The 113,217-nt window shown below is 57.2% G+C and carries 120 protein-coding genes, 1 tRNA gene and 1 riboswitch (2 of these 122 running past the window's edge); of the genes, 63 read left to right on the top strand and 58 right to left on the bottom strand.

From position 1 onward, the window contains the following. On the bottom strand, positions 1-1,609 hold the 5' portion of the coding sequence (locus tag HUO14_RS03640; protein ID WP_176278498.1) for a helicase-related protein. Its footprint begins 1,781 nt before the window's first position; 1,609 of the gene's 3,390 nt are visible here — the first part of the coding sequence; it begins with the start codon at positions 1,607-1,609; the stop codon falls past the left edge of the window. Positions 1,610-2,112: 503 nt separating this feature from the next. Beyond that, positions 2,113-3,198: a tyrosine-type recombinase/integrase gene (locus HUO14_RS03635; RefSeq protein ID WP_343046044.1), complete on the bottom strand. Its 1,086-nt coding sequence runs from the start codon at positions 3,196-3,198 to the stop codon at positions 2,113-2,115. Between the two features lie 3 nt (positions 3,199-3,201). Here HUO14_RS03635 and HUO14_RS16240 point away from each other — a divergent pair, with 3 nt between their 5' ends. From HUO14_RS16240 to HUO14_RS03620, 4 genes are all read left to right on the top strand, one after another. Further along, positions 3,202-3,522 (top strand): hypothetical protein, encoded by a 321-nt coding sequence (locus HUO14_RS16240; RefSeq protein WP_246255324.1) that lies wholly within the window; start codon positions 3,202-3,204, stop codon positions 3,520-3,522. A 183-nt stretch (positions 3,523-3,705) separates the two neighbouring features. Continuing rightward, complete coding sequence (locus HUO14_RS03630; protein ID WP_176278496.1) at positions 3,706-4,137, top strand: ester cyclase; 432 nt, start codon at positions 3,706-3,708, stop codon at positions 4,135-4,137. Positions 4,138-4,276: 139 nt separating this feature from the next. Beyond that, positions 4,277-4,726, top strand: coding sequence for a GFA family protein (locus HUO14_RS03625; protein WP_176278495.1), 450 nt, complete (start codon positions 4,277-4,279; stop codon positions 4,724-4,726). A 253-nt stretch (positions 4,727-4,979) separates the two neighbouring features. Next, positions 4,980-5,153 carry a CsbD family protein gene (locus tag HUO14_RS03620; protein ID WP_176278494.1) on the top strand — a complete coding sequence of 58 codons (174 nt, stop codon included), beginning with the start codon at positions 4,980-4,982 and terminating at the stop codon, positions 5,151-5,153. 282 nt (positions 5,154-5,435) lie between these two features. Here the strand turns inward: HUO14_RS03620 and HUO14_RS03615 are convergent, their stop codons facing one another. Beyond that, entirely contained in the window at positions 5,436-5,912 is a 477-nt protein-coding gene (locus HUO14_RS03615; RefSeq protein ID WP_176278493.1) for a hypothetical protein, read from the bottom strand. A 164-nt stretch (positions 5,913-6,076) separates the two neighbouring features. On the opposite strand from HUO14_RS03615, the gene HUO14_RS03610 reads away from it, so the two are divergent. Both HUO14_RS03610 and HUO14_RS03605 read left to right on the top strand, forming a co-directional pair. Beyond that, positions 6,077-6,247 (top strand): CsbD family protein, encoded by a 171-nt coding sequence (locus tag HUO14_RS03610; RefSeq protein ID WP_176278492.1) that lies wholly within the window; start codon positions 6,077-6,079, stop codon positions 6,245-6,247. Positions 6,248-6,437: 190 nt separating this feature from the next. After that, positions 6,438-6,875, top strand: coding sequence for a hypothetical protein (locus HUO14_RS03605; RefSeq protein WP_176278491.1), 438 nt, complete (start codon positions 6,438-6,440; stop codon positions 6,873-6,875). Between the two features lie 158 nt (positions 6,876-7,033). Here HUO14_RS03605 and HUO14_RS03600 read toward each other — a convergent pair whose 3' ends face one another. After that, a complete protein-coding gene (locus HUO14_RS03600) occupies positions 7,034-7,624 on the bottom strand; it encodes a hypothetical protein (protein ID WP_176278490.1) in 591 nt (196 codons plus the stop codon). Positions 7,625-7,783: 159 nt separating this feature from the next. Between HUO14_RS03600 and HUO14_RS03595 the strand changes: the two genes are divergently transcribed. Beyond that, positions 7,784-8,380, top strand: a complete 597-nt coding sequence (locus tag HUO14_RS03595; RefSeq protein ID WP_176278489.1) for a DUF2726 domain-containing protein — start codon at positions 7,784-7,786, stop codon at positions 8,378-8,380. Positions 8,381-8,662: 282 nt separating this feature from the next. Here the strand turns inward: HUO14_RS03595 and HUO14_RS03590 are convergent, their stop codons facing one another. The 7 genes from HUO14_RS03590 to HUO14_RS03560 all read right to left on the bottom strand — a co-directional run bounded on the left by HUO14_RS03590 (position 8,663) and on the right by HUO14_RS03560 (position 13,951). Beyond that, complete coding sequence (locus tag HUO14_RS03590) at positions 8,663-9,115, bottom strand: Rid family hydrolase (RefSeq protein ID WP_176278488.1); 453 nt, start codon at positions 9,113-9,115, stop codon at positions 8,663-8,665. A 287-nt stretch (positions 9,116-9,402) separates the two neighbouring features. Next, positions 9,403-9,873 (bottom strand): hypothetical protein, encoded by a 471-nt coding sequence (locus HUO14_RS03585; protein ID WP_176278487.1) that lies wholly within the window; start codon positions 9,871-9,873, stop codon positions 9,403-9,405. Further along, positions 9,870-11,780 carry a phosphomethylpyrimidine synthase ThiC gene (gene thiC, locus HUO14_RS03580; RefSeq protein WP_176278486.1) on the bottom strand — a complete coding sequence of 637 codons (1,911 nt, stop codon included), beginning with the start codon at positions 11,778-11,780 and terminating at the stop codon, positions 9,870-9,872. Before thiC ends, HUO14_RS03585 begins: the two co-directional genes overlap by 4 nt. A gap of 23 nt (positions 11,781-11,803) precedes the next feature. Further along, positions 11,804-12,208, bottom strand: coding sequence for a hypothetical protein (locus HUO14_RS03575; protein WP_176278485.1), 405 nt, complete (start codon positions 12,206-12,208; stop codon positions 11,804-11,806). A 46-nt stretch (positions 12,209-12,254) separates the two neighbouring features. Further along, a riboswitch (TPP riboswitch) is annotated at positions 12,255-12,373 on the bottom strand. Positions 12,374-12,411: 38 nt separating this feature from the next. Beyond that, on the bottom strand, positions 12,412-12,882 hold the full coding sequence (locus tag HUO14_RS03570) for a nuclear transport factor 2 family protein (protein ID WP_176278484.1): 471 nt from the start codon (positions 12,880-12,882) through the stop codon (positions 12,412-12,414). 11 nt (positions 12,883-12,893) lie between these two features. Next, the gene (locus tag HUO14_RS03565) at positions 12,894-13,304 is read right to left on the bottom strand and encodes a VOC family protein (RefSeq protein ID WP_176278483.1); all 411 of its coding nucleotides are present in this window, start codon (positions 13,302-13,304) and stop codon (positions 12,894-12,896) included. Between the two features lie 2 nt (positions 13,305-13,306). After that, entirely contained in the window at positions 13,307-13,951 is a 645-nt protein-coding gene (locus HUO14_RS03560) for a pyridoxamine 5'-phosphate oxidase family protein (protein WP_176278482.1), read from the bottom strand. A gap of 153 nt (positions 13,952-14,104) precedes the next feature. Here HUO14_RS03560 and HUO14_RS03555 point away from each other — a divergent pair, with 153 nt between their 5' ends. Beyond that, entirely contained in the window at positions 14,105-15,004 is a 900-nt protein-coding gene (locus HUO14_RS03555) for a LysR family transcriptional regulator (RefSeq protein WP_176278481.1), read from the top strand. Here HUO14_RS03555 and HUO14_RS03550 read toward each other — a convergent pair. The 4 genes from HUO14_RS03550 to HUO14_RS03535 all read right to left on the bottom strand — a co-directional run bounded on the left by HUO14_RS03550 (position 15,001) and on the right by HUO14_RS03535 (position 18,579). Beyond that, entirely contained in the window at positions 15,001-15,867 is an 867-nt protein-coding gene (locus HUO14_RS03550; RefSeq protein ID WP_246255201.1) for a MipA/OmpV family protein, read from the bottom strand. The two genes, HUO14_RS03555 and HUO14_RS03550, sit on opposite strands and share 4 nt — an antisense overlap. Before the next feature lie 98 nt (positions 15,868-15,965). After that, positions 15,966-17,345, bottom strand: coding sequence for an HD-GYP domain-containing protein (locus HUO14_RS03545; protein WP_176278480.1), 1,380 nt, complete (start codon positions 17,343-17,345; stop codon positions 15,966-15,968). A 69-nt stretch (positions 17,346-17,414) separates the two neighbouring features. Then, the gene (locus HUO14_RS03540; protein WP_343046043.1) at positions 17,415-17,849 is read right to left on the bottom strand and encodes a DUF2141 domain-containing protein; all 435 of its coding nucleotides are present in this window, start codon (positions 17,847-17,849) and stop codon (positions 17,415-17,417) included. Next, positions 17,815-18,579 (bottom strand): sterol desaturase family protein, encoded by a 765-nt coding sequence (locus tag HUO14_RS03535; RefSeq protein WP_176278760.1) that lies wholly within the window; start codon positions 18,577-18,579, stop codon positions 17,815-17,817. Before HUO14_RS03535 ends, HUO14_RS03540 begins: the two co-directional genes overlap by 35 nt. A 109-nt stretch (positions 18,580-18,688) precedes the next feature. Between HUO14_RS03535 and crtY the strand changes: the two genes are divergently transcribed. From crtY to HUO14_RS03520, 3 genes are read left to right on the top strand one after another with little or no spacing between them, the layout of a single operon-like run. Then, a complete protein-coding gene (crtY, locus tag HUO14_RS03530) occupies positions 18,689-19,858 on the top strand; it encodes a lycopene beta-cyclase CrtY (RefSeq protein ID WP_176278479.1) in 1,170 nt (389 codons plus the stop codon). A gap of 16 nt (positions 19,859-19,874) precedes the next feature. Continuing rightward, positions 19,875-21,395 (top strand): phytoene desaturase, encoded by a 1,521-nt coding sequence (locus HUO14_RS03525; RefSeq protein ID WP_246255199.1) that lies wholly within the window; start codon positions 19,875-19,877, stop codon positions 21,393-21,395. After that, positions 21,392-22,318, top strand: a complete 927-nt coding sequence (locus HUO14_RS03520) for a phytoene/squalene synthase family protein (RefSeq protein WP_176278478.1) — start codon at positions 21,392-21,394, stop codon at positions 22,316-22,318. The genes HUO14_RS03525 and HUO14_RS03520 overlap by 4 nt, the downstream gene beginning before the upstream one ends. 4 nt (positions 22,319-22,322) lie before the next feature. Here the strand turns inward: HUO14_RS03520 and HUO14_RS03515 are convergent, their stop codons facing one another. The 3 genes from HUO14_RS03515 to HUO14_RS03505 form a co-directional block, all read right to left on the bottom strand. Then, positions 22,323-23,111 carry an inositol monophosphatase family protein gene (locus HUO14_RS03515; RefSeq protein WP_176278477.1) on the bottom strand — a complete coding sequence of 263 codons (789 nt, stop codon included), beginning with the start codon at positions 23,109-23,111 and terminating at the stop codon, positions 22,323-22,325. Further along, positions 23,104-24,450, bottom strand: a complete 1,347-nt coding sequence (locus HUO14_RS03510) for a TldD/PmbA family protein (protein ID WP_176278476.1) — start codon at positions 24,448-24,450, stop codon at positions 23,104-23,106. The genes HUO14_RS03515 and HUO14_RS03510 overlap by 8 nt, the downstream gene beginning before the upstream one ends. 89 nt (positions 24,451-24,539) lie before the next feature. Then, positions 24,540-24,932: a hypothetical protein gene (locus tag HUO14_RS03505; RefSeq protein ID WP_217907894.1), complete on the bottom strand. Its 393-nt coding sequence runs from the start codon at positions 24,930-24,932 to the stop codon at positions 24,540-24,542. Between the two features lie 210 nt (positions 24,933-25,142). Here HUO14_RS03505 and HUO14_RS03500 point away from each other — a divergent pair, with 210 nt between their 5' ends. Then, on the top strand, positions 25,143-26,435 hold the full coding sequence (locus HUO14_RS03500) for an NADH:flavin oxidoreductase/NADH oxidase family protein (RefSeq protein WP_176278475.1): 1,293 nt from the start codon (positions 25,143-25,145) through the stop codon (positions 26,433-26,435). Positions 26,436-26,460: 25 nt separating this feature from the next. Here the strand turns inward: HUO14_RS03500 and HUO14_RS03495 are convergent, their stop codons facing one another. Continuing rightward, positions 26,461-28,440, bottom strand: coding sequence for a lipoxygenase family protein (locus HUO14_RS03495; RefSeq protein ID WP_176278474.1), 1,980 nt, complete (start codon positions 28,438-28,440; stop codon positions 26,461-26,463). 176 nt (positions 28,441-28,616) lie between these two features. On the opposite strand from HUO14_RS03495, the gene HUO14_RS16465 reads away from it, so the two are divergent. After that, positions 28,617-29,765, top strand: coding sequence for a diguanylate cyclase domain-containing protein (locus HUO14_RS16465; protein ID WP_176278473.1), 1,149 nt, complete (start codon positions 28,617-28,619; stop codon positions 29,763-29,765). 16 nt (positions 29,766-29,781) lie between these two features. On the opposite strand, the gene HUO14_RS03485 is transcribed toward HUO14_RS16465, so the two are convergent. After that, the gene (locus HUO14_RS03485; protein ID WP_176278472.1) at positions 29,782-31,461 is read right to left on the bottom strand and encodes a long-chain-fatty-acid--CoA ligase; all 1,680 of its coding nucleotides are present in this window, start codon (positions 31,459-31,461) and stop codon (positions 29,782-29,784) included. 118 nt (positions 31,462-31,579) lie between these two features. Between HUO14_RS03485 and HUO14_RS03480 the strand changes: the two genes are divergently transcribed. Continuing rightward, complete coding sequence (locus HUO14_RS03480; protein ID WP_176278471.1) at positions 31,580-32,863, top strand: TCR/Tet family MFS transporter; 1,284 nt, start codon at positions 31,580-31,582, stop codon at positions 32,861-32,863. Here the strand turns inward: HUO14_RS03480 and HUO14_RS03475 are convergent. From HUO14_RS03475 to HUO14_RS03450, 6 genes are all read right to left on the bottom strand, one after another. Beyond that, positions 32,860-33,978 (bottom strand): MBL fold metallo-hydrolase, encoded by a 1,119-nt coding sequence (locus HUO14_RS03475; RefSeq protein ID WP_176278470.1) that lies wholly within the window; start codon positions 33,976-33,978, stop codon positions 32,860-32,862. The genes HUO14_RS03480 and HUO14_RS03475 overlap by 4 nt on opposite strands. A gap of 170 nt (positions 33,979-34,148) precedes the next feature. Continuing rightward, positions 34,149-34,835, bottom strand: a complete 687-nt coding sequence (locus tag HUO14_RS03470; RefSeq protein ID WP_176278757.1) for a DUF1013 domain-containing protein — start codon at positions 34,833-34,835, stop codon at positions 34,149-34,151. 153 nt (positions 34,836-34,988) lie between these two features. Continuing rightward, a complete protein-coding gene (locus tag HUO14_RS03465; protein ID WP_176278469.1) occupies positions 34,989-36,053 on the bottom strand; it encodes a glycosyltransferase in 1,065 nt (354 codons plus the stop codon). Then, positions 36,050-36,964, bottom strand: a complete 915-nt coding sequence (locus HUO14_RS03460; RefSeq protein ID WP_176278468.1) for a UDP-2,3-diacylglucosamine diphosphatase — start codon at positions 36,962-36,964, stop codon at positions 36,050-36,052. The genes HUO14_RS03465 and HUO14_RS03460 overlap by 4 nt, the downstream gene beginning before the upstream one ends. Before the next feature lie 95 nt (positions 36,965-37,059). After that, positions 37,060-37,446, bottom strand: coding sequence for an NUDIX hydrolase (locus tag HUO14_RS03455; RefSeq protein ID WP_217907893.1), 387 nt, complete (start codon positions 37,444-37,446; stop codon positions 37,060-37,062). A gap of 37 nt (positions 37,447-37,483) precedes the next feature. Then, entirely contained in the window at positions 37,484-38,494 is a 1,011-nt protein-coding gene (locus HUO14_RS03450; RefSeq protein ID WP_246255197.1) for an NAD(P)H-quinone oxidoreductase, read from the bottom strand. Between the two features lie 100 nt (positions 38,495-38,594). Between HUO14_RS03450 and HUO14_RS03445 the strand changes: the two genes are divergently transcribed. The 13 genes from HUO14_RS03445 to HUO14_RS03390 all read left to right on the top strand — a co-directional run bounded on the left by HUO14_RS03445 (position 38,595) and on the right by HUO14_RS03390 (position 47,638). Next, positions 38,595-38,792: a DUF1192 domain-containing protein gene (locus HUO14_RS03445; protein WP_176278466.1), complete on the top strand. Its 198-nt coding sequence runs from the start codon at positions 38,595-38,597 to the stop codon at positions 38,790-38,792. A 268-nt stretch (positions 38,793-39,060) separates the two neighbouring features. After that, positions 39,061-41,379 carry an ATP-dependent Clp protease ATP-binding subunit ClpA gene (clpA, locus tag HUO14_RS03440; protein ID WP_176278465.1) on the top strand — a complete coding sequence of 773 codons (2,319 nt, stop codon included), beginning with the start codon at positions 39,061-39,063 and terminating at the stop codon, positions 41,377-41,379. A gap of 160 nt (positions 41,380-41,539) precedes the next feature. After that, positions 41,540-42,163, top strand: coding sequence for a TetR/AcrR family transcriptional regulator (locus HUO14_RS03435; RefSeq protein ID WP_176278464.1), 624 nt, complete (start codon positions 41,540-41,542; stop codon positions 42,161-42,163). Between the two features lie 17 nt (positions 42,164-42,180). Then, positions 42,181-42,666 carry a VOC family protein gene (locus HUO14_RS03430; RefSeq protein ID WP_176278463.1) on the top strand — a complete coding sequence of 162 codons (486 nt, stop codon included), beginning with the start codon at positions 42,181-42,183 and terminating at the stop codon, positions 42,664-42,666. After that, positions 42,663-43,301, top strand: a complete 639-nt coding sequence (locus tag HUO14_RS03425) for a glutathione S-transferase family protein (RefSeq protein WP_217907892.1) — start codon at positions 42,663-42,665, stop codon at positions 43,299-43,301. Before HUO14_RS03430 ends, HUO14_RS03425 begins: the two co-directional genes overlap by 4 nt. 15 nt (positions 43,302-43,316) lie before the next feature. After that, entirely contained in the window at positions 43,317-43,775 is a 459-nt protein-coding gene (locus tag HUO14_RS03420) for an SRPBCC domain-containing protein (protein WP_176278462.1), read from the top strand. Between the two features lie 7 nt (positions 43,776-43,782). Continuing rightward, complete coding sequence (locus tag HUO14_RS16385) at positions 43,783-43,908, top strand: hypothetical protein (protein ID WP_281365373.1); 126 nt, start codon at positions 43,783-43,785, stop codon at positions 43,906-43,908. 18 nt (positions 43,909-43,926) lie between these two features. After that, positions 43,927-44,601: a glutathione S-transferase family protein gene (locus HUO14_RS03415; protein WP_176278461.1), complete on the top strand. Its 675-nt coding sequence runs from the start codon at positions 43,927-43,929 to the stop codon at positions 44,599-44,601. Positions 44,602-44,626: 25 nt separating this feature from the next. Next, entirely contained in the window at positions 44,627-45,010 is a 384-nt protein-coding gene (locus HUO14_RS03410; RefSeq protein ID WP_176278460.1) for a DUF1428 domain-containing protein, read from the top strand. Between the two features lie 12 nt (positions 45,011-45,022). Beyond that, positions 45,023-45,814, top strand: coding sequence for a VOC family protein (locus HUO14_RS03405; protein WP_176278459.1), 792 nt, complete (start codon positions 45,023-45,025; stop codon positions 45,812-45,814). Positions 45,815-45,919: 105 nt separating this feature from the next. Next, the gene (locus HUO14_RS03400) at positions 45,920-46,291 is read left to right on the top strand and encodes a VOC family protein (protein WP_176278458.1); all 372 of its coding nucleotides are present in this window, start codon (positions 45,920-45,922) and stop codon (positions 46,289-46,291) included. Beyond that, entirely contained in the window at positions 46,291-47,022 is a 732-nt protein-coding gene (locus HUO14_RS03395) for a helix-turn-helix transcriptional regulator (protein WP_176278457.1), read from the top strand. The genes HUO14_RS03400 and HUO14_RS03395 overlap by 1 nt, the downstream gene beginning before the upstream one ends. 1 nt (position 47,023) lies before the next feature. After that, complete coding sequence (locus tag HUO14_RS03390; protein ID WP_176278456.1) at positions 47,024-47,638, top strand: glutathione S-transferase family protein; 615 nt, start codon at positions 47,024-47,026, stop codon at positions 47,636-47,638. A gap of 84 nt (positions 47,639-47,722) precedes the next feature. Here the strand turns inward: HUO14_RS03390 and HUO14_RS03385 are convergent, their stop codons facing one another. From HUO14_RS03385 to HUO14_RS03370, 4 genes are all read right to left on the bottom strand, one after another. After that, complete coding sequence (locus tag HUO14_RS03385; RefSeq protein WP_176278455.1) at positions 47,723-48,430, bottom strand: hypothetical protein; 708 nt, start codon at positions 48,428-48,430, stop codon at positions 47,723-47,725. Positions 48,431-48,580: 150 nt separating this feature from the next. Continuing rightward, positions 48,581-49,324 carry a Bax inhibitor-1/YccA family protein gene (locus HUO14_RS03380; protein ID WP_176278454.1) on the bottom strand — a complete coding sequence of 248 codons (744 nt, stop codon included), beginning with the start codon at positions 49,322-49,324 and terminating at the stop codon, positions 48,581-48,583. Between the two features lie 252 nt (positions 49,325-49,576). Continuing rightward, positions 49,577-50,041 (bottom strand): low molecular weight protein-tyrosine-phosphatase, encoded by a 465-nt coding sequence (locus tag HUO14_RS03375; RefSeq protein ID WP_176278453.1) that lies wholly within the window; start codon positions 50,039-50,041, stop codon positions 49,577-49,579. Between the two features lie 37 nt (positions 50,042-50,078). Further along, positions 50,079-50,630, bottom strand: coding sequence for a superoxide dismutase family protein (locus tag HUO14_RS03370; RefSeq protein WP_176278452.1), 552 nt, complete (start codon positions 50,628-50,630; stop codon positions 50,079-50,081). Between the two features lie 118 nt (positions 50,631-50,748). On the opposite strand from HUO14_RS03370, the gene folK reads away from it, so the two are divergent. The 3 genes from folK to HUO14_RS03355 all read left to right on the top strand — a co-directional run bounded on the left by folK (position 50,749) and on the right by HUO14_RS03355 (position 52,302). Beyond that, positions 50,749-51,279: a 2-amino-4-hydroxy-6-hydroxymethyldihydropteridine diphosphokinase gene (gene folK, locus HUO14_RS03365; protein WP_176278754.1), complete on the top strand. Its 531-nt coding sequence runs from the start codon at positions 50,749-50,751 to the stop codon at positions 51,277-51,279. A 46-nt stretch (positions 51,280-51,325) separates the two neighbouring features. After that, positions 51,326-51,401 (top strand) — tRNA-Lys (locus HUO14_RS03360). Between the two features lie 265 nt (positions 51,402-51,666). Further along, entirely contained in the window at positions 51,667-52,302 is a 636-nt protein-coding gene (locus HUO14_RS03355; RefSeq protein ID WP_176278451.1) for a TetR/AcrR family transcriptional regulator, read from the top strand. Positions 52,303-52,434: 132 nt separating this feature from the next. Here HUO14_RS03355 and HUO14_RS03350 read toward each other — a convergent pair whose 3' ends face one another. Then, positions 52,435-53,580 carry a L,D-transpeptidase family protein gene (locus tag HUO14_RS03350; protein ID WP_176278450.1) on the bottom strand — a complete coding sequence of 382 codons (1,146 nt, stop codon included), beginning with the start codon at positions 53,578-53,580 and terminating at the stop codon, positions 52,435-52,437. 87 nt (positions 53,581-53,667) lie between these two features. Between HUO14_RS03350 and HUO14_RS03345 the strand changes: the two genes are divergently transcribed. Then, complete coding sequence (locus tag HUO14_RS03345) at positions 53,668-54,309, top strand: murein L,D-transpeptidase catalytic domain family protein (RefSeq protein WP_176278449.1); 642 nt, start codon at positions 53,668-53,670, stop codon at positions 54,307-54,309. 78 nt (positions 54,310-54,387) lie between these two features. Here HUO14_RS03345 and HUO14_RS03340 read toward each other — a convergent pair whose 3' ends face one another. Beyond that, positions 54,388-54,984 carry a CC0125/CC1285 family lipoprotein gene (locus tag HUO14_RS03340; RefSeq protein WP_217907891.1) on the bottom strand — a complete coding sequence of 199 codons (597 nt, stop codon included), beginning with the start codon at positions 54,982-54,984 and terminating at the stop codon, positions 54,388-54,390. A gap of 184 nt (positions 54,985-55,168) precedes the next feature. Between HUO14_RS03340 and HUO14_RS03335 the strand changes: the two genes are divergently transcribed. Together HUO14_RS03335 and HUO14_RS03330 are read left to right on the top strand one after the other, a co-directional pair. Beyond that, positions 55,169-55,612: a host attachment protein gene (locus HUO14_RS03335; protein ID WP_176278448.1), complete on the top strand. Its 444-nt coding sequence runs from the start codon at positions 55,169-55,171 to the stop codon at positions 55,610-55,612. 95 nt (positions 55,613-55,707) lie between these two features. Further along, entirely contained in the window at positions 55,708-57,006 is a 1,299-nt protein-coding gene (locus HUO14_RS03330) for an acetyl-CoA hydrolase/transferase family protein (protein WP_176278447.1), read from the top strand. Positions 57,007-57,023: 17 nt separating this feature from the next. Here HUO14_RS03330 and HUO14_RS03325 read toward each other — a convergent pair whose 3' ends face one another. Beyond that, positions 57,024-57,524 carry a hypothetical protein gene (locus HUO14_RS03325; protein WP_176278446.1) on the bottom strand — a complete coding sequence of 167 codons (501 nt, stop codon included), beginning with the start codon at positions 57,522-57,524 and terminating at the stop codon, positions 57,024-57,026. A gap of 31 nt (positions 57,525-57,555) precedes the next feature. Between HUO14_RS03325 and lptB the strand changes: the two genes are divergently transcribed. The 3 genes from lptB to HUO14_RS03310 all read left to right on the top strand — a co-directional run bounded on the left by lptB (position 57,556) and on the right by HUO14_RS03310 (position 60,918). After that, entirely contained in the window at positions 57,556-58,335 is a 780-nt protein-coding gene (gene lptB, locus HUO14_RS03320; RefSeq protein ID WP_176278445.1) for an LPS export ABC transporter ATP-binding protein, read from the top strand. A 185-nt stretch (positions 58,336-58,520) separates the two neighbouring features. After that, positions 58,521-59,333, top strand: coding sequence for a universal stress protein (locus tag HUO14_RS03315; protein WP_176278444.1), 813 nt, complete (start codon positions 58,521-58,523; stop codon positions 59,331-59,333). Positions 59,334-59,367: 34 nt separating this feature from the next. Next, positions 59,368-60,918, top strand: a complete 1,551-nt coding sequence (locus HUO14_RS03310; RefSeq protein WP_176278443.1) for an MBL fold metallo-hydrolase — start codon at positions 59,368-59,370, stop codon at positions 60,916-60,918. 8 nt (positions 60,919-60,926) lie between these two features. Here the strand turns inward: HUO14_RS03310 and HUO14_RS03305 are convergent, their stop codons facing one another. The 7 genes from HUO14_RS03305 to HUO14_RS03275 all read right to left on the bottom strand — a co-directional run bounded on the left by HUO14_RS03305 (position 60,927) and on the right by HUO14_RS03275 (position 68,665). Further along, a complete protein-coding gene (locus tag HUO14_RS03305) occupies positions 60,927-61,754 on the bottom strand; it encodes a universal stress protein (protein WP_176278442.1) in 828 nt (275 codons plus the stop codon). 177 nt (positions 61,755-61,931) lie between these two features. Then, entirely contained in the window at positions 61,932-63,533 is a 1,602-nt protein-coding gene (locus tag HUO14_RS03300; RefSeq protein ID WP_176278441.1) for a tetratricopeptide repeat protein, read from the bottom strand. 225 nt (positions 63,534-63,758) lie between these two features. Then, positions 63,759-64,250 carry a PAS domain-containing protein gene (locus HUO14_RS03295; RefSeq protein ID WP_176278440.1) on the bottom strand — a complete coding sequence of 164 codons (492 nt, stop codon included), beginning with the start codon at positions 64,248-64,250 and terminating at the stop codon, positions 63,759-63,761. Between the two features lie 528 nt (positions 64,251-64,778). Further along, complete coding sequence (locus HUO14_RS03290; protein ID WP_176278439.1) at positions 64,779-65,711, bottom strand: PilZ domain-containing protein; 933 nt, start codon at positions 65,709-65,711, stop codon at positions 64,779-64,781. Continuing rightward, positions 65,712-66,320 carry a DUF11 domain-containing protein gene (locus tag HUO14_RS03285; RefSeq protein ID WP_176278438.1) on the bottom strand — a complete coding sequence of 203 codons (609 nt, stop codon included), beginning with the start codon at positions 66,318-66,320 and terminating at the stop codon, positions 65,712-65,714. It abuts the gene before it with no gap. A 23-nt stretch (positions 66,321-66,343) separates the two neighbouring features. After that, positions 66,344-66,721, bottom strand: a complete 378-nt coding sequence (locus HUO14_RS03280; protein ID WP_176278437.1) for a hypothetical protein — start codon at positions 66,719-66,721, stop codon at positions 66,344-66,346. Between the two features lie 525 nt (positions 66,722-67,246). Then, on the bottom strand, positions 67,247-68,665 hold the full coding sequence (locus HUO14_RS03275) for a Mur ligase family protein (RefSeq protein ID WP_176278436.1): 1,419 nt from the start codon (positions 68,663-68,665) through the stop codon (positions 67,247-67,249). 34 nt (positions 68,666-68,699) lie between these two features. On the opposite strand from HUO14_RS03275, the gene HUO14_RS03270 reads away from it, so the two are divergent. Then, on the top strand, positions 68,700-69,557 hold the full coding sequence (locus HUO14_RS03270; RefSeq protein WP_176278435.1) for an LD-carboxypeptidase: 858 nt from the start codon (positions 68,700-68,702) through the stop codon (positions 69,555-69,557). A gap of 47 nt (positions 69,558-69,604) precedes the next feature. On the opposite strand, the gene HUO14_RS03265 is transcribed toward HUO14_RS03270, so the two are convergent. Next, positions 69,605-71,527, bottom strand: a complete 1,923-nt coding sequence (locus tag HUO14_RS03265) for a polysaccharide biosynthesis protein (RefSeq protein WP_176278434.1) — start codon at positions 71,525-71,527, stop codon at positions 69,605-69,607. 302 nt (positions 71,528-71,829) lie between these two features. Between HUO14_RS03265 and HUO14_RS03260 the strand changes: the two genes are divergently transcribed. The 3 genes from HUO14_RS03260 to HUO14_RS03250 all read left to right on the top strand — a co-directional run bounded on the left by HUO14_RS03260 (position 71,830) and on the right by HUO14_RS03250 (position 75,034). Next, positions 71,830-73,134, top strand: a complete 1,305-nt coding sequence (locus HUO14_RS03260; RefSeq protein ID WP_176278433.1) for a UDP-glucose dehydrogenase family protein — start codon at positions 71,830-71,832, stop codon at positions 73,132-73,134. Positions 73,135-73,285: 151 nt separating this feature from the next. Further along, positions 73,286-73,957 carry a class I mannose-6-phosphate isomerase gene (locus tag HUO14_RS03255; RefSeq protein WP_176278432.1) on the top strand — a complete coding sequence of 224 codons (672 nt, stop codon included), beginning with the start codon at positions 73,286-73,288 and terminating at the stop codon, positions 73,955-73,957. A 9-nt stretch (positions 73,958-73,966) separates the two neighbouring features. Further along, positions 73,967-75,034, top strand: a complete 1,068-nt coding sequence (locus tag HUO14_RS03250) for a mannose-1-phosphate guanylyltransferase/mannose-6-phosphate isomerase (protein ID WP_176278431.1) — start codon at positions 73,967-73,969, stop codon at positions 75,032-75,034. Positions 75,035-75,044: 10 nt separating this feature from the next. Here the strand turns inward: HUO14_RS03250 and HUO14_RS03245 are convergent, their stop codons facing one another. Together HUO14_RS03245 and HUO14_RS03240 are read right to left on the bottom strand one after the other, a co-directional pair. Continuing rightward, entirely contained in the window at positions 75,045-75,419 is a 375-nt protein-coding gene (locus HUO14_RS03245; protein WP_176278430.1) for a hypothetical protein, read from the bottom strand. 347 nt (positions 75,420-75,766) lie between these two features. Further along, positions 75,767-77,029 carry an O-antigen ligase family protein gene (locus HUO14_RS03240; protein ID WP_176278429.1) on the bottom strand — a complete coding sequence of 421 codons (1,263 nt, stop codon included), beginning with the start codon at positions 77,027-77,029 and terminating at the stop codon, positions 75,767-75,769. Positions 77,030-77,226: 197 nt separating this feature from the next. Here HUO14_RS03240 and HUO14_RS03235 point away from each other — a divergent pair, with 197 nt between their 5' ends. The 3 genes from HUO14_RS03235 (at position 77,227) to HUO14_RS03225 (ending at position 80,839) form a co-directional block, all read left to right on the top strand. Continuing rightward, entirely contained in the window at positions 77,227-78,105 is an 879-nt protein-coding gene (locus HUO14_RS03235; protein ID WP_176278428.1) for an HpcH/HpaI aldolase/citrate lyase family protein, read from the top strand. Between the two features lie 97 nt (positions 78,106-78,202). Further along, positions 78,203-79,657, top strand: a complete 1,455-nt coding sequence (locus HUO14_RS03230; RefSeq protein WP_176278427.1) for a coniferyl aldehyde dehydrogenase — start codon at positions 78,203-78,205, stop codon at positions 79,655-79,657. Positions 79,658-79,669: 12 nt separating this feature from the next. Then, positions 79,670-80,839, top strand: coding sequence for a CaiB/BaiF CoA transferase family protein (locus HUO14_RS03225; protein ID WP_176278426.1), 1,170 nt, complete (start codon positions 79,670-79,672; stop codon positions 80,837-80,839). 2 nt (positions 80,840-80,841) lie between these two features. Here the strand turns inward: HUO14_RS03225 and HUO14_RS03220 are convergent, their stop codons facing one another. Further along, positions 80,842-82,215 carry a DEAD/DEAH box helicase gene (locus HUO14_RS03220; RefSeq protein ID WP_176278425.1) on the bottom strand — a complete coding sequence of 458 codons (1,374 nt, stop codon included), beginning with the start codon at positions 82,213-82,215 and terminating at the stop codon, positions 80,842-80,844. A gap of 410 nt (positions 82,216-82,625) precedes the next feature. Continuing rightward, complete coding sequence (locus HUO14_RS03215) at positions 82,626-83,054, bottom strand: YbbD-related protein (RefSeq protein ID WP_176278424.1); 429 nt, start codon at positions 83,052-83,054, stop codon at positions 82,626-82,628. A gap of 123 nt (positions 83,055-83,177) precedes the next feature. On the opposite strand from HUO14_RS03215, the gene HUO14_RS03210 reads away from it, so the two are divergent. Then, entirely contained in the window at positions 83,178-84,014 is an 837-nt protein-coding gene (locus HUO14_RS03210) for a class I SAM-dependent methyltransferase (protein ID WP_176278423.1), read from the top strand. A gap of 172 nt (positions 84,015-84,186) precedes the next feature. Here the strand turns inward: HUO14_RS03210 and HUO14_RS03205 are convergent, their stop codons facing one another. Beyond that, positions 84,187-85,812 carry a GEVED domain-containing protein gene (locus HUO14_RS03205; protein WP_176278422.1) on the bottom strand — a complete coding sequence of 542 codons (1,626 nt, stop codon included), beginning with the start codon at positions 85,810-85,812 and terminating at the stop codon, positions 84,187-84,189. A 284-nt stretch (positions 85,813-86,096) separates the two neighbouring features. Here HUO14_RS03205 and HUO14_RS03200 point away from each other — a divergent pair, with 284 nt between their 5' ends. From HUO14_RS03200 to ccoS, 12 genes are all read left to right on the top strand, one after another. After that, positions 86,097-86,414, top strand: coding sequence for a hypothetical protein (locus HUO14_RS03200; RefSeq protein WP_176278421.1), 318 nt, complete (start codon positions 86,097-86,099; stop codon positions 86,412-86,414). An 81-nt stretch (positions 86,415-86,495) separates the two neighbouring features. Beyond that, positions 86,496-88,286 (top strand): gamma-glutamyltransferase family protein, encoded by a 1,791-nt coding sequence (locus HUO14_RS03195; protein WP_176278420.1) that lies wholly within the window; start codon positions 86,496-86,498, stop codon positions 88,284-88,286. Positions 88,287-88,332: 46 nt separating this feature from the next. Continuing rightward, positions 88,333-88,878, top strand: coding sequence for a DsrE family protein (locus HUO14_RS03190; protein ID WP_176278419.1), 546 nt, complete (start codon positions 88,333-88,335; stop codon positions 88,876-88,878). A gap of 18 nt (positions 88,879-88,896) precedes the next feature. After that, complete coding sequence (locus HUO14_RS03185) at positions 88,897-89,592, top strand: endonuclease/exonuclease/phosphatase family protein (RefSeq protein ID WP_176278418.1); 696 nt, start codon at positions 88,897-88,899, stop codon at positions 89,590-89,592. A gap of 100 nt (positions 89,593-89,692) precedes the next feature. After that, positions 89,693-91,351, top strand: coding sequence for a cytochrome-c oxidase, cbb3-type subunit I (ccoN, locus tag HUO14_RS03180; protein WP_176278417.1), 1,659 nt, complete (start codon positions 89,693-89,695; stop codon positions 91,349-91,351). A gap of 13 nt (positions 91,352-91,364) precedes the next feature. Continuing rightward, positions 91,365-92,099 carry a cytochrome-c oxidase, cbb3-type subunit II gene (ccoO, locus tag HUO14_RS03175; protein ID WP_176278416.1) on the top strand — a complete coding sequence of 245 codons (735 nt, stop codon included), beginning with the start codon at positions 91,365-91,367 and terminating at the stop codon, positions 92,097-92,099. After that, positions 92,096-92,257: a cbb3-type cytochrome c oxidase subunit 3 gene (locus HUO14_RS03170; protein WP_176278415.1), complete on the top strand. Its 162-nt coding sequence runs from the start codon at positions 92,096-92,098 to the stop codon at positions 92,255-92,257. The genes ccoO and HUO14_RS03170 overlap by 4 nt, the downstream gene beginning before the upstream one ends. Further along, entirely contained in the window at positions 92,250-93,185 is a 936-nt protein-coding gene (gene ccoP / locus HUO14_RS03165) for a cytochrome-c oxidase, cbb3-type subunit III (protein WP_176278414.1), read from the top strand. The genes HUO14_RS03170 and ccoP overlap by 8 nt, the downstream gene beginning before the upstream one ends. After that, the gene (gene ccoG / locus HUO14_RS03160; protein ID WP_176278413.1) at positions 93,172-94,629 is read left to right on the top strand and encodes a cytochrome c oxidase accessory protein CcoG; all 1,458 of its coding nucleotides are present in this window, start codon (positions 93,172-93,174) and stop codon (positions 94,627-94,629) included. The genes ccoP and ccoG overlap by 14 nt, the downstream gene beginning before the upstream one ends. A 17-nt stretch (positions 94,630-94,646) precedes the next feature. After that, the gene (locus tag HUO14_RS03155; protein ID WP_343046042.1) at positions 94,647-95,102 is read left to right on the top strand and encodes a FixH family protein; all 456 of its coding nucleotides are present in this window, start codon (positions 94,647-94,649) and stop codon (positions 95,100-95,102) included. 41 nt (positions 95,103-95,143) lie between these two features. Further along, a complete protein-coding gene (locus HUO14_RS03150) occupies positions 95,144-97,222 on the top strand; it encodes a heavy metal translocating P-type ATPase (protein ID WP_425500469.1) in 2,079 nt (692 codons plus the stop codon). Continuing rightward, positions 97,219-97,371, top strand: coding sequence for a cbb3-type cytochrome oxidase assembly protein CcoS (gene ccoS, locus HUO14_RS03145; RefSeq protein WP_176278411.1), 153 nt, complete (start codon positions 97,219-97,221; stop codon positions 97,369-97,371). The genes HUO14_RS03150 and ccoS overlap by 4 nt, the downstream gene beginning before the upstream one ends. Positions 97,372-97,615: 244 nt before the next feature. Here ccoS and HUO14_RS03140 read toward each other — a convergent pair whose 3' ends face one another. The 5 genes from HUO14_RS03140 to HUO14_RS03120 all read right to left on the bottom strand — a co-directional run bounded on the left by HUO14_RS03140 (position 97,616) and on the right by HUO14_RS03120 (position 101,863). Then, a complete protein-coding gene (locus tag HUO14_RS03140; RefSeq protein ID WP_176278751.1) occupies positions 97,616-98,251 on the bottom strand; it encodes a response regulator transcription factor in 636 nt (211 codons plus the stop codon). Beyond that, entirely contained in the window at positions 98,241-99,773 is a 1,533-nt protein-coding gene (locus HUO14_RS03135) for a PAS domain S-box protein (RefSeq protein WP_176278410.1), read from the bottom strand. The genes HUO14_RS03140 and HUO14_RS03135 overlap by 11 nt, the downstream gene beginning before the upstream one ends. 116 nt (positions 99,774-99,889) lie before the next feature. Further along, positions 99,890-100,702 (bottom strand): universal stress protein, encoded by an 813-nt coding sequence (locus tag HUO14_RS03130; protein ID WP_176278409.1) that lies wholly within the window; start codon positions 100,700-100,702, stop codon positions 99,890-99,892. Between the two features lie 142 nt (positions 100,703-100,844). Further along, the gene (locus HUO14_RS03125; RefSeq protein WP_176278408.1) at positions 100,845-101,474 is read right to left on the bottom strand and encodes a hypothetical protein; all 630 of its coding nucleotides are present in this window, start codon (positions 101,472-101,474) and stop codon (positions 100,845-100,847) included. Positions 101,475-101,503: 29 nt separating this feature from the next. Next, positions 101,504-101,863, bottom strand: coding sequence for a hypothetical protein (locus HUO14_RS03120; protein WP_176278407.1), 360 nt, complete (start codon positions 101,861-101,863; stop codon positions 101,504-101,506). Between the two features lie 244 nt (positions 101,864-102,107). Between HUO14_RS03120 and HUO14_RS03115 the strand changes: the two genes are divergently transcribed. The 4 genes from HUO14_RS03115 (at position 102,108) to HUO14_RS03100 (ending at position 104,308) form a co-directional block, all read left to right on the top strand. After that, a complete protein-coding gene (locus tag HUO14_RS03115) occupies positions 102,108-102,659 on the top strand; it encodes a glycoside hydrolase family 108 protein (protein WP_176278406.1) in 552 nt (183 codons plus the stop codon). A gap of 157 nt (positions 102,660-102,816) precedes the next feature. Then, positions 102,817-103,230, top strand: coding sequence for a holin family protein (locus tag HUO14_RS03110; RefSeq protein ID WP_176278405.1), 414 nt, complete (start codon positions 102,817-102,819; stop codon positions 103,228-103,230). Between the two features lie 170 nt (positions 103,231-103,400). Continuing rightward, on the top strand, positions 103,401-103,664 hold the full coding sequence (locus tag HUO14_RS03105) for a hypothetical protein (protein WP_176278404.1): 264 nt from the start codon (positions 103,401-103,403) through the stop codon (positions 103,662-103,664). Positions 103,665-103,681: 17 nt separating this feature from the next. Then, positions 103,682-104,308, top strand: coding sequence for a DUF6969 family protein (locus HUO14_RS03100; protein WP_176278403.1), 627 nt, complete (start codon positions 103,682-103,684; stop codon positions 104,306-104,308). On the opposite strand, the gene HUO14_RS03095 is transcribed toward HUO14_RS03100, so the two are convergent. Both HUO14_RS03095 and HUO14_RS03090 read right to left on the bottom strand, forming a co-directional pair. Then, the gene (locus tag HUO14_RS03095; protein ID WP_246255187.1) at positions 104,305-105,147 is read right to left on the bottom strand and encodes a class II aldolase/adducin family protein; all 843 of its coding nucleotides are present in this window, start codon (positions 105,145-105,147) and stop codon (positions 104,305-104,307) included. The genes HUO14_RS03100 and HUO14_RS03095 overlap by 4 nt on opposite strands. Before the next feature lie 253 nt (positions 105,148-105,400). Beyond that, positions 105,401-106,390, bottom strand: a complete 990-nt coding sequence (locus HUO14_RS03090) for a sensor domain-containing diguanylate cyclase (RefSeq protein WP_176278402.1) — start codon at positions 106,388-106,390, stop codon at positions 105,401-105,403. A 297-nt stretch (positions 106,391-106,687) separates the two neighbouring features. On the opposite strand from HUO14_RS03090, the gene HUO14_RS03085 reads away from it, so the two are divergent. From HUO14_RS03085 to HUO14_RS03075, 3 genes are all read left to right on the top strand, one after another. Continuing rightward, positions 106,688-107,029: a PilZ domain-containing protein gene (locus HUO14_RS03085; RefSeq protein ID WP_176278401.1), complete on the top strand. Its 342-nt coding sequence runs from the start codon at positions 106,688-106,690 to the stop codon at positions 107,027-107,029. A gap of 396 nt (positions 107,030-107,425) precedes the next feature. Then, positions 107,426-107,908: a helix-turn-helix domain-containing protein gene (locus HUO14_RS03080; RefSeq protein WP_176278400.1), complete on the top strand. Its 483-nt coding sequence runs from the start codon at positions 107,426-107,428 to the stop codon at positions 107,906-107,908. 331 nt (positions 107,909-108,239) lie between these two features. Then, positions 108,240-109,325, top strand: a complete 1,086-nt coding sequence (locus tag HUO14_RS03075; protein WP_176278399.1) for a sigma-54 interaction domain-containing protein — start codon at positions 108,240-108,242, stop codon at positions 109,323-109,325. A gap of 16 nt (positions 109,326-109,341) precedes the next feature. Here HUO14_RS03075 and HUO14_RS03070 read toward each other — a convergent pair whose 3' ends face one another. The 5 genes from HUO14_RS03070 to HUO14_RS03050 form a co-directional block, all read right to left on the bottom strand. Further along, entirely contained in the window at positions 109,342-109,737 is a 396-nt protein-coding gene (locus HUO14_RS03070) for a flagellar export chaperone FliS (RefSeq protein ID WP_246255185.1), read from the bottom strand. Positions 109,738-109,756: 19 nt separating this feature from the next. Continuing rightward, complete coding sequence (gene fliD, locus HUO14_RS03065; RefSeq protein WP_176278397.1) at positions 109,757-111,112, bottom strand: flagellar filament capping protein FliD; 1,356 nt, start codon at positions 111,110-111,112, stop codon at positions 109,757-109,759. 66 nt (positions 111,113-111,178) lie between these two features. After that, positions 111,179-112,321 (bottom strand): EscU/YscU/HrcU family type III secretion system export apparatus switch protein, encoded by a 1,143-nt coding sequence (locus HUO14_RS03060; RefSeq protein ID WP_176278396.1) that lies wholly within the window; start codon positions 112,319-112,321, stop codon positions 111,179-111,181. Then, complete coding sequence (fliR, locus tag HUO14_RS03055; protein WP_176278395.1) at positions 112,321-113,103, bottom strand: flagellar biosynthetic protein FliR; 783 nt, start codon at positions 113,101-113,103, stop codon at positions 112,321-112,323. Before fliR ends, HUO14_RS03060 begins: the two co-directional genes overlap by 1 nt. After that, positions 113,100-113,217, bottom strand: the 3' portion of a protein-coding gene (locus tag HUO14_RS03050) for a flagellar biosynthetic protein FliQ (protein WP_176278394.1). Its footprint extends 158 nt past the window's final position; 118 of the gene's 276 nt are visible here — the last part of the coding sequence; its start codon lies off the right edge, out of view; it ends in the stop codon at positions 113,100-113,102. The genes fliR and HUO14_RS03050 overlap by 4 nt, the downstream gene beginning before the upstream one ends.

Below are 113,217 nucleotides of genomic sequence, written 5' to 3'. Positions count from 1 at the left end.
TCAAATAATTCGCGAGCCCATAACGCGGCAATGTCAGTCCATCGACCGCCGATACAACGGCGTCTGAATATGCTTTGGCGTAAGGGTCATTAGAGTCAGCGTCATTGATCTCAAACTTGACTGATTTGGGCTGGCGCACCGGAAAGTAAGAACGAGTTCCATCGGAGAAGGTGATGAACTTGCGACCGTTTGTGTCATCGGTTTGCGCATAATTTTGCAGAATGAAGCCGCGCGTCCGGCGGATCATATAAAGACGCATTAGCTCTCGCCAGTCGTCTGTCTGGTCACTTTTTTCGAAAGCCGGAATCGAGCGGACCGCGCATTGATGTTTGCGGACGAACTCAGTTTCTCCTCCGATGGCCCGTATCATCGCTTCTGGGCGAACGCCTATATCTTGATCGTCCTCAATGAAAAGCCGGAGCTGTGAGGACAAGTCAATGAATGATTTATTGTAGGGTGTAGCGGATAGAAGGATGCACTGGCTGTCATTCGAACGGATATAATCCTCAATGACCTTATAGCGCTTGCCTTCGCGATTGCGGAGATTGTGGCTTTCGTCGATAAGCACGGTTCGGTAGCGGCGTAGTTCCGGCAATTCACTTTCGACCCGCGAAAGCGATACGATCTTGGCCGACAGGTTGTAGGTTTCGACATAATCATCCCACATTTCGACTAGATTTTTCGGGCATAGTATGAGGCTTCGCCCGTCGCTATCCTCCAAAATCTTCAACAGCGCAGACGCCATGATAGATTTGCCCAAACCGACAACATCTCCAATCACGACACCGCCGCGTTTATTCAAATGATGCGCAGCCACCTTTACGGCGCTGGTTTGAAAGTCGAACAACTTGTCGCCGAATATCGCTGGTATCTTAAACTCCGATTGTCCAAGCCGCGCTTCTTGGGCGAGGTGATAAGCGATCTTCAAATAGACGTGATAAGGCTGAACGAGCGTCTCACTTGCCCAGCTTTCTTCTATAATTGTCGCCAATTCATCTGAAATGTCGATGCACCAGCGATCATTCCAGCGATTGTCAAACCAATCTGCCAACTTGTCGCAAGCATCATGATCCATAACATCAACATTTAATTCGCCCTGAAATGCCAGTCCCGCAAAAGTAAGATTACTGCTGCCTACAAAACCAACTTTTGGATTCACCGGATCGGGACGATGAAGAAGATAGAGTTTGGCGTGAAGTGGATGGCGGAGGAAAAGTTTGACGACAACCTTCTTACTGCGGATTTGACGTGCAAGCCGTCGCAATCCAGCTTCGTCATTGTTGGTTGGAGTGCCAAGGGCAAGCTGCGCCCTGAATTCTTCCGCCAATTCTTTTTTTAATTCTAGCGCACGGGCATTGTCTATACCTTCATCATGATAGGCTTTCGCAAGTTTTTCACGAATTCCTCTTTCGGGAGATTTGTGCATTCCAACAAGTAACCTGCAAGCACTGCCGTTTTCGCCCGACCATGACTCAATATATTTATCAATTTGACGCCAACCTCGCAGATTGAAGTAACCAACGCAGAAGTCGGCGCGTTCAGATACCGACAAAACTTTACTCAGTTCAGGCAGCAAAGTATTGTCAATGTTATCAAAAATTCTTGGCATAGATTACTTACTCTGGATATTGCGTTGAGACCTTACCTAACAGCGCGAGATGGATTGTAGAAGCGAGATCATCGTTGCAATGTCGTTTGTATGGAAATGGACAAAAGCTCTCCGAGCTTTTCACGGCCAGCGCGACGGCCGAAGCCCAGATATATCGCGGTAAAAAGTCACGTCCTTATCCACTTTTTATTCGCCAGCGGCGAAGCGGAATTGAACGCAGTAGAGCGCTAAGTTGGGGGTGAATCGAGGCTCGTCTCCCCTGTTTCCCAACCCTGCTTGGCCTATATCCCGATCAAGTGCGCCAGCGGCGCATCGGGATATAGCCGAAAAGGCTTACATAGCAGGGCGCATTCAAACTTGATGCGCCACAGGTCTGCCAAGCGCGCTACACCGATTCACTCGAACAAGAATGCCAGCGGCATGTCGGCGAATGGTATTATTTAGTCCACGCTGTAAATCCCAGCGCGACGCTGTTATTATGAGAACCGATACGAGGCAAATGATCATACCCTCCGCGTTCGCGTCCGGCGAACGGGCTTTGCTGCGAGCCGGGCCTTCGCCCCCGCCGACGCTTGGGCTATGCTGTCACTGTCAGCAATATCGGTCATCATCGGTTCCCATCCGCTCATGCCCTGCAACACGCGGTCGGCATGTTTGATGGTATTCACATGACCATAGTGTTGCTCGATCATTTTGACCGAAGTGCCCATCTGCTCGGCGAGGATATAAACGTCGACACCTTCGCTAAGGCGGAAGGTGGCATAGGTGTGCCGGAAGCAATAGGTTGAACGCGGTGTTCCGTTTGGTCCAATTTTGAGTTCCGCGTGAGTGAGCAATTTCTCAACGGCATCTTCAAAGAGATATTTGGCGGGCTTGCCGCTGATGATTGTGAATACCGGATCATCAGGTTCCGTAGCTTTTGAGATCGCGCGGATGCGATCAAGATAATCGCCCACACTCTTGGGTGCGACCAGCTTGCGTGATTTGGCTTTGCCTTGGACGAACAGCACAATGATTTCTTTGCCGTCACGATCCTTGGCGGGCATGATGTCACGCCAGCGCAAATTCTTGGCCTCGGGCGGGCGCATTCCGGTGTTGCACATGATGAGCATGAAATTGTAGCACATGGTGCGCGACCATGTGCCGGGCGCAGTCGTGGCCTTTTTGATCCAAGCGCGTCCCGCAGTATGCAGCTTGCGATATTCCTCCAGCGTGAATTCATCACGCCGCATGGTTTTGAGTTTGGGCTTGCTCTCGAAGCGCTGGTTCGCTGGGACGTAGCGTTTGCGAATGGCAAAGTTCATGGCCGCGTTGAAAGCGCCCATTTCAAAGCTGATAGTGGAATCGCTGATCTGTGCGCGATGCCGTCCCTTGCCATTTTCGCGCCGCCAAGTCGGATATGCTGCCCAGCGGTCTTGACCCACTAAATGAATCTGTGTGCTGCCGACATAGCGGTCGAGCGCACCCAACAGCACATTTTTGAGATTTTTGACGCGCGCTTGGGAAATCTCGCCCGTATCAGCGCGGCGCTGCTGTACAGCGATAAATTCTTCCGCGACTTGGCGGAAGGGCCGGTTGAATACCGGCACGTCATGCTTGAGCCGAAAACGAACATCGGCGTCGTGATCGAAAGCGCGGTCGCGCGCGGCATCCCGCTCGGGCGTCCCCAATGCAATGGTCTTGTATCGGTCGTCCTTCGGCAGCTTTATCCGGCAGTAGAAATTGCGATGCGCAACATCGCCACGCCGGAAGATAATAAGTCCGGGTTTGAGTTCTTCCTTATCGGTGATAAACGCCATCGCCATGCTCCACTGTGCAGAATCCGTGCAGATTGGCGGCGTAAGTCATTGATTTGCCGTATCTGTGTAGGCTCTGTGTGGATGTTTATATATGTTTTTGTTGTTTATTCATAGAACTTTAGTTAGATACTCTCATCCTGAATTTGTTTCAGGATCCCGCAAGGCAAGCGCGCAATCGAGGGAGGTCCTGAACCAAGTTCAGGATGACGAGTGCTCCCCCCACCCGCTACAAATCCCGATTGCATTCCCCTCGCCCCTGCGCGAAACCCTCTCCGACAAAACAAGGGAGAGAGAAGAATGACTGACCTCGAACAGGCGCGCGTGAAAATCGTGCGCGATCATATGGCGCTGGAGATCACCCATGAATGGGATGCGGTGATCGATACGTTCGCGCATCCGCGCTATGAATTATACGGCAATGGCACGGTGTTTGACGGCGAGGAAGCGGTGCGCAAATATTTCGCGATGTCGCGGACGCCCTTTCCCGACCAGGCCAATGAAGTGATCGCGATCGGCGCGGCGGGCGAGCATGTCGTGCTGGTCGAATTCTGGCTGACCGGCACGCATCTCGGGCCGCTGACCGTGGACGGGACGGTGATCGAGCCGACCGGGAAAAGCTTTCGGGTGCGGATGGCGGCGAGCTTTGAATTTGCGCCGGGGACCGACCGGATTATCTGCGAGCGGGCTTATTTTGGCGAGGGGATGATTGCGAAGGAGTTGGGGTTGTGAGCGCGTAAACATCCTCGGACAAGCTCAGGCCTGAGTCTCAATCCAATCTTGATTGCCCCTATTCGAACATTACCCCATGCAAAAGCAATCCGCTTTATGATATCCTCCTCCCAACCTACCAACAACAGGAGGCCCCATCATGACCACCCCCCAAAACACCCCCCGCCAGGGCCACTGCCTCTGCGGTGCCGTCACCATCACCGCGAAAAACGCCGCCAGCCATGTCGATGCCTGTCATTGCCGGATGTGCCGGCGCTGGGGTGGCGGGCCGTTTGTCGAGATTGATTGCGGGACCGACGTGCTGATCAAGGGGGCGGACAGGATATCGGTCTATCATAGCTCCGAATGGGCGGAGCGGGCCTTTTGCGCGGACTGCGGCTCGCATCTCTTCTACCGGCTGAAGGACAGCGGCGAGCATATGGTCTGCGCCGGGCTGTTCGATGATGCGACCGACAAGGATGCGTCCCTGTCGCTGCGGCGGCAGGTGTTTATCGACGAGAAGCCGTCTTATTACAGCTTTGCCGGGGACAGCGAGATGCTGACCGGGGCGGAACTGTTCGCGATGATCGAGGCGGGGCAGCAGCCCTAGGCTCCGCGCAGCCGCCCGGGCGGACGATGCACCAAGGGCCATATTGGTGACCATCCCGATCCGCATTATGCTTGTGTTTCACGCGCTCGGACCCAGCGGCAGGCATTTGATGTCGGCGGCCATGTCGAGCGGCGGAGGAAGACGATGAGCGGGCAGGCAACCATGTGGCGGCTCGTGCATTGGTTGAATGAGCGGGCATGATGTGCCGCAACCAGATAAACGGGCCGGCTGACCGGCCAACGAGGAGAATATCATGAGCGAACTGCTGGACAGGTTGAAGGGCAATGTGAACGAGGCGGCCGGCAAGGCCAAGCGGGACAGCGACGACCCCGAGACCCGCGCCAAAGGCGCGGCGCAGGAAATCAAGGGCAAGGCCCAGCAGGTCAAGGCCTCGCTGAAGGCCGAACTGTCCAGCGATACGAAATAGATTTACCCCAAGGCGCTGCCCGGTCTCCCTTGCCCCCCAAGGGCAGCGCCACAGCAAAAGCCGGCCCTCGCGGGTCGGCTTTTTTTTGGCAATGGTGGTGGGGGCTGTCCTTCGACAGGCTCAGGACGAACGGCGTTTATTGTCCCGGTTTATCCTGTCTGCAATCGCCCCCGACACCCGTTCGTGCTGAGCTTGTCGAAGTACGGGTGGTAGGCGCTGCTGTGGCCTCACGGACGCTGTCCTTCGACAGGCTCAGGACGAACGGAGGGGCTGGCCGCCCGTTTATGGCGCGGGGTCGACCTTGATGCTGGTGATCAGCGGGAAGTCATCGCTCATCACAGTGCCTTCATTGTCATATTGTTCGCCGAGGCCGAGCGTCACGGTGGCGCTGCGGCCGATGAATGCGGGGGGCATGGCCTGTTCCTCGAACCATGCGATACAGGCGTCAACGCTGCAGAGCGCGCTCCGGGTTTCGCCGGCTGTATCCGCGTCCGGTGCGGGAGCGGCGAGGCTGTAGTCGAGATAGCAATTGTCGCCGCATTCAAAGCCCCTGATGATGACCTGCTGGGCCGCCCCTGCCCGTGTGACATCTTCATCGGGTTTCGATGCATCCATCGCGCCTTCGCTGCTGTCGCTAGCCGGTCCGGCGGCGGGCGCCTCGCTGGCCCCGCAGGCGGCGAGCGCCAGGATCGCGGCGGTGATGAGCGGCATTTTGATCAGACGGGACATCGCTTCATACTCCGGTTGGCTGGCGGTCATCCTGTACCTTTTTTGCCGCCCCGTCCAGCGGCGCGCCAGCCCGTTGCAATTTAGCGCCGACCTGCCGCAACCAACCCGGGTTTCGCGCATTGGTTACTTGTGCAGGCGGCGACGTCTGCTTCCCCCCCGGACCGGTAATCCGGCCACACAGAAGGAGCATCAAAATGGGTGAACTCGTAGACAAAGTAAAAGGCAATGTGAACGAAGCCGTTGGCAAGGCCAAACAGCAAAGCAATGACCCGGAAACCCGTGCCGAAGGCAAGGCGCAGGAAGTCAAGGGCAAGGGCCAGCAAACCAAGGGCGCCATCAAGGGCGCGCTGGGCGACGATATCTAGTCCCCTCCCTGAACGTCGGCGCTGCTCGCTCCCCATCCCCCCTGCCCCCCAAAGCGAGCAGCACCGGCAAAGAAGCCGTCCCGGAAGGGGCGGCTTTTTTGTATGGAGAGCAAGCGGGCGGGGCGCGGGCGGTACAAGGGCCCCGGCAACGCCCGTTGACAGTCGAACTGTGTTAACCTAGCGACACAGGATGAAGCGCAAGTTTGCCATCGCACTCTGCCTGATCTTTCTCGTCTCCGGCCTGATCCGCATCGGGGTCAGCGCGCTGATGATCGGACAGGCGCAGGGATGGTGGCTGTTCGATGGCGAGGCGGTGGTGGCGCTGGCCGACACGCAGCGGTTCATCGCCGAGCGCGGAACCAATCTCGCCGGCTTCACCCCGCTCTCCTATTTCGCCTTCATCGCCTTCATGGGCGTGACGATCAGCCTCGGCGCCATCGGGCAGCTGTGGCGCAAGCGGTGGGGCATGGCGCTGATCATCCTCTATCTTGCCAGCCACGCGGCCCTGTTCGTCAATTTCTGGACGGTGAACCCGAAGATAGGGCTCTGGGCGCTGACCGTGGCGATGGCGGGGCTGTTGGCCTGGGCGAATGGGCCGGAGGACGAGGGCGCGCGGCTGGTGGCATAGCGAGCGCGCTGTTGGCGGACATATTTGCCGTTCGTGCTGAGCTTGTCGAAGCGCGGGTGGGATGAGGTGGCATTGCTCTGTAGACGCCGGTTGTTGACCTGCGCTCGCCTTCGGCTCGACAGGCTCAGGGCGAACGGAGTTTCTGGTGCTCTAACGCTTTAAGAACAGGCCTCGACATAGCCGAGCACCGGCATCGTGCCGGCGTGGATCTGGCTGACCGTGCCGTCGCTGCCGATTTCGAAGCGCAGCGCGGGGGTGCCGTCGGCGGCATCGGGGGCGGTAAGATATTTGCCCGGGGCGTCGACATATTTGTGCGGCGTGGCGGGATAGGGGAAATGCTTTTTCACCGCGGCTTCGGTTGCGCCGGGGCCAATGCCCTCTGGCAGCCTGACCTTCGATCCCTTGCTGATCGAGATGCGGCGGACCTCGCCTTCTTCGACAATCGCATAGGTGTCCGGATAGTCGGGCGAGGACAGCACGCGGCAGACATCCGAAGCCTGCGCGCCCTTCTCGCTCCAGCTGCTGCCGGCGGGAACCGCCTGACCGATCCGCAGATCACCCAGCCCGGCGGGGGTGAGCGTGGTTGCCGATGGCGCGGGATCGGAAGCGGGGGCTGTCTTCTCCGGCGCCATCGGCGGTGCGGGTGTTACAGAAACAGTCTCGTCCGCAGCCGGTTCGGCATCGGACGAGGACTGCGATGAGCAGGCCGCCAGAAACGCGAGCGGGAGGAGGCTTAGGGATTGCTTCATCTGGAGGTTACGCGTGGGTGGGGGAAAGGTTGCGCCCGTCCCGACGATTTCATCCAGTCGCAATGCGTTCAAAACAGGGGGTTTTCCTGAAGAGCCCGCCGTACACGGTTTTTCAACCGTTTTCGGGCATGATGCGGACCGGAGAAATGGAGCCGAGCAATGGACGATCTGATCGCCTTGATCCTGTTGAACCTGCCCTGGCTGGTGGCGCTGGTCATCGCTTTCATGCTGGGCCGCGCGGTCGAACAATATCGCGTCAAGGTGCGGCGGGCGGAATGGCGGGCGAAGAACGGCCCGAAATATCACAGCGGCGGCAAGAAGAGCGGCGCCGATTTCGCCGCTGGCCAGCTCAGCACGGTCAGCCGCGCCAAATTCACGTCCCGGCCGCTGCTCAACAAGTCGGAGGCCAATGTCTTCACCGCGCTCGACAAGGCAGTGATCGCGCGCAACCCAGGCTGGCAGGTGATGGCGCAGGTCTCGCTCGGCGAATTTCTCGCCAGCCCCGACAAGCAGGCCTTTCTGAGCGTCAATAGCAAGCGCGTCGATTTCGCGCTGATGGACGACCGTTGCCGCGTGGTCCACGCGCTCGAATATCAGGGATCGGGCCACCATACTGGAAACTCTGCTGCCGCCCGCGACGCGGTCAAGAAGGAGGCGCTGCGCAAGGCGGGGATTGGCTATCACGAGGTGGTGGCGGGACATACGACGGCGGGAGAGCTAAGGGCGCTGGTGGAGAAGTTGGTGCCGGTGGGTTGAAGGAACAGTGGGGAAAAGTGCACTGTCACCGTAACTAGTCGATCAGGCTGTCATTGCTGTATTGCACATCAGCGGCGCGTTCGTCGGTGATTTTGGCTGAACTTGGCATAATGCGTCTCCCAACATCACCGCCTATTCGTCATCCTGAACTCGTTTCAGGATCTCGAACGGCAATTCACAATCTCACCGGATCCTGAAACAAGTTCGGGATGACGAGGCTATGGTGGTCAGATGACAGGCACCACCCCAACCCCTCCTCTGAAGAGGAGGGGCTTAGACACTTCACTCCCCCCGCTGCGCCACGACCTTGATCTCGACCACCCCGTCCGCCTCGTAGAGCGCGCTGATCCCGATGGCGGTCCACGCCGGGAATGGCGCCCTGATATAGAGGCTCTTCACCTCGACCATTTCGTTGATCGAGCCTTGCAGGTCGGTGTGATAGCTGGTCAGGTCGACGACTTCGTCCCAGCCGACCCCGGCCCGTTCCAGCGTGCGGCCGATGCGTTCGAAGGCGCGGGTGAAGGCGGGTTTGAGGTCGCTTTCGCCGGGCTCAGGCGTGACGATTACGCCGGACAGATAGATTTTGTCGCCGGCGATCACCGCGTCGGCATAGCCGACCGCGCTCTGGAAGGCTGCTGCTTCCGGGTCTTCCGGCATCAGCACGTCTTTCGCGTCCTTCGCCTGCAGCGGTGCGGCCATGGCCAGCAGTGGCAGGACTATCAGGAATTTGTGCATGTTGTTTCCCCTCTGTTTTGCGCGACTCGCTGGTGGAAAAGCTGGCCGTTGCAGGGGCTTATCCTGCGCTCTCCTGAGGGCTGTCGTCAAGCGGGAGGGCGTCGAGCGGGGCATAACATCACCCCGTCATCCTGAACTTGTTTACCTCCGGTGGCCTTCGGCTCAGGACCTCGGGCCGCAGTGCACAATCCTAAGGGATCCTGAAACGAGTTCAGGATGACGGGGGGATAGGTCAGGATGACGGCGGAATGGTTCGGGATGACGAGCAGTTTTATGGCACGCCCAAGCTAGCCGTCCGCAAGCGCATCTATCGCATCTCCGGCTCCGTCACCGACCGCCTCCGGTTTGGTGGAACAGCGGCCAAGGGCTTCGAAATAAAGCCGGAACGCTTCCCTGTCACCAGCCAGAGCCTGGCGCAATTGGGACTCGGCCAGATCGGCGGCCTCGCGATAGGCCAGTTCGTTCAACCCGTCCCCGCCGAAAAACTGGACGGCATTGATCGCGTAGGGCAGCCGCAATTCTTCCGGAAAGGCGCGAGCGACTTCTAACGAAAACGCGCCATCATCCACCGCATCGCCGTGCAGCATCCAGATGCCCGCACAACGGGACGCGTCCTTCCGGTTAAAAACCATCGGGGCAACCACTTCCCCGGCGGTAAAGGCGCGCCCGGCAAGATTCCAGTTTACTTCAGCCGTCTGTGCGGCGCAGCCGGCCAGTGCGACGGAGCATAAAGCCAGCCCCCATGTGCGCCTGTTCACTCCGCCGGCTCGTTCGCCTCATCCTCGGGCAGATATAACCGGTCGCCCTTGTCCTTGTAGACCTTGGCCATCTCGCGCATGCCTTCTTCCGCTGCCGCCTTGCTGGCTGCTGCCGTATCGGCGCCCAGTTTTTCCGAGACGATAAAGCCTTCGGCGCTCTGGTTCTGCTTGCTGGCGAAGTCGCGGACTTCCTGGCTGATTTTCATGCTGCAGAATTTCGGCCCGCACATCGAGCAGAAATGGGCCGTCTTCGCGCCCTCTGCCGGCAGCGTCTGGTCGTGATATTGCATCGCGGTTTCCGGGTCGAGCGACAGGTTGAACTGGTCGCGCCAGCGGAATTCGAAACGGGCCTTTGACAGCGCATCGTCGCGGACCTGCGCGGCGGGATGGCCCTTGGCGAGGTCGGCGGCGTGAGCGGCGAGCTTGTAGGTGACGACGCCGACTTTTACATCGTCGCGGTCGGGCAGGCCGAGATGTTCCTTGGGCGTGACATAGCAGAGCATCGCGGTGCCATACCAGCCGATCTGGGCGGCGCCGATGCCGCTGGTGATATGGTCGTAGCCGGGCGCGATGTCGGTCGTGAGCGGCCCGAGCGTGTAGAAAGGCGCCTCGCCGCAGACTTCCAGCTGCTTTTCCATATTCTCCTTGATCTTGTGCATCGGCACATGGCCGGGCCCCTCGATCATCACCTGCACATCCGACTTCCACGCACGGTGGGTCAGTTCGCCGAGCGTGTAGAGCTCGGAAAATTGCGCCTCGTCATTGGCGTCGGCAATCGAGCCGGGGCGCAGGCCGTCGCCGAGGCTGTAGGCAATGTCATAGGCCTTCATGATCTCGGTGATGTCGTCGAAATGTTCGTAGAGGAAGCTTTCCTTGTGATGGGCGAGGCACCATTTCGCCATGATCGAGCCGCCGCGGGAGACGATGCCGGTGACGCGCTTGGCCGCCATCGGGACGTAGGGCAGACGGACGCCGGCGTGGATGGTGAAATAGTCGACGCCCTGTTCGGCCTGTTCGATCAGCGTGTCGCGGAAGATTTCCCAGGTCAGGTCCTCGGCGACGCCGCCGACTTTCTCCAGCGCCTGATAAATCGGCACGGTGCCGATCGGGACGGGTGAGTTGCGGATGATCCATTCGCGGGTATCGTGGATGTTGCGACCGGTCGAGAGGTCCATGACCGTGTCGGCGCCCCAGCGGATCGACCAGACCATCTTGTCGACTTCCGATGCGACATCGGACGCGACCGCGCTGTTGCCGATATTGGCGTTGATCTTGACCAGGAAATTGCGACCGATTGCCATCGGCTCGCTTTCCGGATGGTTGATATTATTGGGGATGATCGCCCTGCCCCGTGCAATCTCGTCGCGGACAAATTCCGGCGTGACATAATCGGGGATCGACGCGCCGAAGCTTTCGCCGTCGCGCTTATATTCCTTGAGCCGCTCGCGGCCGAGATTTTCGCGCTCGGCAACATATTCCATTTCCGGGGTGATGATACCCTGACGCGCATAATGCATCTGGGAGACATTGGCGCCGGCTTTCGCCCGCAGCACCTTGCGGCGGACATTGGGAAATGGCGCGACGCCGCCGGAGCGGTCGGGGCCGAGCTGGCCATTGTCTTCCGGCTTGACCTCGCGCTGGTCGACTTCCTCGACATCGCCGCGCGCGCGGATCCAGGGGCTGCGCAATTCGTTGAGGCCGGTGTTGATATCGATCAGAGCCTCGGGGTCGGTGTACGGCCCGCTGGTGTCATAAACCCGCACCGGCGCTTCGCCGCCTTCCAGATGGATCTCGCGCATGGCGACGCGGATGCCGCTGCCGCTATGCGCCGCGACATGGACTTTTTTCGAGCCGCTGATCGGGCCGGTGGTTACGCCAATTTCGGTTTTTGCGGGAAGGTCAGCCATAGAGGATTGCTTTCTGTTTCGGGTTAAACTTGGAGCCGGACGAGGCCGGCGAAGGCGGCCGCGAGGCCGAATATGATGGCAAATACCGCCCAGGCGCGTCCGCCCTTGCCCATCAGGCGGGCGGCAAAGCCCATGAACCAGTCGCCGACCGCCATGATCAGCATGCCTTCGATCAAGATCCAGGCGCCGATAACGGTGATCAGGATCGACAGCCAGTCGGCCGGGTCATAGGGATTGACGAGATAGATGGTCGCGCCGAGGATCAGCGTGATGAAGCCGGTGAGAAATTGCAGCGCGCTGCTGGCCTGCACTTCGCGCACCATCCGGCTCCAGAAGCCGGGATTGCGAAATTCGCCGACGCCAGCGGCCAGACCGTAAAGGCCAAAGAAAAGGGTGATCCAACCGGTGATATTGCCTGCACTGCCCATCGCGTCTCTCCTTCTGTCCTGAGGGAGAAAGAGCGTATCCGGGATGCCCAAATAACCGCTCCCTCCCTACGCCGGTAAGCCCGCATCAGCGGTGCCGGATCAGGTTCTGCGGGTCGGGCGACGTTACGCGCCCCTCTCAGTCAAACGACTCCCCGGGGAATGGAAGGATGTTAGGGCGAAGCCGAGTGCAGGTCCAGTGAAGTTTACAGACCGAGGTCGCTCAATCCCGGATGGTCGTCGGGGCGGCGGCCCCGGGGCCAGTGGAACAGCCGGTCGGAAGCGTCAATCGACACATCGTTGATGCTGGCGTGGCGCCGGCGCATCAGACCGTCATCGTGAAACTCCCAGTTTTCATTGCCGTAAGAGCGCCACCACCGACTGGCGGCATCACGCCATTCATAGGCAAAGCGGACCGCGATCCGGTTTCCGCCAAAAGTCCAGAGTTCCTTGATCAGCCGGTAGTCTTGCTCCCGCTGCCATTTCTCGGTCAGGAATGCGACTATCTCCGCGCGCCCGGCGAGGAAGTGGTCGCGGTTTCGCCAGATGCTGTCGGCCGTATATGCGAGCGCGACCTTCTCAGGGTCGCGGCTGTTCCAGCCATCTTCGGCGGCGCGAACCTTGTGGATGGCGCTGTCACGGGTGAACGGCGACAATGGAGGACGGTGTTCGGTCATGCTGCATTTCCTCAGGCGAAGGGCGTCGCGAATTCCACCCGCGCGCCGCCGGGGATGGCGCAGATGAAATGGCGGACCGTCGATCCTTCGCCGATCGGACAGGGATCAAATTCGATTGCGACGCCCGGCCAGGCGCTGACCCGATCGAACACGGTTGCCAGCGCGGCTTCGTCGGCAACACCGATTGCGAGATGGTGGAGACCGATGTTCTTCTTGCGGTCGAAGGGCGTCGCACTTGCCGGATCGCTCACTTGCCAGAGCGTGATCAGGGTCGAACCATCGGATATGAAATGGGCCGGATAGTCGGGCACGCCGCCGACCCCGTCATAACCCAGCGCATCGCAGAAGAAATCGCGCGCGGCATCAATGTCGGGAAGCGCCAGCCCGACATGGTGCACTCCGGTGGTCAGGGGATTGGTCATGTTCATTCTCCTTGTTGGGGATTGGATGGCGTTGCGGCGGCGCGCAATTGCGCCACTTCGGATCTCAACTGCTCCAGTTCAGCGGTCAGGGGCGCGACCGCCGTCGCGACGTCCGCTTCGGTGAAGCGCGCTGTGATAAATTGCGGGCAATTCCAGTCAAAGCCGACCACCTCTATGACATAGATGCGTTCGACCGCCGGCTTGTCGTCCGGACTGGTCAGCGACGCGACGAGCGCGGGATCATCATCCACGTCAACAATTCTCGCCTTGCCGATGATCTTCAGGCGGCGCCGGTTGGGATAGTCCATCAGGAACAGCGACACGCGCGGCTCTGCCTGCAGATTGCTGGTGCTGATATATTGCTTGTTGCCGCGATAATCGGCGAAGGCCAGGCGATTGCCATCGAGCAATTTCAGAAACCCGGCAGGGCCACCGCGATGCTGGACATAGGGCCAGCCGTCGGCGGTCACGCTGGCGATATAGAAACTGTCGCGGGCGGCAAGGAACATCGCTTCCTTCTTGCCGAGCAAATCGGGGCTGCCTTCGCCTCCGGCTTCCATTCGGGCGTAAGCGGAGCGCGATCCGGCCTGGTCTTGCATCGCCCGCGCGGCATCGGTGAACAATGTTCGGATATAATTTTGTGCCACGGTCATTCTCCCGGTTGGCGCAGCCGGAGGATCCGGGGTCTGTCGAGGGAGGGATGAGATCCTGCCGACCGCGCAGGACAGCAAATAGGCCATTGCGTATGCCATGATAATATATTAATTTTGAACTTCACTGTTTCACATCTGGTAACAATCATGGATCGATTGCAGACCCTCGAAATGTTTGTCGCGGTCGCCGACCGGGGCGGATTTGCCGCAGCGGCCAAGGCGCAGAACGTGTCCCCGCCGACGGTCACGCGCGCGATCAGCGCACTGGAAGAACGGTTGGGCGTGTCGCTGTTCCACCGGTCGACGCGGGCTGTGGCGCTGACCGACGACGGCGCGAGCTTTCTTCCAAGGGCGCGACAGATACTGGCCGATATTCAGGACGCCGAGCGACGGGTCTCCGGCGCACAGAGCGAGCCCCGGGGTCAGTTCTATGTCACCGCGCCGGTGATGTTCGGACGGCTGCATGTCCTGCCAGTCATCGCGGCGATGCTGGAACAATATGCGCAGCTCGACGTCCGGATGATGCTGATCGATCGCAATGTGCGGATGGTTGAAGAGGGTATCGACGTCGCCGTCAGGATCGGACCGCTTGCGGACAGCAGCCTGCTGGCGGTGCCGATCGGCTTTGTGCGCAAGAAACTGGTCGCTAGCCCGGCCTATCTTGCCAGACACGGCCATCCCGAAAAGCCGTCAGATCTCTCTCGGCATCAGACCATCGGCACGACGGGACCGCGCGCGATGGGCGAATGGCGACTGGATGACAAGCGGGTGAAAACCGAACCCCGCCTGTTGCTCAATACGATGGATGCCACGGTTGCAGCCGCCGAAGCCGGACTGGGAATAGCCAATTTGCTGAGCTATCAGGTCGAGGAACCGATCCGGCAGGGGAAATTGATAGAGGTTCTGGAACCGGTCGATCCGCAGCTATTGCCGGTCAACCTGCTGTTCGAAAGCGCGCGGCGCAGCTTGCCGGCCACCCGCATATTCATAGACGCGATGAAGGACCGGGCGATGGATCAGGGGCTGACCCGACTGGGAGGCGCCTAAAAAGTATAGCCTATCCCGATCGCACCAAACCACTGGTCCGCGCTGCCGCGGATTGCGGTGACCGGCGAGCGTTTCGGGTCACCGAGCAACCGTGAATAGCTGCCGAGGAAGATCAGGCCGAAGCCGCCATTGGTCGCGTCGCCGTCGAGATCGACCGCGGTCAGCATCGTCGCGCCGACATTCTTCCAGTCGCTGTCTGCGGTGAAGGTCGGCAATCCGCTAGCCGCTGATCCGGCGGGGGAGATGCTGAAATAATAATCGGCATAGTCGTCGTCGACATATTCACCGCTGATCGCCAGGCTGGTGATGACACCGCGGCTGAGCGGAGTGAAATAGGTCAGGCTGGGGAATACCACCATGCCCTTGTGCGCGCCGGCGACATCCCAGCGGACATCGACCTGCGCGGTCAGGGAGTCATAGGGATGGAGCACACGATTGACCTGAACCCCGGCAAAAGGACCGACTTCGATCGCGAAATCCAGTTCTCCGAGAGAACGCACGACCGGATCCTTGATTGAATTGTGCCGGTCAAAACGGGCGCGGGCGACCGGGCCAAAGATGAAGTCGAGCTTCGCGCCCTCCTCGTCGGGAATGAAATCGAGCGCGATGCCCGGACCGCGCGGCTGGAAATCCACACCTCCGAAGCTTCCCAGAACGACGGGCAGCGGAGAGACCGTATAATCATCCGATCCTTCATAGCTCGGCCCGAGCGCAACACCGATCCCGGCGGTCACATAGTCGCCGTCAAATACTGAGTCTTCGACCGGCATGGCTGCCGTTTCTTCCTGCGCCAGAAGCGGGGATGAAATACCAAAGCTCAGAGAGATCAGGACGGCACGGCAAAATATATCGGGATTTTTCAAGACTATTTCCAATCTGGGTTCGCAACGGTCAAACGCACGCTCCGCGTATCGGTTCCAAATCTGATATAGGGACCGATCGGCAGATTGCAAAAGCACTTCTATTCCAGCAATCCCCCGGCAACCACAAACTGCAGCGCTTCAAAACATCGCGGATCGACCGCCACACCCACTTCGCTTTGCAAAATTGCCATCGCCTTTTCGGTAGACATGGCCTTTCGATAAGGTCGATCCGTGGTCAGGGCATCGTAAATATCGGCGACCGTGATGATCCGCGATTCCATTGCGATACTGCGCTCGTCGAGACCCAGTGGATAGCCCTTTCCATCAAGCCGCTCGTGATGCGAGCCGGCAATCATCGCCATATCGCTCATCACGCCAATCTGGCCGAGAATATTGGTTGTATGCGCCGCATGGCTTTGCATGATCTGCCATTCCTCTGCATCCAGTTTGCCCGGCTTTTCGAGGATCGCGCTGCTTACGCCGAGTTTCCCGACATCATGCAGAATCGCTGCACGGCGAAGCACCCTGCGGCCTTGTTCATCCATGGCGAGATGTTCGGCTATCTTGTCGGCGATCATCCCGACCCGTTCGCTATGACCTGCTGTATAGGGGCTCTTGGCATCGATGACCCGACCAAAGGCAAAGCTGATATCGTCGAGATAATCTTCGTCCACCGTGACATATTGCGCCGCAGGCTCCAGCGCCCACAATTGTTCGGGCAAATCATCGAGCGCCAGTTCTTCCCAGAAACCGCTGGCACCGGACAGTTTCTCGAATATCGCGCAAAGTTCCGGATCGAGCCAGCTTCCGGCGCGGTTGCGGACCTCGGCAAGGGCTGCGTCCTTGCCGCGGGCCGAGTAGAAAACATCGGCAACCTGCGCCAGTAGCGCGATGCGACCGCCAAGATGGATATCCCTTCCGGCAATGCCGAGTGGCAGGCCAGAACCGTCCCAATGTTCGTCGAGATGCGCGATGGCCTGGGCGACATCTTCGGAAAAGCGCAATTGACGGGCAATATCAGCGCCGCGCGAGCAGCGTGTTGCCATGATATCGGTCATGATTTCACCACCATTTTGCACAAGGTTGCACAAAGCCTGTTCGCGCACCGCCGGTGTCGCACCCACGCCAACCCCGCTGGCGATAAAGTCGCCGAAATCTTCGGGTTGCGGGCCGATCAGTTTGAAATCATGTTTCAGCTCGCGATCATCGCCGGCAAACATCTCGGAGACCCGGGCGGCATTGGCGCTGCAGCCGAGGTCCTTGAGCAGAACTGCATAATAGATATCCCGCAATTCCTCTCCGTTCATTCCCAGCGCCATCGCCACTTGCGTACCGATCCAGCAGGCGCGAATACTGTGCCCCGCGGGCTGGCCTTCGGTCAGGTCCAGCGCATAGGAAAAGGCACCGAGAATTTCGGACAATCGCGACTGACCGGAACCCTGGCTCGCCTCGAAAAACACATGCTTTGATTGAAACATTTACGCCGCTCCTGATCTGTCACGACAGAATGCCGCGTGAATGCTAGTGAACGGTTAATTTCGCGCCGATTACAGGATATATTTCATCTGCACCGCATGATGGACATCGGCGCTGCCAAGATTGAACTGGGCCGATTTGAATTTTGGCGGACCCATGCCGATCTTGGGGTTGCGCGAGAAGCCAAAACCTTCGCGCGGCAGGAACAGCCGCAAGTCCATCTTTCCGTTGGCATTTTCATCGTGAATGAGCGCTACGGCGTAGGTGCCGGGCTTCACGCCGTTGATCTTGATCGTCCCGGCTTGAGCGGCGGCGACTTTCAGTTTGCGGGCTTTTTTATCCTTGGTGCAATCGGGAAAATAGTCCGGATTGGTGCTCAGGCAGACCAGAACATTGCCTTTCTCGGACCGCATTCCCGTGATGGCGAGATCGACCGAAGCGGAGAGAACCGGTGCCACCGCAACCGGTATTTCACTCGCCGACGCGCTCGCGCCGAGGACCGCCACCGAAACGGCTCCCAGAATCGGCAAGACCGATGTCCGTGCCGCAGATCTTGTCCCAAAAACGGAAATATAGCCCATAATTACCTCTATAATATTCATGATGTTTCTCATGGTGCGTCGCGGTTATCAGCCAGCGGCCCAATCTACCCTGAACGAGCCAGCGCGGAAACATCTCCCACCCCATATGATTGGACACGCCCATAACCGTCATGGTCAGCAATACCAAACCCAAAACGCCGACGTGAATCGGTATCGCGATGACCAGAGCGGGGATGACCAGCGCTCCGCTGATCCCTTCGACCGGATGAAAGCTCATCGCCGCCCAGGCCGTGGGCGGGCGGCTTCCGTGGTGAACCGCGTGCGCGACCTTGAACCATTTGGGCTGGTGGAACAGCCGATGGGTCCAGTAGAACCATGTATCGTGCAGCATCAGATAGAGGAAAAACGACAGAGGCAGATACCAAAAGCCATAGAGATCGGCATCGGTGTAAATTCTGGTCCAGCCTGCGTTCTGCCAGCCCCATGCGACAATGCCCGCCGGCACGCCGTAAATTGCCGCGGAAAGCAGCGACCAGCGGATTTCACGGCCCATCTGGGGTTTCAGCCGGTCATAATAGCCCGGTCGCACCCGACCCGTCAGCCAGGCGAAGAAACCGCTGGTCAGCAGATAGCGCCCACCGACGATGAAGGTCATCGCCAAGGCGGAGAACAGGATAGCGAGGGCATATTCCATCGGGATTGAATATGGCGCCGGTCTCTGCGGAGCAAGCACTAAAGCGCCAATTGCATACATGCTTTCAGACAGGCTTTCGCCTCGGTTCGCCATCGTCTAAGGCTATGTGATGCCGAGTAAAACGCCCCCTTCCCCGCCTTATGATCTGGCCATCGCGGGCGGTGGGCTGGCGGGTGGACTGGTGGCGCTGGCGCTGGCAAGATTGCGGCCCGAACTGACGATCGCGCTGATCGAGGCCGAGACGCACTTTGGCGGCAACCATATCTGGTCCTTTTTCGACAGCGATGTCGCAGCCGGGCATCGCTGGCTGGTTGATCCGCTGATCTCCCGCCATTGGGACAGCTATGATGTCCATTTCCCCAAATATAGTCGCAAGTTGAACAACGGTTATAATTCGATTGAATCGAAAAATCTCGATCGGGAATTGCGGAAACGATTTCCCGCAGATGCGCTGAAAACCGGACAGAAGGTGACAAGGACCGAGCCTGGCCGGGTGCATCTCGCAGATGGCACCGAAATCGTCGCCCGCGCGGTACTCGATGTCCGCGGTGGCGGCGATATTTCTGCGCTCGAAACCGGTTGGCAGAAATTTTGCGGCCAGATGCTGAGACTGAAAACTCCGCACGGACTGGAGCGACCAATCATCATGGACGCGACGGTCGATCAGATTGACGGCTATCGCTTCGTCTACTGCCTGCCGTTCAGCGATACGGACATTTTCGTCGAAGACACTTATTATGCCGACACGGCGGCGCTAGACAGCGCGGCATCCCATTCCAGGATTGCAGAATATATATCGTCCCGGGGGTGGACAATCGAATCGATCATGAGCGAAGAAAAAGGCCAGCTTCCAGTGATTTATGGCGGTGACTTCGAAGCATTCTGGAAGGACAACCAGGGGGTCGAAGCCCGCGCTGGAGCACGTGCGGCGCTGATCCAGCCGATTACCAGCTATTCGCTACCCATGGCGGTCCGGACCGCGTTTCTGATAGCCGAAATGCCCGAGATCACGCAGAACACACTGGACACAATGCTGCGCGATCTGGCCAAGGACCATTGGAGGAAAGGTAAATTCTACCGTCTGCTCTGTGCTTTCCTGTTTCTGGGCGCCGAGCCCGAGAAGCGTTACAAGACGCTGGAACATAGCTATGGCAAGAGCGAACCCTTACTCGCCCGTTTTTACGCCGGCAATTCAACCTTGATGGACAAGATCCGTCTGCTAAGCGGCAAGCCGCCGATATCCGTCTCCCGCGCCATTTGGCTTTTGTTAAAATTTTGATGAGTATTCCTGTTTCATGAATGAAGTTGCAAAATCCCAGAACAGCTTGTTCAAAAAAGCCGCCGTCATCGGCTCGGGCTTTGGCGGCCTGGCGCTCGCCATCCGGCTTCAGTCGGCCGGCATCCAGACGACGATATTGGAAGGCCGCGACAAGCCGGGCGGGCGCGCCTATTTCTGGGAAAAAGAAGGCTTTATCTTCGACGGCGGACCAACGGTTATCACCGATCCCGATTGCCTGTCGCAACTGTGGGAACTGACCGGCAATGATATGGCGAAAGACATCGAGCTGTTGCCGGTATCGCCCTTCTACCGGCTCAACTGGCCCGACGGCACGAACTTCGACTATGTCAATGATCCCGAAGAGCTGCATGCCAATATCGCGGCGATCGAACCGGATGATGTCGAAGGCTACAAGAAATTCCTAGAATATAGCGGCGGGCTGTACGAGGAAGGCTATGTCAAGCTGGGCACCAAGGCGTTTCTCGATTTCAAGTCGATGATCAAGGCAGCCCCTGCCCTGATGAAATTTGAAGCCTATCGCTCTGTTTACGCCAAGGTTTCCAGTTTTGTGAAGAACGAGAAGCTGCGCGAGTTCCTGTCGTTCCAGACGCTGCTGGTCGGCGGCAATCCTATGAAGACCAGTGCGATTTACGGCCTGATCCACAAGCTGGAACGGCTTGGGGGCGTCTGGTTTGCCAAGGGCGGGACCAATATGCTGGTCGCCGCGATGGTGAAACATTTCGAACGGATCGGCGGCGTGATCCGGCTGGACGATCCGGTCACCCGGATTGACACGATTGGCGACCGTGCTTCGGGCATCACCTGCAAATCGGGCTGGAGCGAGAATTTTGATGCCGTCGCCACCAACGCCGACGTGATGCATAGCTATCGCGATCTACTCGGTCACAAGCATCGCAGTCATACGGTCGCTGAAAAGCTCAAGAAGAAGAAATATTCGCCCTCGCTGTTCGTCGTCCATTTCGGCGTGAAGGGAAGCTGGCCAGGCATCCCGCACCACATGATCCTGTTCGGGCCGCGCTACAAAGGCCTGCTGGAAGATATCTACGACAATGGCGTGCTGCCGAGCGATTTCTCGCTCTATCTGCATCATCCGACCGTCACCGATCCGGAAATGGCGCCCGAAGGGCATAGCACATTCTACGTGCTGGCACCGGTGCCGCATCAGGGCAAGCTGCCGATCGACTGGGAGGTGATGGGCCCCATCTACAAGAAGCGCATTCTCGACGAAATCGGCCAGCGGCTGATCCCCGATATCCATGACCGGATCATCACCAGCTTTCACTATACGCCGCAGGATTTCGGGACCGATCTCAACGCCCATCTCGGCAGCGCGTTCAGCCTCGAGCCATTGCTCACTCAGAGCGCATGGTTCCGGGTCCACAATCGTGACGATATCATCAACAATCTCTATTTCGTCGGCGCCGGCACCCACCCGGGTGCGGGCATCCCCGGTGTGGTCGGGAGCGCGAAAGCGACGGCGGAGCTGATGCTGGAGGATCTCGGAGAAGCCGGATGAACCGCAATAATCTCGTCCTTCACGCCAGATTGAGCATCGAGCGCGGATCAAAATCCTTCTCCCGGGCCTCCAAGCTTTTTTCCCGCCAGACGCGCGAGCGTGCCTGGCTGCTTTACAGCTGGTGCCGCGCCTGCGACGATCTTGCCGACGGACAGGATCATGGACATGGTATGTCTGTCGTCGCCAATCCGCAAAAGACGATTGCGGCGATGCGGATGATGACACGGCGCGCGCATGGCGGTGAGCAGACCGGCAATCCGCCATTTGATGCTTTTGGCGTCGTCGCGCAGGAATGCGGCATACCGATAGACTTCGCCAACGACATGATCGACGGCTTCGCGCTTGACGCCCGGGGATGGCGACCGGAGACAGAAGATGATCTATTTCAATATTGCTATCATGTCGCGGGAGCGGTCGGCTGTATGATGGCGATCGTGATGGGCGTTTCGCCCCGCGATCAGGAAGTACTCGACCGCGCCTGCGATCTCGGTCTGGCGTTCCAGCTAGCAAATATTGCCCGCGACGTGGCCGAGGATGCCGCAGCCGGACGATGCTATTTGCCGCAAGCCTGGGTCGCCGAGGCCCGGCTGGATCCCGAAAATATCATGGCTCCCGATCGCCGCGACGCATTGATCCCGCTGGTCAACCGGCTGTGCGATCTGGCTGGCGCCTATGAAGAATCCGCACGCGTCGGCGCGGCCAGCCTGCCGTTCCGGTCCCGCTGGGCGGTATTGGCTGCCGCCGGCATTTATGGTGATATCGGCCGGGCCATCAAGAAGAGCGACGGCGCTTCGCTTGATCGAAGAATATATACCAGCAAGGCCAGGAAGCTCGGGTCGATCGTCAAAGCCTTCGGGCAAGCGCTGGTAAAGAGCCCGCGTCGCGATCGGCAGCAATTGTGGACGAGAGCACGTACCGCCTGAAAACCTAGTGGCTGGCACCATTTTCGGTGACATATTTACCGATCCGCTGAACCGCGACGTCGCGCAGATTCCGCGAGCAGCACAATACCCCCAGCGCTTTGCCATGGGTGCCGTTGTAGACCAATGTTTCACCAAGCGCATCGGTGACGCTGGCTCCCGCTTCGGCGGCGATGACATGGGCGGCTGCAATGTCCCACTCGTGGCCCCAGCGGGTCGAGGCAACGACATCCGCCCGGTCATCGGCGACCATCGCCATTCTGAGTGCAATGCTGTTGGGTTTGTGGACCGCCACCAGATCGAGTTCGGGCGGCAGCTCTTCTGCCGGAATCCGGCAGCCGGCATATTGCTTTCGGCTGCTGGCGACCAGCGCGCGGCCGTTGACTTCGCTGTGGCTTCCCGCCTTGGCGACCCAGACCTCCTCCATCGCCGGAGCAACCAGCACGCCAAGAATCGGTGAATCATTGAGTACCAGCGCGACGGAAACGCACCAGCCGGTCTTGCCCGCAACATAATCTTTCGTGCCGTCAATCGGGTCGACGACCCAGGTCAGTTCATCGCCCGCGTCGCTATGATCGATATGGGTCTCTTCCGAAAGCCAGCCGGCTTCTGGTAGCAGCTTTTCAAGTTCCAGCCTCAGAAACTTGTCGACGGCAAGATCGGCGTCGCAAACAATATGACCGGGCGTTTTTTCCCAGATATTGGCGGCCCCCTGGCCCAGTCGCCAGTCGCGCATGGCCAGCGCCCCGCCTTGCTTGGCGATCGCGATAACCCGATCGAAATCGACGTCAGCCACCGGCCACCGTCATACTGTCTGTGCGCAGGGTCGGGGTATTGACGCTGTACCGATATTCCAGATCATCGGCCGCGATCAGGCTCTTGAACATATCTTTCAGATTGCCAGCAATCGTGATCTCGGAAACCGGCGGTCCGATTTCTCCATCGACGATCAGGAAACCGCCCGCGCCGCGACTGTAGTCGCCGGTGACCGGATTGACCCCCATGCCGATAAGCTCGGTGATGTAGACGCCGTGTTTGATATCCTTGATCAGTTCGGCCTTGCTGACCGAGCCATTGCCCATGTGAAGATTGGTAACGCTGACGCCCGGCGCTCCGCCGACCCCGCGCGAGGCGTGGCCGGTCGGCTGCAGACCCAATTGGCGGGCAGAGGCGCTTTCCATCAGCCACTGGGTCAGGCGACCGTTGTCGATCAATCTGGTTTTCGCGGTGGGAAGGCCTTCGCCGTCGAACGCCTTGGACCGCAGTCCGCGCTTGCGATGGGGACAGTCGATGATGTTCACGGCGCTGTCGAACACCTGCGTGTCGAGCGCCTCCAGGAGAAAGCTGGTCTTGCGCGCAATGGCAGCGCCGGCAATCGCGCCGACAAAATGGCCGAGCAGGCTGTTGCCGACGCGCGGATCATAGACGACCGGCATCGCACCCGACTTGAAATCCACCGGGTTGAGGCGGGAAACAGCGCGTTCGCCCGCTTCCTTGCCGATATTTTCGGGATTCTCGAGATCCTCCAGAAAGCGGACGCTGTCATAGGCATAGTCGCGTTCCATGCCGTCGCCGTCGCCCGCGATCACGCTGGCGGACAGGCTGTAACCGCTGGTGGAATAAGCGCCGGAAAAACCGTGGCTGGTCGCCAGGGCAACGATGCTGCGTCCGGCGCTGGCGCCGCCGCCTTCGCTGTTGGTGACGCCGTTGACCGCACGCGCAGCATCTTCCGCCTTTAACGCCAGTTCGCGCAAGAGTTCCGGCTCCGGGTCCTGCCCGTCATCGCCCTCGATCGGATGCGGTTCCGCTTTGAGCAGCAGATCTTCGGGCGCAAGACCGGCATATTCGTCTTCCGGCGCTTCTCTGGCCATGTCGAGCGCGCGACCGACGAGGGCGGACAGGATCTTAGTATCCATATCGGAGGAAGATACGGTTGCCGAACGCTTGCCGACGAATACCCTGAGGCCAATTTCCTCGCCTTCGGAACGCTCGACATCTTCGAGATTGCCGAGACGGATTTGCACTTGGGTCGCGGCATCGCAGACATAGATGGCGTCCGCGGCGTCGGCTCCGGCTTTTTTGGCTTGGGATATCAGGGCGTCGGCGCGATCCTGCGCTTCTGTAGGTTTTAGCATGCGCAGGACATAGGCATGCTGCCCAATAAGGTCAACGATCTGCTGCCAATCGGGCTAGAAAGGATTTTTGGATATTGCGGGGCAGATTGTCAGAGCAGCGGGCCGACTGCGGTGATCAGTCCGACAAAGAGAAATGGCAGACCGATAGCCAGCAACCACAGCACGATCTGGTCGGACCGGAATTTTGCGGCGATGCTCTGCTCGGTCAGGCCGCTGCCCGCCATGTCGACCCAGCGTTTCTCGAATTTGCGGCAGAAAGGGATGATGACGGCAACCAGCAGGACCAGGCCGAAATAGGGCGCGATTGACATGCCCTTGGTTTCGATGAAGCTGAGGACGAAGAATATCTGCATCATGGTATAGACGAGCAGTGCCGCAGCACAATTATTGCTCATTTTCTTGTCCCAGCGGATACCGCCATGCTGCACGTCACGACGTGCGCTATGCTTGCTGACCGATTTATGGGGTGCTGCTGCAACCATATTCATTCCCCTCAGAAAATTACGTTCGACTGTCGCCGGAAGTTTTCTCCCGTGCGATTATCTGAAACACTATACTCAAATTTTCACAATTGCAAAATATACCCGTTGTTAAGCATATTATATGTCAAGAACCGCGGTTCTGCTTGCCAAAAATTTCAACATCAGCCAGAATCAGTTTTCAAACGCAATTCAATTTCGGGGACCATCCGCATGACCATATCGCTTTCCGACCCGCTGTCCCTGCCCTGCGGAGCCGTCCTCCCCAATCGGCTGAGCAAGGCGGCAATGACCGAAGGAATGGCCAGTCCCGACGGCGTGCCGACAGCAGAACTGGAGCGACTATACGGGCTTTGGTCCGATGGTGGCGCGGGGATGCTGCTGAGCGGCAATATCCAGATTGATCGTGATCATCTCGAACGCCCCGGCAACGTCGTTATCGACCGACCGGCGAGCGAGGAAATGAAGACCGCGCTGAAAAACTGGGCGCAAGCCGCGACCCGCAATGGCAATCATTTCTGGGCCCAGATCAGTCATGCCGGGCGGCAGACGCAAAGCAATGTCAACAAGCATCCCAAGGCCCCGTCAGCGGTCAAACTGGGCCTGCCCGGCGGGCAATTTGGCGAGCCGGTGGCGCTGACGGTGGAAGAAATTGAAGAGCTGGTCGACCGCTTCGCACTGGCTGCTAAAACCTGTCAGGATGCCGGCTTTACCGGCGCGCAAATCCATGCCGCGCACGGCTATCTGCTCAGCAGTTTTCTCAGCCCGCGGTCGAACCAGCGAACCGACGAATATGGCGGAAGCCTTGAAAACCGCGCACGTTTTCTGCTTGCGGTGGTGTCAAAGGCCCGAGCGGCGGTGGGCCCTGATTTTCCGATTTCGGTCAAGCTCAACAGCGCCGATTTCCAGAAAGGCGGGTTCAACTTCGAGGATAGTCTGCAGGTGGTCCGCTGGCTGGAAGTGGCGAGCGTCGATCTGGTCGAAATATCCGGGGGCACCTACGAACAGCCGGCGCTGATGGGTGCCGACGGAATTGAGGAGAAAGAGGAGCAGAATGTCGCGCCGTCGACCAGGGCCCGCGAAGCCTATTTCGTCGATTTCGCCAAGGCGATGCAGGATGCGGTCACGGTCCCGTTGATGGTGACCGGCGGTTTCCGGACGAGAGCGGCGATGGAATCCGCGCTGGAAAGCGGCGCCGCAGACCTGATCGGCCTTGGCCGTCCGATGTGCGTGATGACCGACGCGCCGAAGCAATTGATGGAAGGGTTGGAAGCATTGCCGTGCTGCGAGAATGAACTGCGGCTGATCCCTGATTGGCTCGGTTTTCTCAAGAATTTCCAAGTGGTTAAAGCAATCGACGGCTTTGCGACCATCTACTGGTTTTACGAACAGCTCGAAAATCTCGGCCAGAACGGCAAAACCGATCCGCAGTTGAGCGTGTTCAAGGCGTTCCGCGCCGTCGAGGCCCGCAACAAGCGGATATTGTCAGCCCGCAGCGCGCGCTGACTCTCACCCGATCGCATTTTTTCGGCTAGATGTTGGTACTGGTCGGAATCAGGCTGGGCTGCAGATATTCATAGACATGCATCCGGCGTTGATTTCGTGCGACAATCCGCGCTTCCACCGCTCTCAATCCGGCCTGAAACCGCGCCAGCGGGCCTTCGCTGCCAGTGATCGCGGGGTCCTGGAACCAGCTTTCATAGGGAAAGCGGTTGGTCCGGTAATCGCCGAGCGGGCGATAATAGACCGAGCCCAGCAGGAACAGGGAGGACAATTGTTCCAGCGCCAGCGCAATTGGCGGCATGTAATCCAGCCATTCGCCTTTGTCGTGACCCTTCTGTTCGGCCGGCGCGGCGGCCCAGCCTGCCCCGGTAACCGCCGGAGCAAAGGTCATCATCGTGCGCTGCGGGAAATTGACCGCGGCATGCTGGGCGCTGGCGGTGAATATGATCATGGTGCAGACGTCGATCAGCTGCGCGCGGGTGGTGATCGTTTCGAAGCCGACAATATGGCCTTCCAAGGCAATTGATATAGCCCATTGTGCCAATTCTGTATCATTTACGACCGCTTCGTCGTCGATATAGTAGATTTCTATATATTGTTTGGCCCAGTCCTGGATCGCCTGCCAGACCAGCAGAGCGTCATCGCGATAGGGATAGTCCGGCAATTTGTCCGGATCGGCGACCTGGCGTTCGGCGAAGTCGACCGGGGTCATTTTCTTGGCAAAGTCAAACGACAGCCGTGCCTTGACCGCAGCGAGCTGGCTCGAGCTAATCGTGCCGCCGAAAAAGGCGTCGATCGGGCCGCCTTCGTTGATCAATGTTTCCACCGCCAGATTGTTGATGAACAAGGTGCCCTCGAAATGTGGAACCAGCAGCGACCAGAGCGGATGGACATTGGCAAGATTGCGGCGGGTGGCGACGGCGATGGCCTCGCTGACCAAATGGGTGCTGCCGAGGTGGACGAACAGTTCGTGATAATTGCAGTCGGCGACCTGGACGACGAATTTCGCCATCTCCCAGCCCCATTTCTCCGACGCCGAGACCGACGGCGTCATCACCGGATAGCGACTGCTGTCCTGCCCGCACTGGATAGCGACCGGTTTCAGCGACGACCCGCCCGGCGGTACGGCGAACAAGGCCATCGGGCGGTAGATATATTTTGCAATCCCTTGCCAGACACCATCAACAAGAACTTTCAAAGGCTTGTAATCGCACAGATATACCCTGCCGTCCGAAAGCGCATCGGACAGCTTGTCGCCGCTGATTACCGCTGCATATTGCGCGGCCGTCACCGGGAAATTGTCGGGTATCCGGTCGATGCCCTGGATCAACATCGGATTGGGACCAGCGACCCGGAGCCGGGCGAATTGGTCATCGTCCTGGAAGGTATAAGCGATGCCCGGAGCGGGAATCGTCTGATAGAGATCGCGATAGGAATCGATCGAGCGCGTATCGGCGGCATTCTCGGCCTTCAGGACATCAATGATGGCGGTGATGATGTCGCGAAGAATTTGTTCATGGCCCTTCAGGGCCTCGATACCCGCTGACTGCTCTGCCTGCTCTATGCTGCTTTCGAGACCGTTGTCCGCCAGATTTGTGACATGTTTTTCACGCAGCGCGCAAATATTCGCCTTTACTTCCCTGGCCTGTTCGAGCGCATCGTCGATGATCTGTCGGGCCGCCGTGCCGAGACCGGAAAAGATCGGCCGAAGGTTGACGGCCTCGATGTTGGCGAGAATTTCCAGGCCCACTTCGAGCACCTTGAACCACCATTCGATCGAGGGTTGGTCGTCGATAGGGACTTTTGTCGCTAGCGGCACACCGGGCAAGGTGGGTATCTCGCGGGTCCACTGATAATGGACCGAGGTGGCAGCAATCTGCTGCCGGCGCTGCGCGCGCTGTTCCCGGCTGTCATTTTGCGGCAAGCTTGGATGATTTGCTCCACGCTTGACATCTTCTCCACCAATATTCTGCCGGGGGATAATCGACGGTGCATTTTCAAAGGACATGACAGCTCCTGACCTGGTTTTGCGACCGGAGCATTTAGTGGAAACATGGTTAATTAATGGTAAAGAGATTTTCGCACGCTGCTCTACAACCCCCATCAAAGCTGGATGATACAGGAAGATACAGGTTTAACCAGGCGTTTACCATTGGCTGCTAGCAATGCGCCATGCGGACAAGCGTGCAACGATTCCTAGAAAAACTGATCCCGCCGATCCCCGAAGCGGTACGGGATGAATTTGCCGTTCTGAGCGCAACCCGCCTGCAAAGCCAGTCGCGTGCGCTGTTTCTGGCGATGTTCCTTACCATTCCTCTGGTGCTCTATGCATCTTCCACCGGTGCCGACCCTGCAATCCGCTATGGCATACCGCTCGCGATGGCCGGTTGCTGCCTGCTCGGCTATATTTCGCTGATCAAGGATCGCAACGCCTCGGGCAGCGCCGATCTGGCGCGCAAGTTCATCGCAGAATCGACTTTCTTCTCCGCCGCTCTTTGTGTCCTGGTCAGCATCTGGTGCGTGTTGAGCTGGGTCAGCGCACCGCCCGAAATGCGCCTTTTCTACCCGTTCACGCTCGCTCTCGGTTCGCTCACCACCATCTATAATCTCGCCACGATCCGGCTGGCGGCGATCCTCAATATCATCATCGGGATCGTCCCGATCACCATCATCATGCTTTTGTCGGGTGATCCTGTCGGCTGGTCTGCGGCGGGCAGCCTTATCATGGTAACGACCTTCCTGTACCGCGTAATCACCTGGCAGAATGACCAATATATCAACCAGCTGGTGTTACGCCACGAGATGCGGGAACTGGCGCATACCGATCCGCTGACCAGCGTGTTCAACCGCCGGGCATTGGCGGAACAGCTTGATCGCCAGATTGCGACCGGCGAGGAACAAAGCGGATTTACCGTCGCCCTGATCGATCTCGACGGGTTCAAGCCGGTCAACGACCAGTTTGGCCATGCTGTCGGCGACCAGTTGCTGATCGAAGTGGCCAGTCGCCTGCAGCGCGCCTGCGGCGAGAACGGGATTGTCGCGCGTATGGGCGGAGATGAATTCGCGATTCTGCTATCGCCGGAATCGACCATATCGAGCTCGGCCTGTGCCGACCATATGCTCGCCGCGCTGGTCCCTCCGTGCAATCTGGAAAATCACGTCATCCGGGTCCGCGCGAGTATCGGCATCGCGACATGGCCGGTCGATGGCGAAACCGCAGAAGCGCTGTTCGAGGTCGCGGACACCCAGCTATATGCGGTCAAAAATTATGCGTCAAAGACCGACGCCGGTGATATTTCACGGCGAAGAGGCCTGCGGTCCAAATCCAGCTAGTCGCGAGAGACCGGCGCTAGTCCAGTTCCTCTATCCGGAGCGCTTTCCGATCAAGCTTGCCGATCATAGTCTTGGGCAGACTATCCCGCACCACAACATCGACCACCCGCTCATGTTTGCCAAGTTGCGGGTTGAGCCACTCCATGATCTGATCGCCGGTAGCCATCGTTTCGGGATATAGCGCGACATAGGCCTTGGGGCTCTCTCCGCGATAATCGTCGGGCACGCCGATAACCAGCGCTTCCTTGACCGCTTCATGCTTGTAAAGCACTTCCTCGACCTGGCTCGGAAAAACCTTGAAACCGCCGACGGCGATCATGTCCTTCAGCCGGTCGACGATCTTGATATAACCGTCCTCGTCGATCGTCGCGACATCGCCGGTGCGCAGGAATCCGTCGACGAACACCTGCTTGTCTTCCTCCGGCAGGTTCCAGTAGCCCTGCATCACCTGCGGGCCAGAAAAGATCAGCTCTCCCGGTTGGCCTTCTGGCGCAGGTTTGGCCGGATCGCCCTTGTCGACCAGCTTCACGATCGTGCCGGGGACCGGTTGCCCGATCGTCCCGGGCTTGTTGAGCGCCATATAGGGATTGGCGCTGACCACGCCGCAGCTTTCGGTCAGGCCATAGCCTTCGACCAGCTTCGCACCGGTCTTTTCCTCGAACCTGTTCTTGAGTTCCATCGACAGCGGCGCGCCGCCAGACACGCAGACTTTGAGCGACGAAAAATCGGTCTTGTCGGTATCGGGATGATCGAGCAGCGCCTGATACATGGTCGGCACACCGGGCATCGCGGTAATTTTCGCGCGTGTAATCGCCGCCAAGGTCTGCTTCGCATCGAAACGGGGCAGCATGACGATTTCCCCGCCGCGCTGGACGGTGCGGTTGAGCACCGCGCTGTTCGCGAAAACGTGGAAGAAGGGCAAAACGCCCATCACCCGGTCAACCTCGTCAATGAAGGGATCGATGTCATTGATCTGACGCGCGTTGGCGGTCAGGTTCTGGTGGGTGCACATCGCGCCCTTGGGCGTGCCGGTGGTGCCGCCGGTATATTGCAGCAGGGCGATATCCCGGTCTGCGCGGATTTTCGGCGCTTTATAATTGCCATCATTCCTGACCAGATCGGCAAAGGCAGTGATCCGGTCATCATCGGGTATCGCGCTGCTCTCGTTGCGGCGAAACAGCGAATAGAGCAACGCCTTGCCCGCTGGCAGCGCTTCGGTGATGCTGCCGACTATCAAATGTTCGAGACTCGATTGCTGAAGCACCTGATAGGCGGTGGGCAATAGCGCCTTCGCCGACAGGGTGAACAATATCTTCGTGCCGCTGTCCTCGATCTGGTGATTCAATTCATCGACGGTGTAGAGCGGCGAGAAATTGACCAGCGTCGCGCCAACCGCCATGGCGCCGTAATAGGCGCTGACATAATGCGGGACATTGGGCAGGAACAGGCCGATCCGGTCGCCTTTGCGGACGCCCATGTCCTGGAGCCCCTTGGCCACGCGGACGATTTCCGCAGCCATTTGTGCATAGCTATATTTGCGGCCCATGAAGTCGAGCAGATTGGCATCACCGCGCCGTCCCGCCGAAGCGAAGAACATTCCGGGCATCGACAGGGGCGCATAATATTGGTCCCACGGAGTGGGATGATTATAGCGGGTGTTCCAGATTACCCGCTGGTCGGGCTTTTTTTCAGTCATTGACATTCATGTAAGTGAACGCGTCTAGCCTGACAATGAAAATTGCTGGCAAAATTGGCGGCATAATCGCGGGTTAATGGGTCCCTTTCCGCGGGACCAGCGTGTAGGGAACAAAACCATGTCCGAGTCCGTCCCTGCCACTGGCGCCAAATCGTCACTGATTTTCGTGTTTCTGGTCGTGTTCATCGACATGCTCGGCTTTGGCATCATCATGCCGGTCCTGCCGAAGCTGATTACCAGCATCACCGGCGACACGATCTCCGACGCGGCGGTCTATGCCGGATGGCTGGCCTTTGCCTATGCCGCGATGCAATTTGTCTTCGGTCCGGTCATCGGCAACCTGTCCGACCGCTTCGGGCGACGTCCGGTGCTGCTCGGCGCGCTCGGAGGCTATGCCATCGCCTATATGCTGATGGGTTTTGCTTCCTCGATATTGTGGCTGTTTGCCGCGCGGATCATCGCCGGGATCATGGGCGCCAGCTTCAGCACCGCTTATGCCTATATCGCCGATATTTCGCCGCCCGACAAACGGGCCCAGAATTTCGGGCTGATCGGCGCGGCCTTCGGACTGGGTTTCATCATCGGCCCGGCGATTGGCGGCATATTGGGTGAATATGGCACGCGCTTGCCCTTTTTCGGAGCCAGCGCGCTCGCCGCGCTCAATCTGCTTTTCGGTTTTTTCATGCTGCGGGAGAGCCTGCCGCTGGAGAAGCGTCGACCTTTCCGACTGGCCCGCGCCAATGCGGTGGTGGCGCTAAAGGCGCTCAACGGCCAGAACAAGGTTGTGTTCTGGTATGCCGGCGCGCTGACTGTCTGGATGACGGCGCATGTCGTCTTCCCGATCATCTATGCTTTCTATCTCATCGAGTCCTTCGGCTGGAGCGAATTGCTTGTCGGATTGTCCTTCGCCGCCGTCGGGCTTGGCGCGGCCTTTGTTCAGGGCTTTCTGATCCGCGTGCTGGTGCCGCGCATCGGCGAGCGCAATTCTGCCGTGCTCGGCGCGATCTCCATGGCGGTCAGTTGCATAATCTATGTGCTGGCGGCGCCCGGACAGCCCTGGCTGATCTTTGTCGCAATCCCGGTCGGTGCGATGCAGGGCCTGTTCCAGCCTTCGCTTAACGGCCTTATGAGCAATGCCGTATCCGACGAGACACAGGGCGAGTTGCAGGGCGCGGTTGCCAGCCTGCAGAGCATTGCCTCGGTGATCGGTCCGCCCCTGTTCGCTGCCGTATTCGCAGCCTTTACCGTAGCAGGCAGCAGCTATTATATGCCGGGCGCACCCTTTGGTCTGGCCGGGATCATCTCCCTCGTCGCGCTGACCATATTCCTGCGCGGCTATGCGCTGCACTGCACCAGCGACGGGGTCGAGCCACCGGTCGACGCCAAGTCGATCGCCGGCTAGACCGCGCTGTACCAGGCGGTGCCGTCCTTGATATCCAGGCGGGCGCGTCCGGTATATTCCAGATGCCGGAGCGTTGCCATTGCCTCGCCGCTGGCCATGCCGATAACATCGGGCGTGATCGGACGACGGAACAGATAGGGAAAGCTGTCGACCACGCGCTTGGGGCTTTCGCGCAGGCCCTGTTCGAGATCGTCTAGCGCTTCATTATGCCGTTCGGCCAGCGCGTCGAGCCGCTGGTGCGCGCCGAGAAACGGCCGGCCATGGGCGGGCAGGATCAGCAATTCATTGTCCAGCTCGGCGCGAAACCGGTCGATGCTGGCCAGCCATTCGCCGAGCGGATCGCTGGTCGGTTCGCTGAGCATGGTGGAGATATTGGAGGTGATCCGCGGCAATATCTGGTCGCCGGAGATCATCACCTTGGCCGTGTCGTCGATCAGACAGGCATGTTCCGGTGTATGGCCATTGCCGATCATCACCCGCCATTCGTGGTCGCCGGTGCGCACTCTGGTGCCCTCTTCCATCCGGATATGGCCAATCGGCAGATCCGACACGGCGCGGGCAAATCGCCCCCATCCCTTGGCGGCGAAATCGTCAATCAAATTCTGGTCCCAGCCGCAGAAACGCCATTCGTCGAGCGCCTCCTGCGGCACGCCGTCGCGTTTGTCGGCGATCAGCATCTTGGTCAGCATCCATTCGGTGCGGTTCATGTGCAAAGGCGCCTTGAACCGCTTTGCCAGCCAGCCGGCGCAACCGACATGATCGGGATGATAATGGGTGACGATGATCTTGGTGGCGCTCTGTCCGTGCAGGGCGCCTTCGTCAAACAGATGTTTCCAGGCGTCGATCACCTGCGGCATGAACAGTCCGGTATCGGCGATCGCAAAGCCGGCGCTGCCGTTTTCGTGGCGGTCGGCCAATATCCAGTTGTTGATGTGGCCAAGCGGGCCGGGCACCGGTGTCCGGGTCCAGCCGATGCCGGGCATCAGTTCGAAATATTCGCCATATTTTGGCTCATAGTCACCGAGCGGATAGGTCAGGCCGTCCGATTCAACCGGATCGAAGCCGTGATCGGCGAGCATGGCATCATGAGCAGGCGGTTTTCTGGGTGCATCCATGGACGAGTCATAGCCTGTCGATCGCGCGATGCGCAAGCCGGTTTAATTGGCTGGTTAAAAACATGGCCGAACGACACTGACGATCGATGACCGCAGCAGCGAACATCCGCCCGAGTTGCCTCCGGCGGTTTTGCTCCCAGATCATCGAAACCGGCGCGGGCCGGAATCGATCAGCTGCCTTTGAAAAGCGTCTCTGCGGTATGCTCGACCGGAGCAGATTCTTCCTCACCGGTTTCGCCAGAGAGAGCGGCTTCTGCATCGCGTGCCGCCTGGGCGCGTTCTTCCCGCAACTCGGCAATCAGCGCTTCCTTGTCGCCGCCCAGCTTGCTGTCATCTTCCGCTTCGGGCTCGATACCCGCTTTTTTCGCCGCCTTGGCGACCACGGCGTCAAGCTCGCGCTGCGAACACAGGCCGAGAGTGACCGGGTCCTTTGGGGCGATATTGGCGATATTCCAGTGCTCGCGCTCGCGGATGGCGTTGATCGTGGTCCGCGTGGTGCCGATCAGCTTGCCGACCTGGGCATCGGAAATTTCCGGGTGGTTGCGCAGCAGCCATGCGATGCCGTCGGGCTTGTCCTGACGCTTGGAAACCGGCGTGTAGCGCGGTCCCTTGGTCCGGCGCACCTGCTCAGGGCCCTTTTGGATGACCATCCGGTAGTCCGGGTCTTTTTCGGCTTTCTCGATTTCTTCATGAGTCAATTCATGCGCCTGGATCGGATCGCGACCGGTATATTTGGAACTGGCGAGGTCATCGGCCATCGCATTGACTTCGAGAATATGGATACCGCAAAATTCGGCGATCTGGACAAAGCTCAGCGCCGTGTTGTCCACCAGCCAGCTGGCGGTTGCATGCTGCATGAGTGGGGTTGCTTGTTCGGCCATGATGGCTTCCTTCCAATAGCTGGCATTTCTGCGCCAGCGACAATTTAAAAATAAAGGGCCGCCCCCTTGCGGAGACGGCCTGTTGGAAGCTTATGTAGGCTCTTTGTAGGCAGTCGGCAAGATATTTGGCTAAACCCGCGCAAAAATCGCTTTTGCCAGGATCCGGCGGGACATGTGGAAGTCGAGACGCCGATCCTGCGCGACCAGACCATCGAGAAACTGGCGGGCGCTCGCGTCCCAGCTGAAACGCTTGCCATGGGCGATACAATCGGCTGGATCGAGACCGATCGCACGCTTAATCGCGCCGTTCAGATCTTCGTCCATCACCCCGCTGGCATCGGTCAGGATATCGACCGGACCGGTCACGGGATAGGCCGCGACCGGCGTTCCGCAGGCGAGAGCCTCGATGATCACCAGGCCGAATGTGTCGGTCCTGCTAGGAAATACCAGCACATCGGCTCCGGCATAATAGCCCGCCAGCTCGCGGCCCGATTTTCTTCCGGCAAAATGGACATCGGGATAGCGCGATTGCAATCCCGCCAGCGCCGGCCCGTCGCCGACCACGACTTTCGAACCGGGCTGTTCGCTGCGCAGAAAGGCCTCGATATTTTTCTCGACCGCCACCCGGCCGACGTAGAGCTGGATCGGCCCTTGCAATTTCCCGTAAACCGCGGGCGATGGCGCATCCGGCCGGAAATTGTCGAGATCGACTCCGCGGCTCCAGTGATGGACATGGTCCAGCCGCTCCGCCCGCAACTGGTTACGGATGCTGTCAGTCGAGACCATGATCGCTTCTGATTTGCGATGGAACCAGCGGATATAGGGCCAGAACGCCCGCGGCGACAATCCGGTCCGCTTCGCCAGATATTCCGGAAACTGGGTGTGATAGGCGCTGGTAAAGGGGCGGCCATTCCGCACGCACCAGCGCAGGGCCTGAACGCATAGCGGGCCCTCCGTGGCCAGATGCACTGCATCTGCCCCGAAATCCTCTATTCGCCGACCGACCGTCCGGGCCCGGGTGAAGGCCAGACGGATTTCGGGATAGCTGGGCGCCGGGAGGGAGCGATACTGGTCGGGCGAGATCACCAATATCTCGTGCCCCTGATCCCGCAACAGCCCGACCACGGTATCGAGCGTGCGGACCACACCGTTAACCTGCGGATGCCACGCGTCCGTGACCAGCGCGATCTTCACGCCGCCTGCCCCATGCCGGCCTCGACTTCGGCCAATTGCGCCGGTTGCTGCTGCCTGGCGTTTCGCGCTGCAATCTCGTCGGCCCAGTGGAGAATTTCCATCGTGCCGTCGTCCTTTTCGACCAGCGCGGTGCAACCCTCGACCCAGTCGCCGTCGTTATAATATTCGATACCCTTGATCGTCCGATGCTCGGCGGTGTGGATATGGCCACAGACTACGCCATCGACGCCGCGACTTTCCGCCGCCTTGGCGACCAGTTCCTCGTATCTGCCGATAAATTCGACCGCGTTCTTGACCTTGTTCTTGGCCATTTTGGACAGCGACCAATAAGGCAATCCCAGCCGGTTGCGCAGCTTGTTGACCAGCCAGTTGATCCGCATCAGCGTCACATAGGCGGCGTCACCGACAAAGGCGAGCCAGCGATGGGCGAGCATGACGGTATCAAATTCGTCGCCGTGGAGGACCAGCAGACGCCGGCCATCAGCGGTTTGGTGGATCGCCGACCGGCGGATTTCCACGCCACCGAAATTGAGGCCGGTAAACTGGCGGAACATCTCGTCATGATTGCCGGGGATATAGACGATGCGCGTGCCCCGCCGGGCGCGCTTCAGGATGCGCCAGATGATATCATTATGGCTATCGGGCCAGAAGAACCGCTTTTTCATCCGCCAGCCGTCGATGATATCGCCCACCAGATAGAGCGTGTCGCTGTCGACATGGTCGAGGAAATCGATCAGCAGGTCGGCGTTGCAGCCCCGCGTGCCGAGATGGATGTCGGATATCCAGATCGTCCTGTATCGCGTGCGGTCGCTGGCATCGACCTGTGGCTTGCGCTTGAGGCGCGCTTCGTATCGATCGGCATCAAGCAGCGGTATATCGGCTCTGGTCAGCGGGGAAAATTGTTTGGCCATTGAAAACTCCCATGGAAACCTATCCTTGGGCCCCGCCATAGTGGCCGATTGTGACAACCGGATTCCCGTTTTATGAAGTTTTGGTGACGGGAGGCCTATGCCTTGAGATATTCCCGGACCCGGATTTGCAGATGCGGAACGGCCTCTTCGCTGGTGAGGAATGCGGAGACCGGCATGGTTTGCCAGTGCTGCCCCTCGTCGCCGAACACGATATCGTCGACCATGTCCGGTGACAGCCGGCAGACAAAGAACAGCGCTACTTTCCCGGCACCGCGCCAGTTGGGATAGGTTTCGACATGTTCGAATTGATCGACCGCGATGCGGATGCCGAATTCTTCAAAAGTCTCGCGCGCGACGCATTGCGCGCCGCTCTCGTCATTTTCACGCCCGCCACCGGGCAGATCGAGCAGATTGGGGAACGGGATGTCCGGCTTGTCGTCCCGCCGATAGACCAGGATATGGTCTTCGATGAAAAATGCCACTTTCGCGCCGTGAAAGTCGGGCTCCCCGTTCATCCCGTCATTCGACGATCAGCACAATCTTGCCGATATGATCACCGGCCTCCATATGGGCGTGGGCCTTGGCCGCATCGGCCAGCGGAAAGCTTTCATCCATCACCGGCTTCAACTTGCCCGCTTCGACATCGGGCCAGACATAGCGGTGCAGTTCATCACCGAGCAGCGCCTTGCGCGCGGCCGATTGCGGTCTGAGCGTCGATCCGGTGAGGATCAGCCGTTTCATCATGACCTGGGCCATGTTGATCGTGGCCTGCAGTCCGCCCTGAACCGCGATCGTCACGTGACGACCGTCTTCCTTCAGACATTGCAGATTGCGAGCGACATAGTCGCCAGCGACCATATCGAGCACGATTTCCACGCCCTTGCCGTCGGTGATCTTGTTGATCTCCTCGACAAAATCCTGGCTCTTGTAATTGATCGCATGGTCGGCGCCGATCTGCTTTGCCGCGGTGCATTTCTGGTCGCTGCCGCAAGTCACGATGACATTGAGGCCGAAGAGTTTGCCAAGCTTGATCGCGGTCGTCCCGATACCGCTGGTTCCGCCGTGCACCAGCACCGTTTCCCCTTCGCGGGCGAAGCCGCGATTGAACATATTGCCCCACACGGTGAACAGCGTCTCGGGCAGAGCCGCGGCTTCGGCCATGGTGAGGCATTCCGGAACCGGAAGACATTGATCAACCGGAGCCACACAATATTCGGCGTAGCCGCCGCCGTTGGTCAGAGCGCAGATCTTGCGACCGATCCATTCGGGCTCGACGCCCGCCCCTAGCGCGACCACGGTTCCGGACACTTCCAGGCCCGGCAAGGGCGACGCGCCCGGCGGCACCGGATAAAGGCCCATGCGCTGGACAACGTCAGGCCGGTTCACCCCTGCAGCAGCGACCCGGATCAGTACTTCCCCGGCTTCGGGCCGCGGCACCGCGACGGTTTCGGATTTCAGGACTTCCGGACCGCCCGGCTCGCTGATAACGATCGCGGTCATTTCTTTTTGCAACACTTCAGATACGGCCATTTTATACCCCCCGGGAAATTTGCGACCTCCCATAATTTGGCCCCTTATTGACAGCAAAGCGCAAGCGGTCAACATTACCCTGCAGGAGGAATGTCGATTCATGGACGATGACGAAAATTTACCGCGGAATGCCAATGATCCGGTGGCCTTGTTGGTCAAACAGGATCTCGACCCATTATCTGTCGATGAACTGGACCAGCGGATTTCATTGCTGGAATCAGAAATAAGTCGCTGTAAAGCCAAGAAAAGCTTCGCTGTGACCCATCGTGCGAGCGCGGAAAATCTGTTCAAAAAGTGATAAAGGCTGGCTTAACCTAAAGCATTTGTTAACCTTGTTTAATAATAGTCGGCTTCAACCGTTCCAAATTGGACCGTATAGGAGAAGTGAGATACGAAACTGGTGACTTTGGCCAGATAGCTTGAGATCGGAGACCCTGAACCCTTGACGTTTAGGCACCGGGGCACGATCTAAAGGATAAGCAATTGGTTAAAGCCCGCATCGGATGGAACAGCATCCGTGTCGGCGACAGGAGCGTCAACAACGTTCCAATTTTGGAGTAATATATATGCCATCCTTCGCAGAATCGCTCGAGAAGACCCTGCATCAGGCGCTGAAAAATGCGTCCGACCGGAGTCATGAATATGCGACCCTCGAGCATCTTCTTCTTGCATTGATCGACGATGGCGACGCTTCACAAGTGATGAACGCCTGCGGCGTCGATCTCGGCGAACTGGAAGATGCCGTCGTTCTCTATCTCGACAGCGAGCTCGATTCCCTGAAAGTCGAAAAGGCAATCGACCCCTCTCCCACCTCCGGATTTCAGCGGGTTGTCCAGCGGGCGATCCTCCATGTCCAGTCATCGGGCAAGGATGAAGTCACCGGCGCCAACGTGCTGGTTGCCCTGTTCTCCGAGCGCGAAAGCTATGCCGTCTATTTTCTGCAGCAGCAGGACATGAGCCGGCTCGATGCGGTCAGCTTCATCAGCCACGGCGTCGGCAAGGGCGGCCAGACGGTCGAACCGGCAGAACTGTCCGGTCATGAAAGCGACGATGACAAGAAAGAGAAGAACAAGAAAGAGACGGCGCTCGACCAGTTCACCGTCAATCTCAACAAGAAAGCTTCCGACGGACGGATCGATCCGCTGATCGGACGCCAGGCAGAGGTCGACCGGACGGTCCAGATCCTGTGCCGCCGTTCCAAGAATAATCCGCTTTATGTCGGTGAACCCGGCGTGGGCAAGACCGCCATTGCCGAAGGCCTCGCGCTGCGCATCGTCGAAGGCAATGTGCCGGAAGTCCTGCTTCCCGCGGTCATCTACTCGCTCGACATGGGCTCCCTGCTGGCCGGAACCCGCTATCGCGGTGATTTCGAGGAACGGCTGAAGCAGGTCGTTTCCGAGCTGGAAAAAATGCCCGATGCGGTGCTGTTCATCGACGAAATTCACACCGTGATCGGTGCCGGCGCGACCAGCGGCGGGGCGATGGATGCGTCGAACCTCCTGAAGCCGGCTCTTTCCGGCGGCGTCATTCGCTGCATCGGATCAACCACTTACAAGGAATTCCGCAACCATTTCGAGAAGGACCGCGCGTTGCTGCGGCGCTTCCAGAAAATCGACATCAACGAGCCGTCGGTCGAGGATACGATCAAGATTCTCTCCGGCTTGCGCGGTGCTTTCGAGGAACATCACAAGGTCCGCTATTCGCCGGATGCGTTGAAATCAGCGGTGGAACTGTCCACCCGCTATATCAACGACCGCAAGCTGCCGGACAAGGCGATCGACGTGATCGACGAAGTCGGTGCGATGCAGATGCTGTTGCCGCCTTCGCGTCGCAAGAAGATGATCACCGCCAAGGATATCGAAGCCGTGATCGCGACAATGGCGCGCATCCCGCCCAAATCCGTGTCCAAGGATGACAAGAAGACACTCGAGAATCTGGAGAAGGATCTCAAGCGCGTGGTCTTTGGCCAGGACGAGGCAATCAACAAATTGTCCAGCGCGATCAAGCTGTCCCGCGCCGGCCTGCGCGAACCGGAAAAGCCGATCGGCAACTACCTGTTCAGCGGTCCGACCGGCGTCGGCAAGACCGAGGTTGCCAAGCAATTGTCATCGATCATGGGCATTCCGCTCAAGCGCTTCGACATGTCCGAATATATGGAACGCCACAGCGTTTCCCGCCTGATCGGCGCGCCTCCGGGCTATGTCGGCTATGATCAGGGCGGCTTGCTGACCGATGCCATCGACCAGAACCCGCATTGCGTGTTGCTGCTCGACGAGATCGAGAAAGCCCATCCCGACCTGTTCAACATTTTGCTGCAGGTGATGGACAACGGCAAGCTGACCGATCACCACGGCAAGACCGTCGACTTCCGCAACGTCGTGCTGATCATGACAACCAATGCCGGTGCGTCCGACATGGCGAGAGAAGGCATTGGCTTTGGCAATATGTCCAAGGAAGATGCCGGTGATGAAGCGGTGAAGAAGATGTTCACCCCGGAATTCCGCAACCGTCTGGATGCGATCGTTCCGTTCGCCTATCTACCGACCGAAGTGGTTGCGCGCGTGGTTCAGAAATTCATTCTCGAACTCGAGCTGCAGCTGGCCGACCAGAATGTCCACATCACGCTCGACGAGGATGCCCAGGCATGGCTCACCGAGCGCGGCTATGACAAGCTCTACGGCGCCCGTCCGATGGGCCGCCTGATCCAGGAAAAGATCAAGCAGCCGCTCGCCGAAGAACTATTGTTCGGCAAGCTCAAGAACGGCGGCGAGGTCAAGGTTCACCTGAAGGACAACAACCTGACCTTCGAAGTCACCTCGGCTGCGCCCAAGGCAAAGAAAAAGAAGGCCCCGCCGAAGAAGAAAGCTCCTTCCGAAGCGGAATGACGACCCGGACAAGGGTCTGGAAACCCCGATAAATTGAAAAACGGCGTGTCTGGTTACACGCCGTTTTTTTATGCCTGCTGCCCAGCGAAAATGTCCGGCCAAACTCTGGTGGGACCACTCTCGAATTGACAACATACCAACCAGTTGGTATGTTGTGGCTATGAACGCGAGTCGATCCCCTGCCCCCGCACGTATCACAGCAAAGACGAAGCTGATCGATGCCGCGCATGATCTTGTCCGTCGCCAGGGCTATGCCGCAACCACGGTCGACCAGATTTGTGCCGCCGCCGGCGTGACCAAGGGCGCCTTTTTTCACCACTTCCCTTCCAAGGAGGATCTGGGTGTCGCCGCTGCAGCGCAATGGACCGCGCGCGCGGCTCCGCTGTTCGAACTCCCGCCCTATACCAGGCTGGAGGACCCGCTCGAACGCCTGCTCGGACATATCGACATGCGGATGGCGATGATCGACGGTCCGGCGGAAGGCTTTACCTGTTTTGTCGGCACGATGGCGCAGGAGACTTTTGCGAGCAACGAGGCGCTCCGCGAGGCCAGCAGCGAAAGCATCACCGCCTATTGCGAGGCACTGGCGGTCGATGTTCAGGCGGCGATAGACCGCCACGGAATTCGCGACAATATAACTGCGGAAAGCGTGGCCTGGCACGTTCAAACCGTTTTGCAGGGTGCCTTTGTGATCGCGAAGGCTTCGGGAGATCCGGAAAAAGCGCGCGAAAGCGTTCGTCATTTGCGCAGATATATCGAGGCAATTTTCAACATATCAAGCTGAGCAAGGAGGAGAGGATAATGACCGGCAAGATTTCAATGTGCATCTGGTACGACCACGCTGCCCGCGAAGCAGCCGAATTTTACGCGGAGACTTTTCCAGACAGCCGGGTCGATGCGGTGCATCTCGCTCCCAGCGATTTTCCCGGCGGCAAGCAAGGCGACGAGCTGACGGTTGAATTTACCGTGCTGGGTGTTTCCTGCCTCGGGTTGAACGGTGGTCCGGCCTTTCCGCACACCGAAGCCTTTTCCTTTCAGGTCCATACCGACACCCAGGAAGAGACCGACCGCTACTGGAACGCGATCGTGGGCAATGGTGGCGCTGAAAGCCAGTGCGGCTGGTGCAAGGACAAATGGGGGATCAACTGGCAGATCACCCCGCGCGCGCTGACCGACGCGATGGCGCAAGGCGGAGAGGTTGCCAAGCGCGCCTTTGAAGCGATGATGCCGATGCAGAAAATCGACATTGCCATGATCGAGGCGGCGGTGCGGGGTGTAAAATCATGATCAAATTATTTGGCCACCCCTTCTCCTCTTACACATGGAAAGCGCTGATCCCCTTGTGGGAGAAGGACATCCCGTTCGAATTCCGGCAACTCGACGAAGACCATCAAAGCAATGGGGCAGAATTTGCGCGGCGTTCGCCGACCGGCAAGTTTCCGCTGCTGGCGGACGGCGAGCGGACGATCTTCGAAGCGACGGCAGTTATCGAATATCTTGAGCTCATCCATCCCGAACCAAGGTTGATCCCGGACGGGATGGCGGGTGTCGAAACACGGATGTTCGACCGGTTTTTCGACAATTATGTGATGAACGCGATGCAGCATTTCGTCGAAGTGCGGCTCGGTCGCGCCGATCCATCCGAAACCGACAAGGGTCGTGCAACGCTCGACAAAAGCTATGCCTGGCTCGAAGCGCAACTGGGCGATCAATGGGCGATCGGGGACGCGTTCACGATGGCCGATTGTGCCGCCGCACCATCGCTTTTCTATTCCGACTGGGTGCATCCGATCCCGGAGGGGCTGGAACGGCTCAGGGCCTATCGGTCCCGCCTGCTGGCACGGCCCACGGTCAAGCGGGCGGTGGACGAGGCACGGCCCTTTAGACATTTTTTCCCCGGCGGTGCGCCGGAACGCGACTGATCAAGGAGACAGAATATGACCGCGACCCAAGAGAGCCACCATGAACTATCGGTAACCCGCCATATCGCGGCGCCACCGGACAAGGTCTGGGATGTCATGACAAACCATATCGAGCAATGGTGGTGCCCGAAACCCTGGCGGGCGGAATTCGAGACGCTGGAGCGACGCGTTGGCGGGGCTTCGCACTGCACCATGTATGGCCCTGACGGCGAGGTGCATCCCCACCCCGGTCTGGTGCTGGCCTGGGAAGAGGGTCGCCGGTTCGCCCTGACCGACGCGATTGTCGGCGACCTCGAACCGGCTGGCCCGTTCATGATCGGGATTTGGGAGATCGAAGCGGAGGATGGCGGCACCCGCTACACCGCCACCGCACGCCACTGGACAAAGGACGCACAAGCCCAGCACATGGAAATGGGTTTCGAGCAAGGCTGGGGTGCCTGCGCAGACCAGTTGGCCAGCCTGAGTCAGAAGTAGGAGACCGATGGTTCCCACCATTACCGCCTTCGAAAGCTCGCCCGACGAAGCGCGACCGGCCTTCGTGCGCGCTTTTGACGCCCAATTGGCGGTTTTCAAGGCCAGGTCAAAAGATGACGGAACAAATCTGTAAAACGGAAAGGAGAATAAAATGCTCGCCAATCCCGGCTCGAATATCACAATATCCGCCTTTCAGTGGGTGCCCGATTTTGCCCAGGGCATGGTCCGCGACATCCGTATCCGCTGGGCGCTGGAGGAAATCGAACGGCCCTATGACACCAGCCGGTTCGACGCAACGCAACCGCGCGATGCCGATTATCGGCAATGGCAGCCCTTTGGCCAGGTTCCGGCCTTTGACGACGGCAATGTCCGGATGTTCGAAAGTGGCGCGATCCTGCTTTTTCTCGGCGAGCAGGATGACCGGCTGTTGCCAGTCAAGCTCCAGGACCGGTGGGAATCAACGGCATGGCTGATCGCGGCACTCAATAGTGTCGAGCCAATATTGTCCACGATTGTCAGCTATGATATATTTCATGCCGACAAGGATTGGGCCAAGGCAGCACGGCCGGCAGCGGTCGAACTTGCCGAAGCGCGCTTGCAAAGTGTTTCTGATGCGCTGGGCGACAAGAACTGGCTGACCGGTCGCTTCACTATCGCAGATATCATGATGGTGACGGTGCTCCGCAATCTGAGACACACGGACATCGTCGCGGGCTTCCCCAAGCTCGCTGCCTATCAGCTGCGCGGCGAGCAACGTCCGGCATTCCAGCGCGCATTGAAGGCACAGACAGAGCCCTTCGCCGAACACCAACCACAGCCGGCCTGACCCGGTCATAACCAAGGAGAGAGAAATGAGCTATATTGACGGATTTGTGATCGCGGTGCCCACCGCCAACAAGCAGAAATTTATCGATCATGCCAACATGGCGGACAGCATGTTCATCGACATGGGTGCGACGAGAGTGATCGAAAGCTGGGGCGATGATATCTCAGAAGGCAAGACCACCGATTTCCGCAAGGCGGTGAAGGCGACCGCGGACGAGAGCATCGTCTTTTCCTGGATCGAATGGCCCGACAAGGCGACCCGCGACGCCGGCATGGCGAAACTGGAAGCGATGATGGAGGATCCGGACAACCCCGACCCGCGGATGGATCCAGTGAAGAACCCGATGCCCTTCGACGGAAAACGGATGATCTTCGGCGGCTTTGAGCCCGTCGTCACGCTCGGCAAATGAGGAGCAGAACCCATGGCCAACAAACATGGTGATTTCATCTGGTATGAATTGCTGACCAGCGATGCCGACGCAGCGCAGGATTTCTATGGGGCGTTGCTCGGCTGGGACTTTGCCGGTAGCGGCCAGGCTGACATGGACTATCGGGAATTTTCGATGAAGGGCGAAGGAATTGGCGGCCTGTTGCCGCTGACGCCGGAAATGACGGCCAATGGCGCGCAGCCCTGCTGGCTCGGCTATGTCACTGTCGAGGATGTCGACCGGATGGCGGAAGCGATATCCTCTGCTGGCGGCAGCGTCCATGTGCAGCCGCAGGACATCCCCGGTGTCGGACGGTTCGCGATGGTCGCAGATCAGCAAGGCGCGATATTCTATGTGATGACGCCGAACCCGCCTGCCGACAAGCCGAATGCAACCAGCCTCGCCTTTGCGGCGACCGAGCCGATGATCGGTCATTGCGCCTGGAACGAACTCGCCACCAGCGACACAGCCGCCGCGCTCAACTTCTATCATGATCTGTTCGGCTGGGAGAAGGAGGGAGAGATGGATATGGGCCCGATGGGCACATATAATTTTCTCCGCCATGATTTCATGATCGGCGCGATGATGGACAAGCCGGACGAGATGCCGGTTTCCGCGTGGACCTATTATTTCCGGGTGGCTGACATTGATCAAGCGGTAAAAACCATCACGGCCAAGGGCGGCCAGATCAGGCTTGAACCGACGGAAATTCCGGGCGGCGAGTTCCAGCTCAACGCGGTCGACCCGCAGGGTGCGGCCTTCGCATTGATCGGCGCGCGGAAGTAGACCTTTCGCGATACCGTCTTCACATCTAGAAACCCTCCTGACATGATGCTGTCAGGAGGGTTATGATATTCGATGCTTGTTCAATCAAAAAGGAGGAGCAAGCTGATGACCGAGACAAGAGACAGGCTGGTGTGGGTGGAAATTCCCGCAACCGACCTCGACCGCGCGAAGGGCTTTTATGACAGCGTTCTGGAAACATCGCTGATCGAGAATGATGACGGACCGCAAAAGATCTACATGATCCCGAGCAGGGGAGACACGCTGTGCGGGCACATCTACCAGGGAAAGCCTGCAACATCCGGCGATGGATCTACCCCGCATTTCTCCACCGGAGGTGAACTTGCCGATGCAATGGAGCGGATCAAGGCCGCTGGTGGTGAAGTGGTTTCCGAACCCATTCCCCTGCCTGCCGCGGCCTTTTTCTATGCCAAAGACACCGAAGGCAATTCAATAGCCATATTCAAATATAACGACTGATGCGCAGAGCCGACCGCCTGTTCCAGATTGTCCAGTATCTGCGCGGTGGCCGGCTCGTGACGGCGGCCAATCTGGCCGGGCGCCTCGAAGTTTCCGAGCGTGCAATCTATCGCGACATTGCAGATCTCCAGTCGACCGGCGTGCCGATCGATGGTGAAGCCGGCATCGGCTATATCATGCGCAGCGGTTTCGACCTGCCGCCGTTGATGTTCACGCGCGACGAGATCGTCGCGCTGGTCACCGGCGCGCGGATGGTCAAGGCATGGGGCGGAACCGCGATGATCGCTGCGGCGGAAGAGGCGCTGGTCAAGATCGAGGCGGTTTTGCCGGAAGCCGAACGCAGCCGGGTTGGTGAGACGAAAATATTCTCGCCAAGCATAGGACTGGCCGGACAAGCCAGAGAATTGATCGACCGCTGCGAGCACGCAATCGAAGCGCGGGAAATCGTGGCTCTGGATTATTGTGACGAGGATGGCGCCACCACCAGGCGGACCGTCCAGCCGCTGGGGCTGTGGTTCTGGGGCAAGGTCTGGACGCTGGTGGGATGGTGCGAATTGCGCGATGATTTCCGGATGTTCCGGCTCGACCGCATTTCCGATCTCGTGCCGACCGGCGGCGTTTACAAAGTGAATCCGGAAAAATCGCTCGACGAATTTTCGAGGCAGCAGAAGGCAAAATACGAGAAACATCTAGCAGAGACAAATTGCGATACAAACCGAGGAGACAATTGATATGACCCTGAAATTCTACACCAACCCGATGTCGCGCGGCCAGATTGCCCGCTGGGCGCTGCACGAAGCGGGCGCAGACTATGATCAAGTGCTGCTCGAATATGATAGCACGATGAAGGCCGCCGCCTATCTCGCGGTCAATCCGATGGGCAAGGTGCCGGCGATTGATCATGACGGCAAGATCGTGACCGAAGGGGCTGCCATCTGTGCCTATCTGGCAGACGCCTTCCCCGATGCCGGGCTCGCACCGACCGCTGACGAGCGGGCAGATTATTATCGCTGGCTGTTCTTTGCCGCCGGCCCTTTGGAATCGGCAATCACCAACCGGTCGATGGGCTTCGAAGTCGAACCGGACAAAGAGAAAACGGTCGGATATGGCAATTATGACCAGGTTGTCGAGGCGCTGGACAGCAAGTTCCTGACCGATGATTATGTCTGCGGCGCCCGCTTTACCATGGCCGACGTCTATGTCGGCGCGCAGCTGATATGGGGAACGCAATTCGGCACCCTGCCCGGGCGCGATTCCTTCCTCGCTTATGCAAAAAGGCTGACCGACCGCGACGCTTACAAATCGGCCAAGGCGGTCGATGACGGCTTGATCGCGGCCATTGGCTGATCATCTGATCCGAAACGCAAAAGGCCGGATGGTCATCCCATCCGGCCTTTTTTGCCAATTCAGACCGCCCATTCAAACCAGCGTCTATTCCCCGGTTTCGGGTTGCTCATAGCCGAGGTTGGGCTCCGCAACAGTGGCGGCGGGCTGGCCATATTGAACATTCCAGGCTTCGAGATCCCGTTGATATTCCTCGTAGGCGAGATAGAAATCGGTGAACGGTTTTTCCAGTTCCATCAGAGCTTGCGCAGCAAAGACATCAAGATCAGCAGACTTGGTCACGATTGCGCGCTGGCTGATCTGGACCGCCTGATCGCAAAAGGGCCGGCGTAGCGGCGAGAAGGACCAGTAATTGTAGAGCTGGGTCTGGTGGCGATCATGCTCGGTCTTGTAACCGGCACCGATTTCGCGCTGAAATTTCCGAATGATCGCATTATTGGCGTTGCGCAGCGAGGCGCTGTTGTTGTTGATGAACGCATTATAATCATCGACCAGCCGCTCATAGAGGGGGCCGGTGCAGCTCAGAGCCGCCACATTCATCGCGGCCCGGACGTGCCAAAGGGTTTCCAGCGGTCCGATGTCGCGATTGATCGTGTCGCGCAGGCCGTCAGCCCGCAGCATCGGCACAATCGACAGGCTGCTCGCTCCGAATGGCGGGGTCGGCGCACGCGGCGTATATTGCGGCTGCACGACCGGAGCGGCCGGCGGTGGGGGAGGAGGCGCCGTTTGACAGGCAGCCAGCAAGGCCAGACCGCTGGCAGCCAAAACAAGACGTAAATCCTTCAAACGCGGCATCGTATCACTCTCCCTGGACAACAGCGGTTTCTTTATGATTCGCGCTGACGCTTGTCCAGCATTTGCGGTCAAATCTCGACGAACTGCCAAACAAAAAAGCCCGACAGTTTCCTGCCGGGCTTTTTTGAAATGCTTGAATGAGGCGTTTGCCTAATCCTGGCTGCCCATGAAGGTGAGCAGGAACTGGAACATGTTGATGAAGTCCAGATAGAGGCTGAGCGCGCTCAACACGATGGTTTTGCCGACCATGTCGGTTCCGGCGACATAAGCGTACATGCTCTTGATCCGCTGCGTGTCATAGGCCGTCAGACCGGCAAACACCAGAACACCGATCGCGCTGATGACAAAGTGCATCATCGTCGACTGCAGGAAGATGTTGATGACCATCGCAACCAGCAATCCGACCACACCCATTATCAGGAAGCTGCCCATGCCGGACAGGTCCTTCTTGGTCGTGTAACCATAGAGGCTGAGCCCCAGGAAAGCCGCAGAGGTTGCAAAGAATGTCTGTGCGATCGATGCGCCGGTATAGACCAGGAAGATCGTCGACATCGACATGCCCATCAGGGTTGCGAAACCCCAGAACATGGCCTGCAGGGTGAAGGTGGAGAATTTATTCTGTCCGAAGCTCATCGCGAAGACAATCGCGAGTGGTGACAGGATGATCAGCCATTTCAGCGGACCGCCGCCAAACATGATATCCTGAGCGAGTCCGGAGCTGGCAAACAGCATCGCGACCAGACCGGTCAGCAAAACACCGCTGGCCATGTAATTATAAACCTTGAGCATATAGGCGCGCAGGCCGGCGTCAAACGCGACTTCCGTCTGCGGCGCAGCGCCCACATTGGGCCGCCCGAAGGTTGTTCTTGGGTCTTGCCAAGCCATAATTTCCATACTCCTCAAATTTGGCGAGCCGATAAACGGGCCCGATTGGTTTCAATATCGGGTAACAGCGGTTGTTTTTCAAGGAGAACCGGCGGGGCATGACAAAAAAATCGGCCCCAGACTTCATAGATGAAATCTATCTGGTCGCCCGATTTCCGGTTAATTTTCCGATCACCAGACAAACAGGCCATTGCGCGGTTTGGAATATGGGCGCGTCCGAACGCCAGTATATCACCGCAGAAACGCGAAGGCGGGGATATTCTATTCGCTTTCAAACAATTGCCTGATGCTTCTTGCAGCCTCTGTCACTTCGGCCCAGGTCTGCTCAAAACCGTCGTCCGCCCCATAATAGGGATCGGTAACATCTTCGCCCGCCCTGCCCGCGACATGGTCGAACAGCAGCGACAGTTTCACGATCGCTCTATCCGGCCGCATCGCCTCCAAATCGCGCAGGTTCTGATTGTCCAGCGCGATGATATGATCAAAATCGTGAAAGTCAGACGTCGTGACCTGCCGCCCGCGCAGATGGCCGATATCAACGCCATTCCTGCTCGCCACCGCCTGCGCGCGCTCGTCGGGGGGATGGCCGACATGCCAGTCGCCGGTCCCGGCAGAATCGATTATGACGTTCAGCCCCGCCGAGGCGCACTCCTCGCGCAGGGCGGCCTCGGCCAGCGGAGATCGACAGATATTGCCGAGACAGACAAACAGCACGGACTGGCTCATAATCTTGTTCTACCTGTTACAACTCACACGGATAGGCTCAGCGGCCGCCAACAAATATACCGCAGGCGATCCGCCCGCCACTGTCACCGGAAGGATCGGTCTTCAGGTCATCCGGGCCTTCGTGCACGACAAACGCGGCGCCGTCTGCGTCGAGCAGCGCCTTGTCCCCGTCACGCAACGTCCCGCCAGCAACCGTCGCCTCGAGCGCACCGGCTCCGTCCGGGCCGATATCCAGATTGAAGAAATCACCCGCATGGGCACCCTGCGGATTATCCAGACCGTGGGCTTTCCCGGCAGGATTCCAGTGGCCGCCGGCGGATTTGAAATCAGGACCTTCGCACTTGCCGGTTTCGTGAATATGGACGCCATGCGGGCCCGGCGACAGGCCCTTTCCGGTGATATTGACGAGCAGACCATTGTCGCCCTGGGCGATGATCACTTCGCCATATTCCGTCTGATCCGCTCCGATCAGAGCAGCACGCGCGACATTGCCGCTGACTTCACCGGGAGATTCGCCCTCCTGGGCGCATCCGGCGGCCATGAGGGATAACAGGACGACGCCCGACAGGCTGACATGATGGTGGCGCACGAAGCTTCTCCTTGATTTTATCGCTATTGATTGCATGATAGCAGCCGATCCGCTCGCTTGGAACCATGTTGTTCCGGCAGTTTCCTCTCTCCGTTGTTCTGGAACCAGCTTGCCGCAGATGCTTTACCTGATTGCCCTCGGCTCCAACCAGCGCCACCAGCGCCTCGGCCTGCCGCGCGACATTCTGGCAGCGGCCTTGCAGCGCCTGACGGTGCAGGGCCTGACGATCAGCGCAACCTCCGCTGTCATCGGCTCGCGACCGGTCGGCCCTTCGCAAAGATCCTACGCCAATGCCGTGGCGATCGTCGAAACTGCGCAGGAACCGGCAGCTTTGCTGGCCACGCTGAAACAGACGGAAGCGGAATTCGGGCGGCGTCGCGGCCAGGCCTGGTCGCGGCGGGTGCTTGATCTGGACATTCTGCTGTGGAGCGGCGGCGCCTTTGCCAGCAGCGATCCGGCGCTCACCATACCCCATCCGCTGATGCGCGAACGCGGCTTCGTTCTGGGCCCCGCGACCGAAATTGCGGGCGATTGGCGCGATCCCCTGACCAGCCGGACGATCACCCAGTTGCACGCCCGCAACCGCCGTCCCAAGAAACGTCCGGAAAAAGCGCCAAAGCGTCTTGACCACGAAACAAAGCATCCCTAGGGAGGCGCTTCCCAACGGCTTTGTGCGCTGCACCAACTGTTTACGGGGGCCCTTAGCTCAGTCGGTAGAGCAACTGACTTTTAATCAGTAGGTCGCTGGTTCGAACCCAGCAGGGCTCACCATTATATCCATCCTTTGGCAATAACATGGTGCGCATCGCTCGCGTGGTGAGCGCTTCGTTCCGAGCGAGCGCCGGTCTGAGCCTCTTCCCGCAAGCCGTGGCCAAATTTCATGACTGCGAAGCGATGCTGATGCCGGTATTGACGATCTGCCACCTCGAGGGCCGGCGGCAGAAGAAACTCACTTTCCCGGTCCAAAATTCATCTGATATGCTCTATATTCACGACGCGAGACAGGATTGCCATTTGGGACTGACAAGGAGTTCGATTGACCTATTCCGTGAAACTGACCCCGCGCGTTGCACCGGTACAGGCGAGAGCCCGGCAACGCGTCGCGGATATTCTGGATGCCGCACAGGCCCTGCTCGAGACCGATGCGAAGGTCACCACGAGCACGATTGCGGCGCAGGCGCAGATTCCGGTTGGCTCGATTTATCGATATTTTCCGAACGTCCACAGCGTCTATCGCAACCTGTTCGAGAAATTGAGCGTCGGCCTGCGCGAACAAATCGCGATTGTGATCTCGAAGACCGACAGCGAGGAATCATGGGACGTGCTGTTGCAGGAGATATTGAATAACAGCATCGTCTTTTTCCAGCACAACCCCGCTTATGGCAAATTGCTGTTCGGGAACGCCACGCAGGGGCTGGACACGGTCAAGCGCGAAACCGTTTCGCTCCTGTCCACGCAACTGGCGGAGAGATGGCGCGCGGGTCACGACGGGTTCCACGATGGTGATGTCGACGACGTTTCACGAATGGCTTCGCGACTGTTCACCTTCGTCGAGCAATGCTATTTCGAGCAGGATGGCGACCGCCAGGACCACGTTTCCGTCGTCGAAGCGGTCAAGGCGCTGCAGGCCTATCTTTCGATCTATCTGACGCCCGCGTCCCAAGGATCCTGACCCTCTCCGCACGCCCCTGTTATCACGGCAATCCAGCTTCTGATCATCGCAACGCCTTCCGCATGCGCGGTTGACCGGAGACTTTGCGGCCTGCGCCTGTCAATGCTTCTCTCCGCGAGACAGCGGAATCGATCAGGCCGCGCAGGCGGTCGCGCGCTCGTTCTGCGCCAGCTCGAGATTGTCCCTGCCGTAGACGTCCGGGAAATAGCTTACGGTACCGTCGCTCGCGCCTTCTGCGGTGAAATAGGCGATATAAATCGGGATCGGTTTTGTCGTCGATAATCTCGTCGTCTTTCGGCTGGCCAGAATATCGTCCACCTCTTCTGCCGTCGCCGATCCCGCGAGCAATGTCTTGACCAGATCGATCGCGCCGCCGACCCGGATGCAGCCGTGGCTGAAGGTCCGCACTTCTTCCGAGAAGAGATTCTTGTTCGGTGTGTCATGCAGATAGACGCTATATGCGTTGGGCATAACCAGTTTCATCTGCCCGAGCGCGTTGCCGGGACCGGGCCGCTGGCGGTAACGGCCATCCTGATAGACATAGCCCCTGCTCCGCGCCCTCGCCGGATTGTTGCGCACCATCGATCCGATCCCTTCCGCGACAATCGAAGTCGGGATTTCCCACCACGGGTTCAATATCGCCCCGCTTACCGTTGCATCGAATATCGGGGTCGGAGTCCGGGCCTTGCCCACGATCACCGGCCATGTCCGCACCGCCTCGCCATTCTCCCACAAGGTCGCCTCGAAACTGGCCGCATTTACCAGCAGATATTTCTCGCCCATGATCAGCGGCATCCACCGCCATCGCTCCAGATTCACCGCCAGTGTCGCGCGTTTCTCTCCATCGGCTTCGGTTGCATAGGCTTCGCGCAGGGCCCGATAATGGGGATTGCGCGGCCTGAGTGCATTGAAATAGGCGGTAAGGTCGTCGCGAACCAGCGCCTGCATTAACAGGCTCCGGGTATCGATTTTCGCGTCATCGCTGCCGATCCGCCATTGCGACCGGGCGGCGGACGGCGAGCATCCTTCCAGATGCGCCATCATCAATTCGTTTGCCGCGACCGTCGCAAGGCGCGAGCGCCGGTTCGGATCGGTGGCGGAATTGGGCTGGTCAAAAGCGGTGATGACGCAATTTTCCAAGCCTTCCGAGGGCCTTGCTTCGACCAGTTGCTGCAACTCGGCAAGTTGGGATTCGGTCCAGATCAGGTGGTTTTGGTCCTGGGCCGAGGCGGAAGCCGAAAGCAGCAGGCCGCCCAGAATTGCTGATAAAATTCTCATCCGGTCGTTATTCCGGTGATCATCGGGCGCAGCAATAGGTAGAGTTACTTAATCTTCCATACAGGGAAGAGCTGCTATAGAAGTGTAATGAAGAGAAGACATTTTATCACCGCCGGCCTTCTGGGCATCACTGGTGCCGCCTATGGCCTCGGCTCCCGATCACAAGCAGCAAGCAAGACGGCTGCCCGATTGCCGGCCCGCCCCAAGCCGGTTCTGGCGGCCGGTCCAACCACTGTGATCGACCGCGCCAAGGCCGCGATGGCCACGCATGAATCATCCCTGTTGCACAGCGACAGGATCGGCATTGCCGACTATTCGCTGCACAGCGCCAAGGAGCGTTTTCATATTGTCGACCTGACAAACGGAACGACACAATCTTTCCTGGTCGCGCATGGCAAGGGCTCCGACCTCGGACATACCGGCTGGCTGCAGGAATTTTCCAACGTGCCGGGATCCGAGGCCTCGTCCGGCGGCAGCTATGTGGTCAGCGAGACCTATGTCGGCAAACATGGTACGTCGCGACGACTCAAGGGCCTCGATCCGAGCAATAATCTGGCCGAAGCACGAGCGATCGTGATCCACGGCGCCTGGTATGCTGAACCGGAAATGGTCAAATCACACGGAAAACTGGGCCGGAGCCAGGGCTGCTTTGCCTTTTCCGAAAGCGATCTTCCGGTCATATTGGAACGGCTGGGACCGGGCCGCCTGCTCTATGCCGACAAGATATAACGGATAATTGACAGCGCTGCCTGCCGCGAGAGACACCACCGGCGGAGGCCCCTCTCGCGCAGGTCAACAATCCGGCCGCTATTCGTCTTCCGGCCATTTGATCGAAGGCCGGAGATCATCGAGAACCTTCCGGGCGTCGAAAGCACGCGCCGTATCGGTACGCATCGGACCGCGGTGCATCATGATCTCCGCTTCCGCCTCGAACCGCTCCACCGTCCTCACATCGCTATTGTAGGACCAGAAGGGATCGCGGCCATATGGATGCCAGGTCGACCAGACACCGCCGCGATAGTAGCGCCAGTGTGGCCGCCAGTAGACATAGCTCGAACCGTACCACGGGTCGTAGCGCGAGAAACGCTCTACATAGGTTCGCCGATCCGCTTCGGTAGTATGGTCGGTAATCCGGAACCAGTCATAACCGCTCTGGACCGTCAGTTCCGCGGCGCGGTACAGCAGATAATCCTCGACCGTATTACGCGAAGTAAGCGTATTGCCGGCAAAGCGGACACGATAGCGGGTCTCGCCAAGCCGCGTCTCCGAATAGCCGCCGGAGACACGCTGGCCGGCGATTTCCGGCTGATAGGGAGTTGCCGTGGCACAGGCGAGCAGCAGCAAGGTCATAAGCATTGCTGCTGTCCTGGAAGCGGCTTTGGAAAATTTTCTGTGATCTGTCATTGTCGCTCCTTCCGATTTTGCCGCTGCGGCGGCTGAAGAGCCCCCATTCTCGGATTATGCCGAGAATTTGTCGTTACGTAATTGTTCGTAAGACCATTGCGCCCGGTCCGTAACAATACCTATCGCCGCCAATCTCCACAGATCCTAAAAAGTGTAATGGCAAATCTGCTGACGGGAGAACGAAATGCTGGTGCGCAAGGATAGCAAGGTGATCGCGGTTGACGGTTCCCGCATGGCGATGTTCCGAAATGTCGGAGAGGCTTTTGCACCGGTGCTGGAGCTGATCGAGGAGCATAAAAACCCGTCACTGCGGACGTCGGAGCTCGGGACCGACAAACCGGGGCGAAGCTTTCAAAGCGGCTCTCCGCGCCGCGGGGCGCATGAACTTACCGACCTCCAGCAACTGGAAGAAGACCGCTTCGTCACCGATATCGCGCAAAGGATCGAAAAGATCGTCGGTGACACGAAAGCGGGTGTCATTCTGGTCGCTGCGCCACGAGCGCTGGGAGTGATCCGCAAGCAGATGAAAAGCGAGACAAGCGCCCGACTGGTGGCAGAGATTGCCAAGGATTTCGGACCTGGCGCAGCCGAACCGCTCGCAAAGATGCTCGCCAAACATGAGGCGTGATGTCCCGCTTCCCTGCTCCATTCCACCGTCAATTTCTCATTGCTTGACTGTCGCTGGCCTGTTGATCTCGAACGTCCCGGCCGGAGGCAATGTCCATGTCCCATATCGATGAATATCGTGCCCGGCTGGGTACCGCCGCCGAGGCGATCAGTGGACTGAAGTCCGGCGCGCATCTGGCAATGGGTATGGCCACGGCCGAGCCACCTGCCCTGCTCGGCGCGCTGGCCGACATGGCGGAGCACGGCAGGGTCGATGACATCAAGCTATGGTATTTCCATTCAATGGATCATGCCCGTGACACGGTTCTGCGGCCTGGACTGCTCGGTCGCATCCGTCCGCGCTGCATGTTTTTGAGCTCCATCGAACGGAAGCTGCTCGGCGCGCAGGGCGCCGGAGAGAAAAGTCCGATCGAATTTGTGCCCGTCGCTTTCAGCGAATCCCCCCGCCTGTTCAAGGAGCAGGTTCCGCTCGATCTCTTTTTGACCACTGTATCGCCAATGGACAAGCACGGGTGGTTCACCTTTGGCACCAGCAATGACTATTCCACCACCGCCGCCCGCAGCGCGAAAAAACTGGTCGTTGAGGTCAATCCGAACATGCCGCGCGTGTTCGGCGCTTCCCTGCTCCATATTTCCGAAATCGATGCCATTGTAGAAAACACCGCTCCCCTTGCGGAAGTTGACGCTCCCGGTACGTCAGCAGAAGAAGCCATTGTTGCAGCCACCATCGCCGATATGATTGATGACCGCTCCTGTCTCCAAATGGGTATAGGGGCGCTTCCCGGCGCGGTTTGCGCTTTGCTGAAAGACCGCCGCGATCTCGGCATCCACACCGAGCTGATGACCCCTGCACTCGCCAGCCTGATCCAGTGCGGCGCGGTCACCAATCAGGCCAAGACCACCTATCGCGGTCGCAGCGTCTTTACCTTTGCCATGGGCGACAGGGCATTTTATGATTTCCTGGACGATAATCCGGCGATGCACAGCGCGCCGGTCGATATCGTCAACGATCCCCGGCATATTGCGAAGAACAGAAATGTCGTTTCGGTCAATGCGACGCTGCAAATCGACCTGGGCGGGGCGTGCAATTCGGAACATCTGATGGGGCGGCAATATAGTGGCTCCGGCGGCCAGCTCGATTTTGTCCGCGGTGCGACCGCATCGAAGGGCGGCAAGTCGATTATTGCATGCCAGTCCACTGCCCGCAACGGCACGGTATCGCGCATCGTTCCCCGGCTGGACGGGCCGGTGACGACGCCGCGCAACGACACCCATATCGTGGTAACCGAATATGGCGCAGTCGACCTGAGGGGAAAGTCGCTGAACCAGCGATCCGACGCCCTCATCGGGCTCGCACATCCCAGGTTCAGGGATGAACTGGCCAACGGCCTGTAGAACCGATCACTGAACAATTATGAAAGCCCGTTTCTGCTTTCCTTTCCGGTGTAGGACTGGACCAGCGGAAATAGCGCAAAAGCGATCTGGGCACCAAGACCGATACGATTTTCCGGCAGATCAAACGCCACCAGAGCGCCGCCCAAATCCCCCTCCTGCAACAGCAACCTGACCAGCATATCACCGACCATCAGCCATGCGAAGGCGATCCCGCCCATCGCCAGACGATCATAGGCTTCTGCGGGAATTTTATATCGCCTGGTCAGGAACCGGCAAAAGAACCAGGAGAATAAAAGCATCGGCGGAATTTCGATCAGCACCGCCATCACTGGTCCGGTAATCGGCACCAGAAAGAACATGCGCATCGCCCCCAGAACGAACCCCAGCGCGAACACACCGAGAAAGTAGAGGACACCGGCTTTCAGGACATTGGCCATAATCGGTCCATAAGTCGGAAGGCGGGAACCGAAATATACGTAAACTCCCTGATATTGCGCGGATGCCGGGACGATTATCATATCGGTTTTCCGGTCGAGGCGGTGCAAATCATTGAAACATTTCAATCTTCCCACATTGCCACAACTCGCGAACCCGCCGGCTGTGGATAGCGCTGGCCTCTCGGTTGTTTCGGTCACCAAGAAATTCGGCAGGAAAACGGTCCTGCACGACGTATCATTCAATGTCGGGCGATCAGAGATCGTTGGCCTGCTTGGTCCGGACGGAGCAGGAAAAACCATAACCTTTTACTCGATACTCGGCTTGTTGCGGATCAACGGGGGGCAGATCATTCTCGATGGAGAAGATATCAGCGGTCTGCCACTCGATCAGCGTGCGCGTCGCGGACTTGGATATTTGCCCCAGGAAACATCGATATTCCGCGGGCTGACGGTCGAACAGAATATCATGACCGTGCTCGAGCTGTTTGAAAAAGACCCGGTTGCCCGAGCGCAAAAACTGGATGATCTGCTGGCCGAATTTCATATCGACTATGTCCGGAAAGTGCCGGCTCGGGCGCTGTCGGGCGGCGAAAGACGCCGCTGCGAAATTGCCCGCGCGATGGCCGCCAACCCGACCGTCATGCTGTTTGACGAACCCTTTGCCGGGATTGATCCGATGTCGGTCAGGGACATCAAGGGGATGATCTCCAAATTGGAGAGGCATGACGTGGGCATTCTGATTACCGATCAGAATGTGCGGGAGATGATCGATCTTCTCGACCGGGTCTATATCCTGCATGAAGGCCGGATCCTGTTCAGCGGTGCGCCGGAAGCCATGCTGCAGGACAAGACCGTTCGCCGCCTGTATCTTGGCGAAGAGCTTTTCCATTAGAGCGCCTGCCCAGCCGCCCCGCCCGGGGCATTTTGCGCGGGATCGCTGGCGTCATGGAATAGCTGGCAGCTCCGGCACTCCGTCAACCGCCGGCCCGGCATCCGTATAATCCCTGATACAGCGCGAATTGGTGTCCGGATAGGATATGAAATCCGCCGGAATTTTACCCAATCAGGAGAGATCATATGAAATCCGTGCTACTCTATGTGAATGACGATTCCGGCCTTGATGCTCGATATCAGGCAGCGCTGGATATCACCCGCGCGCTGAGCGGGCATCTCCATTGCCTGCGCGCCAACCCCTATAATCCGCAAATGGCCTTCGACGGTGTGACCGGCATGTCGGTGATGTACGACGTCGGCAAATATGCGCGGGAAGCCGACATCGCGCTGAAGGGAGAAATGGAAAAACGGCTGTCCGGAGAAGACGTGCCGTGGGATTATCAGGAAGCGAATGCAGAGGCGGCAAGAGGACTGGCGAGAAGCTCCGCGCTCGCCGACCTGATGGTGTTGAGCTCGGCCAGCGGCGACAAGGACAACACGACGCCGATCAGCATATTGGGAGACGTGGTACTCGGCACCAATATTCCGGTGGTTGTCCAGCCGGACAGCGTCAAGAAATTCGATGTAGCGGGTCCGGCGGTGGTCGCCTGGAATGGAAGTTTTGAAGCGGGCAACGCCCTGCGCGGCGCAGTCCCTCTCCTCAAGCTGGCCAGTGAGGTGCATATTGTTGTGGTCGAGGAAGACAAGGATCATGATCTGCCGCCTCTCGACGCGTCGGAATATCTGTCAGGACACGGGATCGGTTCCAAAATCCACGATCTGGAAGCAAAAAACTCGTCTGTGCAGGATGTGCTCCTGTCATCCGTCGCCACCCTGGGCGCGAGCTATCTTGTGATGGGCGCCTATGGCCACAGCAGAGCGCGCGAGTTTCTGCTGGGCGGCGTTACACGAAGCCTGTTCCACGATTGCCCGGTCCCGCTGGTGGTGGCCCATTGATCTTGGAAATATATTTTCCGAGAGGAAGAATTGAATGAGTGGTGCAAGCGTAAAATTTCATGGAGCAGCAGGGACAGTGACCGGATCCTGCTTTGAAGTCAGCGGAGCGGGTCAGACGATATTGGTCGACTGCGGCATGTTTCAGGGGACCCGGTCACTCGAATCCCTGAACCATGAGGAATTGCCATTTGATCCGAAAAAAATCGACGCAGTGCTGCTGACCCATGCCCATCTCGATCACAGCGGCAGGCTTGCCTATCTCTATGCCAGAGGCTGCAAGGCCAAGACATATTGCACGGCTCCAACCGCCGATATTCTGAAACCGCTCCTCCAGGATGCCGCCAAATTGCAGGCTGCGGATGTCGAGCGCCGGAACCGCCGGGCCGACCGGGCCGGCCTGCCGCCCTTCACTCCGCTCTACGGCAGCAAGGACATCACCCGGCTGCACAAGAATATTCGTACCGTCACCTATTGTGAGGAAAATTATCTCGACAATGGCGTGTCTTTCCGTTTCTGGGACGCCCGCCATATCGTTGGATCGGCTTCGATCGAAATCAATATCGGCGGCCAAAGGCTGCTATTCTCGGGCGACATCGGTTCCGGCCGCGCAATCAACTGCTCCGCATCGGACATCGGCGGCTATGACCATGTCTTCTGCGAATCCACTTATGGTGACCGGGACCGCGAGCTGGTGCTGGTCAGCGAGCGCCGCGAGATGCTTGCCCGCCATGTCGAGGAAGTGATGGCAGCCGGTGGGAATCTTCTGATCCCGGCCTTTGCGCTGGAACGTACACAGGCGATCCTCGAGGACTTCGATGCCTTGTTCGAAACGAGACGTCTCGCGCCGGTGAATGTCTTTCTCGACTCTCCGCTGGCCCAGAAAGTCACGATGGCGGTGATGCGCTACCGCGACAGCGGTACCGACATGCTGAAGCGATCCAATATACGGTTCATCCAGAATACCGCGGAATCCAAGAAGCTCAACCGGATGACCGGGATCGTCATCATTGCCGGTTCCGGCATGTGCGAGGGCGGACGGATCAGGCACCATCTTGTCCGCAACCTGCCCAAACGGCAATCCCGGCTCCTGTTGTCGGGCTATCAGGTTTCAGGGACCCTGGGCTCGGTGCTCCGGGACGGCGCAAAACGTGTCCGTATTTCCGGCAATGATGTCGACGTAAAGGCTCAGGTTGCGACGCTCGACGGCTATTCCAACCACGCCGATCGCAGCGGACTGATAGAATGGATCAAGGATCGCACACCGGTCAGAGGCTCGCTGTTTCTTGTCCACGGAGACCCCACCGCCCTGGCCAGCCTTGCCAAAACGATAGAAGACGTACCGGATTTACCCTCCGCCATCGTCCCGGCGCTCGGCGAAACCTGGGCATTGCAGCCAGCAGAGCCAGCCACCCGCGAGTCCGCAGGGCGCCCCGATGCAGCGGACCTGACCGCTTCGCGCGACTGGATTTCCAAGCTTGCCGCATTGCGCGCAGAGGTGGAAGACAAGCTATCCAGACAGAAGAGCAATCAGGATCGCGAAAAAATGCTCGCGGCACTGAAGCGGGCGCTGGACAGCGTCGACTGAAGCGGGCGCTATTTCCTCTCGCGGACCATCAGGACGTCCTGACCGACCCAGCCGAGCACATGCTGGGCGTTGCTCCCCAGTGTCGCACGGGAAAGCGCTCCGCGCCCATGGGTTCCCAATACCACCAGATCCGATTTCGTCGCTTCGATCTTGCGATATAATACGCCCCCCAGATCGCCCTTCTCGATTGATCCGTTCACCCGGTCGAATACGGTGTCCGAAATATCGCGTCTCGCCAGAAAACGGGTCAACGATGTCTGCTCCTCGGACTTTACATCCTGTGCGACCTGATCGGAGCTCAGCCAGGCGCTATAGGGTTCGTGATAGGCGTGGACCAGGTGAAGCCTGGGGTCGGGAAATAATTCGGCGGCCGCGTTCAGCGCCTGCAGCGAACATTCCGAGAAATCGGTGGCGATCAGGATATTCTTGTAAGCCTTTTGGGGTCGACGCTTTACCACCAGGACCGGAACGGGCGCGTTTCTGATCAGCTGATCCACCGGCCCGCCAAGCAGGATATCGCCAATGCTGTTATAGCGCGCGACCCCGGTCACGATCAGATCGCATTTTCTGTCTTGTGCGGTTTCGATGATGGTCGCGGCAATATCGCCGATCTTGACCAATATCTCGATGTCGACCTTGTTCCTGGGCAGTTCATCGGCAATTTGCTTCTCGATTTCGCGGATATTGGTAGCCGCGTCCTTCGCCCGAGCGGGATCGAGAATATGAAGCAGGATCAGTTTCGTGTTCCACTCCTTTGCGAGCATCAACGCCCGGTCCAGCGGCCGATCGCAACGCGCCGAAAGGTTGGTCGCCAGCAGAATTGCTTTATGATCCATTGCTCTGGCCTTTCCTTCAGATCCATAACCCGTTGCCGGGCCGCCGACCCGATCGCCGACCGGCATTGTTCAGGAATAATATTCGCCGATTGCAGACTGAATCAGTGGTGTCCCCTAGGTGATTTTACCTAGACGATCGGCCGGGGCCAGATGGTCGAACTTTTCATGTGCGAGAAATCAATCGAGATTCGCGTTTTCAAAATCCTGCTCCAGCTCACGGATCAGCACAGGATTGGCGATCCACCGGGACAGCACGTCTCGCGGCGTTGCCGTTTTCGGCAGACCGGAACGGGCTATCAGGCTCCGCCAGGCGCGTTGCGCCTCCGCTTTGTCTCCGAGCGCAGCGGTGGACAGGATATAGCTTATTTCCAGACCTGGAGCAGCGCCCGGTGCTGAATCGAGATATTTCGACGATAGTTGCCGGGCTCCCATGGCATCGCCACGCTGCAGTTTTTGCATGGCCAATGTCGCAGCGACGACCAGATCTGCATAAGGGTCCAATTCCAATGCCCTGACAGAATATGCTTCGCCTTCCGGCAAGTTGCATGCAAGCATATATAGGCCCAGATATCCCATGATCCTCGAATTCAGCGGATTGAGGCGGACGGCGCGTTCCCCCCATGCAACGCCCTTGCGGCAGTCCCCTTCATAGAAGGCACTTTGCGCCACCGCAAAAGTGGCGACCGCGCTATCATGATCCAGCTGCGCAGCTTTCAATGCGAAATCCTTGCTCAGGCCATCAATGGCATGACGATCGCCAAATTGTTCCGATACGTTTTTGGCAATCACCATCATGCTCATCAGATAGGGATCGTCGGGAAATTGTTCGGCAGATGCTTCCATACATTCCAGATTGGGTTTCAACAGGCTTTCGTCGCGATAACGCATGAATTGGTGGAACTGGAGCAAGCACGGGTAACCGGGTGAGTAATCGCCGCGAAATTTCGCAAGCTCATGTTGGGCGATTTTCCCATGGGGGCTTGCGACAATGACAACCGACCGATCCAGGTCAGCCTCCAGAGCTTCATTGGATTGCGCATTGACACCGTCAGACCAGATTACCTCACCGGTGTCACGGTCGATCAGGCGAAGCTGGATACGGTCGTTCAGTGGATACAGGACCGAGGTTTCCAGCAGATATTGCGACCCGCTCTGCGTGTCCGCATCCCCATCGAAAATTCGCAGCTGGTCGAACTTTTCCAGCGCGCTGACAAGATAGCTGCGAGTCATCTGGACCTGGGTACGCTTGGCAGGATTGGTCACCCCCTCCGGTCCTCTCACGATGATTTCCGGATAGGCAATCGAGGTTACTTCTGCCTTTGCAGACTGCTGCAGATAGAAAAGCGCTCCAAGAGCCAGCAATATGATCAGAACGACCGTGGCAAGAACGGGACCAATATGGTCGCTGGCGAAGTTCAGCAGTCGATCCAGAAACGCTGTTCTTTTCCGACCCGAAGCGATCACCTCGGTGGTGGCTTCCGCAACGCCGGAATCGGCCTTTCCATGAAGCGTCTGATTGACGCCGGCCGGTTCATTGGGTCCCAGGACAATCTCGTAATGGTTATACGGAATAGAAAGCCGCATCTCGCTATTTTCGCGCAAGTAGAAATGGTCGAGCATCCTGCGCAGGCGACCGATCTGAACGCGCGGATAACTGTCTATCTGCGTATCGAACCCGTCGTCACGGCCGAGCGCATCGACAGCGATAACATAGGCTGTCAATGGCTTGTCCACCTCGCGCAACTTATACTCCACGAGAAACCGGAGAAGTTTGCTCATGATTGGAGATCGCGCGAATTCAAGATCGCAAAGCAGTCGATCACGTTCCAGACATAGTTGAAGTTTCTCGTCTTCGCTCAAAACTGGCAAGGCCCTTTCGTCAATAGCAGCGCCCTGCCCCGCATTAAAAACTGCCTAGGACAAGCGCGATGGCCGTGTTGCGTCAACCCGTTTTACCGAAAATAGTCGCCAAATGCGCACTTACTATACCCGAATCAAGAGGGATTATCGATCCTCAGGTGCGCTTAAATCAATGAAGCAACCAAAAACACCCAGCACAGAGCCGTCTTTGTCGATCTGGCAGGTTCCACGAGACAGAACAGGAATTTCGTTTCCCTGTTCGGTGATAATACGTGCTCGAAATTCAAAATCCTCTCCTTTCTTCAAAGCCTTTTCAACAGCAGATTGCGCCATAAGACGATCGGCCCGGTGGTAATAGTCGATTGCATTTTCGAGCGGCGGATGCCCGAGAGAATGTCTACGTTCATGCATATCAAAGATATAGTCGGACCATCTTACAACCCTTGTCCCGGCATTCATGTGCCAGGATCCAAAACGGCCAACATGTTCAGAAATTTCAAGCGTTAATTTACATCGTTCCAGTTCCAGGGTGACCGCCTGCAAGTCTCTCTGCGATTTTCGCAACCATAGTACCACAAAGAAAATCGTGGCAATCAAAGCAAACGCGCAGAAAAATTGGATATAAATTATAGACATCCGACCAATATACCCTCGCATCTGGACGGGAATTGGTTGCCCGTATGATGGCTAAACAATTGCGTGCCTCAGCTGTACTACCCAGCAGTTAGCATAGATCCACTTCATTTCTGGACGGCGCAATATATTGTAAGGACAATTGACAATTTCTTAACGTTGAAGTTGGGTCACCAACAGTGATGCTTTACAACAACGACAGCGCTACTTGGGGGTGATTTTCTGGTATGTTTGCGAAGAAGCAAAATCCCGTGTTATCAATGTTGGACCAAAATCCAAAATCTACCTCCAAATATCACCTGGCCATGCGTTCGGAATGTCATGTCAGCGACATGCTCTACCCATCCGACCGCAGGATATAAAAATTATCCATTTCTTTTCTACCTCCTTTCTCCCTTGAATATGCCGTCAACGGAATGTTCATCAGTTCAACCCGGGGGGGGGGGAATCCATATTTGATCGCACTCCCGCCTGTTTTCGGTTCTTGCAGTCAGAACGACTGCTCCACAGGATAAAATAATCTTGAGGTCTTCAGCTAAATTGCGTCTTTGCCAGTGCGCGTTCTTCGTCAAACGCGCGCAACACGATAGCGCCGATCGACAATTCTGCATTGTCGGCATCTCGGATGCTCACCTTGTAAAAGAATTTCGAAGTCGCCTTGAATTGAGTGAGAGCTTCGACCGCGGAATCCATTTGATCGATCAGTATCTCACGTCCCAGATCATCGTGCCCGATAACCTGATAAGGAAGTGAAACCGGTTCTTCGCCCGTCCAGCAGCTCTGATGGGCGCTCTCGTTGAGGGCTAACAGTTCGCCACTGGAGATTCGCGCTGCCCGATAGAATGTCGACAGCCAGATCATCAGGTCATCGAGCCGAAGCCTCTGGGAGAAAACGATTCCCACGCGATTGCCCACTTGCCACCGCACCGTGCCATTAATGTCCAGCAAATCTGGCACCAACAGCCGCAATTTTTTTCCGATCTCGAACTCAAAATCGGTTTCCACACAGAGGCCGGCAGGCGAAATATCGCAAATATTGGCGTGAATCAGCTTCGATCCCTGATAGAGATTGATGGGATGCTTCATTTCCACTCTTGGCAACCGGGGCACCCGTCCCTGCTTGGCCAGGCTAGGTTTGGACAGTAGCTCGGCCACATCGACGGGCTCAGCAAACTCGATGCCGGCAAATGAATCCTCACGCCAGCGAACGGTACCGGTCAATTCCTTGTCCTCGGTCAGCATGGCGGAGACCGTATCTCCCAGATCGAAATTCATTTGCACTTCGACCATCATGCCGGTGGCGGAGAGGTTTTTGATAAACCCCCATCCTTCTCCGGATTCCGTCTTGATCTTGGCTAGCCGGAGCATCGTTATATGCCGCTCCTGCTGCCGGCGTTCCGGGTCGGGCAAAACATGGCCAAAATTCACCGGTGGGCCGACCGTTTTCTGTATAGCATTTTTCATTTACTTGACCTTCATTCTATAACGTAAGGAAAAACGATCATATTTCCCGCTGACCGGCATCAAGCTGCCGCGGGGTCGGAATTTGACGTGCGTGACATGCGGATCGAAACCGTCGCCGTCGGCAACCGGGACATATTCAAAAGTCTTTCCGCCATCATCGGAAAATTCGATCGAGTCCGTCGAACTGGAAAGCCCGTCGAAGCGAAAATCCAGGCCACTGTCATTGTCCACAAACGCGGCCGGTCCGGTGCCGACTTGCCCGAGATCACCGACGAACAGGGACAAATGTGCGGGCACCATATCGGTGACGGCAAATGATGTGGCTGGCGATCCGTTTTCGGTCGGACCCGTCACGGTGACAAAAAAATCGACGATGGCGCCAGGCACAGCCCGGGCCTTGTCTCCGGTTGCGACCGTGCTCGCGACAATGCGGTTGGATAACGCGATCACTATATTGTCCCGGGGACCGACTTCAGCCGATAGCGGAGCTGGCAGAACCGCCAGCATCGAAGCGATGCCACACAGCCGGATACCGGGTCGTGCAATAATGTCTTGCCGATCCCGCATAAATTTTGTGTCCATCCGGCCTGTCTTCTTGAATATCTGCATGATCATTCCCTCTATTGCGCCGCTCACTGCAATTCTGTCAGCCGGAGTTCGCACGTTTCTGCGGTGCCTGAATTGGCCTCGAGACCCAGCAGAACCGAACAATCCCGAAAACTGCTGCGCCGCGAAACACTCGTGTCATAATCGTCCATGCCGTTTGCTGTGCGGACGGTCGATTGCATGGAGAACGGCTTGAGGACGCGAGCGCTCGCCACAGCGACCCCGCGACCGTTGGCGCTTGCCAGAGAGCCTGCTTGCTGTGACCTTGGCGTTTCGGATGCCGATGCCGGCAAAATGCCAGGCGTCATTGCGAAAATGGCGCATAGAGTTGCGGATGTCACGCAGCCCACTGAGCGCGAAAGACCGATTGCCTCGTCGGGCAATATTATATCAATTGACTGCATGACTCTTCCCACAATTCTTTGGCAAGCAGGAGGCGCACGGGCATCTGTCAGATGATGGAGCGGATAGTTGTGCTATCCGCTCCATCAAGAACAGTCGGCACGACAAGGACCAGAATGTCGAACCGGTGCCGGGACAACTGTGGCGCGTTAGGGGTTGCCACAGACAAGAGCCGGATTGCCCCGCTTGCTCATCGTTTGTGGCGACGCAGCGGGGGAAAAGGCAGTTAGACACGGCTAATGTTACAGTATGTTACGTTTCAATACATGCAGACCGTTGAATTTAAGGGGATATTTTTGACTGCCCTCCAAGGGTGTCACGGAGCGTTAACTCCTTCTTCATAAAGGTTGCCGACTTGTTTACCTTGGATTGTTGGGGAAAAGGTAACCATCTGCTGGCGCGCCATCGCTTTTCAACGATTCATCCCTCGATGCTGTCACCGGGGAGCTAGTCGGCGCGTTCGAAGGCAATGATCGCAGTCCGGGAAATATGGCAATTCCGACGGAGGCCTTATTGCAAAAGACTCCTCAGACGGCATCGGTCCCGCGTTGATCATTGGCGATCGCCGCCAGGATCGAGTGGGCAAAGATATGCAATGTATCATCACGCGCGCCCATTATGACGATACGGTCACCGGTCTTGGCGATTTCGACAATATTATCACCGCAACCCTGCCTCTCGGCAAAATAGGCTGCGGAACCACCGGCAGCGGTTATTGCATCGACGATCGATTGGCTGCCAAGCGTCCGATCAACCGTACCGCCAAAATAGACCGGATCGCACAATATCACCCGATCGTCACCGTCGAGGTTTTCTGAGAAAACCTCGGCAAGCTCGGCACCCATTTTCTTGATCGGACCAAATCCGTGCGGCTGGAAGAAAGCTATGATCCGTCCCGGAAAAGCCTTCAGCGTCGCAAGCGTTGCCGCGATTTTGTCGGGATTATGCCCGAAATCGTCGATCACGGTGATCCCATTCGCGGTTCCGACAATATCGAACCGGCGCGCAAGGCCGACAAAGCCCTCAATCGCCGCTATCGCGCGGTCGACCGGCACGCCGGTCGCGCAAGACGCCGCGATGGCCGCCAGCGCATTGGCGATATTATGCCGGCCCGGGATCTGCAAAGTGACCGGATAGTCAACGCCACCGGTCCGCATGGTAAAGCTGCTGCCGAGCGCTTTTTCCTCGACCTGTAAGGCCTGATAATCCGCGCCTTCGGAAAATCCGAAACTGCGCGCATTCTCCAGTCCGCATGATGCAACGAGCGCTTTCGATTCCTCGTCATCATTATTCCAGACCGCATATCGCGCATCGGCGATAAAATCGCCGAACAAAACTCTCAGTTCTTCAAGGCTTTTGTGATCGAGGCTGACGTTGTTGAGTACAGCAATTTCCGGATCGAACAAAGCGATGGAACCGTCGCTTTCGTCCACTTCGCTGACCATCAGTTCGCCTGCTCCGACCCGGGAACTTGCGAACGGAGCATCACTGTCGACGAAATTCTTCATCACCGCACCGTTCATGATCGTCGGGCCACGACCCGCCTCGGTCAGGATCCAGCCGATCATTCCGGTCACCGTGGATTTTCCGCTGGTTCCGCCCACCGCAATGCTGTGTTCTACCGCATTGAAATGTTCTGCCAGAAGTTCCGCTCGGGTCATCCGCTTGCAACCCAATGCGATCGCTCGGGCAACATCGGGGACGCTGTCTTCGATCGCAGCCGAAGCGATCAATATCTGGCTGCCGTCGACCAGACCGCTGCCATCCTGATCAAACAACTCGATGCCTCGATCCTGAAGCCATTGGAACTTGTCTGCCAGTCGTCCTTGGTCGAGGGCGCGATCGGATCCGGCGACCCGTGCGCCGGCTGCCTTGACGATCATCGCCAGGGGCAACATGCCCGAACCGCCGATTCCACAAAAATAATAGGATTTGTCTTCGCTCATTTTTTCGCGCTATTGCTTCTCTATCTGTTTGGCAATGGCGCAAGGAACAAAATCTATCTCCTCACCAGTCCGCATCGGCATCTGTGCTCCGTCGACCCCTTTCAACCGGGAAGAAGCCGACCGCGTTGTCGCGCTCGCCGCCGAGAGCCACCCGCAGGCCGAATTGATATTCGACGAGCAATGTTTTCTCGAGCACGGGCATTTTGCCGGAAATGATGAACAGCGGCTCGCAACTTTTGTCGCGTTGGCAAACGATCCCGCCATTGACGCGATATGGTTCGCCCGCGGCGGCTATGGTGCTGCACGGATAGCGGATGCCGCTATCGGCCAGCTGGGTGGCGATGCCGGACGCAAGACCTATCTCGGCTATAGCGATGCGGGGAATTTGCTAGGCGCGCTCTATCGCGCGGGGATCGGCCATGTCGCCCATGGCCCCATGCCGTCGGATATCGGCAGAATCGGCGGCGAGGACGCGATCGGCAGAGCATTGGACTGGATTGTCCATCAACGGCCCGACGCGGTCGATCCCGGCCTGGCTAGCGGACGGAAATATGCCGCGTTCAATCTCATGACTCTCGCCATGATGACTGGCACGAAGCTGATGCCGGACCTGCGCGACCATATCCTCATCATCGAGGAGATATCCGAATATCTATACGCCTTTGATCGCGCGATGTTTCACCTTTGCAGCAATCTTTCGAACCATGGCCTGGCCGGCATCCGTCTCGGTCGCGTCAGCGATGTCCCCGAAAATGACCGCCCCTTTGGCGAAGACCCTGAAGCAATCACCAGAAGATGGTCTGAGCAATACGGGATCGCCTATCTTGGGCGCGCGGAAATCGGACATGACGCCCAGAACCGCGTTGTCCCGTTCGGGCTTTTAAAAGGCTGATCGATAGGGCCGTCGACGGCCCTATCCACACGGTGCCAAGGGCGTGTTCAGGAAGCTTTTTCCATCGTAGCATTGTCTCTGCCATGTTCAAATTCCGGCACCAGCGACTGGAGCATATTGACCGCCGCCTCCGGATCGCGACAGTCCATGAGGCTGGCAATCAAGCCATTGAGCGCATCCAGCGCGATGAAGGATTCATGAGCCTTCATTATCCGGGCGTGCAATGTCGGTTGCGGATCATTTCCGATGATCAGCTCTTCATAGAGCTTCTCACCCGCACGCAGTCCGACTTCGACAATTTCGATATCGCCCTCGGGATTTTTTTCGTCACGAACCGTCAAGCCTGACAGCCGTACCATCGTTTCCGCCAAGTCCAGGATTCGAACCGATTTCCCCATGTCGAGCACGAAGACTTCACCGCCTTTGGCCATGCCAGCGGCTTGAATGACCAGCTGAGCCGCCTCCGGTATGGTCATGAAATAACGCGTGACGTTGCGATCGGTCAGCGTAATCGGGCCACCCTGTTCGATCTGCTGGCGGAACAATGGCACCACCGACCCACTGGAGCCGAGCACATTGCCAAATCGCACCATCGAGAATTTGGTCTGGCTTTCCTTGGCAGCAAAATTCTGGATCACCTGTTCGGCCGCCCGCTTTGATGCCCCCATCACATTGGTCGGACGGACCGCCTTATCGGTGCTGATCAGAATGAAATCTTTTACCGCAGCCGCTTCAGCCTCAGCAGCCAGCGTCTGGGTGCCCAAAATATTGTTGCGAATGCCTTCCACCGGATTGGCCTCGACGAGCGGCACATGTTTGTAAGCGGCCGCATGAAAAACAGTGTCCGGAGTCCATCGCGAGAATATTTCGCGCACTCTGACCGCATCGACCACGGAGCCCAGGATCGGGATAAGCTCAAGGCTTTCTCCGTCTCGCGCTGCGGCCAATTCCTGCAGCTCTTTTTCAATCCGGTAGAGAGAATATTCCGACAGATCCAATAAGATCAGGCGGCGCGCTCCCGACACAGCGATCTGCCGGCACAATTCTCCGCCGATAGACCCTCCTGCTCCGGTGACAAGCACTGTCTTTCCAACGATTGTCCGTCCGAACAGCAACTCGTTCGGCACAACCGGCTCCCGCCCGAGCAGATCTTCGATTTCCAGTTCACGGATATCGCTGAAGGAAACGCTACCGGAGAAAATTTCCTGCATTTTCGGCAAGGTCTGGACATGGACCTTGAACTCTCGAATCTGCTCCACGATGTCGCGGCGCTTCTTGCGATTTATTCTCGGCAGCGCCAGAAGAATATCGGTGACCTTCTTTTTCTCGATCAATCCGGGAAGGTCCCCGCTCCAGAAGACTTTGTCGCCGTCCAGCCGCTGGCCATTTAGCCGCTTATCATCGTCGACATAACCGCATAGCCGCATCGCAGGTTCTGACCGCATCGAAGCGGCCAGTTGCTGCCCTGCACTGCCGGCGCCGTAGATCAAGACGTTCTTGACCTCGCCGGCGAACCGGTTCCGACCGAGAATATCGATCATCAGATATCGTGCGGCAACTCTCATGAAGCCGACCAAAATGAAGAATATCACCGGTTGGATGACGCCGATCGTGCGTGGCACGCCGTCGACGCCGATAACGGCGAACAGAAGCGCGATCAGCACCGAATAGGCAGCAAAAGCGCGAACCAGTATCTTCATCATCCCGGTACCCGCATAGCGGAAAATAGCCTGGTAAACGCCGGTCAGGACGAAAACAGGCACCATGATCAAGAGACATGCCAGAACGATCTTCTGGACCGCAATATCCCAAAGAATCCAGACGCCGATACGAAGAGAATAGGCTATCCAGATCGACTGCACACATAATAAAATGTCGAGCAGGAACACGATCAGCTTCTTCTTCCATCGCGCCAGCCGGGCGATATATTCCAGAAACGAAGTGACTACGGCTGTGATATTTTCAATCATTTAATTTTCAACATTGGCATTCGATTTACATTACTGAGACGCCGGTGGGGCTATTTACCTTCCGGAATCGATTTGGCCAAGTACTTTAAAAACACCTTCTCGCCGCGAAGAAGGTCATTCTTCCTTGACGCGAACCTTCAGACAATCAACCTGTCATATGTCATTTAATCAGACGTTCACACAATCAACGGTAAGCGGCATGCAATCAAAATTCGGTATTCTGCGAACTTGACCTGTGATAGCCAAAAGGTCACAAGCCGCCAGATTTTCATGATAAGACACCAGATATTTGAGGGAATTCAATGAAACTTGCAATGATAGGTTCTGGCTATGTTGGCCTGGTGTCAGGCGCTTGCTTCGCAGATTTCGGTCATGAAGTGGTTTGCGTCGACAAGGACGATAAAAAAATCTCGGATCTCGACAAGAATATCATGCCGATCTTCGAACCCGGCCTCGCCGATCTTGTCAAACGCAATGTCGAGGCCGAGCGCTTGTCCTTTTCCACCGATCTCGCCGCTTCGGTCAAGGATTGTGATGCGATTTTTATCGCCGTGGGAACCCCCTCACGCAGAGGCGATGGCCATGCCGACCTGAGCTATGTCTATGCGGCGACGGAAGAAATTGCTGACTCGATCACCAAGCCGACCGTGATCGTCACCAAGTCTACCGTTCCGGTCGGAACCGGCGACGAAGTTGAACATATTCTTGAGCAAAAGCAGCCACGCGAGCGCTTTTCGGTCGTGTCCAATCCTGAATTCTTGCGGGAAGGCGCTGCCATCCGCGACTTCAAACGCCCCGACCGTATTGTCATCGGCACCGAGGACGACTGGTCGAAAGACGTCATGACCGAGATTTACCGGCCGCTCTTCCTGAATGAATCGCCGATATTATTTACCGGTCGACGCACCGCCGAGCTGATCAAATATGCAGCCAATGCCTTTCTCGCGACGAAGATCACGTTCATCAACGAGATGGCCGATCTTTGCGAAAAAGTGGGTGCCGATGTTCAGGAAGTGTCGCGCGGAATCGGCCTGGACAACCGGATCGGGTCGAAATTCCTCCATGCCGGCCCCGGCTATGGCGGAAGCTGTTTTCCCAAGGACACCCTCGCCCTGTTGAAAACCGCGCAAGATAACGATAGTCCGGTTCGCATCGTTGAAGCTGTCGTGCAGGTGAACGATCAGCGCAAACGCGCCATGGGCCGCAAGGTCATTCATGCGCTCGGGGGCGAAGTGCGCGGCAAGAAAGTGGCTTTGCTCGGCCTGACGTTCAAGCCCAATACCGATGACATGCGGGACGCACCCTCGATCGCCATCGCGCAGACATTGACCGACGCGGGTGCAGAGGTGATGGCTTATGATCCGGAAGGTATGGAACTGGCGCAGGAGATCATGCCGACAGTCAAGATGGCGAGCAGCAGTTACAAAGCGGCCGAAGATGCCGATGCGGTGGTCATCGTGACCGAATGGGACGCTTTTCGCGCCCTTGATCTGAAGAAGCTTTCGCAAGTCATGAAAGGCAATGTGCTTGTTGATCTGCGGAATATCTACAATCCGGCAGAAGTGGCGCAAACCAATCTGGCCTATACGAGCATAGGACGTAACTAGTGAAGGCCGATACCAAGTCATGAAGCTGAAGCGAAAATTTGTCGAAAAACCGTGGGGCCAAGATGTCTTGCCCGAGGTTTTTGATGGACGGAGCAAAAAGAAAATAGGTGAAGTGTGGTTTCAGGCACCAAAGGGAATAACCCCTCAGCTGATGACCAAATATCTTTTCACGAGCGAAAAACTGTCCATCCAGGTGCATCCCAATGACAGGCAGGCCCGCAGAATAGGCTTGCCCCACGGCAAGGAAGAATGCTGGTATATTCTGGATGCAAAGCCTGGCGCGCTACTGGGTCTGGGCTTGAAGGATACGGTTAGCGCCACCAAGCTCAAAACCGCCGCCATATTGGGCGAGATCGAACCGCTTATCGACTGGAAACCCGTCAAGAAAGGCGAGTTTTATTATATCCCTGCCGGCACCATACACGCCATCGGTGCCGATATTTCGATCGTCGAAGTCCAGCAGAATGTCGATATCACCTATCGCATTTACGATTATGGACGTCCGCGCGAGCTTCATCTCGATGAAGCAATGGCGATAGCCAGACTATCCCCTTATGACATGAAATACCGTCAGGAGGTCCCGGACGATCAATCCCTCTGTCTCTCCTCCGGCTCGCCGTTCGAATTGTTCCAGATCGTGGGTAGTGATGACGAGATAATGTCGAAGAGCAAAGCCAGTGAATGGCAGGTTATCCCCTTGGACGGCTCGGTCACGGTCCGCGGCAAACGGATTGGGCCCGGTGAATGCGGCATATGCCCGCACCTGTCGGATATTGACCTTGCGAAGAACAAAAAATCTTTAATCGCCTGCACAATCGCGTAGAGACGGACCATGCCACAGCAAACATTGATCACGCCCGTCATATTGTCTGGCGGCTCCGGAACCCGCTTATGGCCCCTTTCCACGCGCGACCGGCCGAAGCAATTTCTGAACCTGCTGGGCCCCCTCAGCATGTTTCAGCTTACCTTTCAGCGCTGCGCAGACGACCGGATTTTCAGGAACCCGATGATTGTCGGCTCATCCAGCCACGAAGAAATCCTGCAGGAACAGATACGGGAAGTGGGCGCGAACCCCAGCGCCATCATTCTCGAACCCTGCGCCCGCAATACCGCGCCTGCGATCGCACTGGCCGCGCTTGCCGCTGAAAATCCGTCAGACCTGCTGTTGGTCATGCCCAGCGATCATGTGATCAAGAATGTCTCGGCATTTCAAAAAGCTGTTCAGGAATCGATATCGATCGCGCAATCCCGCTGGCTGGTGACATTTGGTATCGAACCGACTGGCCCGGAAACCGGTTACGGATATATCCAGCAAGGCGATGCGATTGTCGGGAGCAGCAGAAGCCTCTCGGCGCAAAGATTCGTCGAAAAACCAAGCCTGGAAAAGGCGGAAAAAATGCTCAAGGATGGCGACTATTCCTGGAACGCCGGCATTTTCCTGTTTCGTGCGGATACCTACCTGGCAGCCATGGAAAAAAATTGCCCGGAAATGCTCGACGCCTGCAAATCCGCGATGGCGAAGGGAAGGACAGCGGGAGAAATTTACTATCCCGATCCGGATGCCTTTGCTTCGGCGCCTTCTGAGTCAATCGACTATGCGATCATGGAGCGAGCGGAGAAAATCGCGGTTACCCCCGTCAGCCCGGGCTGGTCGGATGTAGGAAGCTGGGATTCTCTATTCGACATCTCCGACAAGGATGATGATTCGAATGTCATATTTGGCAAGGCGGAAACGATCAGGTCGAGCAATGTTCTGATCCATAGTCACGACCTCGACGTTGCGGTTTTTGGTGTCGAAAATCTGATCATCGTCACCCATCAGAACAGAGTCGTGATCCTGCCCCGCGGGCAATCGCAAAATGTGAAGGATATCGCGCAGAAGCTTGCCGAAAAGGAGTAATATCCTTTCCTCACTTCAACGAGGCATTCTCGTCCGATCTATCGGGAGCGTTCCCTTGCTCGCGCTTGCCGGTCAGCCACTCAGGAAAAAACCGGGCAATCAGCAACAGCACGGACGGCAATAGCAGGGTGTTCCAGATATCCCTAACCGCTTCATCAAATACCTGCTGTGCGGCATTCGGGGCAGCAGAACTGAAGCTATAATCATGATATTCATTCGCCAGCGCAACGCAGACCGCGAAGAACCAGGGTATCGGGCTGGCGAGCGACCGGCGGAGAATGACCGCAACGGCCAATTGCACCCCTACGCCGGCATAGATATGCAGCGAGTCGCGATCCAGCCCGGTTGACAGTTCCAGCCAGTTTTTCAGTTCAAACCATTGCATGAAAGTCCGATTGGTCTAGCCCGCCGGAAGGGTCAATGTTTTTCACTGGGCTTCATTATGAAATTTTTAGCCACAAACGGACAAGAAGCCCGAACGACATCAGATTCAGAAAAGTTAAAGGTTCTGGTTACTTGCGGTACCTGATCCTAAGCCATCAAGCTTTTCACCGTCGCTTGGGCATTACAAGTACGGGATAACCTCGAAACGTGGCCCTGCGCAAGCGCCCGTTATCATGAAATACTTGATCAGGTACTGAGCGTTGTCGAATTAAGCTCTGTCAGGTTGCAAAAATTAATTATCGTTCACAAGTCTGCTCAATTCGCACTCATTTCACTGGAACGTTTTACTTAGGTTGAAATAGAACTTAACAGTCTCCGTGGCTTAAACACCATGAAGACTGACACTGTAAAAATGGCAATCGAGTAAGGATAATAAGCAAAATTATCATACAGCGAATACAGGCAACCTCCGGAAAAGAATGTCAGCGCCGCAATTTCATGAGGCTTGTCGACCTGCAACCGAAACATTCCCAGAAATCGCCAAATTCCATATAATAGTGTGAACAATCCTACGAGGCCCACCGAGAATAATAGTTGTAGGGGAAAACTGTGCGGCCCCTTGAATCCCAAGGTTTTCTCCGGTCCCATCTTTTGGAATTGATCGATTCCGTGGCCAACGAGCGGATGAGCTCGCGCAAGTTGCGCGGTCTGCTTCCAAAGCTCCGTCCGTCCGCTTCCGCCACGGGTAGCGACATCATTCGGCTGCAATCTCGAAATAATACGGTCCATGCCGTATTGGTTATGAGGTACCGGTGCATAAACATTAATCGCGATGGCGATAATAGCGCTGGCCAGACAATATTTGATTATGAATTTACGATATCCGACTGACAGGACAATAGCACAGATCGTACCGAACGCTATCGCAATCAGAGACCCACGAGTTCCCGTCCATAAAGTCATCGTCAGTCCGAATGCACCGAAAATTAGAGCCGGAAACAACCGCTTCAACGACGACGGTCGTGCCAAAGCAAGCCCTGCCGAAAATATTGATAACCAGAAAAAGCCGGCCCACCTGACATTTGTAACGCCCGGAACTCGATCGATCCAATCACGTTCGGTGGGAGGGTGCACAAGGAAATCGACCGCCCAGAGTGCGGTGTATCCGATCACTGAAACGCCAAGAATTATCCAGAAATATTCCTGCGTATGCCGATCTACCTGTTTCATATTATCAAAAAGACTGAGGCTGAAAAGAAGGTGAATCAAGACCGCCAGAAAACCGAAAATGAATAACAACTGAGAATGGGAAACGAACAGAAACGAATACAGCATGGCCGACAAAAAAACTGTTCCGACAATTTTATCAATCCAGTTAGAATGTCTGACAAAATCCGAAACCAGATGCTCATTCTTGAAAAACGCTATGAATATGAGCAGTTCGATCACAATGGGTGACAAGGAATGGCCTGCCATAAGTTGACGGTATTGATTTTCCAAAGGTCCGAAATCCCAAGGGATGATTACCGACGCAATAGGTAATAGAGCGAGAAGCCCAAAAACGGCCATGCCATGATGGTTTCTTGCCATTTTGGCTTCATCGATCGTCATAAGATTCACGAAAATCACTCCAAGAGAATTTGGCCAAATGCATGGTTCCGATGACCAAATCATATGGTTAACAGCAGGTTATTGAAATTTTCTTAAAGACGCCGCCTGCATTGCTGACCCAATCCAAGCATCCGTTTTACGCTGGCGTCAGGTTCGGCGGTACTTGTGAGAGTTAAATGCAATGCTATGAGTGGAACATGTTGAACATATCGCCTCGCCCCCGCCGTTCCTGCCTCTACATGCCCGCATCCAATATGCGTGCGCTGGAAAAGGCCAAATCCCTGCCGGCCGACACGATAATCTTCGATCTGGAAGATGCGGTGGCCCCGGACGCGAAGGAAGAGGCACGCGCGAATGCCTGTGACGCGGTGCGGTCGGGCGAATATGGCAAGCGCGAGCTGGTCGTGCGGATCAACGGGATGGAAACGCCATGGTTCGCCGAAGATCTCAGCCAGGCCTGCCTGAGCGGGGCCGATGCTGTGCTGGTCCCTAAAATACTGAATGCCGGTGATATCGGCCGGATCAGCAGCCTGCTGGACGAGCATGACAAGGACGCCAAGACCAGTCTCTGGGCGATGATCGAGATGCCGCTGGCGATCGTGAACCTCGGCGCCATCGCGGCGACGGGGCCCGACACGCGATTGACCAGCTTTGTCATGGGCTTCAATGATCTGGCAAAGGAAATGCACGCCGAGCATGACCGCACCATTTTCGCCCCGGTGATGACCCAGGCGGTGATTGCCGCCCGCGCTTACGGGCTGAATATCATCGACAGCGTCTATAATGATTTCAATGATCCCGACGGGCTTGAACGGGAATGTAGGGAGGCCGGCAAGCTGGGCTTCGATGGAAAGTCGCTGATCCATCCCGCGCAGATCGAGACCGCCAATCGTATTTTCGCCCCCCAGCCGGAGGCAATTGGCGAGGCACAGGCGATCATCGCGGCGTTCAAGGACCCGGTCAACGCCGGCAAAGGCGTGTTGGTGGTTGACGGAAAGATGACCGAGCTTCTGCACTATAGACAAGCCAAACAGCTGGTCGCGACCGCCGAGGCGATTGCCGCGCTGGCGAAATAGCCGCTTCCCTCTCGACAAGCCGCCGGAAATCCGTTTAAGTGGTCAATTGAAATCGGATTTGACAGGGCATCAAAGCCCTGCCCCTTGGAGAGCAGATATGGAAGCATTGGAAGCAGCCGCTGGCGAAGTCAGCAAAGAAGAAATCCTGAAGCTTTTTCAGGCGCAGCGCGATGCATTTCATGCCGAGTTGCCCGTCAGCTACGAAGCCCGGATGGACCGGATCAATCGTACCGCACGGATGATTGTGGAAAACAAGGACGCGCTTTGCGACGCTGTATCCAGCGACTTCGGCCATCGCAGCAGCGTCCAGACGGTGATGACCGACCTGATGTCGGTCGTCGGCCATGCCAAGGACCACAAGAAAAATCTCAAGAAATGGATGCGGCCGGAAAAACGCAAGATGGATTTTCCGCTCGGCCTGCTCGGTGCCAGCGGCCAGGTGGAATATCAGCCCAAAGGCGTGGTCGGCGTGATCGCGCCGTGGAACTTCCCGATCAACCTCGCTTTTGACCCTGCCATCGGTGCCTTCGGCGCCGGCAACCGGGTGATCATCAAATTTTCCGAATTCTGCCCGGAGACCGGCGAACTGGTCAAGAAACTGGTCGCCGATTATTTTGCGCCGGAGGAGATGACCGTCATCACCGGCGGTCCGGAAACCGGAAAATCCTTCTCGGAAATTCCCTGGGATCACCTGATCTTCACCGGCGGCGGCGGGATCGCGAAACATGTCATGGCGGCGGCAGCACAGAACCTGACGCCGGTGACGCTGGAACTGGGCGGCAAGTCGCCGACGATTCTCGGGCCCGATGCCGATGTGCAAAAGGCAACCCAGCGGATTGCCATGGGCAAGATGATGAACGCCGGCCAGATTTGTCTGGCACCCGACTATCTGCTGGTTCCGCAGGACAAGGAGGAGGCCGTCGTCGAAGGCATCAAGTCCAACGTCGCCGAGCAATATCCGACCCTGATCGCCAATGACGATTATACGTCAGTGATCAACGGCCGCCACAAGGAACGGCTGCAGGGACTGATCGACGACGCGGTTGCCAAAGGGGCGAAACAGACCATCGTCAATCCCGGCGAGGAGGATTTTTCCAACACCAACAGCAACAAGATGCCGCTGACCGTATTGCAGAACGTCAATGAAGACATGCGGGTGATGCAGGAAGAGATTTTCGGCCCGGTACTGCCGGTGAAGACCTATCGCAATCTCGACGAAGTGGTCGACTATGTGAACGACCATGACCGGCCGCTGGGGCTTTATTATTTTGGCGAAAGCGAGAATGACAAGCGCAAGATACTCGATCGCACCATTTCCGGCGGGGTCACCGTCAATGACGTGATCTTCCATATCGCCCAGCATGATCTGCCGTTCGGCGGTGTCGGTCCTTCCGGCATGGGCGCCTATACCGGTCCCGACGGCTTCAAGGAATTCAGCCACGCCAAGGCGGTCTACCGCCAGCCGAAGATCAACATCGCCAAAATCGCTGGCTTCCTGCCGCCTTATGGAGCGGGCACGGAAAAGACGATGAAGCAGCAGATGAAACTCTAGCGTCAGGAAAAAATGACAGATTTCCCTTTAGCGGGCCTCAAGGTCCTCGACTTTTCGCGCGTCGTGGCGGGGCCTTATGCCACCCGCATGCTTTCCGACCTCGGCGCGGAGGTGCTCAAGGTCGAACCGCCGGAAGGCGATGTCACGCGCAAGCTTGGCAAGATCGATCAGGGGGTCAGCGGCTATTATCTGCAGCTCAATATCGGCAAGAAGAATATCTGCGTCGACCTGAGAGCCGAAGGCGCCCGCGACCTGATCCACAGGCTCGCGGAGCAGGCCGATATCGTCGTCGAAAATTTCCGGCCGGGTGTCATGGACAAATTCGGCATCGGCTGGGCAGACCTGTCGAGGAGCAACCCGCGCCTGGTGATGCTCTCCATATCAGGCTACGGCCAGAATAGCCCGGAACGGGGACGGGCGGCCTATGCGCCGGTTCTGCACGCCGAGGGCGGCATCATCGCGCGACAGGCCGAAATGGGCGGTGGCAAGCCGACCGACATGCAGTTCGCGATGGCCGACAGCTACAGTTCCCTGCACGGCATCATCGCGATATTGACCGCTTTGCGCGTGCTCGATCAGACCGGCGAAGGCCAGCATATCGATCTCGCGATGGTCAACGTCCTCCATTCGGCCGACGATTACGCCCATTTTGCGCTCGATGACATCTGGCCCAAAGCGCCCGAGACCCTGGTCTGGGACGCGCCGGAAGCCCGCCAGATCCTGATTACCGGCGATATGAAATGGCTGTGGATCATGTTTTCGACCAAGGACGGTCTGCAGGACCCGACACCGCAAGGCGCCGACGTGCCGACCAAGGTGCGGCTGCGCATGGAAGCCATGGAACGGCATATTCGCTCCTATGACAGCTTCGACGCGCTGACCGCCGCGCTGGACCGGCTCAACCTGGCCTGGGGCGAAGTCTTTCCATTCGGGCCGGAAGTCTATGAACAGCCCAGCGTGAGGGCCAATGGCGTGGTGGTGGATGTGACCGATGACGAGGGCAATCCACGCCGCACGATCCAGTCGCCCTATCGCTTTGCCAATATGAAAAGCGGCATCGACGCCGACAGCAAAACCGCAAAGCGCGGCGAACATAATGTCGCCGCGCTTCGGGATTGGCTGGATATGGACGAACAGGAAATCAGCGCGCTCGCCGAGAGCAAGGCGCTGGTCTCCCAGTAACCCTAGGCGTCGGCGTTGCGCGCCTGACGGCGTTTGAACGATTTCGCGCCGTTGTTCCAGTGCTTCGGTCCGTCGCTCTTGGCAGCTGAGCCTGGACCACCGCGTCCGGAACCACCGCCGCCGGGGCGACCCTTGCGAGCGCTATGCTTGTTCTTGGCCGGTCCGCTGCGGGTTGGCGTTGCGCCGTATTTCTTGGGCTTCTGGCCATAGATACGCGCAGCAACTTCCTCGCGTGGCGGCTCGTCATAGCCTTCCGGCAATGCGATAACGTCCGGCTTCACACCGGTCAGCTTGACCACATCGCGCAGGAACTGGCGCTCGTCGGGAGCGACCAGCGAGTAGGAAATACCGCTCGCCCCTGCCCGTGCGGTCCGGCCGATACGGTGGACATATTGTTCGGACACATTGGGCATGTCGAAATTGATGACATGGGTAATGCCGTCAACATCGATGCCGCGCGCGGCAATATCGGTGGCGACCAGAATGTTGATCTTGCCCTTCTTGAAGTCCCCCAGAGCGCGTTCGCGCTGTGGCTGGCTCTTATTGCCGTGGATCGCGGCGGAATGGATACCGACCGCCATCAGGTTTTTCACAACCTTGTCGGCGCCATGTTTGGTCTGGGTGAAGACCAGCATGTGATCGGGATTTTCCTTGTTGATGAAATCCTTCAGCAGGCGCTGCTTGTCGTCCTGGTTGATATAGGTGACCTTCTGGTCGACCCGCTCGGCGGTCGTCGACTGCGGCGCAACCGAAACCTGGACCGGATTGGTCAGGAACTGGTCGGCCAGCTGCGAAATGGTCTTGGGCATGGTCGCCGAGAAGAACAGGCTCTGGCGCTGTTTTGGCAGCATCGGAACGATTTTCTTCAAGGGAACAATGAACCCGAGATCAAGCATCTGGTCGGCTTCGTCGAGCACCAGGATTTCAACCTTGGACAGGGTCAGATAGCGCTGGTCGATCAGATCGAGCAGACGACCCGGCGTTGCCACCAATACGTCGACACCGCGTTCCAGGATGCGCTTCTGCCGGTTGATCGGCACGCCGCCAAAGGCAGAGGTGATGAACAGGCCGAGACCCTTGGAATATCCGGTCATGCTGTCGGCAATCTGGCGAGCAAGCTCGCGGGTCGGGGCCAGTACCAGCATCCGGCATTCGAAGCGTCCGGCGCGACGCTTGTCGTTCAACAGGTGATGCAACGACGGCAGCGAGAAAGCCGCGGTCTTGCCGGTACCGGTTTGCGCGATACCAAGAATGTCCTTGCCTTCAAGCGCCGGGGGAATGGCTTGCTGCTGGATCGGGGATGGAGTGGTGTAGCCGCCTTCGGCCACGCGTTTTTGAATAGGTTCCGCCAATGCGAAATCAGAAAATTTAGTCAATTTTTTATACCTTGTAATAGCAGCAAGTTTCCAGCGCACAGCATGGAAGCTATACGCGTGTTCGCCGTCTGTTAAGACGACCCGCGTGATCAGGCTGCCGGAAAGAAAGAAGCAATGAAGGCGATAGGTTCGAGATGATCTTGTCATCTCTCACGCAGAACTCTCGCCAGACGGTCAATGAAACTTGCCGCCTTTGCTGCGATGCAACATAGGTGCTTTTGAGATTATGTCAAGCGTTGTTGTGGTGTGGGTTTGTCGCGGTTTTGGTTTTGCATTGAGTCGTGGTACTCACCTTTGGCCTCTCAAATATCAATATCCGCTTCGCCTCGACAGCCAAGACTAGCCTACCGCGACATTTTGATGGCAATAACTGGGTGGGGAGCCGACATTCTCCGAGCTCGCTGGGCAGCTCAAGAACAGTCGTCGTTTGCCCACTCCACGGGGGTTTTATAGACAGCGCGGCCGCTCTCACGATTTATAAACATTGCCCCATTCAGAACGTTGGAGCACACTATGTAGACGTCGGTTGCGTCCGTGAAATTAAGCTTACGGGAGAGTTCCACGGCGGCGGCCTTGTCCTTAGCTGAAACTCCCCGAAGCGCCGCTACCATACTATAGAAATCACCCGGAGAAACGGTAAACTCAAGCCGCTGCTCGTTGGTATCGATATCGTGAATATCCGTAATGTCGTGTGCGCTCATTGGCACGAAGGCAGGAACCCACCCCCTTTTAACCGCTCCTACCCGGTCAGCTTCCGCCCAAGTGGCATAGGTCTCTTCGCTCTGTTCGCCGCATGCGCCGAGCGACAGCAGGAGGGCAACAGTTACAAGTTTCATCATTTGAACAGCATCGCAGAACTAGCTCATGCCCGCAACTGGGCGTAAGCTGACGACCTGCCTTCGAACAACGACAGCACCACCAAAAAGCTATCAATTCCGCCAGATATATTTATGGCCTGACCCATGACCGAGACAAAGCCCCACAACCGCGACAAGAACTACCGGATCAAAAGCGACAGCCCCTTTCTGCAGGCGCTCGGCGTTGCGAACGACGCCGCCGAGATCAAGCCCAATAAATATGCGAAATATCGCCAGATCTGTCGCTTCGTCGAGATATTCATCGAGCGGATCGAGCGGACCCAGGCGGTCAAACAGAAACGGGTCAAGATATTGGATATCGGCTCGGGCAAGGGCTATCTGACTTTCGCCATGTACGACCAGCTCGCCAAGGCAGGACTGAACCCCAAGATTGACGGCGTCGATACGCGCGCGGAAATGGTCGATCTGTGCAACGCAGCGGCGCAGACATCGGGATTTGAAAATCTCGCGTTTCACAATATGAAGGCCGAGGATTTCGTTGAGGGCTATTATGACGCGATCGTCGCGCTGCACGCCTGCGACACCGCGACCGATGATGCTCTCTTCTACGGCATCAGGTCCAAATCCAAACTGATCGTCTGTGCGCCCTGCTGCCAGCATGAAGTATTGGTCGACTTGCAAAAGAGCGAGACGGAAAACCGAAAGTTCATTTCCCACGGCCTGTTCCTGCAGAAGCAGGCGGACCTGATCACCGACAATGCCCGGGTGATGCTGCTCCGGTCGCAGGGCTATCAGGTCGATGTCATCGATTTCGTCTCGACCGAGCACACTCAGAAGAACACCCTGATCACGGCGATCAAGAAGAACAAGCCGTCCTCCAAATATCTCGAGCAATATGAAGCCTATAAAAAGGTTTATGGTTTTGGCGGGATCAAGCTGGAGATGCTGATGCGCGAGGCGGGATTGATCCATTCGGAGTAGGATTGCAACCGAAAGCTGACATCGGCTTTAACGGGTCTTGGCGGCAGCATTTGGGTGGGATGCAGTCATCATTCGACCGGCAAAATATCGCGCTGTTGTGCTGCTTTTGGCATGTTTGCCTCCAGATCGAACCTCGCCAGGCTTTCGTTCCCGTTGATCGCTGGTTTCGATTTTATTGAATACGGACTCGCAGCTGCAAGTTGAAGCTGGGCGCGGGGCTCCCGGACGCCATCTCCCCCTTAGGATTTAGACACACGTGTCGCACCATTGGATCATAGCCAGCGGCGGGAACATAAGTGCAGCTGGAAAACGCCGCTGGCGGCGAGTCTGAATCCGAGAACTTGAGATCCGTCGCATTAGAAAAGGACAGACCGGCTCCATTTTGGGTAAAATAGACGGCACCTGTTGCTGGCCCTGCATCGTCAATGTCCCCGTTGAAGAACACCACTTCCGGGGGCAAACTATCCAACACAAAGGTGCTATCGGCACTTGATGGCGCTGTGCCAGTGTTCGTTACCGTAATAGTATAGACGACGTCATTGCCCGGAATTGCAAACCGGCCCAGTCCGGACACATCCAATACCGTGCTTGACTTTGCAACTTGATAAATGGCCGTGCCGGCAATTGTCACCTGATAGTCCTCAACCTCGCCGTTCGATGCGATCTGTGTTGCACCGAGATTATCCTGGGTGCTCCAACGGAACCGTGCGATAGTCGGATTGGTTGTCGCATCGATCGGCACATCAATCGCCAGTCCGATAATGCCGATCGAGGAATTGCTATCACCCGTTCCATTGTCTTGAACATTAGTTGCGATCTGTTCTCCGGGATCTGCAAAATCGCCATCACCGTTCCAATCAATCCAAGCCTGAAGCCTGCCGCCGGATCCGGACACTGTAGCGGTATGGGTTGCTGTCTGTCGCTGGGTCATCGCGGAGAATGTCACTCCGTCATCGCCGGTATCGCCGCTGGCAGTCGTGCTATTGTAGGAACCAGCTTCGGTGGTATTGTTGGAGCCGAGCAAAATACCGGCAACAATATCATGGGCGGGGTTGCCATAACCCAGTAACGCATCACCAAAATCTTGAGGAGATTGAGGCGCAGTGGACGGAAAAGAAAGGACCGGACAACTGAAATCCAGGGATGTCAGCCTGGTGGTCGAACCGGTCCCGAGCGCCCCGATGCGGTAGTTGAAACTGCTCGTCCCCGTGTACTGCACCGAAACGATGTTTTGCGTTGCGGTTGGATCAATGCCTGGAGCCGTGAAATTGGTTCGCGATTCGAAGCGAATATTTGCCGCTACGGAAGGACCAGAAAAATTCACATCCAGATTGGTTGGGTTTTCCAGAACATAGCTGGCTAATGGTCGTGAAAACTCGACATATTCTCTCAAGCTACCGCTGTCGCCGTCAATGTCGATCCCGGAAGCCGCTACATCAAGAGCGACTGGCGTTGATCCTCCAGCTGTTACAAAGGATATATTGAAATCCACGCTTCTGGCATCCGTGCCGCCGAGTTCAGGTTGAAAATTATTAACAAGGCCGGTGTCGCGATCAATCGTAGCGAGTGTCGCGCCATTCAGGGCGATGATCGAGACCCGGGCATCAACACCTGTGGCTACATTGGAAAACCGATAGATCGCTCCTGCGCTCAGAGAGGATCCGGAAATCAGAACGGGATTGCGAAAATCCAGAACGGTGATGGGACGTCCGTGGCAAGTCGTTGTTTGCGCCTCAGCAGCTGCAGTCAAAAGCACTGAAGCAAATAGCGAAGCCAAGGATAACAGAAAATATCTCATAAATTCAACATATTACTAACCAATTTACGCGACCAAGTGACTCTACGTCGTCTGCACAGGATGCGCGTTATGTTTGATTGCTCACTTCCCCAATCTCAAATGCCAGGACGAATTCGGTGGCCCGACGTGCTGATCTCATTGAACCGTTCGATCAGTTCCAATTGCACATTATCCTTGTCCACGACTGAACTCGGAGACAGCGCCAATCTGATTGGCAACAGCGGAATGCAGAATTTGATCATCTATGAATCTCCGAGTTGTGGAGAACTACATTCCCCAAAACGATGACTTTCAAACGACCGAACGGGCGTCCGGAAAGGGACGATCAGGTCACCGATACCTTTATCAACGGAAAAACTTGCGGCCTCTTAATCCTCGAATTGAAAACTAATGTTTCCGGGGTACTGCGTCGAACTAAATTTGAGTCAAAATGGATGCAAAAACCGTTTTCGCAGACTGGTTGGAAAGCTGTCAAAACTGGCGGTTCAAATCTTTCCAACGCTATTTTTGCACCCTTGGCGGGCGTTGAACTTTCAAATTATATTTTTCCAATTCCCAATGGGGAAATTCAAACTGAGCCATTGTCTATCGTTCCCACTTGATGCGGGAAGCAGACTGGTTAGAGTGGGCGTTTCACATCCCGCACAACGCGGGAAACACGCCCTTTCAAGACGGATGATAACATGCGCAACCTGCTTCTTTCCACCATCGCCCTCGCCGCTTTCACGATTAGCCCTGCCGCTGCGCAGGAAACAGCGACTCCCGAAAAACCGGCGCTTGATATCGGCGGTGGCGGGCGGCCGGTGGGCGAAGCCTGGTCGCGCAGTCCGGTCCATGCCCAGCATGGCATTGCGGCGACGGCCCATCCGCTGGCCAGCCAGATTGCCATCGATATTCTCAAGCAAGGCGGCACGGCGGTCGATGCGGCGATTGCGGCCAATGCGGCGCTCGGCCTGATGGAGCCGACCGGCAACGGCATTGGCGGCGATCTGTTCGCGATCATCTGGGACCCGAAGACACAGAGGCTCTATGGCCTCAACGGATCGGGCAAAAGCCCGATGGGGACCAGCTACAGGCAGTTCATCCGGCAGCTCAACGGCAGCAAGACGATTCCGCCCTTCGGCCCGATGCCGATTACCGTTCCCGGAACCGTCGATGCCTGGTTCGAAATGCACGGCAAGTTCGGCAAGCTGAGCATGGCCGACATCCTGGCGCCGACCATCGCTTATGCCCGGGAAGGCCATCCGGTCGCGCCGGTGATCGGCTATTATCTCGACAGCAATCTCAAGAGATTCGAGCAAAGCCTCGATATGATTGGTGATTTCGAAAATGCGCGCGAAACCTATTTCAAAAACGGCGCGCCCAAGGCGGGCGAGATTTTCAAAAACCCTGATCTCGGCGATACGCTTGGCAAAATCGCAGCCGGCGGCCGCGATGCCTTTTACAAAGGCGACATCGCCAGGACTATCGACAGCTATTTCAAACGCATCGGCGGCAATCTCCGCTACGAGGATTTTGCCGCGCACAGCAGCCTGTGGGTCGAACCGGGCTGTGTGGATTATCGCAAAGGCTATGAACTGTGCGAACTGCCACCCAATTCTCAGGGTTTCGCCGCGCTGCAAATGGCCAATATCCTGAAAAATGTCGATCTGGCACAATGGCCGCGGGGCAGCGCCGAGGTGCTGCATTATATCACCGAAGCCAAAAGGCTGGCCTTTGAGGATGTTGCCCGTTTCTACGCCGATCCGGAGGCATCCCCTGCCCCGCTGGAGTGGCTGTTGTCCGACGATTATGGCAAGCAGCGTTTTGCGCTGATCGATCCAGCCAAGGCCACGCCCGGCTTCGGGCCTGGCGAACCAAAGCTGGAAGGCGAAGGCGACACGACCTATCTCACCGTCGCCGACAAGGACGGCATGATGGTGTCGCTGATCCAATCCAACTATCGCGGCATGGGCAGCGGCCTGGTCGCCGACGGCCTCGGCTTCATGTTTCAGGACCGCGGCGAGCTCTATTCCCTCGATGCCGGTCACCCCAATGCCTATGCGCCCGGCAAGCGCCCGTTCCAGACGATCATTCCCGCCTTCATGAAGAAAGACGGCAAGCCGTATATGTCCTTTGGCCTGATGGGCGGCGGCATGCAGCCGCAGGGTCATGTCCAGGTGATGATCAACATGGTCGACTATGGCATGAATTTGCAGGAAGCCGGCGATGCCGCGCGCCTGAACCATGACGGCGGCCGCCAGCCGACCGATGATCTCGCGGGAACCGGCGCCGATCTTCTGGGTATACTCCATGTAGAACCGGGCATATCAGCCGAAACGATCGAAAGGCTGAAGGCGATGGGGCATGTTGTGGAGGTGGTTGATAATGGCGCCATGTTCGGCGGTTATCAGGCTATCACCCGCGACGCGGAAACCGGCGTCTATACCGGTGCCACCGAAATGCGCAAAGACGGTCAGGCAATTGGCTATTGAACGCACATCGGCTTTGTCTCAATCCTCAGAATGAAACGGAATGAAAATGCACAAACCCCTTCTCGTCGCCCTGCTGCCGCTGCTGGCCATCACTCAACCCGCGTCGGCCCAGATGGAGAATTTCAGCACCGGACCGGTTTTCGAAGATTTCGGCCCGACCGCTCCGGTCCAGCAAAGCGAACCTTTGGCGCAGAACACCATGTTCAAGATCAGCTTCGACGTTGCCACCGCTGCTGATCCGGACAAGATCAACCGCACGATCGAAAGCGCCGCGCGTTTCATCAACATGCATGTCGCCGCCGGCGTTCCGGAGGAGAATATCCAGCTCGCCATCGTCGTCCACGGCGGCGCGTCCCTGGACCTGACCAATCAGGCTTTTTTCGCGGCGCACAAGGACGGGGCGAAAAATGCGAGCGCCTCTGCCATCGCGCAATTGCAGGACCATGGCGTCACATTCTACCTGTGCGGCCAGAGCGCAGCGGCCCATGGCATCAGCAATGCTGATCTTTTGCCGGGCGTGCAAATGTCGCTCTCGGCGATGACCGCCCACGCCCTGCTGCAACAGCAGGATTTCACAATCAATCCCTTCTGATCCGGTGAACCGCAAATAATGCTGAAGGTCGCTAGCTACAATATTCACAAGGGGGTCGGCACCGACAGGCGCCGCAATCCCGGCCGGATCATCGACGTGCTCAACGAGATCGACGCCGACATCATCGCGCTGCAGGAGGCCGACCGCCGCTTTGGCGCCAGGGCCGCTGCTATCCCGGAGAAGCTGCTCGAGATGCACAGCGACTATCGTGCGATTCCGCTCGACGTGCAGATCGATTCGATGGGCTGGCACGGCAACGCTATACTGGTCCGCAAATCCGCCAGGGTGGTGGCCCATGACATCATGCATATCCCCTGCCTCGAACCGCGCGGCGCGATCATGGCCCATTGCGAATGGGAGGGCAAAGAACTGGCGATTTTCGGCATGCATCTTGACCTCTCCGGCCTGTGGCGCCGACGACAGGCGGCTGCGATCATCAAGCTCGCGCAGGAAAAGCAACGCGAAGTACCGGTCGTGCTGATGGGCGATCTCAACGAATGGAGCGCCGCCAGCGGCTGCCTGAAGGATTTCGGCAAGGCCTTCGAAATGGTGGAATGCGGCCGGAGCTTTCATTCGCGCAGTCCGATCGCCACGCTCGACCGGATCATGCACTCCGATGGTATCCGGTCATCCGCCTCGGGCGTCCACGACAGCCCCGCGTCGCGCAAGGCGTCCGACCATCTGCCGGTCTGGGCAAAAATCGCGATCGGCTGAAGACCTTTGGCCTGTCACCTGACGGCACTACGTACCTATACCTATATTGCCCCCAACTTCCGACTGGTAGCGCCACTCCCACACAACGTGGAAGGACGTTATGGACAATTTACTGGTGAAGGCTGGCGGATGGCTGGCACTCGTGTTTCTTGCATTCTTGGCAATGGTACTGGCGGTCGACGGCGGTTTTGCCGTGCATATGGCTATCATAATGATTGCCTGTCTGATCGCCCTGTGGGTGACAATCAGCAAGGCTGACTATGCCGCCATCGGTCGCGGGATATTAAAGGCTCCTGCCGATCCCGGGAAATATGACGACGATCCGATCCGATGGGGTGTGATCGCCACGCTTTTCTGGGGCATGGCGGGTTTCTTTGTCGGGCTCTATATCGCCCTGCAGCTGGCTTTTCCGGTGCTCAATCTGGGTCTGGAATATACGACATTCGGACGTCTCAGGCCGCTCCACACTTCTGCGGTTATTTTTGCTTTCGGAGGCAATGCGCTGATCGCGACGAGTTTCTATATCGTCCAGCGCACTTGCAGGGCGAGGCTGGCCTTCCCCGGTCTCGCCCGCTTTGTTTTCTGGGGTTACCAGCTGTTCATCGTGCTGGCCGCCACCGGCTATCTGATGGGCGTCACCCAGTCGAAGGAATATGCCGAGCCGGAATGGTATATAGATATCTGGCTCACAATCGTCTGGGTCAGCTATGCGGTCGTCTATATCGGCACGATCGTCAAACGGTCGGAACCGCATATCTATGTCGCCAACTGGTTCTTCCTCAGCTTCATCCTGACCGTCGCCATGCTGCACCTGGTCAATGGCCTCGCCATGCCGGTCAGCCTGCTCGGCGCAAAAAGCTACAGCGCCTTTGCCGGCGTGCAGGATGCGCTGACCCAATGGTGGTACGGCCATAATGCGGTCGGATTTTTCCTGACCGCCGGCTTCCTCGGCATGATGTATTATTTCGTGCCGAAACAGGCGGAACGGCCGGTTTACAGCTATCGCCTGTCGATCATCCACTTCTGGTCGCTGATCTTCCTCTATATCTGGGCCGGTCCGCACCATCTTCACTATACCGCCCTGCCCGACTGGGCGCAGACGCTCGGCATGGTCTTTTCCATCGTCTTGTGGATGCCTAGCTGGGGCGGCATGATCAACGGCCTGATGACGCTGAACGGCGCTTGGGACAAGATCCGCACCGATCCGATCATCCGGATGATGGTGCTGGCGCTCGCCTTTTACGGCATGAGCACCTTTGAAGGCCCGATGATGTCGATCAAGTCGGTCAACAGCCTGTCGCACTATACCGACTGGACCGTCGGCCACGTCCACAGCGGCGCGTTGGGCTGGAACGGCATGATCACCTTTGCCGCGCTCTACTATATGGTGCCGCGTCTCTGGGGCCGCCAGCGGCTCTACAGCCTGCGCATGGTCAACTGGCATTTCTGGTTCGCCACCATCGGGATCGTTCTCTACGCCGCCGCAATGTGGGTTGCCGGCATCATGCAGGGCCTGATGTGGCGCGAATATGGTGACGACGGCTATCTCGTCTATGCCTTCAGCGAAGTCGTCTCGGCCATGTTCCCGATGTATGTCATCCGGGCCGCTGGCGGACTGCTCTATCTCGCTGGTGCAGCGGTGATGGTCTATAATGTCTGGATGACGATTGCCGGCAAAATCCGCGAGGAAAAATCAATGACCGAGACACCCCATGACCCAGAGGCAGACAAGCCTTTGGTTGCGGTTCCGGCAGAGTGAGGGAGACAGGAAAATGACCACACTCACGCAAAAGCACAAGAAGATCGAGCGCAACGTCACTCTGCTCGCCGTACTAGCACTGGTCACGGTGATGATCGGCGGCATCGTGGAAATCGCTCCTCTTTTCTGGATCGACAATACGGTAGAGGAAGTCGAGGGAGTCCGTCCCTATACCCCGCTCGAACTGGCTGGCCGCAACATCTATGTCCGCGAAGGCTGTTATTCCTGCCACAGTCAGATGATCCGGCCGTTCCGCGACGAAGTGGAACGCTACGGCCATTATTCGCTGGCCGCGGAGTCGATGTACGATCATCCGTTCCAATGGGGTTCCAAGCGCACCGGCCCGGACCTGGCCCGTGTCGGCGGTCGCTATTCGGATGAATGGCATGTCCAGCATCTGACCGATCCCCGCGCGGTGGTACCGGAATCGAACATGCCTCCTTATGCGTTTCTTGCCGCCAAGGACCTCCAGTCCGGCGATATGAGCACCCATTTGCGCGCTCTGACCCGGGTTGGCGTTCCCTATTCCGAGGACGCAATCGCCAAGGCCAATGAGGATCTGCTGACCCAGGTAGACCCGTTTGCCAATTCGACCGAGCTGGAGCAGCGCTACCCCAAGGTGCATATCCGCGACTTTGATGGCAACCCGGATCGCCTGACCGAAATGGACGCGCTGATTGCCTATCTGCAGATGATCGGCACGCTGGTCGATTTCGAGGCGGGCGAAGCGCTGGAGCAGCCACGATGAACTATGATGCTCTCCGCCACTTTGCCGACAGCTGGGGCCTGTTGTTCATGACGGCGGTGTTCCTGACGCTGATCGGATGGACCTTCCGTCCCGGCGCCGGACGCACGCACGAAGAAGCCGCCCATATGATTTTTGACGAGGACAAAAACGATGTCTGAGAACAAACGCGTCGATCAACCGACCGGCACCGAAACCGTTGGTCATGAATGGGACGGCATCGAGGAACTCGACACGCCAATGCCGCGCTGGTGGCTGTGGACACTTTACGCCACGATCATCTGGGGCATCGGCTATGTCATCCTTTATCCGGCGATCCCGATGCTCAATTCGGCCAGCGAAGGCCTGCTTGGATGGACCAGCCGCGGCGAATATGAACAGGCGGTTTCCGCACGCGAAACGGAGCTGGAGCCGATCCGGCAGGCATTGGTATCGACCGATATCCGCAAGCTTCACGGCAGCCCGGAACTGATGCAGCAGGCAGTCGAAGGCGGCCGGTCCGCGTTCAAGGTCCACTGCGTCCAGTGCCACGGTTCCGGCGCTGCCGGTTCTGCGGGCTATCCCAATCTCAACGATGATGACTGGCTGTGGGGCGGCGATCTCGAGGCCATTGAATATACGCTGATTCACGGAATCCGTAATCCGGATCATGACGAGACCCGCTTCTCGCAAATGCCGGCCTTTGGCCGCGACGGGATATTGCAGGCGACCGAGATTCAGGATCTGGTTTCTCACGTCCGCCTATTGGCGGGCCGGGAAAAGCAGAGCGCGGCAGCCACCCGCGGAGCCGCTTTGTTCGAAGCGAATTGCGCGGTCTGCCACGCGTCTGACGGCACCGGCGACCGCACGCAGGGCGCGCCCAATCTGACCGATGCGATCAGCCTCTATGGTCTGGATCGCGCTTCGCTGACCGACACGATCAGCAACAGCCGCTATGGCGTGATGCCACGCTGGGGACAGCGGCTGGATGCCGCGACCATCCGGATGCTGGCAGCCTATGTCCATTCGCTGGGCGGCGGCGAAAAACTGCCGGCGCTGGAAAAAGTCGCTGACACGCTGAGCGAAGGTGATGGCGATGAGCAGTCCTGAGGAAATTCTCGATCCGGAGCTGAAACTCTACGAAGCGCGCAAGAATGTCTTTCCCAAGGCGGTCAATGGCACGTTCCGGCGGTTGAAATGGGTGATCATGGCGATCACCCTCGCCATCTATTATGTCACCCCCTGGATCCGCTGGGATCGCGGCCCTTACGCCCCTGATCAGGCAGTGCTGGTCGATCTCGCGAACCGGCGCTTCTACATGTTCGGCATCGAAATCTGGCCGCACGAATTTTATTATGTCGCCGGCATGCTGGTAATGGCCGGCATCGGATTGTTCCTGGTCACCTCGGCCGTCGGCCGCGCATGGTGTGGCTATTCCTGCCCGCAAACAGTCTGGACCGATCTGTTCCAGCATGTCGAACGGGCGATCGACGGCGACCGCAATGCCCAGTTCAAGCTGCAGGATGCGCCCTGGGGGCCGAAGAAGATCGGCAAGCGCCTCGCAAAATGGTCGGTCTGGCTGTTCATCGCCTTCTGGACCGGCGGCGCCTGGATCATGTATTTTGCCGACGCGCCCACGCTGGTGGTGGATTTCTGGACCGGTCAGGCGGCTTTCGTTGCTTATGCCACGGTTGGCGTGCTGACCCTCACCACTTTCGTCTTCGGCGGTTTCATGCGCGAACAGGTGTGCATCTATATGTGCCCGTGGCCGCGTATCCAGACCGCGATGATGGATGAAAAATCGCTGACCGTCACTTACAAGGACTGGCGCGGCGAACCGCGCGGCAGCGTGAAAAAGGCGGAGGCCCAGCCGGGCAGCTTTGGCGACTGCATCGACTGCAACCAGTGCGTCGCGGTCTGCCCGACCGGCATCGACATCCGCGAAGGACCGCAGATCGGTTGCATCACCTGCGCATTGTGCATCGATGCCTGCGACAAGGTAATGGATCAGGTCGGCCGCCCGCGCGGGCTGATCGACTATGCGACGCTCGAGGATGCCGACCTCGAAAAGGCAGGCAAGCCGCATAATCCGATCCTGAAAACCCTGTTGCGTCCGCGCACGATCGTCTATTCCTCGATCTGGGGAGCGATCGGGCTGGCGATGCTGTTCGCGGTCGGAAACCGGACCCGCATCGACATCAGCGCCAACCATGACCGTAATCCGGTCTATGTCCAGCTCGCCGACGGCCATGTTCGCAACAGCTATACCGTCAATCTGCGCAATATGGAGAACCGCCCGCGCGAGATGATTATCGGCATGTCGGCAATCGAGGGCGGAGCCATGTGGTCTAACGCCGGATCGAGGGAAACAGCAGGACAGACGCTGGTTACCACCGTGTCGCCCGATAGCATTGCAAGGCTGCGGCTCTATGTTGCTGCACCTGGCGCAGGACCGGTTCGGGAAGAATTTGCCCTCACCGTGACCGCCGCTGACGATGCAGAAGCCAAGGATATTGACGAAGTGTTTTTCGAACGACCGGAGACAGGTGAATGAGCAGGGAAACGACCTCAGTGAAGAAATTCACCGGCTATCATGCCACCGCAATAATCGTCGCCTTTTTCGCGGTCGTTGTCAGCGTCAACATGGTCATGGCACGCTTTGCTCTCTCGACTTTCAGCGGCACCGTGGTCGACAATAGCTATGTCGCGAGCCAGAAATATAATGACTGGCTGGCGCAGGCCCGCACCCAGCAGGCCCATGGCTGGACCGTCTCGCCTGCTCTCCGGAAGGCTGACAGGGCCAGCATCACCATCACCACCGCCGATGGTGTCCCGTTGCTGGGAGCAACGATGTCCGGCGTCGCCGAACACCCCATCGGTCAGGCCGATCCGTTCGAGATCAGCTTTGCCCAGACCGCATCCGGGGAATTTCGAAGCGTCGAGACACTGCCCGCAGGCCGCTGGAAACTGAAAATCATCATCACGCAGGATGACAAGGATATGCGCGTGGTTCGGGATATCTGGTGAACGCTGTTGCGCCCATAAGTGACGGTCAGTCGCAATTGATTGTGTCCCGATTCGCCGTGCCGGCGATCCGTTGCGCCGGTTGTATTTCCAAAATCGAGAACGGCCTGATGGACGTGCCGGGCATCGTTTCGTCACGGGTCAATTTCTCGACCAAACAGGTGGCGATCTCGCATCTCCCCGAACTGGCCGAAGACCAGCTCAGGCGCGCGATCGAGACACTGGGTTTTGAAGCACAGATTCTCGCCGATAATCCACTATCCGAAGAGCGGGGCAGCACCGACAGGTTGATCCGTGCGCTCGCGGTCGCCGGTTTCGGGATGATGAATATCATGCTGCTTTCGGTCAGCGTCTGGTCTGGCGCAACCGGTGTCACCCGCGATCTGTTTCACTGGCTATCGGCTCTTATCGCCATACCGGTAATCGCCTATTCCGGTCGGCCATTCATCGCGTCTGCCGCGATGGCCCTGCGCTACGGGCGGACCAACATGGACGTTCCTATCTCGATCGGCATATTGCTGGCTACCGGTCTCAGCATATACGAAACCGCAACCGGCGGCGAACATGCCTATTTTGACGGCGCGGTGATGCTGTTATTCTTCCTGCTGGCCGGACGGGTGCTCGACGGGATGATGCGCGACCGCGCGCGCGAAGGCATTGGCGCGCTGCTCAAGCAAACCGCTCCGGGGGCGATGGTGCTGGCGGCGGACGGGAACACCCGCTGGGTCGCTTCGAGGGATCTGGTACCGGAAATGCGGATGATGGTTGCGGCCGGTGAAAGCCTCGCTGCCGATGGTGTGATTGTTTCGGGCAGCAGCAGTTTCGACTGTTCGTTGATGACCGGCGAGAGCGCGCCCCAACCCAGGGCAAAAGACGATGTGGTCCTGGCCGGAACGCTCAACCTCACGTCGCCCGTCGTTGTGCGGATCACCGCCACCGGGGAGGACACGAGCGTGTCGGACATCGCCCGCCTGATGGACGAAGCGGGCCAGCGCCGGTCCTTCTACGTGCGCATCGCCGATCGGGCAGCGCGCTATTATGCCCCCGCCGTGCACAGCCTCGCTCTGCTCGCCTTTGCCTATTGGATGATCGTCGGCGCGGGCTGGCACCAATCGTTGCTGATCGCGGTCGCGGTGCTGATCATCACCTGTCCCTGCGCCCTCGGCCTCGCGGTCCCCGCCGCGCAGGTCGTTGCCTCGGGCGCGCTGCTCCGCAAGGGGGTGATGGTCAAGGACGGCAGTGCACTGGAACGGCTGGCGGAGGTCGACTATGCGCTTTTCGACAAGACCGGGACCCTCACTCTGGGCCGTCCGGTACCGGTCAATCTGGATGATCTCGATCCCGGCCAGAAACAGATCGCTCTGGCTCTGGCCCAGGCCAGCCGCCACCCGGTCAGCAAGGGCATTCGCACCGCTTTGCTGGCGCAAGATATCGAGCCGGCGGAGCTTGAGGACATTCAGGAATTGCCCGGCGAAGGCATGGCGGCGCGCTGGGGCGATGTCAAAGTGATGCTCGGCAAAGCGGAAAGGTCCGAGGACCATCTGTCCTCCCAGCTGACCGTCGGCAGCGACAATGTCGTAATTCAGCTACGCGACGAAATCCGGCCCGAAGCTTCGGCGGCCATTGCAAGCCTGCGGATACAGGGATTGCCGTCCTCGATAATATCCGGCGACAACAACCGTTCCGTGTCCGTCGTCGCCAGCGCCTTGGGACTGACCGCCCAAGCCGGCGCCTCGCCCCAGGAAAAGGTGGAAGCCATCACCCGCCTGACCGATAATGGCCACAAGGTTCTGATGGTGGGCGATGGCCTGAACGACGGCCCTGCCCTGGCCGCCGCCCATGTCTCGATCGCGCCCGGCACCGCCAGCGATGTCGGCCAGCAGGCCGCAGACGCCGTGTTCACCAGCGACTCCCTGATGCCGGTCGCTCTCTCGATCCGGGTGGCGAGGCGCACAATGCAGATCGTCCACCAGAATTTCGCCCTCGCCATCGGCTATAATATCTTCGCCGTTCCGCTGGCGCTCACCGGCATGGTGACCCCGCTGATCGCCGCCATTGCAATGTCGCTATCGTCGCTGATCGTCGTCGGCAACGCGTTGCGGCTGAACGGAGCGGCCAAATGAGCGGCCTGGTGATCCTGATACCGGTAGCCCTGTTCATGGGGATATGCGGGCTTGCTTTCTTTTTCTGGGCAATGCGCCACGACCAGTTCGAGGACCTTGATGGCGCCGCCCAGCGGGTGTTGATCGACGAGGAAGACGAGCCGTCATGATAGACCGGATCAGGAAGTCCCGGCTCAGCCGGTTTGCGATCGCCGCAATAGCACTGCCGCTTGCCGCAATGCCTCTGTCAGCCAAATCGGAAATGATGACAATCAAACTATGCTCTGCCGATGGCGCCGTGCGAAATATTTCCATTCCTGTCGAGCAGGAGGACGGCAAGACGGATTGCGCCAAACCATGCCACGCATGCCTGTCACGAAAGAAAAATCCGAAAAACTGAGTTTCCGGTTTCAGCTATGCTTGCTGCCCGTCAGGATCTTCTCCGCTCTCCGCCGCGAAACCGATCCGCAACGCCTCGGCCAGACTGCGCACCCGCAGCTTCTCCATCATATTGGCGCGATATATCTCCACCGTACGCGGTGAAATACCGAGATCATAGGCAATGGTCTTGTTGGGAAGTCCGGCCAGCAAACCGTCAAGCACATCCTGCTCCCTGCCAGTCAGACAGGCCAGTCTGACTTTCGCTTCGGAAGCTGCCATTTCCTTCAGATTGCTATCTTCCAGCCGCACGAATGCCTCTTCCATCGCAGCGATCAGGGCTTCTTTCTCATAAGGCTTTTCAAGGAAGTTGACCGCTCCGGCCCGCATCGCCTGAACGGCAATCTCGATATCGCCATGACCGGTGAGGATCACTACCGGCATGTCAATGCCGTCCTTGATCATCTGCTGCTGCACCTGCAAACCGTCCATTTCAGGCATCCGCACATCGAGCAGCACACAGCCCCGGTCCGCGCCTTTGGCCAGTTTCAGAAAATCAACGCCGGACACTACCGGTTCAACTTTAAAACCGGCATGCCGCAACATGAAAGCCGCCGACCGCCGCACGCTATCATCATCGTCAACAACATAGACCAGCCGCTCATTCGTCAACATCCTGCTCCTCTTCCGCTTTTTCCAACGTTAGCCGAAATATGGTTCCCCCGCCCGGATTGGGTTCCGCACGGATAGTCCCGCCATGCGCTTCGAGGATCGTCCGGCATATCGAAAGCCCCAGGCCCATACCCGTTCCCTTGGTACTGGCAAAGGGATCGAAAATCCTTTCGCCCAGTTCCTGATCAATGCCGGAACCGGTGTCCGAGACGGAAATCTCCACCCGCTCGTCATCTATCGAAGTCACCCCGATATGCAGCTTTTTCTCCGCGCTATCGGACATCGCCTCGATCGCATTGCGCATCAGGTTGACCATCACCTGCTGGATCTGCACCCGATCGACAAACACGTGATTGGTATCCGGCGCGATATCGATCGAGAATTCCACGCCTTTTTCCTGGGCTCCGATCGTACCGAGGACGGTCGCATCTTCCACCACCTGGGCAATCGACAATATCCCCCGGTTGATCTCGCCGCGCGATACAAATTCCCTCAGCCGCCGGACTATGATTCCGGCCCGCAAGCTTTCGGAGACGCTTTCCTGCAGCGCTTCCCGGAAAAACTCCCGGTTCTCGGACAAGTCACCATCCATCATGTCCCGCGCGGCCGACAGATAATTGGCTATCGCGGTCAGCGGCTGGTTGATTTCATGGGCAAGTGAAGAGGCCAATGTTCCGACCGCGCTCAGGCGAGAGGCATGGGCCAGATCCGCCTGCAATGACTGCAGTTCCGCTTCCGTCTGCTTTTTTTCGGTCAGATCGATGATGAAGCCGGTAAAATAGCGCTCGTTGCCAATTTTTGCTTCGCCAACTTCCAGTTGCAGCGGGAATGTCGTGCCGTCTTTCCTGCATCCGACAACGGTTCGACCGATGCCGATAATCCGCTTTTCATCGGTCCGTATATAGCGCTCGATATAGCCGTCATGCGCCGCCCTGTACGGCTCCGGCATCAGGATCTTTACATTTTTACCGATGATTTCTTCCTGCGGATATCCGAACATTTTTTCGGCCGTGGCGCTGAATGAGCTGACCAGTCCAGCTTCATCAATCACGATCATCGCGTCGGGAATTGTCGTCAGGATCGATTTCAGTATCGAATCTGCCTGCTCGAGTTTTTTCTCGGTGTTTTTATGCGCTGTGATATCCTGAAAGGAAATCAGAACCGCATCAACATCGCCGTCAGGATTGGCCAAAGGAGCCAGATTGCAAAGTGTTAGCATCGCCCGCCCGTCCGGAAATTCCAGCTTCACTTCGAACGGCTCGATATTCCTGTTTGGGCGGACATCAAATGCACGCGCCATGGATTCCTGAAAAATTGGTTTGTGGGATGCCGCAACACATGTTGCCGGCGCGCCTTCGGGCAACTCCGCGATGCTGGCGACACCCATGATGTTCAACCCTGCGACACTGCAGTTGATCGCCTGGAGATCGCGATCCACAATCATGACACAATTCGGCAGACTGGACAGAACGGATTCCAGACCGAGTGGCCGTTTCGTATCGAAAGCGTTGGTTTTACCCACTTGCTAAATATACTCCTCGGCTGCCCCATCGCCGCTAGCGAATAGGCGAACCCTACACATAATACGGGCATTGCCAAAAGGAAATCGAAACTGTCTTTTGACAGAAGCTTCATCATTCAATGGGAAACAACCAGCGGAATGGGGCTGTCTTTAAACAAGTTGCGCGTCACGCCACCGAACAGGAACTCCCTTGCCCTGCTGTGCCCATAGGCACCCATGACCAGATATTCCGCATGGACATTCCGGGCCTCGGACAGAAGCGCCTGATCCACCCGGACCTTGCCGGGCGGGGGGCTGTGAATTTCGGATTTGATGCCATGATAGGCAAGATATTCGGAAGCTGCCAGTTGCGGCAGATCGTGGTCCTTGTCTTCCTCGACCGTCAGAATATGAACATCGCTTGCCATTTTGAGAAGCGGAACAGCAGCCCGCAAGGCATTTCCGGACTCGAAACTGCCGTTCCAGGCCACCAGGGCGGGTCCGCAGGCATCGAATTTTTTCACATCATCGGGCTGAACCACGATCGGAGCCGTCGCATTGAACAAGACATCTCCCAAAATGCCAAGCGGCATAGCGGCATCTTTTTGGCCGCCGGCTGAGCTCAGCACGATCAGATCGACCAGGGCAGAGTTTTTCGAAAGTCCGCGAGACGGTTCGGTATTTTCCTCGCGATAATCCCAGGAGACATCTTCATCTGCCAGCCGTTTTTCGATTTTATCACGCAGTTCCGAGCTCAGTTCACGAGACATTTCCCTGATATCGGCCATCACGGATATCCCCGTAACGCCGGCAACCGCCAATTGCGCATTATAGGGATTTGCGTGCAGGCAATGGAGATGCCCGCCCAGCGAACGGGTCAGATCAAGCGCCGCCTGAAGCCGGGCCTCGAGGCCCGCATCATCGGCAATATAAAGCAACACGGATTTCATAAATTCCCTCCTGTGATCACACCCTTCCACTCGGAAACGGGCGTCGGGAAAGGAGTAGCATGGCTGAATCCCTGCCCAGTATAAGGAGATATACGGATCGACTATGCGCTCGATGGTTCCCGTCAATCACCTCCGTTGCGGTTTACGGAATCGCTGCCTTCACCTGATCACCAGTCGGCGTTTGCCACTGGAATGCCGTGATCATTTCCATGATCGACTCTTGCGCCGCAACATCGATTTCCTGCGGATAGGACGCGCTCAGCCGCGCATCCCAATATCCATAGTCCAGCGCGGTCACGCTGAAATGCCATGGCACGCTATCTTTATCGCCATCAAAAATGCCCTGATAGGCGGTGATATCCGGCCTCCCCGAGACAAAATATCCTCCCTCGGAAACGACGGCGGCGCTTGAATATCGGGACAGCAGGTCGGGTTTTACGATCTTGTAATGATCCTCGGCATTCAGCTGCTCAAGATGGATGATCGCAATCTTGATTTCTATTTCATGATCTTCAAAGTCGCGCAGATAGCCGATCTCGAAATTGTTACCCGAAAAATCGGTTGTCATCTCGCATTGCCGGCGAAACCCGACGATATTTGCAGGGAATATGAAGCCGCTGTCCTTGTGAACGATAGCGCCTGGTTCCTTATATGGCGCGAACGGGTCAAACAGCGGCGCAGATCCAATCACGCATTCTGCTGCCGCCGGGCTGCTGGCCAGCGCCAAAGCCGCGCCCGAAAGAAAGACGGCGATGTTCATTCGCTTCAACATGAAAATTCCTCTAGACCTGCCTGCGGTCTTCATTCGTGACAGCTGATCACGCGGAACGGCAGTTCGCTGCCGTTCGCTTCCGTAATCGTCAGATATTCGCCAACCTTGAGTGGATGGTCCTTGAGCCGGAAGATGACTTCGTCATCATCGTCACCGATCTGGTAGGAAAAAGCCCACCCCTTTGGCGACGCAATCACGACGCCGCTTTGATCGGCCTCCCCGGGCCAGAAGCGGCGAACGACCGGCCGTTTTTCAGCTTGCTTCAGCGCCTCCGGTTCGATGAAGCCCTCGTCGTTCAGCGGAACGCGAAAGACATAGGCATGGGCTGACGAACCATTGGGATGGTCAGCGGTTCGGGCCAGTTCAAGGCGGATTGTTTTCCAGGTCATGGCTGATGTCTGAACGAGTGCGCCCAACCGCGCGATACGCAATATTGCGTAGTCGGATGACAAATTCATGCAGGGAGTGCGTGAATACGGACATCGTGACCGGAATTGGCCGACAGAACTTCTATCACCTGGCCCCATCTTCCCGGTCCGACGTCCGCACCCGGAGCAACAAGCAACCTCTTTCCTACATATAACCAAATAGGTTATATCGCCATTTCATTGCACCAGGAAAGGCGATTCCTCCATGCTCAAATCCCACGATATCGACATGATGATAGACAAGGTCATCAAACTTGAAGGCGATTATTCCGACCATCCCGCGGACCGGGGCGGCCCTACCCGATGGGGCGTTACGGAAGCCGTGGCACGGGCCCATGGCTATGCCGGCGATATGCGACATTTTCCGCGCGACGAGGCGGTCTCAATTTACCGACGCAAATATTGGCTCCGTCCGGGGTTTGACAGAATTGCCGTTCATGCGCCGGATATCGCGGCTGAACTGTTCGACACCGGGATCAACATGGGAACCGCAACGGCCAGCGGCTTCCTGCAGCGCGCACTCAATGCGCTCAACCGCAACGGTCGCGACTATGAGAACATCTCGGTGGACCGGATAATCGGCAGCAAGACGCTGAGCGCTCTTGAATCCTTTGTCCGCAAACGGGGCGCGAAGGGTGAGACCGTATTGCTCAAGGCCATCGAGGCGCTCCAGGGCAGTCGCTATATCGAACTGGCGGAAGAACGTCCCGCCAACCAGGCCTTTCTCTATGGCTGGATCGCCAACCGGATCGGCTGAAATCTGCCGGAAACCGTTTTTTCTTTAACAGTGTAAAGTTGGTCAATTTCGCTCTCGTTCTGCAGATATTTTCCTAACGGCCGCGCGCTGAAAAACCCGTCCTTGGCCCCAACTTTGACAAACTTTGAAATTCGACAAACCCGAAAGGAACATAAGAATGTCCATAATATCAACGCTGATCGGCCCTGTTTCCAGGATCATCGACAAGATCATTCCCGACAAGGAGGCGCGCGATCGGGCCAAGCTGGAACTGGTAAAACTGGAAGGCAGCCGGGAACTGGAAGAAATCCGTGTCCAGATGTCGGCCATATTGGCAGAGGCCCAGTCGACCGATCCATGGACGAGTCGAGCGCGCCCCAGTTTCCTTTATGTCATGTATTTTCTGTTACTCTGGTCGGTGCCGATGGGGCTGATCGCCGCCTTCCGTCCAGAGGCCGCCCGCGATATTGCCGCCGGTATGAACGCCTATCTCGCGGGAATACCGGAACCGCTCTACGCGCTCTTCGGGACGGGCTATCTCGGCTATACCATAACCCGCCAATGGGGAAAAATTCGCGGTGTCGAACGATAGAATCCGATGATGCGCCAGCGGAGAGTCCGGTCGACAGCAATGACTGTCCCAAAGCGGATCAGCGGCAGGGAAACGACCGGATTAATGGAAAATTTACGAAATTGACTTGCCATGCCTGTATCTTTCCAGATAAAGGTGAAAGTCTAGTTCATCCAAAGGGGATATATTAAATGACTACCGAAACCAACTTTCGCAAAATGCTCGCTGTAGCCGGCGGCCTTGCTCTTGCAGTTCCAGCTCTTTCTGCATGTGCAGAACAAGCGGAAGACGCAACGGCTGTAGTTGAAGAAGCTGCTGAAGAAGCAACATGTGCAGCTGAAGAAGCTACCTGTGCTGCTGAAGAAGCAACATGTGCAGCTAGCGAAGCTGTTTGTGCAGCTGCAGAAGCAACCGGCGAAGCTGCTGAAGATGCGGCCGCTGCTGTTACCGAGTAAGCTTAGCTTATTTCGCATTGGAAAATGCATTAGAAAGGCTGTTTGAGCTTACCGGCCAGATAGCTAAAGAGGGCGTCTCGCTAGTACCCAGAGTGGTACCGGCAGACGCCCCTTTCGTTCAGTACCAGCATTATCCTCAAGGGGATTGCGTCGCACCCGGCAACAAATCGCGCTGGTTCTACCATGCGCACAAGCCGGAAGAACGCGAAGAAGGCGAACATGGTCATTTCCACATGTTCCTGCCGCTCGACATGTTCGACAATGTCGAACCTTATTATCAGCCTCCCGCCAGATTGCCCAATGGCAAGAAAACACAGGGCGTCGTCCATTTTGGCGCCCTGAGCTTTGGCGTCGACGGCATGCCGATCAGCTGGTTCACCACCAACTATTGGGTCACTTACGAATATATGATGCCGGCCGAGGCCATTGCCTCGCGCCTACGCGATTTCGACATGACCGGCGCACCGGGCGACCCCCTGGTCAACGACTGGCTGACCGCAGCGGTGCAACATTTTCATGACCCTGTCATCGACATCATCCGCAAACGAGATGTCGTGCTGAAGGAAAAGAAACAGGAATTGGGCTCTGCCGTCTTCACCGACAAGAAAGTCGAAATCCTGTCCCGCCAGCCGTTTGATCTCTAGTGATCATATCCCGGATTGCTGCGCTGCAATTTGCGCATCAGGCCGGGCCAGATCAGATTGTCACCAAAGCCTTTCTGGAAGGCCACAGCACTCTGCCCGGCGACACGATGGCCCATTTCCTCGCTCTCCTCGTGGAGTTGGTCCTCTCCTCCGATCGACTGCGCCAAAATCTGGGTTTTGCAGGCATTTTCAAGGAAATACATCCGCAGGAAAGCAATGGCACAATTCTCGCCAACCGTAAGCGTGCCGTGGTTGCGCAGGATCAGCAGGTTCTTCTCGCCAAGGTCGTGGATCAGCCGGTCACGTTCTTCCAGATCAAGCGCGATGCCTTCATAACCATGATAGGCGACGTCATCATAGACCTGCATCGAAAATTGCGTGTAGCGGCGTAGTCCGGCCTTCTGGACCGACACGGCAATGCCGTAAGGCGTGTGGACATGAATGACGCATCCGGCATCCTCGCGCGCGCTGTGGACCGCGCTATGGATCGTGAACCCGGCCGGGTTGATGAAATAGGGTGTGTCCTGCTTGATATTGCCGTCGAGATCGATCTTCACCAGTGCCGACGCCGTCATCTCGTCAAACAGCACACCATAAGGATTGATCAGGAACCGCTCCTCGCCGTCTTCGTCGGGCAAACGGACAGAAATATGGGTGAAGACCAGATCGGTCCAGGCATGCATCGCGCAAAGCCGGTAAGTCGCCGCGAGGTCACAGCGCAACTGCCACTCCACAGCGGAGACCTTGCCCTTGAGGCTGTCGATTTCATGAGGATCAGGGATCGAAAATCCGGGGCTGACTGCCATTGCGGAATCGTCGGTTTGGATCGCGGTTGCCAAGATCAGTTCCTTTGCTTGAAATATCTTCGTCAATGCAGATCAGCGTGCATTGCGCATAATCTCAACTAGACTATCTTTTACATCCCCATGTCAAGCATTACGGGCAACATTATTCCTGCAAAAACTGCGGATATCGAGCATCAATTGTCTGGTCGAGAAACGGCGGCCAGCCCCCTTCCCCGCCTTTCGGCCCGCCTCCCGATGAGTGAATACCGCCGCGACGGGCGGCCTTGATCAGCCGGTTACGAATTGCTCAGCATGGGAGATTCCGGCGCTCGTCCGGATCGCTGCCAGACCTGCCGCAGACATATCGGTCTGGCCCGTAGGCTTCCGCGTTCGCCTGCTTGATCCAGTCGTCGCATATGCCGATGTCGGCTGTAATCTCGGACAACTTCAGGTCGAACATGGCCCCGGATTTGATCCCGTCGATCAATTCCAGAAACTCCTCGGTCACTTCGACGGCCTCCCGGCCAGCCATTCCGGTGAGCAGAATCGCGAATTGAGAGCCACCGATACGGCCGACCCAATCCGTCGGTCGAAGGCGCTTGATCAGAGATTGAATGATGACTCTCAACAATTTGCCGCTGGAAGGGTCGTCGGATCGATCAATAGTCATCATATATTGATCGATGTTGAAAAGAATAAGCGTGCTTCTGGTCTTCTGGCGGTCATATAGCGAAATCGCATTCTGCACCTTTACCGAAAACCCGCTGCGGGTAAGAGCGCCGGTTAGGGCGTCGTTATGCGCCTGCTGACGCAATTCAAGCTCGTACATGACCAGTTCCGCCAGCTGTTCGATTAGCTCGGTCTTCGGATGCCGGAACTGTCTTGGCACGACATCCAGCGCACATAGCGTTCCGATATTATGGCCGTCAGGGGTCGTGAGCGGCACGCCGATATAGCTTCTCAAAAACGGCTCGCCGATAACCGAAGGATTGTTCTCGAAACGCGCGTCCTGTGTAGCATCTTCGATAATCATCGCGCCATTCTGGCAAATTGTAAGATCACAAAATGCGGCATTTCTAGGCATTTCCGACGCCTCAAAACCGATTTTGGATTTGAACCACATGCGCGTTCCATCCATGAATGAAATCGCGGCCATGGGAACATCGAGGGCTGCTTTGACCGCTTGGGTGATATGGTCGAAGCATGTTTCCTCGCCCGTATCCAGTACATCATATCGGTCCAACGCAAATTGACGCGCTGCTTCAACCTCATATTCGAGGTCCAGATCTGGCTTCATTATTCTATTCGATTTCGACAGCATAAGATGAGAGACGGTAATCCAGACGTTCAGCTAAGTGCACCTTTCTTGGTTTCCCGCCAAAATTGAACCCATTTTGGTTCTATCAAATTTTCCGGGGCCAACAATGATGCACCAGACGCAGGAGGCTGGTCTGCGAAGATATCTGCCTCGCTTCGCCTCATATCGGACACCATCAGAATAGCCTGGCGGAGCCCATTCTATGCTGCCCCAACCCTTAGCCGACCGAGGTTTTTGCCGTTCATATCGAAGAGTACACCGACAGAGGATAGAACGATGACGACCCGCGTTAGCGTCGAATTTGATCAAAACGACGAACTTGTGGCTGACAGCAGGCGTTCAAGCGACCGTGAGGCGGTGAATTCAGAAATAAAGGTTCGTCAATCCAATACCCAGTCTTTCCGCACTATATTGTCGGACCTATCCATCAATGGCTTCAAAATGCAGAGCTGCACCAGCCTTGACGAGGATAAATTGGTATTTGTAACCATACCCGGATTGCAAACGCTCGGCGCGCACATACGATGGGCGCGTTATCAGGAGTATGGCTGCGAATTCACCGCGCCTCTGCATCCAGCCGTACTCGCGCATATTGTGTCGGTGCTTCGCAAAAACTGAAACGCCTCACCATTCATCTGTGATGCGGGTGCATCAAGATCTGAATGGCAATTCCTCGCACCCGCTCCCCCCTTTGAATATCATGAAGCTCGTGAAAATTGACCAATTGGCGTAATCTTTGACCTGCGCCTCAACCCAGCAACCGAACATTGGACATCGGCCTGCATAACGTCTGTCGATTAGCACAGACCATATGCCGCGCTCCGTTTTTCACCTGAAAACTCGATATGCGATTGTCCTAGGACTTGAAACCGAGTAGGAATCGGCCAAAGTCTTTCGCATAAGAGCGAGAATGCTACTTGGGCAGAAGATGATTAAAGGCGAACACAGATCCGACTGCGTACATATTTGTAGTGTGGCAAACTTGGGGGGCTCTAGAATTGCAGTGTAAAGGCAATGGATAGTGTTGAGGCTGAGCTAGCAGAGCTGCGGTTGACGATCGAGCAGGCGAACCAGAAATTCAGAATGCTCGACGAACGAATAACGGAATCGAAAAAAGGCACCAATAGCGAGAAGATTGTTTTCACCCCGGATCTGTGCCGGCCCGATCTAATTGATCGCGCCGAAAAATACCTTCATTGGGGACGCTTGAGATCCCAGACACTGGATACCGGAAACGGTCTATTTGCCGACGCATGCTGGAACATGTGTCTCGATATCTACATTTGCGGGCTCAAAGACGAGCGAGTAACAGTTTCAGCCATAGCGCATAGCTCCGGCATCCCGATGACCACCGCAATGAGATATATTAATGTCATGGTCGACCAGAATTTGATCGAGAAAAGCCCTAACCCGGCAGATAACCGCATGATTTTCGTTTCGATTACCGCTGATTGCAGGCAAAAGCTGGAAAGCCTGCTGGCCAGCGCTCCATTCTGAGCGCCAGACACCATTGATTGCCCCCCGGACCAGCAGCTAATCTGTCCAGAATTGGGGAAACAGCCTGCAATCCGGATCTGGCAGCGGTAGACAGGTTCACATGTTCAGGCAGATACAGACTTCGGGCGACGCCGTGAGCGCCTGACCATTCTCTCGCACATTCGACGCATCGACCTGCCCCGATAAACTGACGTCACTTCGTTAACCCATATTTAACCATATATGTCCATTTCTGACGTTACCAGGTGACGGTTCGGAGATTGCGGGATCTTCGAACCAACCACCCCCGGCAATTCGGGAGTGCGTGTGGATTTGTTATCTGGGTAGTTTAATGACCGATGTAAATTTAGAGACGTTGCTTGCTGAGAAGCTGATCGGCGACAGTCCGAAAATGCAGCAGTTGCGCACCATCATCAAATTTGCCGGGCGCTGCAATAGCTCCATCATGATCACCGGTCCTTCGGGCAGCGGTAAAGAAGTTGTCGCCGATGCCATCCATTCAATTTCGGATCGTGGCAACGCAGCCAATATCGCCGTCAATTGCGGCGCACTGCCAGAACATCTGATCGAGTCCGAACTTTTCGGTCATGAAAAAGGCAGCTTTACAGGCGCCGTAAATCAACATGTCGGCCTTTTTGAACAAGCCGACAACGGCACAATCTTCCTTGATGAAATCGGGGACATGCCGATCAATATGCAGGTCAAGCTGCTGCGGGTTCTGGAAACCCGGATCGTCAACCGGGTGGGCGGCAACCGCAATATCGGCATCGACGTCAGAGTGATCGCGGCAACTCACAAACATCTTGGCGAAAGCATCAAGGCTAAGGCATTTCGCGAGGACCTCTACTATCGTCTCTGCGTCGTGCCAATCGAAGTACCGGCCCTCAACGAGCGGGCCGAGGATATTCCGGCTTTGATCGCGCATTTTCTGAAGAACCAGAGCGAAGCAAACCCCCTTCCCGTCTTCACCGAAGAAGCATTGGCGGCGATGCAACGCTACGAGTGGCCGGGTAATGTTCGTGAATTGCGCAATGTCGTCGAACGCGCATCGGTTTTCTTTGCCGGTCGTGAGATTTTCGCAGAAGACGTCGCAATTCTGGTTCAGTCGGTTATCGCTCCTGCGAACCAGAATGTCGAAACGGCCGCCTCCGCGCCATCAGATGCATGGGCTGCCGCCCAATCGACGCAGGGTTCGCCAAACACTGTACATCGGGAAAACAATGTCAGAGATTTGAACGCGCACATGCAATCTGAAGAACGCCGCATCATCATGAATGCACTGGACCGGTCGCATGGCGTCGTCTCACGTGCGGCACGCTCAATCAATATCAAAAGAACCACTCTGATCGACAAGATGCGCAAGCACAATATCGATTGGCAAGTCGAAGACCACACAGACTACAAGATTGCGGTCTAGCGGCGATAAATATCGATTAACGGAAAGGCGCGATTGCCGTCCAGGCTTTCTCGATTTCGTGGATCATTTCTCGCGCTGACTCGACGCGCTCGATGCGGGAATCCGCTCCGTCCATCTGTATCCGTTTGGCAGCTTCGCTGTAGATTACATGCAAGGTTTGCGCGAGATCTCCCGCCACTTCAAAATTCAATGATTCATCCAGACCGCCGAGAATAGCCAAAGCCTTCGCCCGATAGCGAAAAATACGCGCGTCGTCACCGCGCCGGGCACTATCGATCATCAGATCCAGCGTTTCGCGTAGTTCTTCAAATAGCATTGCGACGAGCTCATAGGGATCCGCCGCCAATACGCGGCTATCCTTTGCAACGGATTGATAGCTAGAGGCGCGTTGAATTCGGGACTGAAAGGTCATGTTCTAGTACTTTCCCAGATCAATTATTGTCGTTGAAGGATGCGAATTGTTGTTCAACATAAGATTGGGTCGAACGCAGTATCGAGAGCTGTCGCTCCAGCCCTGCGAAGGTGGTTTGCAGCTGTTCGCGCAATTTCTCCCCGTCTTCGTTTATTTTTTCTCGGGCTTCCGCAATCGATTCACGGATCGTTTCCAGACGCTGTTGCGCTACGGTCAAAGCGCCACTGTCACTCTTCAGGGCGGTGGCTATGGCGTCGAGCGCGCCAGACAATCCAATCTGGGTTTCGGTCGTCACAGCCGGTTCGAGCATTAATTTTATGGCGCCGCTATCCAAGGCAAGGGCAGCGTCGAGGCGCGTATTATCGATGCTTAATGTGCCATCATTCTCTGTCCGCACGCCGATATCCGCAAGGGTTTTGAAATCCCCGACGTCGGTCAGCTGAGTTGACGTCATTTGACTAAGCTTGCGGATCACTTCACGAGCTCCGCGATCGCCAGCCAGCGGCCCACCGCTACCGCCCTCCAACCCCGGTTTGGTGGCTTCGTTCAGCGATTTTCGCAGTTCATTATAGGCCGTGACAAATTCGGTCACCAGGCCGCGAACATCCAATGGTTCGGAAGCACCGTTGATCGTGAATGTTGTACCCGCCTGCGCAGCCAGAAGAGATATTTGCACACCCGGTATCGCGCCGGTGACCGTATTGCTGCTGTTATTGAGCTCGATACCATCAATTTTTACAATGCTGTCTAGGGCCGTTGCGATATTTGTAAGATTCATCGCTGGCGAGGCGCCCGATTGCGTCACGGTAAAGGCACTGTCGACGCCCTCTTGCGCTTCCATAACCAGCCGCGATCCAGCCTTGTCGGTCAATATCATCGCGGTTACGCCACTATTGCTGGCATTAATGGCATCGCGCATCCCGGCCAGGCTATTATTGCTGCTGTCGATTACAATATCGAAACTGCCGCCGCTATTGTTAATGGTAAGCGTTCGTTCTCCTACTGCGGTGGAAGCAGTAGCAAAAACATCCGATATTTCACGTTGGGCAACTGCGACTTGCACGACCTCGACCGAGGCAGGCAAGCCTTCCGGACGGGAGCCTTCCAGAACCGATGCGATTGCGAGGTCCTGGCGTCCGGAGACCAAATCACCGACAAATCCCTGGCCGTTCAATGTCTCTTTGACCGCTGCAGAAAAGGTAGTGATAGCGGACTGCGTTGCAGCCATCGCAGAAATTCGGGATGAATTGAGCTGGGAGCGCTGATTGAGCTGGCTAAGCTTGGCCCCTTGGGAAGCAGCCAGCAGATCGGTAACAAGCTGCGCTGTGTTAAGTCCCGATCCAACGCCCAGGCTATTAGCGACATTTGAGAACATAAAAACTTCCTTTGGGCATATTACGGCTGGGCTGGGTATAAATTAATAGTGCAATCCAAATGGCAATCACGCCATTCGCTCGCCATCGACATTATATTTGACGTCGTCCGGAAGCGAAATCTTGGGTTTGTGAACGGGGCTGACCAATTTGGCATCGAGCTGGATCAGGAAGCTAAGCAGCATTGCGACCGCAGCATAGAGACGATCATCAATCAATTGGCCCACATCCGATGTATAATATATCGACCGGGTAAGTTCCGGATATTCCATCACCGGCGTACCGACTTCCCCGGCCATTTCCCGCATCGCCAGAGCGATGTCGTCCGATCCCTTGCCGAGCACAACAGGAGCACTGTCCTTGTCACGGTCATATCGCAGTGCCACGGCAAAGTGGGTTGGATTGACCAGAACCACTGTAGCATCCGCGACCGCTTTCCGCGTCGAGTCATTGAGCATTTCGGCGCGGCGCTGACGTTGCAGCGCGCGAACATCGGGAGAACCTTCGCTTTCCTTATGCTCGTCCTTGATTTCCTGTTTCGTCATTTTCAACCGCTTGCCGCGTTGAAATAGCTGGATCGGCACATCAATCATCGCAATCAGCACCAGACAGACGCAGATACCGAGCAGCAACTTCAAAAACAGGGATGCGTAGCTGGCAATCGCATTATTGATATCTTGCGCTGCAAGTTGGGCGAGGTCTTCGAGGTGCAAATATATTATCGATCCGCCGACAGCGCCGATCAGAACGACTTTCATCAGGGATTTGCCAAGTTCCATCACGCCGTTCGAACCGAAAATGCGCTTCAATCCCTTTATAGGGTCGAGTTTTGATGGCTTGGGTTTCATCGCCGACCAACGGAATCCCAGCGAGCCGAGAAGCGCCGGTGTCGCAATTGCAGCGACTATCAACAGCGCAAACAGGCTCATGAATGCCGGGACAATACTGGTTATCATATCCACGCTGCGGCCACCGACGTCGAAATCCTCGATATCCTGGGGATGGATAATGAGCGCGTCGGCAACCATATCGGCCAACGCGCCGAACAGCACGCCACCGAACATCAGAAAACCTATCGTACCAACGAAAATCACCATCGCACCGCCGAGGTCGCGGGATTGAAGGACATCACCTTTTTTGGAACTGTCGGTTAGTTTTTTGGGGGTTGGTGCTTCGGTTTTTTCTCCACCACCGGGGGATTCTTCAGCCACTAGACGCCTCCGGCGACAAGAGTCGCCTGGTCTAGTCCCATTCCCAGTGCCTCGATCACGGCATCGGCAAGGATCGGTGCCGTGGCAGCCAGGGCCACCAGACCGAAGGTGATGGTCACGGGTATACCCACCGCGAAGAGATTGAGCGCCGGCGCTGTTCGCGCGAGGAACCCCATCATCACCTGGACGAGGATGAGTGCGCCGCCCACCGGCAGAGCGATGAGCAGGCCCATCGAGAACAAGGTCCCGCCAAATTGGACCATGCTGTAGAGCATCTCAGGCCCCATCATCGCAAAGCCGGGAGGCAGCGCGGCATAGCTTTTGACGATGATCGCAATCAACATCAGGTGCCCGTCGATCGCGAGCAACAGGAGCGTTGCGAAGATTGTCAGAAATTGACCGATTACTGGAGTGGATTGTCCGGTCTGGGGATCTGACATGCTCGCAAAACCCAGACCCATGGCATTGCTGATCGTTTCACCGGCAATCAATACGCTGGAATAACCGAGCTGCAGAGCAAAACCGATCGCGAGGCCGGTGATGACCTCTCCCAAGACGAACAGACTGTTACCCAAGGTAATTGCCGTTTCAGTAGGAAGGTCGAAGCTTACGCTGCTCGTTGCGACCATTCCGATCATGAAAGCGAGGAGAATACGGACTTGCACGGGAACGTTGGCAGCGCCGAAAATGGGAGCGACAACCATCGCGGCACTCGGCCGGATCATCGCCATCAGCCACATCCACATCTGGCCTTCAAACTCTGCAAATCCTGGAGCAATCATAGCAGGAGGTCCGGGATCCGGGCGTAAATTTCGCGGGTAAAATCGGCGATCAGCAAAAGAATGGAGCCGCCAAAGACACCAACGACACCGGCAACAACGATCAACTTGGGAACG

This window comes from Parasphingorhabdus flavimaris, from assembly GCF_013371215.1.
Classification (GTDB): domain Bacteria; phylum Pseudomonadota; class Alphaproteobacteria; order Sphingomonadales; family Sphingomonadaceae; genus Parasphingorhabdus; species Parasphingorhabdus flavimaris.
The sequence above is the reverse complement of the archived record's forward strand: the minus strand, read 5'-3'. Positions and strand labels throughout refer to the sequence as shown.

Bases quoted from the DNA above. Each gene is read 5' to 3' on its own strand.
- HUO14_RS16240 (WP_246255324.1), top strand. From the start codon at position 3,202: ATGCTTGAGCCGAAAACGAACATCGGCGTCGTGATCGAAAGCGCGGTC.
- HUO14_RS03630 (WP_176278496.1), top strand. From the start codon at position 3,706: ATGACTGACCTCGAACAGGCGCGCGTGAAAATCGTGCGCGATCATATG.
- HUO14_RS03625 (WP_176278495.1), top strand. From the start codon at position 4,277: ATGACCACCCCCCAAAACACCCCCCGCCAGGGCCACTGCCTCTGCGGT.
- HUO14_RS03620 (WP_176278494.1), top strand. From the start codon at position 4,980: ATGAGCGAACTGCTGGACAGGTTGAAGGGCAATGTGAACGAGGCGGCC.
- HUO14_RS03615 (WP_176278493.1), bottom strand. From the start codon at position 5,912: ATGACCGCCAGCCAACCGGAGTATGAAGCGATGTCCCGTCTGATCAAA.
- HUO14_RS03610 (WP_176278492.1), top strand. From the start codon at position 6,077: ATGGGTGAACTCGTAGACAAAGTAAAAGGCAATGTGAACGAAGCCGTT.
- HUO14_RS03605 (WP_176278491.1), top strand. From the start codon at position 6,438: ATGAAGCGCAAGTTTGCCATCGCACTCTGCCTGATCTTTCTCGTCTCC.
- HUO14_RS03600 (WP_176278490.1), bottom strand. From the start codon at position 7,624: ATGAAGCAATCCCTAAGCCTCCTCCCGCTCGCGTTTCTGGCGGCCTGC.
- HUO14_RS03595 (WP_176278489.1), top strand. From the start codon at position 7,784: ATGGACGATCTGATCGCCTTGATCCTGTTGAACCTGCCCTGGCTGGTG.
- HUO14_RS03590 (WP_176278488.1), bottom strand. From the start codon at position 9,115: ATGCACAAATTCCTGATAGTCCTGCCACTGCTGGCCATGGCCGCACCG.
- thiC (WP_176278486.1), bottom strand. From the start codon at position 11,780: ATGGCTGACCTTCCCGCAAAAACCGAAATTGGCGTAACCACCGGCCCG.
- HUO14_RS03575 (WP_176278485.1), bottom strand. From the start codon at position 12,208: ATGGGCAGTGCAGGCAATATCACCGGTTGGATCACCCTTTTCTTTGGC.
- HUO14_RS03570 (WP_176278484.1), bottom strand. From the start codon at position 12,882: ATGACCGAACACCGTCCTCCATTGTCGCCGTTCACCCGTGACAGCGCC.
- HUO14_RS03565 (WP_176278483.1), bottom strand. From the start codon at position 13,304: ATGACCAATCCCCTGACCACCGGAGTGCACCATGTCGGGCTGGCGCTT.
- HUO14_RS03555 (WP_176278481.1), top strand. From the start codon at position 14,105: ATGGATCGATTGCAGACCCTCGAAATGTTTGTCGCGGTCGCCGACCGG.
- HUO14_RS03545 (WP_176278480.1), bottom strand. From the start codon at position 17,345: ATGTTTCAATCAAAGCATGTGTTTTTCGAGGCGAGCCAGGGTTCCGGT.
- HUO14_RS03535 (WP_176278760.1), bottom strand. From the start codon at position 18,579: ATGGAATATGCCCTCGCTATCCTGTTCTCCGCCTTGGCGATGACCTTC.
- crtY (WP_176278479.1), top strand. From the start codon at position 18,689: ATGCCGAGTAAAACGCCCCCTTCCCCGCCTTATGATCTGGCCATCGCG.
- HUO14_RS03525 (WP_246255199.1), top strand. From the start codon at position 19,875: ATGAATGAAGTTGCAAAATCCCAGAACAGCTTGTTCAAAAAAGCCGCC.
- HUO14_RS03520 (WP_176278478.1), top strand. From the start codon at position 21,392: ATGAACCGCAATAATCTCGTCCTTCACGCCAGATTGAGCATCGAGCGC.
- HUO14_RS03510 (WP_176278476.1), bottom strand. From the start codon at position 24,450: ATGCTAAAACCTACAGAAGCGCAGGATCGCGCCGACGCCCTGATATCC.
- HUO14_RS03505 (WP_217907894.1), bottom strand. From the start codon at position 24,932: ATGGTTGCAGCAGCACCCCATAAATCGGTCAGCAAGCATAGCGCACGT.
- HUO14_RS03500 (WP_176278475.1), top strand. From the start codon at position 25,143: ATGACCATATCGCTTTCCGACCCGCTGTCCCTGCCCTGCGGAGCCGTC.
- HUO14_RS03495 (WP_176278474.1), bottom strand. From the start codon at position 28,440: ATGTCCTTTGAAAATGCACCGTCGATTATCCCCCGGCAGAATATTGGT.
- HUO14_RS03485 (WP_176278472.1), bottom strand. From the start codon at position 31,461: ATGACTGAAAAAAAGCCCGACCAGCGGGTAATCTGGAACACCCGCTAT.
- HUO14_RS03480 (WP_176278471.1), top strand. From the start codon at position 31,580: ATGTCCGAGTCCGTCCCTGCCACTGGCGCCAAATCGTCACTGATTTTC.
- HUO14_RS03475 (WP_176278470.1), bottom strand. From the start codon at position 33,978: ATGGATGCACCCAGAAAACCGCCTGCTCATGATGCCATGCTCGCCGAT.
- HUO14_RS03470 (WP_176278757.1), bottom strand. From the start codon at position 34,835: ATGCAGCATGCAACCGCCAGCTGGCTGGTGGACAACACGGCGCTGAGC.
- HUO14_RS03460 (WP_176278468.1), bottom strand. From the start codon at position 36,964: ATGGCCAAACAATTTTCCCCGCTGACCAGAGCCGATATACCGCTGCTT.
- HUO14_RS03450 (WP_246255197.1), bottom strand. From the start codon at position 38,494: ATGGCCGTATCTGAAGTGTTGCAAAAAGAAATGACCGCGATCGTTATC.
- HUO14_RS03445 (WP_176278466.1), top strand. From the start codon at position 38,595: ATGGACGATGACGAAAATTTACCGCGGAATGCCAATGATCCGGTGGCC.
- clpA (WP_176278465.1), top strand. From the start codon at position 39,061: ATGCCATCCTTCGCAGAATCGCTCGAGAAGACCCTGCATCAGGCGCTG.
- HUO14_RS03435 (WP_176278464.1), top strand. From the start codon at position 41,540: ATGAACGCGAGTCGATCCCCTGCCCCCGCACGTATCACAGCAAAGACG.
- HUO14_RS03430 (WP_176278463.1), top strand. From the start codon at position 42,181: ATGACCGGCAAGATTTCAATGTGCATCTGGTACGACCACGCTGCCCGC.
- HUO14_RS03425 (WP_217907892.1), top strand. From the start codon at position 42,663: ATGATCAAATTATTTGGCCACCCCTTCTCCTCTTACACATGGAAAGCG.
- HUO14_RS03420 (WP_176278462.1), top strand. From the start codon at position 43,317: ATGACCGCGACCCAAGAGAGCCACCATGAACTATCGGTAACCCGCCAT.
- HUO14_RS16385 (WP_281365373.1), top strand. From the start codon at position 43,783: ATGGTTCCCACCATTACCGCCTTCGAAAGCTCGCCCGACGAAGCGCGA.
- HUO14_RS03415 (WP_176278461.1), top strand. From the start codon at position 43,927: ATGCTCGCCAATCCCGGCTCGAATATCACAATATCCGCCTTTCAGTGG.
- HUO14_RS03410 (WP_176278460.1), top strand. From the start codon at position 44,627: ATGAGCTATATTGACGGATTTGTGATCGCGGTGCCCACCGCCAACAAG.
- HUO14_RS03405 (WP_176278459.1), top strand. From the start codon at position 45,023: ATGGCCAACAAACATGGTGATTTCATCTGGTATGAATTGCTGACCAGC.
- HUO14_RS03400 (WP_176278458.1), top strand. From the start codon at position 45,920: ATGACCGAGACAAGAGACAGGCTGGTGTGGGTGGAAATTCCCGCAACC.
- HUO14_RS03395 (WP_176278457.1), top strand. From the start codon at position 46,291: ATGCGCAGAGCCGACCGCCTGTTCCAGATTGTCCAGTATCTGCGCGGT.
- HUO14_RS03390 (WP_176278456.1), top strand. From the start codon at position 47,024: ATGACCCTGAAATTCTACACCAACCCGATGTCGCGCGGCCAGATTGCC.
- HUO14_RS03385 (WP_176278455.1), bottom strand. From the start codon at position 48,430: ATGCCGCGTTTGAAGGATTTACGTCTTGTTTTGGCTGCCAGCGGTCTG.
- HUO14_RS03380 (WP_176278454.1), bottom strand. From the start codon at position 49,324: ATGGAAATTATGGCTTGGCAAGACCCAAGAACAACCTTCGGGCGGCCC.
- HUO14_RS03375 (WP_176278453.1), bottom strand. From the start codon at position 50,041: ATGAGCCAGTCCGTGCTGTTTGTCTGTCTCGGCAATATCTGTCGATCT.
- folK (WP_176278754.1), top strand. From the start codon at position 50,749: ATGCTTTACCTGATTGCCCTCGGCTCCAACCAGCGCCACCAGCGCCTC.
- HUO14_RS03350 (WP_176278450.1), bottom strand. From the start codon at position 53,580: ATGAGAATTTTATCAGCAATTCTGGGCGGCCTGCTGCTTTCGGCTTCC.
- HUO14_RS03345 (WP_176278449.1), top strand. From the start codon at position 53,668: ATGAAGAGAAGACATTTTATCACCGCCGGCCTTCTGGGCATCACTGGT.
- HUO14_RS03340 (WP_217907891.1), bottom strand. From the start codon at position 54,984: ATGACAGATCACAGAAAATTTTCCAAAGCCGCTTCCAGGACAGCAGCA.
- HUO14_RS03335 (WP_176278448.1), top strand. From the start codon at position 55,169: ATGCTGGTGCGCAAGGATAGCAAGGTGATCGCGGTTGACGGTTCCCGC.
- HUO14_RS03330 (WP_176278447.1), top strand. From the start codon at position 55,708: ATGTCCCATATCGATGAATATCGTGCCCGGCTGGGTACCGCCGCCGAG.
- HUO14_RS03325 (WP_176278446.1), bottom strand. From the start codon at position 57,524: ATGATAATCGTCCCGGCATCCGCGCAATATCAGGGAGTTTACGTATAT.
- HUO14_RS03315 (WP_176278444.1), top strand. From the start codon at position 58,521: ATGAAATCCGTGCTACTCTATGTGAATGACGATTCCGGCCTTGATGCT.
- HUO14_RS03310 (WP_176278443.1), top strand. From the start codon at position 59,368: ATGAGTGGTGCAAGCGTAAAATTTCATGGAGCAGCAGGGACAGTGACC.
- HUO14_RS03305 (WP_176278442.1), bottom strand. From the start codon at position 61,754: ATGGATCATAAAGCAATTCTGCTGGCGACCAACCTTTCGGCGCGTTGC.
- HUO14_RS03300 (WP_176278441.1), bottom strand. From the start codon at position 63,533: ATGAGCAAACTTCTCCGGTTTCTCGTGGAGTATAAGTTGCGCGAGGTG.
- HUO14_RS03295 (WP_176278440.1), bottom strand. From the start codon at position 64,250: ATGTCTATAATTTATATCCAATTTTTCTGCGCGTTTGCTTTGATTGCC.
- HUO14_RS03290 (WP_176278439.1), bottom strand. From the start codon at position 65,711: ATGAAAAATGCTATACAGAAAACGGTCGGCCCACCGGTGAATTTTGGC.
- HUO14_RS03285 (WP_176278438.1), bottom strand. From the start codon at position 66,320: ATGCAGATATTCAAGAAGACAGGCCGGATGGACACAAAATTTATGCGG.
- HUO14_RS03280 (WP_176278437.1), bottom strand. From the start codon at position 66,721: ATGCAGTCAATTGATATAATATTGCCCGACGAGGCAATCGGTCTTTCG.
- HUO14_RS03275 (WP_176278436.1), bottom strand. From the start codon at position 68,665: ATGAGCGAAGACAAATCCTATTATTTTTGTGGAATCGGCGGTTCGGGC.
- HUO14_RS03270 (WP_176278435.1), top strand. From the start codon at position 68,700: ATGGCGCAAGGAACAAAATCTATCTCCTCACCAGTCCGCATCGGCATC.
- HUO14_RS03265 (WP_176278434.1), bottom strand. From the start codon at position 71,527: ATGATTGAAAATATCACAGCCGTAGTCACTTCGTTTCTGGAATATATC.
- HUO14_RS03260 (WP_176278433.1), top strand. From the start codon at position 71,830: ATGAAACTTGCAATGATAGGTTCTGGCTATGTTGGCCTGGTGTCAGGC.
- HUO14_RS03255 (WP_176278432.1), top strand. From the start codon at position 73,286: ATGACCAAATATCTTTTCACGAGCGAAAAACTGTCCATCCAGGTGCAT.
- HUO14_RS03250 (WP_176278431.1), top strand. From the start codon at position 73,967: ATGCCACAGCAAACATTGATCACGCCCGTCATATTGTCTGGCGGCTCC.
- HUO14_RS03245 (WP_176278430.1), bottom strand. From the start codon at position 75,419: ATGCAATGGTTTGAACTGAAAAACTGGCTGGAACTGTCAACCGGGCTG.
- HUO14_RS03240 (WP_176278429.1), bottom strand. From the start codon at position 77,029: ATGACGATCGATGAAGCCAAAATGGCAAGAAACCATCATGGCATGGCC.
- HUO14_RS03235 (WP_176278428.1), top strand. From the start codon at position 77,227: ATGTTGAACATATCGCCTCGCCCCCGCCGTTCCTGCCTCTACATGCCC.
- HUO14_RS03230 (WP_176278427.1), top strand. From the start codon at position 78,203: ATGGAAGCATTGGAAGCAGCCGCTGGCGAAGTCAGCAAAGAAGAAATC.
- HUO14_RS03225 (WP_176278426.1), top strand. From the start codon at position 79,670: ATGACAGATTTCCCTTTAGCGGGCCTCAAGGTCCTCGACTTTTCGCGC.
- HUO14_RS03215 (WP_176278424.1), bottom strand. From the start codon at position 83,054: ATGATGAAACTTGTAACTGTTGCCCTCCTGCTGTCGCTCGGCGCATGC.
- HUO14_RS03210 (WP_176278423.1), top strand. From the start codon at position 83,178: ATGACCGAGACAAAGCCCCACAACCGCGACAAGAACTACCGGATCAAA.
- HUO14_RS03205 (WP_176278422.1), bottom strand. From the start codon at position 85,812: ATGAGATATTTTCTGTTATCCTTGGCTTCGCTATTTGCTTCAGTGCTT.
- HUO14_RS03200 (WP_176278421.1), top strand. From the start codon at position 86,097: ATGACTTTCAAACGACCGAACGGGCGTCCGGAAAGGGACGATCAGGTC.
- HUO14_RS03195 (WP_176278420.1), top strand. From the start codon at position 86,496: ATGCGCAACCTGCTTCTTTCCACCATCGCCCTCGCCGCTTTCACGATT.
- HUO14_RS03190 (WP_176278419.1), top strand. From the start codon at position 88,333: ATGCACAAACCCCTTCTCGTCGCCCTGCTGCCGCTGCTGGCCATCACT.
- HUO14_RS03185 (WP_176278418.1), top strand. From the start codon at position 88,897: ATGCTGAAGGTCGCTAGCTACAATATTCACAAGGGGGTCGGCACCGAC.
- ccoN (WP_176278417.1), top strand. From the start codon at position 89,693: ATGGACAATTTACTGGTGAAGGCTGGCGGATGGCTGGCACTCGTGTTT.
- ccoO (WP_176278416.1), top strand. From the start codon at position 91,365: ATGACCACACTCACGCAAAAGCACAAGAAGATCGAGCGCAACGTCACT.
- HUO14_RS03170 (WP_176278415.1), top strand. From the start codon at position 92,096: ATGAACTATGATGCTCTCCGCCACTTTGCCGACAGCTGGGGCCTGTTG.
- ccoP (WP_176278414.1), top strand. From the start codon at position 92,250: ATGTCTGAGAACAAACGCGTCGATCAACCGACCGGCACCGAAACCGTT.
- ccoG (WP_176278413.1), top strand. From the start codon at position 93,172: ATGAGCAGTCCTGAGGAAATTCTCGATCCGGAGCTGAAACTCTACGAA.
- ccoS (WP_176278411.1), top strand. From the start codon at position 97,219: ATGAGCGGCCTGGTGATCCTGATACCGGTAGCCCTGTTCATGGGGATA.
- HUO14_RS03130 (WP_176278409.1), bottom strand. From the start codon at position 100,702: ATGAAATCCGTGTTGCTTTATATTGCCGATGATGCGGGCCTCGAGGCC.
- HUO14_RS03125 (WP_176278408.1), bottom strand. From the start codon at position 101,474: ATGTTGAAGCGAATGAACATCGCCGTCTTTCTTTCGGGCGCGGCTTTG.
- HUO14_RS03120 (WP_176278407.1), bottom strand. From the start codon at position 101,863: ATGACCTGGAAAACAATCCGCCTTGAACTGGCCCGAACCGCTGACCAT.
- HUO14_RS03115 (WP_176278406.1), top strand. From the start codon at position 102,108: ATGCTCAAATCCCACGATATCGACATGATGATAGACAAGGTCATCAAA.
- HUO14_RS03110 (WP_176278405.1), top strand. From the start codon at position 102,817: ATGTCCATAATATCAACGCTGATCGGCCCTGTTTCCAGGATCATCGAC.
- HUO14_RS03105 (WP_176278404.1), top strand. From the start codon at position 103,401: ATGACTACCGAAACCAACTTTCGCAAAATGCTCGCTGTAGCCGGCGGC.
- HUO14_RS03090 (WP_176278402.1), bottom strand. From the start codon at position 106,390: ATGAAGCCAGATCTGGACCTCGAATATGAGGTTGAAGCAGCGCGTCAA.
- HUO14_RS03085 (WP_176278401.1), top strand. From the start codon at position 106,688: ATGACGACCCGCGTTAGCGTCGAATTTGATCAAAACGACGAACTTGTG.
- HUO14_RS03080 (WP_176278400.1), top strand. From the start codon at position 107,426: ATGGATAGTGTTGAGGCTGAGCTAGCAGAGCTGCGGTTGACGATCGAG.
- HUO14_RS03075 (WP_176278399.1), top strand. From the start codon at position 108,240: ATGACCGATGTAAATTTAGAGACGTTGCTTGCTGAGAAGCTGATCGGC.
- HUO14_RS03070 (WP_246255185.1), bottom strand. From the start codon at position 109,737: ATGACCTTTCAGTCCCGAATTCAACGCGCCTCTAGCTATCAATCCGTT.
- fliD (WP_176278397.1), bottom strand. From the start codon at position 111,112: ATGTTCTCAAATGTCGCTAATAGCCTGGGCGTTGGATCGGGACTTAAC.
- fliR (WP_176278395.1), bottom strand. From the start codon at position 113,103: ATGATTGCTCCAGGATTTGCAGAGTTTGAAGGCCAGATGTGGATGTGG.